At 69.2% G+C, this 110391-nt stretch carries 114 protein-coding genes, 1 pseudogene and 1 riboswitch (2 of these 116 only partly in view); of the genes and pseudogenes, 62 read left to right on the top strand and 53 right to left on the bottom strand.

What is annotated here, in order from left to right:
- The 5 genes in view from hemQ to ABRP18_RS16065 are tightly spaced (at most 22 nt apart) and all read left to right on the top strand, a layout consistent with a single transcriptional unit that may run on beyond the window.
- On the top strand, nt 1-190 hold the end of the coding sequence (gene hemQ, locus ABRP18_RS16085) for a hydrogen peroxide-dependent heme synthase (RefSeq protein ID WP_046747491.1). It extends 491 nt beyond the left edge of the window; only the last 190 of its 681 coding nucleotides appear in the window; the start codon falls outside the window, past its left edge; it ends in the stop codon at nt 188-190.
- 4 nt (nt 191-194) lie between these two features.
- Nucleotides 195-1190, top strand: coding sequence for a hydroxymethylbilane synthase (gene hemC, locus ABRP18_RS16080; RefSeq protein WP_058631692.1), 996 nt, complete (start codon nt 195-197; stop codon nt 1188-1190).
- Nucleotides 1187-1984 carry a uroporphyrinogen-III synthase gene (locus tag ABRP18_RS16075; protein WP_046747493.1) on the top strand — a complete coding sequence of 266 codons (798 nt, stop codon included), beginning with the start codon at nt 1187-1189 and terminating at the stop codon, nt 1982-1984. Before hemC ends, ABRP18_RS16075 begins: the two co-directional genes overlap by 4 nt.
- Complete coding sequence (gene hemB, locus ABRP18_RS16070) at nt 1981-2958, top strand: porphobilinogen synthase (RefSeq protein WP_349885018.1); 978 nt, start codon at nt 1981-1983, stop codon at nt 2956-2958. The genes ABRP18_RS16075 and hemB overlap by 4 nt, the downstream gene beginning before the upstream one ends.
- A 22-nt stretch (nt 2959-2980) precedes the next feature.
- Nucleotides 2981-4303: a glutamate-1-semialdehyde 2,1-aminomutase gene (locus tag ABRP18_RS16065; protein ID WP_349885017.1), complete on the top strand. Its 1323-nt coding sequence runs from the start codon at nt 2981-2983 to the stop codon at nt 4301-4303.
- Between the two features lie 91 nt (nt 4304-4394).
- Here the strand turns inward: ABRP18_RS16065 and ABRP18_RS16060 are convergent, their stop codons facing one another.
- Nucleotides 4395-5894 carry a DUF222 domain-containing protein gene (locus ABRP18_RS16060; protein ID WP_349885016.1) on the bottom strand — a complete coding sequence of 500 codons (1500 nt, stop codon included), beginning with the start codon at nt 5892-5894 and terminating at the stop codon, nt 4395-4397.
- A gap of 133 nt (nt 5895-6027) precedes the next feature.
- Between ABRP18_RS16060 and ABRP18_RS16055 the strand changes: the two genes are divergently transcribed.
- The gene (locus ABRP18_RS16055) at nt 6028-6477 is read left to right on the top strand and encodes a hypothetical protein (protein WP_046747664.1); all 450 of its coding nucleotides are present in this window, start codon (nt 6028-6030) and stop codon (nt 6475-6477) included.
- A gap of 103 nt (nt 6478-6580) precedes the next feature.
- Here ABRP18_RS16055 and ABRP18_RS16050 read toward each other — a convergent pair whose 3' ends face one another.
- Nucleotides 6581-8650 carry an ATP-binding cassette domain-containing protein gene (locus ABRP18_RS16050; RefSeq protein ID WP_349885015.1) on the bottom strand — a complete coding sequence of 690 codons (2070 nt, stop codon included), beginning with the start codon at nt 8648-8650 and terminating at the stop codon, nt 6581-6583.
- A 113-nt stretch (nt 8651-8763) separates the two neighbouring features.
- On the opposite strand from ABRP18_RS16050, the gene ABRP18_RS16045 reads away from it, so the two are divergent.
- Nucleotides 8764-9825 carry an enoyl-CoA hydratase/isomerase family protein gene (locus tag ABRP18_RS16045; protein WP_061016862.1) on the top strand — a complete coding sequence of 354 codons (1062 nt, stop codon included), beginning with the start codon at nt 8764-8766 and terminating at the stop codon, nt 9823-9825.
- A 35-nt stretch (nt 9826-9860) separates the two neighbouring features.
- On the opposite strand, the gene ABRP18_RS16040 is transcribed toward ABRP18_RS16045, so the two are convergent.
- Both ABRP18_RS16040 and ABRP18_RS16035 read right to left on the bottom strand, forming a co-directional pair.
- Complete coding sequence (locus ABRP18_RS16040) at nt 9861-10271, bottom strand: GntR family transcriptional regulator (protein WP_349885014.1); 411 nt, start codon at nt 10269-10271, stop codon at nt 9861-9863.
- Nucleotides 10268-11347 carry a hypothetical protein gene (locus ABRP18_RS16035; RefSeq protein WP_349885013.1) on the bottom strand — a complete coding sequence of 360 codons (1080 nt, stop codon included), beginning with the start codon at nt 11345-11347 and terminating at the stop codon, nt 10268-10270. Before ABRP18_RS16035 ends, ABRP18_RS16040 begins: the two co-directional genes overlap by 4 nt.
- A gap of 264 nt (nt 11348-11611) precedes the next feature.
- Between ABRP18_RS16035 and ABRP18_RS16030 the strand changes: the two genes are divergently transcribed.
- Together ABRP18_RS16030 and ABRP18_RS16025 are read left to right on the top strand one after the other, a co-directional pair.
- Nucleotides 11612-13339 (top strand): ABC transporter ATP-binding protein, encoded by a 1728-nt coding sequence (locus tag ABRP18_RS16030; protein ID WP_058631687.1) that lies wholly within the window; start codon nt 11612-11614, stop codon nt 13337-13339.
- Nucleotides 13336-15597, top strand: coding sequence for an ABC transporter ATP-binding protein (locus ABRP18_RS16025; RefSeq protein WP_058631686.1), 2262 nt, complete (start codon nt 13336-13338; stop codon nt 15595-15597). The genes ABRP18_RS16030 and ABRP18_RS16025 overlap by 4 nt, the downstream gene beginning before the upstream one ends.
- A gap of 79 nt (nt 15598-15676) precedes the next feature.
- Here the strand turns inward: ABRP18_RS16025 and ABRP18_RS16020 are convergent, their stop codons facing one another.
- Nucleotides 15677-17335: a D-alanyl-D-alanine carboxypeptidase family protein gene (locus ABRP18_RS16020; protein ID WP_061016864.1), complete on the bottom strand. Its 1659-nt coding sequence runs from the start codon at nt 17333-17335 to the stop codon at nt 15677-15679.
- An 81-nt stretch (nt 17336-17416) separates the two neighbouring features.
- Nucleotides 17417-17526, top strand: a riboswitch (TPP riboswitch).
- Here ABRP18_RS16020 and ABRP18_RS16015 point away from each other — a divergent pair.
- The 3 genes from ABRP18_RS16015 (at nt 17519) to ABRP18_RS16005 (ending at nt 20405) form a co-directional block, all read left to right on the top strand.
- Complete coding sequence (locus tag ABRP18_RS16015; protein ID WP_046747499.1) at nt 17519-18175, top strand: ECF transporter S component; 657 nt, start codon at nt 17519-17521, stop codon at nt 18173-18175. Its footprint overlaps the riboswitch before it by 8 nt.
- 2 nt (nt 18176-18177) lie before the next feature.
- Nucleotides 18178-19629 (top strand): ABC transporter ATP-binding protein, encoded by a 1452-nt coding sequence (locus tag ABRP18_RS16010; protein ID WP_374168951.1) that lies wholly within the window; start codon nt 18178-18180, stop codon nt 19627-19629.
- Nucleotides 19626-20405 carry an energy-coupling factor transporter transmembrane protein EcfT gene (locus tag ABRP18_RS16005; protein ID WP_113680161.1) on the top strand — a complete coding sequence of 260 codons (780 nt, stop codon included), beginning with the start codon at nt 19626-19628 and terminating at the stop codon, nt 20403-20405. Before ABRP18_RS16010 ends, ABRP18_RS16005 begins: the two co-directional genes overlap by 4 nt.
- On the opposite strand, the gene ABRP18_RS16000 is transcribed toward ABRP18_RS16005, so the two are convergent.
- The 6 genes from ABRP18_RS16000 to ABRP18_RS15975 form a co-directional block, all read right to left on the bottom strand.
- Nucleotides 20402-20746: a CHY zinc finger protein gene (locus ABRP18_RS16000; protein WP_349885012.1), complete on the bottom strand. Its 345-nt coding sequence runs from the start codon at nt 20744-20746 to the stop codon at nt 20402-20404. The genes ABRP18_RS16005 and ABRP18_RS16000 overlap by 4 nt on opposite strands.
- Nucleotides 20743-21468 carry an aminoglycoside 3'-phosphotransferase gene (locus ABRP18_RS15995; RefSeq protein WP_058631683.1) on the bottom strand — a complete coding sequence of 242 codons (726 nt, stop codon included), beginning with the start codon at nt 21466-21468 and terminating at the stop codon, nt 20743-20745. The genes ABRP18_RS16000 and ABRP18_RS15995 overlap by 4 nt, the downstream gene beginning before the upstream one ends.
- A 31-nt stretch (nt 21469-21499) precedes the next feature.
- The gene (locus ABRP18_RS15990) at nt 21500-22453 is read right to left on the bottom strand and encodes a cytochrome c oxidase assembly protein (protein ID WP_230977791.1); all 954 of its coding nucleotides are present in this window, start codon (nt 22451-22453) and stop codon (nt 21500-21502) included.
- The gene (locus tag ABRP18_RS15985; RefSeq protein ID WP_058631681.1) at nt 22450-22986 is read right to left on the bottom strand and encodes a signal peptidase II; all 537 of its coding nucleotides are present in this window, start codon (nt 22984-22986) and stop codon (nt 22450-22452) included. Before ABRP18_RS15985 ends, ABRP18_RS15990 begins: the two co-directional genes overlap by 4 nt.
- Nucleotides 22976-23374 (bottom strand): hypothetical protein, encoded by a 399-nt coding sequence (locus ABRP18_RS15980; RefSeq protein ID WP_349885011.1) that lies wholly within the window; start codon nt 23372-23374, stop codon nt 22976-22978. The genes ABRP18_RS15985 and ABRP18_RS15980 overlap by 11 nt, the downstream gene beginning before the upstream one ends.
- A 245-nt stretch (nt 23375-23619) precedes the next feature.
- Nucleotides 23620-24066 (bottom strand): hypothetical protein, encoded by a 447-nt coding sequence (locus tag ABRP18_RS15975; RefSeq protein ID WP_349885010.1) that lies wholly within the window; start codon nt 24064-24066, stop codon nt 23620-23622.
- 226 nt (nt 24067-24292) lie between these two features.
- Between ABRP18_RS15975 and ABRP18_RS15970 the strand changes: the two genes are divergently transcribed.
- Nucleotides 24293-25051: an SDR family NAD(P)-dependent oxidoreductase gene (locus ABRP18_RS15970; RefSeq protein WP_046747505.1), complete on the top strand. Its 759-nt coding sequence runs from the start codon at nt 24293-24295 to the stop codon at nt 25049-25051.
- A gap of 47 nt (nt 25052-25098) precedes the next feature.
- A complete protein-coding gene (locus ABRP18_RS15965; RefSeq protein WP_349885009.1) occupies nt 25099-25929 on the top strand; it encodes an NAD(P)-dependent oxidoreductase in 831 nt (276 codons plus the stop codon).
- 189 nt (nt 25930-26118) lie between these two features.
- Here ABRP18_RS15965 and ABRP18_RS15960 read toward each other — a convergent pair whose 3' ends face one another.
- From ABRP18_RS15960 to ABRP18_RS15945, 4 genes are all read right to left on the bottom strand, one after another.
- On the bottom strand, nt 26119-26868 hold the full coding sequence (locus tag ABRP18_RS15960; RefSeq protein ID WP_113680157.1) for a sulfite exporter TauE/SafE family protein: 750 nt from the start codon (nt 26866-26868) through the stop codon (nt 26119-26121).
- Nucleotides 26865-27452: an ankyrin repeat domain-containing protein gene (locus tag ABRP18_RS15955; RefSeq protein WP_257021913.1), complete on the bottom strand. Its 588-nt coding sequence runs from the start codon at nt 27450-27452 to the stop codon at nt 26865-26867. Before ABRP18_RS15955 ends, ABRP18_RS15960 begins: the two co-directional genes overlap by 4 nt.
- 174 nt (nt 27453-27626) lie before the next feature.
- Nucleotides 27627-28265, bottom strand: coding sequence for a bifunctional 4-hydroxy-2-oxoglutarate aldolase/2-dehydro-3-deoxy-phosphogluconate aldolase (locus ABRP18_RS15950; protein WP_058631675.1), 639 nt, complete (start codon nt 28263-28265; stop codon nt 27627-27629).
- 62 nt (nt 28266-28327) lie between these two features.
- On the bottom strand, nt 28328-28867 hold the full coding sequence (locus tag ABRP18_RS15945; RefSeq protein WP_113680155.1) for a ribosomal protein L7/L12: 540 nt from the start codon (nt 28865-28867) through the stop codon (nt 28328-28330).
- Nucleotides 28868-28937: 70 nt separating this feature from the next.
- On the opposite strand from ABRP18_RS15945, the gene rlmN reads away from it, so the two are divergent.
- The gene (gene rlmN, locus ABRP18_RS15940) at nt 28938-30224 is read left to right on the top strand and encodes a 23S rRNA (adenine(2503)-C(2))-methyltransferase RlmN (RefSeq protein ID WP_349885008.1); all 1287 of its coding nucleotides are present in this window, start codon (nt 28938-28940) and stop codon (nt 30222-30224) included.
- Here rlmN and ABRP18_RS15935 read toward each other — a convergent pair.
- Nucleotides 30173-30850 (bottom strand): NAD(P)H-dependent oxidoreductase, encoded by a 678-nt coding sequence (locus tag ABRP18_RS15935; protein ID WP_113680154.1) that lies wholly within the window; start codon nt 30848-30850, stop codon nt 30173-30175. The two genes, rlmN and ABRP18_RS15935, sit on opposite strands and share 52 nt — an antisense overlap.
- Nucleotides 30851-30915: 65 nt before the next feature.
- Here ABRP18_RS15935 and ABRP18_RS15930 point away from each other — a divergent pair, with 65 nt between their 5' ends.
- The 5 genes from ABRP18_RS15930 (at nt 30916) to ABRP18_RS15910 (ending at nt 35195) form a co-directional block, all read left to right on the top strand.
- Nucleotides 30916-31479 carry a TetR/AcrR family transcriptional regulator gene (locus tag ABRP18_RS15930; protein ID WP_349885007.1) on the top strand — a complete coding sequence of 188 codons (564 nt, stop codon included), beginning with the start codon at nt 30916-30918 and terminating at the stop codon, nt 31477-31479.
- Nucleotides 31480-31611: 132 nt separating this feature from the next.
- Nucleotides 31612-33252 carry a DUF4407 domain-containing protein gene (locus ABRP18_RS15925; RefSeq protein ID WP_058631671.1) on the top strand — a complete coding sequence of 547 codons (1641 nt, stop codon included), beginning with the start codon at nt 31612-31614 and terminating at the stop codon, nt 33250-33252.
- A gap of 142 nt (nt 33253-33394) precedes the next feature.
- Nucleotides 33395-33613 carry a hypothetical protein gene (locus ABRP18_RS15920; protein WP_349885006.1) on the top strand — a complete coding sequence of 73 codons (219 nt, stop codon included), beginning with the start codon at nt 33395-33397 and terminating at the stop codon, nt 33611-33613.
- A 10-nt stretch (nt 33614-33623) separates the two neighbouring features.
- Nucleotides 33624-34127, top strand: coding sequence for a hypothetical protein (locus ABRP18_RS15915; RefSeq protein ID WP_349885005.1), 504 nt, complete (start codon nt 33624-33626; stop codon nt 34125-34127).
- A 54-nt stretch (nt 34128-34181) separates the two neighbouring features.
- Nucleotides 34182-35195 (top strand): aldo/keto reductase family protein, encoded by a 1014-nt coding sequence (locus ABRP18_RS15910; protein WP_349885004.1) that lies wholly within the window; start codon nt 34182-34184, stop codon nt 35193-35195.
- A 104-nt stretch (nt 35196-35299) separates the two neighbouring features.
- Here ABRP18_RS15910 and ABRP18_RS15905 read toward each other — a convergent pair whose 3' ends face one another.
- The 4 genes from ABRP18_RS15905 to ABRP18_RS15890 are packed head-to-tail and all read right to left on the bottom strand — an operon-like array spanning nt 35300 to nt 39789.
- Nucleotides 35300-36220, bottom strand: a complete 921-nt coding sequence (locus ABRP18_RS15905; RefSeq protein ID WP_197077676.1) for a carbohydrate ABC transporter permease — start codon at nt 36218-36220, stop codon at nt 35300-35302.
- The gene (locus tag ABRP18_RS15900; protein ID WP_349885003.1) at nt 36217-37179 is read right to left on the bottom strand and encodes a sugar ABC transporter permease; all 963 of its coding nucleotides are present in this window, start codon (nt 37177-37179) and stop codon (nt 36217-36219) included. Before ABRP18_RS15900 ends, ABRP18_RS15905 begins: the two co-directional genes overlap by 4 nt.
- Before the next feature lie 3 nt (nt 37180-37182).
- Complete coding sequence (locus ABRP18_RS15895; RefSeq protein ID WP_046747516.1) at nt 37183-38493, bottom strand: sugar ABC transporter substrate-binding protein; 1311 nt, start codon at nt 38491-38493, stop codon at nt 37183-37185.
- Between the two features lie 60 nt (nt 38494-38553).
- Nucleotides 38554-39789: an aminotransferase class V-fold PLP-dependent enzyme gene (locus ABRP18_RS15890; protein ID WP_349885002.1), complete on the bottom strand. Its 1236-nt coding sequence runs from the start codon at nt 39787-39789 to the stop codon at nt 38554-38556.
- A 165-nt stretch (nt 39790-39954) separates the two neighbouring features.
- On the opposite strand from ABRP18_RS15890, the gene ABRP18_RS15885 reads away from it, so the two are divergent.
- Entirely contained in the window at nt 39955-40632 is a 678-nt protein-coding gene (locus ABRP18_RS15885; RefSeq protein WP_046747518.1) for a FadR/GntR family transcriptional regulator, read from the top strand.
- 118 nt (nt 40633-40750) lie between these two features.
- Here the strand turns inward: ABRP18_RS15885 and ABRP18_RS15880 are convergent, their stop codons facing one another.
- The 5 genes from ABRP18_RS15880 to ABRP18_RS15860 are packed head-to-tail and all read right to left on the bottom strand — an operon-like array spanning nt 40751 to nt 44587.
- The gene (locus tag ABRP18_RS15880) at nt 40751-41266 is read right to left on the bottom strand and encodes an ACT domain-containing protein (RefSeq protein WP_349885001.1); all 516 of its coding nucleotides are present in this window, start codon (nt 41264-41266) and stop codon (nt 40751-40753) included.
- Nucleotides 41267-41289: 23 nt separating this feature from the next.
- Complete coding sequence (locus ABRP18_RS15875) at nt 41290-42348, bottom strand: PLP-dependent cysteine synthase family protein (protein ID WP_058633088.1); 1059 nt, start codon at nt 42346-42348, stop codon at nt 41290-41292.
- Between the two features lie 21 nt (nt 42349-42369).
- Complete coding sequence (locus ABRP18_RS15870) at nt 42370-43182, bottom strand: GntR family transcriptional regulator (RefSeq protein WP_046747520.1); 813 nt, start codon at nt 43180-43182, stop codon at nt 42370-42372.
- Nucleotides 43182-43586 carry a D-ribose pyranase gene (rbsD, locus tag ABRP18_RS15865; protein ID WP_113681631.1) on the bottom strand — a complete coding sequence of 135 codons (405 nt, stop codon included), beginning with the start codon at nt 43584-43586 and terminating at the stop codon, nt 43182-43184. The genes ABRP18_RS15870 and rbsD overlap by 1 nt, the downstream gene beginning before the upstream one ends.
- 38 nt (nt 43587-43624) lie before the next feature.
- A complete protein-coding gene (locus ABRP18_RS15860; protein ID WP_349885000.1) occupies nt 43625-44587 on the bottom strand; it encodes a ribokinase in 963 nt (320 codons plus the stop codon).
- Between the two features lie 118 nt (nt 44588-44705).
- Here ABRP18_RS15860 and ABRP18_RS15855 point away from each other — a divergent pair, with 118 nt between their 5' ends.
- Nucleotides 44706-45368, top strand: a complete 663-nt coding sequence (locus ABRP18_RS15855) for a transaldolase family protein (RefSeq protein WP_349884999.1) — start codon at nt 44706-44708, stop codon at nt 45366-45368.
- Between the two features lie 18 nt (nt 45369-45386).
- Here the strand turns inward: ABRP18_RS15855 and ABRP18_RS15850 are convergent, their stop codons facing one another.
- Nucleotides 45387-46064: a FadR/GntR family transcriptional regulator gene (locus tag ABRP18_RS15850; RefSeq protein WP_141368427.1), complete on the bottom strand. Its 678-nt coding sequence runs from the start codon at nt 46062-46064 to the stop codon at nt 45387-45389.
- 47 nt (nt 46065-46111) lie between these two features.
- On the opposite strand from ABRP18_RS15850, the gene ABRP18_RS15845 reads away from it, so the two are divergent.
- Entirely contained in the window at nt 46112-47023 is a 912-nt protein-coding gene (locus ABRP18_RS15845; RefSeq protein WP_349884998.1) for an amidohydrolase family protein, read from the top strand.
- A gap of 87 nt (nt 47024-47110) precedes the next feature.
- Here ABRP18_RS15845 and ABRP18_RS15840 read toward each other — a convergent pair whose 3' ends face one another.
- Complete coding sequence (locus ABRP18_RS15840; RefSeq protein ID WP_113681628.1) at nt 47111-47893, bottom strand: SDR family NAD(P)-dependent oxidoreductase; 783 nt, start codon at nt 47891-47893, stop codon at nt 47111-47113.
- On the bottom strand, nt 47875-48735 hold the full coding sequence (locus tag ABRP18_RS15835; protein WP_046747527.1) for a fumarylacetoacetate hydrolase family protein: 861 nt from the start codon (nt 48733-48735) through the stop codon (nt 47875-47877). Before ABRP18_RS15835 ends, ABRP18_RS15840 begins: the two co-directional genes overlap by 19 nt.
- A 123-nt stretch (nt 48736-48858) precedes the next feature.
- On the opposite strand from ABRP18_RS15835, the gene ABRP18_RS15830 reads away from it, so the two are divergent.
- Genes ABRP18_RS15830 through ABRP18_RS15820 form a run of 3 tightly spaced genes read left to right on the top strand, consistent with a single transcriptional unit; the run spans nt 48859 to nt 51590 of the window.
- On the top strand, nt 48859-50154 hold the full coding sequence (locus ABRP18_RS15830) for an L-fuconate dehydratase (RefSeq protein WP_058633095.1): 1296 nt from the start codon (nt 48859-48861) through the stop codon (nt 50152-50154).
- Nucleotides 50141-51139: an aldo/keto reductase gene (locus ABRP18_RS15825; protein WP_374168950.1), complete on the top strand. Its 999-nt coding sequence runs from the start codon at nt 50141-50143 to the stop codon at nt 51137-51139. Before ABRP18_RS15830 ends, ABRP18_RS15825 begins: the two co-directional genes overlap by 14 nt.
- 31 nt (nt 51140-51170) lie before the next feature.
- Nucleotides 51171-51590, top strand: coding sequence for an RbsD/FucU domain-containing protein (locus tag ABRP18_RS15820; RefSeq protein ID WP_349884996.1), 420 nt, complete (start codon nt 51171-51173; stop codon nt 51588-51590).
- Between the two features lie 40 nt (nt 51591-51630).
- Here the strand turns inward: ABRP18_RS15820 and ABRP18_RS15815 are convergent, their stop codons facing one another.
- The gene (locus tag ABRP18_RS15815) at nt 51631-52632 is read right to left on the bottom strand and encodes a LacI family DNA-binding transcriptional regulator (RefSeq protein ID WP_349884995.1); all 1002 of its coding nucleotides are present in this window, start codon (nt 52630-52632) and stop codon (nt 51631-51633) included.
- 221 nt (nt 52633-52853) lie between these two features.
- Here ABRP18_RS15815 and ABRP18_RS15810 point away from each other — a divergent pair, with 221 nt between their 5' ends.
- The 5 genes from ABRP18_RS15810 to ABRP18_RS15790 all read left to right on the top strand — a co-directional run bounded on the left by ABRP18_RS15810 (nt 52854) and on the right by ABRP18_RS15790 (nt 58337).
- Complete coding sequence (locus tag ABRP18_RS15810; RefSeq protein WP_349884994.1) at nt 52854-53723, top strand: sugar phosphate isomerase/epimerase family protein; 870 nt, start codon at nt 52854-52856, stop codon at nt 53721-53723.
- A gap of 179 nt (nt 53724-53902) precedes the next feature.
- On the top strand, nt 53903-55405 hold the full coding sequence (locus ABRP18_RS15805) for a sugar ABC transporter ATP-binding protein (RefSeq protein WP_046747533.1): 1503 nt from the start codon (nt 53903-53905) through the stop codon (nt 55403-55405).
- Complete coding sequence (locus tag ABRP18_RS15800) at nt 55405-56439, top strand: ABC transporter permease (protein ID WP_171011018.1); 1035 nt, start codon at nt 55405-55407, stop codon at nt 56437-56439. Before ABRP18_RS15805 ends, ABRP18_RS15800 begins: the two co-directional genes overlap by 1 nt.
- A gap of 158 nt (nt 56440-56597) precedes the next feature.
- Complete coding sequence (locus tag ABRP18_RS15795; protein WP_058633100.1) at nt 56598-57599, top strand: ABC transporter substrate-binding protein; 1002 nt, start codon at nt 56598-56600, stop codon at nt 57597-57599.
- A gap of 156 nt (nt 57600-57755) precedes the next feature.
- Nucleotides 57756-58337, top strand: coding sequence for a glyoxalase/bleomycin resistance/extradiol dioxygenase family protein (locus ABRP18_RS15790; protein ID WP_058633101.1), 582 nt, complete (start codon nt 57756-57758; stop codon nt 58335-58337).
- Nucleotides 58338-58350: 13 nt separating this feature from the next.
- On the opposite strand, the gene ABRP18_RS15785 is transcribed toward ABRP18_RS15790, so the two are convergent.
- The 7 genes and pseudogenes from ABRP18_RS15785 to ABRP18_RS15755 form a co-directional block, all read right to left on the bottom strand.
- Complete coding sequence (locus tag ABRP18_RS15785) at nt 58351-58647, bottom strand: putative quinol monooxygenase (protein WP_242868693.1); 297 nt, start codon at nt 58645-58647, stop codon at nt 58351-58353.
- Nucleotides 58648-58721: 74 nt separating this feature from the next.
- On the bottom strand, nt 58722-59693 hold the full coding sequence (locus ABRP18_RS15780; RefSeq protein ID WP_349884993.1) for an aryldialkylphosphatase: 972 nt from the start codon (nt 59691-59693) through the stop codon (nt 58722-58724).
- Entirely contained in the window at nt 59693-60652 is a 960-nt protein-coding gene (locus ABRP18_RS15775) for a shikimate dehydrogenase (RefSeq protein ID WP_179515771.1), read from the bottom strand. The genes ABRP18_RS15780 and ABRP18_RS15775 overlap by 1 nt, the downstream gene beginning before the upstream one ends.
- Complete coding sequence (locus tag ABRP18_RS15770; protein WP_218867285.1) at nt 60649-61620, bottom strand: phosphoglycerate dehydrogenase; 972 nt, start codon at nt 61618-61620, stop codon at nt 60649-60651. The genes ABRP18_RS15775 and ABRP18_RS15770 overlap by 4 nt, the downstream gene beginning before the upstream one ends.
- The gene (xylB, locus tag ABRP18_RS15765; protein WP_349884992.1) at nt 61620-63110 is read right to left on the bottom strand and encodes a xylulokinase; all 1491 of its coding nucleotides are present in this window, start codon (nt 63108-63110) and stop codon (nt 61620-61622) included. The genes ABRP18_RS15770 and xylB overlap by 1 nt, the downstream gene beginning before the upstream one ends.
- 8 nt (nt 63111-63118) lie before the next feature.
- The gene (locus ABRP18_RS15760; protein WP_046747538.1) at nt 63119-63694 is read right to left on the bottom strand and encodes a glucose-6-phosphate isomerase family protein; all 576 of its coding nucleotides are present in this window, start codon (nt 63692-63694) and stop codon (nt 63119-63121) included.
- Nucleotides 63695-63871: 177 nt separating this feature from the next.
- A pseudogene (locus ABRP18_RS15755) lies at nt 63872-64570 on the bottom strand (alpha/beta hydrolase).
- A gap of 107 nt (nt 64571-64677) precedes the next feature.
- Here ABRP18_RS15755 and ABRP18_RS15750 point away from each other — a divergent pair.
- Entirely contained in the window at nt 64678-65736 is a 1059-nt protein-coding gene (locus ABRP18_RS15750; RefSeq protein ID WP_374168949.1) for an AraC family transcriptional regulator, read from the top strand.
- Here the strand turns inward: ABRP18_RS15750 and ABRP18_RS15745 are convergent.
- Entirely contained in the window at nt 65709-66245 is a 537-nt protein-coding gene (locus ABRP18_RS15745; protein WP_349884990.1) for a CGNR zinc finger domain-containing protein, read from the bottom strand. The genes ABRP18_RS15750 and ABRP18_RS15745 overlap by 28 nt on opposite strands.
- Before the next feature lie 39 nt (nt 66246-66284).
- Here ABRP18_RS15745 and ABRP18_RS15740 point away from each other — a divergent pair, with 39 nt between their 5' ends.
- The 6 genes from ABRP18_RS15740 to ABRP18_RS15715 all read left to right on the top strand — a co-directional run bounded on the left by ABRP18_RS15740 (nt 66285) and on the right by ABRP18_RS15715 (nt 73183).
- The gene (locus ABRP18_RS15740) at nt 66285-67271 is read left to right on the top strand and encodes a DMT family transporter (RefSeq protein WP_127012716.1); all 987 of its coding nucleotides are present in this window, start codon (nt 66285-66287) and stop codon (nt 67269-67271) included.
- A 40-nt stretch (nt 67272-67311) separates the two neighbouring features.
- The gene (locus ABRP18_RS15735) at nt 67312-67977 is read left to right on the top strand and encodes a GntR family transcriptional regulator (RefSeq protein ID WP_061017003.1); all 666 of its coding nucleotides are present in this window, start codon (nt 67312-67314) and stop codon (nt 67975-67977) included.
- A gap of 3 nt (nt 67978-67980) precedes the next feature.
- Complete coding sequence (locus ABRP18_RS15730; RefSeq protein ID WP_349884989.1) at nt 67981-69507, top strand: MmgE/PrpD family protein; 1527 nt, start codon at nt 67981-67983, stop codon at nt 69505-69507.
- Entirely contained in the window at nt 69507-70409 is a 903-nt protein-coding gene (prpB, locus tag ABRP18_RS15725) for a methylisocitrate lyase (RefSeq protein ID WP_349884988.1), read from the top strand. Before ABRP18_RS15730 ends, prpB begins: the two co-directional genes overlap by 1 nt.
- A 2-nt stretch (nt 70410-70411) precedes the next feature.
- Nucleotides 70412-71545 (top strand): bifunctional 2-methylcitrate synthase/citrate synthase, encoded by a 1134-nt coding sequence (locus ABRP18_RS15720; protein ID WP_141368453.1) that lies wholly within the window; start codon nt 70412-70414, stop codon nt 71543-71545.
- 156 nt (nt 71546-71701) lie between these two features.
- The gene (locus tag ABRP18_RS15715; RefSeq protein WP_141368455.1) at nt 71702-73183 is read left to right on the top strand and encodes an MFS transporter; all 1482 of its coding nucleotides are present in this window, start codon (nt 71702-71704) and stop codon (nt 73181-73183) included.
- An 8-nt stretch (nt 73184-73191) separates the two neighbouring features.
- On the opposite strand, the gene ABRP18_RS15710 is transcribed toward ABRP18_RS15715, so the two are convergent.
- From ABRP18_RS15710 to ABRP18_RS15700, 3 genes are all read right to left on the bottom strand, one after another.
- Nucleotides 73192-73695, bottom strand: coding sequence for a ClbS/DfsB family four-helix bundle protein (locus ABRP18_RS15710; protein ID WP_113680576.1), 504 nt, complete (start codon nt 73693-73695; stop codon nt 73192-73194).
- On the bottom strand, nt 73695-74123 hold the full coding sequence (locus ABRP18_RS15705) for a hypothetical protein (RefSeq protein WP_211368704.1): 429 nt from the start codon (nt 74121-74123) through the stop codon (nt 73695-73697). The genes ABRP18_RS15710 and ABRP18_RS15705 overlap by 1 nt, the downstream gene beginning before the upstream one ends.
- 98 nt (nt 74124-74221) lie before the next feature.
- Complete coding sequence (locus ABRP18_RS15700; RefSeq protein WP_046747548.1) at nt 74222-74806, bottom strand: antibiotic biosynthesis monooxygenase; 585 nt, start codon at nt 74804-74806, stop codon at nt 74222-74224.
- Between the two features lie 414 nt (nt 74807-75220).
- Between ABRP18_RS15700 and ABRP18_RS15695 the strand changes: the two genes are divergently transcribed.
- From ABRP18_RS15695 to ABRP18_RS15680, 4 genes are all read left to right on the top strand, one after another.
- Nucleotides 75221-76723, top strand: coding sequence for a CoA-acylating methylmalonate-semialdehyde dehydrogenase (locus tag ABRP18_RS15695; RefSeq protein WP_349884987.1), 1503 nt, complete (start codon nt 75221-75223; stop codon nt 76721-76723).
- 41 nt (nt 76724-76764) lie between these two features.
- Nucleotides 76765-77967: an acyl-CoA dehydrogenase family protein gene (locus tag ABRP18_RS15690; RefSeq protein WP_046747550.1), complete on the top strand. Its 1203-nt coding sequence runs from the start codon at nt 76765-76767 to the stop codon at nt 77965-77967.
- The gene (gene mmsB / locus ABRP18_RS15685) at nt 77964-78869 is read left to right on the top strand and encodes a 3-hydroxyisobutyrate dehydrogenase (protein ID WP_113680572.1); all 906 of its coding nucleotides are present in this window, start codon (nt 77964-77966) and stop codon (nt 78867-78869) included. The genes ABRP18_RS15690 and mmsB overlap by 4 nt, the downstream gene beginning before the upstream one ends.
- 111 nt (nt 78870-78980) lie before the next feature.
- Nucleotides 78981-79757 carry an enoyl-CoA hydratase-related protein gene (locus ABRP18_RS15680; protein WP_046747679.1) on the top strand — a complete coding sequence of 259 codons (777 nt, stop codon included), beginning with the start codon at nt 78981-78983 and terminating at the stop codon, nt 79755-79757.
- Between the two features lie 96 nt (nt 79758-79853).
- On the opposite strand, the gene ABRP18_RS15675 is transcribed toward ABRP18_RS15680, so the two are convergent.
- From ABRP18_RS15675 to ABRP18_RS15665, 3 genes are read right to left on the bottom strand one after another with little or no spacing between them, the layout of a single operon-like run.
- Complete coding sequence (locus ABRP18_RS15675; RefSeq protein ID WP_061017017.1) at nt 79854-80297, bottom strand: YdeI/OmpD-associated family protein; 444 nt, start codon at nt 80295-80297, stop codon at nt 79854-79856.
- Complete coding sequence (locus tag ABRP18_RS15670) at nt 80294-80806, bottom strand: SRPBCC family protein (protein WP_349884986.1); 513 nt, start codon at nt 80804-80806, stop codon at nt 80294-80296. Before ABRP18_RS15670 ends, ABRP18_RS15675 begins: the two co-directional genes overlap by 4 nt.
- A complete protein-coding gene (locus ABRP18_RS15665; protein ID WP_045264412.1) occupies nt 80766-81302 on the bottom strand; it encodes a MarR family winged helix-turn-helix transcriptional regulator in 537 nt (178 codons plus the stop codon). The genes ABRP18_RS15670 and ABRP18_RS15665 overlap by 41 nt, the downstream gene beginning before the upstream one ends.
- Nucleotides 81303-81459: 157 nt before the next feature.
- Here ABRP18_RS15665 and ABRP18_RS15660 point away from each other — a divergent pair, with 157 nt between their 5' ends.
- The 5 genes from ABRP18_RS15660 (at nt 81460) to ABRP18_RS15640 (ending at nt 86584) form a co-directional block, all read left to right on the top strand.
- A complete protein-coding gene (locus tag ABRP18_RS15660; protein ID WP_058632939.1) occupies nt 81460-82236 on the top strand; it encodes an electron transfer flavoprotein subunit beta/FixA family protein in 777 nt (258 codons plus the stop codon).
- 1 nt (nt 82237) lies between these two features.
- Nucleotides 82238-83209 (top strand): electron transfer flavoprotein subunit alpha/FixB family protein, encoded by a 972-nt coding sequence (locus ABRP18_RS15655; protein WP_058632938.1) that lies wholly within the window; start codon nt 82238-82240, stop codon nt 83207-83209.
- A gap of 164 nt (nt 83210-83373) precedes the next feature.
- Nucleotides 83374-84936, top strand: coding sequence for a cytochrome b/b6 domain-containing protein (locus ABRP18_RS15650; protein ID WP_374168948.1), 1563 nt, complete (start codon nt 83374-83376; stop codon nt 84934-84936).
- Between the two features lie 4 nt (nt 84937-84940).
- Nucleotides 84941-85399 (top strand): ASCH domain-containing protein, encoded by a 459-nt coding sequence (locus ABRP18_RS15645; RefSeq protein ID WP_193761273.1) that lies wholly within the window; start codon nt 84941-84943, stop codon nt 85397-85399.
- 33 nt (nt 85400-85432) lie between these two features.
- Nucleotides 85433-86584: an acetyl-CoA C-acetyltransferase gene (locus ABRP18_RS15640; protein ID WP_349884985.1), complete on the top strand. Its 1152-nt coding sequence runs from the start codon at nt 85433-85435 to the stop codon at nt 86582-86584.
- A gap of 76 nt (nt 86585-86660) precedes the next feature.
- Here the strand turns inward: ABRP18_RS15640 and ABRP18_RS15635 are convergent, their stop codons facing one another.
- Nucleotides 86661-87170: a GNAT family N-acetyltransferase gene (locus ABRP18_RS15635; RefSeq protein ID WP_045264712.1), complete on the bottom strand. Its 510-nt coding sequence runs from the start codon at nt 87168-87170 to the stop codon at nt 86661-86663.
- 131 nt (nt 87171-87301) lie between these two features.
- On the opposite strand from ABRP18_RS15635, the gene ABRP18_RS15630 reads away from it, so the two are divergent.
- Together ABRP18_RS15630 and ABRP18_RS15625 are read left to right on the top strand one after the other, a co-directional pair.
- Entirely contained in the window at nt 87302-87862 is a 561-nt protein-coding gene (locus ABRP18_RS15630; RefSeq protein ID WP_349885367.1) for an acyl-CoA thioesterase, read from the top strand.
- Between the two features lie 88 nt (nt 87863-87950).
- The gene (locus ABRP18_RS15625) at nt 87951-89351 is read left to right on the top strand and encodes a hypothetical protein (RefSeq protein WP_127012709.1); all 1401 of its coding nucleotides are present in this window, start codon (nt 87951-87953) and stop codon (nt 89349-89351) included.
- Here the strand turns inward: ABRP18_RS15625 and ABRP18_RS15620 are convergent.
- The 3 genes from ABRP18_RS15620 to ABRP18_RS15610 are packed head-to-tail and all read right to left on the bottom strand — an operon-like array spanning nt 89306 to nt 91154.
- The gene (locus ABRP18_RS15620) at nt 89306-89905 is read right to left on the bottom strand and encodes a hypothetical protein (protein WP_147251399.1); all 600 of its coding nucleotides are present in this window, start codon (nt 89903-89905) and stop codon (nt 89306-89308) included. The two genes, ABRP18_RS15625 and ABRP18_RS15620, sit on opposite strands and share 46 nt — an antisense overlap.
- Nucleotides 89902-90462: a hypothetical protein gene (locus ABRP18_RS15615; protein ID WP_061017035.1), complete on the bottom strand. Its 561-nt coding sequence runs from the start codon at nt 90460-90462 to the stop codon at nt 89902-89904. The genes ABRP18_RS15620 and ABRP18_RS15615 overlap by 4 nt, the downstream gene beginning before the upstream one ends.
- On the bottom strand, nt 90459-91154 hold the full coding sequence (locus ABRP18_RS15610) for a hypothetical protein (RefSeq protein ID WP_113681820.1): 696 nt from the start codon (nt 91152-91154) through the stop codon (nt 90459-90461). The genes ABRP18_RS15615 and ABRP18_RS15610 overlap by 4 nt, the downstream gene beginning before the upstream one ends.
- 180 nt (nt 91155-91334) lie before the next feature.
- Here ABRP18_RS15610 and ABRP18_RS15605 point away from each other — a divergent pair, with 180 nt between their 5' ends.
- The 6 genes from ABRP18_RS15605 (at nt 91335) to rocD (ending at nt 99041) form a co-directional block, all read left to right on the top strand.
- Nucleotides 91335-94985 carry a bifunctional proline dehydrogenase/L-glutamate gamma-semialdehyde dehydrogenase gene (locus ABRP18_RS15605; RefSeq protein WP_349884984.1) on the top strand — a complete coding sequence of 1217 codons (3651 nt, stop codon included), beginning with the start codon at nt 91335-91337 and terminating at the stop codon, nt 94983-94985.
- Nucleotides 94986-95036: 51 nt separating this feature from the next.
- A complete protein-coding gene (locus ABRP18_RS15600) occupies nt 95037-95501 on the top strand; it encodes a hypothetical protein (RefSeq protein WP_230977797.1) in 465 nt (154 codons plus the stop codon).
- A complete protein-coding gene (locus ABRP18_RS15595) occupies nt 95501-95731 on the top strand; it encodes a helix-turn-helix transcriptional regulator (RefSeq protein ID WP_113681843.1) in 231 nt (76 codons plus the stop codon). The genes ABRP18_RS15600 and ABRP18_RS15595 overlap by 1 nt, the downstream gene beginning before the upstream one ends.
- Entirely contained in the window at nt 95728-96744 is a 1017-nt protein-coding gene (locus tag ABRP18_RS15590) for an NAD(P)-dependent alcohol dehydrogenase (protein ID WP_061017042.1), read from the top strand. Before ABRP18_RS15595 ends, ABRP18_RS15590 begins: the two co-directional genes overlap by 4 nt.
- Before the next feature lie 216 nt (nt 96745-96960).
- Nucleotides 96961-97839, top strand: coding sequence for a dimethylargininase (gene ddaH / locus ABRP18_RS15585; protein ID WP_046747564.1), 879 nt, complete (start codon nt 96961-96963; stop codon nt 97837-97839).
- Nucleotides 97836-99041 carry an ornithine--oxo-acid transaminase gene (gene rocD / locus ABRP18_RS15580; RefSeq protein WP_113681842.1) on the top strand — a complete coding sequence of 402 codons (1206 nt, stop codon included), beginning with the start codon at nt 97836-97838 and terminating at the stop codon, nt 99039-99041. Before ddaH ends, rocD begins: the two co-directional genes overlap by 4 nt.
- Before the next feature lie 87 nt (nt 99042-99128).
- Here the strand turns inward: rocD and ABRP18_RS15575 are convergent, their stop codons facing one another.
- The 3 genes from ABRP18_RS15575 to ABRP18_RS15565 all read right to left on the bottom strand — a co-directional run bounded on the left by ABRP18_RS15575 (nt 99129) and on the right by ABRP18_RS15565 (nt 101259).
- A complete protein-coding gene (locus tag ABRP18_RS15575) occupies nt 99129-99416 on the bottom strand; it encodes a hypothetical protein (protein ID WP_045264425.1) in 288 nt (95 codons plus the stop codon).
- A 62-nt stretch (nt 99417-99478) separates the two neighbouring features.
- The gene (locus ABRP18_RS15570; protein WP_349885366.1) at nt 99479-100813 is read right to left on the bottom strand and encodes an MFS transporter; all 1335 of its coding nucleotides are present in this window, start codon (nt 100811-100813) and stop codon (nt 99479-99481) included.
- A gap of 5 nt (nt 100814-100818) precedes the next feature.
- Nucleotides 100819-101259 carry a MarR family winged helix-turn-helix transcriptional regulator gene (locus ABRP18_RS15565; RefSeq protein WP_046747567.1) on the bottom strand — a complete coding sequence of 147 codons (441 nt, stop codon included), beginning with the start codon at nt 101257-101259 and terminating at the stop codon, nt 100819-100821.
- A gap of 59 nt (nt 101260-101318) precedes the next feature.
- Here ABRP18_RS15565 and ABRP18_RS15560 point away from each other — a divergent pair, with 59 nt between their 5' ends.
- From ABRP18_RS15560 to ABRP18_RS15540, 5 genes are all read left to right on the top strand, one after another.
- Nucleotides 101319-102056, top strand: a complete 738-nt coding sequence (locus ABRP18_RS15560; protein WP_058632928.1) for a copper homeostasis protein CutC — start codon at nt 101319-101321, stop codon at nt 102054-102056.
- Between the two features lie 35 nt (nt 102057-102091).
- Nucleotides 102092-102943: an alpha/beta fold hydrolase gene (locus tag ABRP18_RS15555; protein WP_046747569.1), complete on the top strand. Its 852-nt coding sequence runs from the start codon at nt 102092-102094 to the stop codon at nt 102941-102943.
- 263 nt (nt 102944-103206) lie between these two features.
- Nucleotides 103207-103944, top strand: coding sequence for a DUF1684 domain-containing protein (locus tag ABRP18_RS15550; protein ID WP_046747570.1), 738 nt, complete (start codon nt 103207-103209; stop codon nt 103942-103944).
- 38 nt (nt 103945-103982) lie between these two features.
- Nucleotides 103983-105032, top strand: a complete 1050-nt coding sequence (locus ABRP18_RS15545) for a biotin/lipoate A/B protein ligase family protein (RefSeq protein WP_046747571.1) — start codon at nt 103983-103985, stop codon at nt 105030-105032.
- Nucleotides 105033-105172: 140 nt separating this feature from the next.
- Nucleotides 105173-106120 (top strand): site-specific DNA-methyltransferase, encoded by a 948-nt coding sequence (locus ABRP18_RS15540; protein WP_349885365.1) that lies wholly within the window; start codon nt 105173-105175, stop codon nt 106118-106120.
- A 34-nt stretch (nt 106121-106154) separates the two neighbouring features.
- Here ABRP18_RS15540 and ABRP18_RS15535 read toward each other — a convergent pair whose 3' ends face one another.
- Nucleotides 106155-106724 (bottom strand): TetR/AcrR family transcriptional regulator, encoded by a 570-nt coding sequence (locus ABRP18_RS15535; protein WP_113681567.1) that lies wholly within the window; start codon nt 106722-106724, stop codon nt 106155-106157.
- Between the two features lie 166 nt (nt 106725-106890).
- On the opposite strand from ABRP18_RS15535, the gene ABRP18_RS15530 reads away from it, so the two are divergent.
- Both ABRP18_RS15530 and ABRP18_RS15525 read left to right on the top strand, forming a co-directional pair.
- Nucleotides 106891-108198: an MFS transporter gene (locus ABRP18_RS15530; protein ID WP_349884983.1), complete on the top strand. Its 1308-nt coding sequence runs from the start codon at nt 106891-106893 to the stop codon at nt 108196-108198.
- Between the two features lie 29 nt (nt 108199-108227).
- Nucleotides 108228-109736, top strand: coding sequence for a carboxylesterase family protein (locus ABRP18_RS15525; protein ID WP_349884982.1), 1509 nt, complete (start codon nt 108228-108230; stop codon nt 109734-109736).
- 24 nt (nt 109737-109760) lie between these two features.
- Here the strand turns inward: ABRP18_RS15525 and ABRP18_RS15520 are convergent, their stop codons facing one another.
- Both ABRP18_RS15520 and ABRP18_RS15515 read right to left on the bottom strand, forming a co-directional pair.
- Entirely contained in the window at nt 109761-110108 is a 348-nt protein-coding gene (locus ABRP18_RS15520; protein ID WP_349884981.1) for a cupin domain-containing protein, read from the bottom strand.
- Nucleotides 110105-110391 carry the final stretch of an FAD-dependent oxidoreductase gene (locus ABRP18_RS15515; protein WP_349884980.1) on the bottom strand. Its footprint extends 1117 nt past the window's final position, so the window shows 287 of its 1404 coding nt (coding positions 1118-1404); its start codon lies off the right edge, out of view — the gene reads right to left on this strand; the stop codon is at nt 110105-110107. Before ABRP18_RS15515 ends, ABRP18_RS15520 begins: the two co-directional genes overlap by 4 nt.

The raw sequence follows: 110391 nt of genomic DNA, 5'->3' as shown, positions 1-110391 counted from the left end.
CACCGTCGCCTCGTTCGCGCTCGGCGACTACGAGTGGCTGCTTCCGCTCGAGGCCGATGAGCTCACCGACCTCGTCGACATGATGCGCGATCTGCGGTACACCGACGCCCGCCTGTACGTGAAGGAGGAGGTGCCCTTCTACACGGGGCGCAGGCTCCGGTTCGACGAGATCGCGGACGTCCTCCAGTAAGCGCATGAGCACTCCCATCCGTCTCGGTACCCGTCGAAGCGCGCTCGCGCAGGCGCAGTCGGGTCATGTCGCCGCGGCTCTCGAGAAGCTGTCGGGGCGCCGGGTCGAACTCGTCCCGATCACCAGCGAAGGCGACACCAACCGCGCGTCGCTCTCCGAGATCGGCGGGCAGGGCATCTTCGCGACGCGTCTTCGCGAGGCGTTGTTCGCGGGGGAGTGCGACTTCCTGGTGCATTCGCTGAAGGATCTCCCCACCGCCATCCCTGAAGGGCTCGTGATCGCGGCGACCCCGAAGCGCGAAGACCCGCGTGACGTGGTCCTGACCCGTGACGGCACCGCGTTGCACGAACTCCGCTCGGGAAGCACCGTCGGCACCGGCTCACCGCGACGCATCGCCCAGGTCCACCGGCGAGCACCCGGCGCCGAGGTCGTCGACATCCGCGGGAACGTCGATTCCCGGCTCGCCAGAGTCGTCTCCGGTGAGCTGGACGCGGTGATCCTCGCGGCAGCCGGTCTCTCGAGGCTCGACGCGAAGTCGCCGCTCCGACGCGAAGAGCTCGGTCTCGCAGAATGGCCCACCGCGCCGGGACAGGGCTCGCTCGCGGTCGAGACCCGGGCGGACGCCCCGCAGGAGCTGCTCACGGCCCTCGCCGGTCTCGACGACACCGACACGCGTCTGGCCATCACCGTCGAGCGCGCGATCCTGCAGGGCCTGGATGCCGGGTGCCAGGCACCGATGGCCGCTCACGCCGTCGTCGACGGCTCCTCGATCCGCGTCAGGACCGTCGTGTACGCCGCTGACGGGGGTCGCCGGATCGGCCTCGACGTCACGGAAGACCTGAACGGGGAGTATATTCGTCGGAACGGCAGTGGCAATGGAGCGGATGCTGCCGATGGTGCAGACCCGATGCACGCAGCGCGCGAGCTCGGGTTCACTGTTGCCCGTCGGCTGCTCGATCAAGGGGCGGCCGGCCTCGTATCCCGAGAGCAATCCTCATGACCACTTCCGAAATCAAGCAGGACCGACCGCTGGACGGCTGGCGCATCCTCGTGCCCCGTGGCGGGCCGTGGGGCGACAGCGTCGCCGCGAGCCTGCGCGCGCTGGGCGCGGTCCCCGTCGTCGCCCCGCTCATCAACTTCGCGCCGACGACCGACCAGGCGACGCTCGACTCGGCGTTGGCGCAGCTGGCCGCCGGGGAGTTCGACTGGCTGACGGTCACGAGCGCCACCACCGTCGACGTGCTCTTCGCCCACAGGGCGGTCGTGCCGCGTTCGACCAAGATCGCCGCTGTCGGCGAGACGACCGCGGCGGCTCTGCAGGCGGTCGGCTACGAGGTCACGCTGGTCCCGGAGCAGGACAACTCCGCAGAGGGGATGGCACAGCAGCTCATCGCCCTCGAGAAGGAGCCGCGCCGCATCCTCGCGCTGCGCAGCGAGATCGCGAAGCCCGTGCTCAGCCGGCTGCTCTCCGAAGCGGGCCATGATGTGCACGGTGTCGTGGCGTATCGCACGGTCGGCGTCCCGGTCACGGAGCGGATCCGCCGCGATGTGGAGAACGGTCGGATCAACGCGATCCTCATCACGAGCGGTTCGGTCGCCGAGCAGGTGCGCGAGCAGTTCCCGGAGATCCCCGACGACACCCTGCTCGCAGCTATCGGACCCCGCACCGCGAAAGACGCGCAGCGCGCCGGGCTCCCCGTTTCGGTGGTGGCCGACCGTCAGACGATCGACGCCCTGATCGAGGCCGTCTCGCACTTCACCCTTCCGCACGCGGCCGACGAGTTCGCGCCGTGAGCTTCCCCGACGTGCGACTGAGACGACTGCGGCAGTCTCGTGCAGTACGCGATCTGGTGCGCGAGACCTCGCTGCTGCCGGGGCAGCTCGTCCTCCCGCTGTTCGTGCGCGAGGGCATCACAGAGCCCGTGCAGATCGGGTCGATGCCCGGTGTCGCTCAGCATTCTCTCGATTCGCTGCGTGCGGCCGCGGTCGAGGCTGCGGAGGCGGGGGTCGGCGGCGTGATGCTGTTCGGTGTCCCCGAGGTGCGCGACGCCCTCGGCTCGGGTGCCGATGATCCGCATGGGATCCTCAACGTCGCAACCGACGCGCTGGCGGCAGAGGTCGGCGACGCGCTCGTCGTGCAGACCGATCTGTGTCTCGATGAGTTCACCGACCACGGACACTGCGGCGTGCTCGCGGCCGACGGCTCCGTCGACAACGATGCGACGCTCGAACGGTACACCGCGATGGCTCTCTCCCAGGCGCGCGCGGGGTCGCAGCTGCTCGGGCTGTCCGGCATGATGGACGGCCAGGTCGCCGTGATCCGCAAGGCGCTCGACAGCGAGGGCTTCACGGACACGCTCCTGCTGGCCTATGCGGCGAAGTACGCGAGCGCGTTCTACGGGCCCTTCCGGGAGGCAGTGGACTCTCAGCTGAAGGGCGACCGCCGCACGTACCAGCTCGATCCCGGAAACCGTCGCGAGGGTGTGCGCGAGGCAGTGGTGGACGAGGCCGAGGGTGCGGACATCGTCATGGTGAAGCCGGCGATGGCCTTCCTCGACGTGCTCCGCGAGGTGCGCGACACCGTGAGCATTCCGGTGTGGGCATATCAGGTCTCCGGCGAGTACGCGATGATCGAGGCCGCCGGTGCGAACGGCTGGATCGATCGTCGAGCAGCCGTTCTCGAGTCCCTTCTCTCCATCCGCCGCGCCGGTGCGGATGCGGTGCTCACCTACTGGGCCACCGAAGCGGCCGGCTGGCTGCGCGACTGATTCACCGAGGAGCACTCCTTTCATGAACGACCGTAACGACGACCTGTTCTCCGCTGCCCGCGCGGTCATCCCCGGTGGGGTCAACTCCCCGGTGCGTGCATACGGTTCGGTGGGCGGGACGCCGCGGTTCCTCGCTTCTGCGAAGGGGGCGAAGGTCACGGATGCCGCCGGCCGCGAGTATGTCGACCTCGTCGCGTCGTGGGGTCCTGCGCTGCTGGGGCACGCGCACCCGGAGATCGTCGCCGCGGTGCAGGAGGCCGCAGCTCGTGGCCTGTCGTTCGGCGCTCCGACGGAGGGCGAGGTCGAGCTCGCCGCGTTGATCGCCGACCGTGTGCGGTTCGGCGAGATCCGTCCTGTCGAGCGCGTGCGTCTGGTCTCCACGGGTACTGAGGCGACCATGACGGCCATTCGCCTTGCGCGGGGCGCCACGGGTCGCGACCTGTTGGTGAAGTTCGCCGGTCACTATCACGGGCATTCGGATGGCCTTCTCGCCGAAGCAGGTTCCGGCATCGCGACGCTCGCGCTTCCGGGGTCGGCAGGTGTCCCGGCACCGATCGCGGCGCAGACGCTCGTGATCGGGTACAACGATCCCGAGGCGCTGGCTGCGGTGTTCGCCGAGCACGGCCAGCGCATCGCCGCGGTCATCGTCGAAGCCTCGGCCGCGAACATGGGCGTCGTGGCCCCGCTGCCCGGTTTCAACCGTCTGGTCGCGGAGACCGCCCACGCCCACGGAGCGTTGATGATCCTCGATGAGGTGCTCACCGGATTCCGGGTGCACCCGGCAGGGTTCTGGGGTCTGCAGGCCGCTGCGGGCGAGGACTACCTGCCGGACATCTTCACGTTCGGCAAGGTCGTCGGTGGAGGCATGCCCCTGGCCGCGCTCGGTGGTCGAGCCGATGTCATGGATCTGCTCGCTCCCCTCGGGCCGGTCTACCAGGCGGGCACTCTCTCGGGGAATCCGCTCTCGGTCGCAGCGGGTCTCGCGACGCTGCGGCTCGCGACACCGGAGGTCTATGCGACGGTGGACGTCGCATCTCTTCGAGTCTCTACCGCCCTCGACGCGGCCCTCACCGACGCCGGCGTGACGCACGCGGTGGCCACCGCGGGCAACCTGTTCAACGCCTCGTTCCGGGCGTCGGCGCCGAGGGACTACGCCGAAGCTCAGGCTCAGGAGTCGTTCCGCTACGCGCCGTTCTTCCACTCGCTGCGTGAGCAGGGGGTGGCGCTTCCCCCGAGCGTCTTCGAGGCGTGGTTCCTGACCGCGGCCCACGGTGAGGACGAGCTGCAGCAGATCGAAGCCGCTCTTCCTGCCGCGGCCGCTGCGGCCGCAGCTGCTCGTCCATAACCGCGCGTTGGTGACTGTGCGTTCGTGAGGGCGCGTCCCAGGACCGCGCGTTCGTGACCGCGCGTCCGTGAGGGCTCGTTCGGGACCGCGGTCAGACGAACATGACGCGGCGCGGTGATGCGTCGGTGTAGCACCGGCCGAGCGGGCTGGTCCACTCGATGTCGCCGCCGGGGGTCTGTCTCGCTCGCCATCGGTGCTTCTCGGCGATGTCGGGATGCTTCAGCGCGTGGTGCCCGACGCAGAAGTGGCTCAGGTTGTCGATCGACGTCGCTCCGCCCTTCGCATGGTCGTGATTGTGGTCGATCTGACACCGGTGGACGGGTGTGCGGCACCCGGGAAATCGACAGTGCTGGTCTCTGGCCTGGAGGTGCCGCCGCATCGCCGCCGTCGGGGCGTAGGCGGCTGTGGCCGTCACGATGCCGGCGGGGTCGAGGAAGAGGCGGGACCAGCCGCCGTTGCGTCCGGCGAGGTCGCGGGCGATGTCGGGGTGCAGTGCACCGATGCCGTCGAGCTCGGCAGGCCGTTCGTCGATTCCGGCCAGCGTCTCGGCAGCGATCGTGACCTGGATGCGGGCGTGGATGCCCTCCAGAGCTGTGCCCGCCGCAGCAGAGGGATCCGTGGTCAGGAGCAGGTCGCTGAGCAGGTCGGTGCGGACCGCATCGATGCCTCGCTCATCGGTCGGGGCGGATGGGGCACCGAGTGACGGATCCGTCGTGAAGGTGTCTCCGTCGCCGAAGATGACGTGGGCGTCGACGCGTGCGTCGCCGGTGTCCGGTCCGCAGGGTGGCTCGCTGTCGTACGGGTGGCTGTTGAGCACAGGGTCTTCGCGATGGGAGTCGTCGGCTCGCAGGTCCTGCAGAAAGACCCGATCGGCGCCCGAGTCGAGGTCGTCCGAGGACAGCGCCGGTGTGTCATCGCCCGAAGAGGGATGGTCGCCTCGTGTGGCGATGACGTGCTGTGCGAGCCGGGTCAGTCGGTCGAGGATCGCGTGGGCGAGATGCTCCGGCAGCACGACCTGCAGCAGCGCGAGGCCGTCGTCGAGCGACCGGAGCGTGACTGACCGCTCCCCGTAGGCCCGCCGATGGCGCTCGACCACGGTCTCGCAGGCGAGGGACGACGCGACGCGGCGCACCATCGCGCGGGTGCGTGCGGGAGAATCCTGCTCCGCGACGACGAGTGCGGCAGTGTCGTACAGGGTGAGCGCCTCGGTGGCGGCCCGACCATCGCGAACGGCCTGCCGCACGATGGCGCCCTCGCGCACGATCTCCCGAACGTGTGCCGCACTGATCGCGCCGCGTCGGAACGCGTCTCTGACGACCGGGTGCTCGGCTTCGAGGAAGAGGGCGTCTGTGAAGGCGTACTCGATGCTGCCCTTCGACACGCGACCGGCCGCCGAGTACTCGGCGATCATCGAGCGGTGGATCGCCTCGCGGTGCTGCGGCTGCTCGTGGACATCTTCTTCCTGCAGCCGCAGACGATCGGCGAGCAGCGCAGACGCTTCTGCCTCGAGGATCGCGATGCGTCGGCGCTTCTCCACCCACGCGTCGAGCAGCGTCTCGCGCTGATCGATGTCGTTCGTGGAGGGAGGCATGAGTCGAGTATAGTACATATGTTCGAATAGAGGAAGGGGATGTGGATGACTGGTGCTGATCGACAAGGGATCGTTGCGTTCCTGTGAGCAACTTCCAGACAACTGGCAGGGCCACGCTGGCAGACTGGGGGACATGGTGACGTTGCTGCTGGACCAGACGCAACTGGAGGTCGTGCTCTCGCCGATCGAACGTGCCGCCACCTTCCACCGTGACAACCTCCGGATCGCGCGCGACACCATCGCCAAGGTGCAGCTGACCGAAGATGCCTGGACCTGGCTCCGCGGCGTACCGAACCCCGGCACGCACATCCCCGGCGTCCTCGCTGCCGGCAGCTGGAAGGCCGCGGGTAGCCTCGACTTCGTGCTGATCCGTCGCCGTCGTCCGAGCGTCGTGATCGATCTCGAGGGCGACGAGCAGTACCGCCGTCTGATCCTCACCACGAGCCACGGGCTCGCGCTCACGCAGGCTCTCCGACTCGACGTGTCGGATGAGCCCGCCAACGTCGAGGAGATCGTGGCGACCGCGCCTGTGCCGGTCTCGAAGGGACGCCGTCGTCCGGTCATCCGTCCTCGGCCTGCCTGACGCGAGGCGGCTCAGGCTTAAGAATCCACGGTAGACCCGCCTCTGAATGCGGAACGCCCTCCGGGCCGAGAGGCCGGAGGGCGTTCGTCGTCAGCCGAGTCGCTCAGTTGCGACCGTGTTCGTCGTGACCGTGCTCGTCGTGACGGTGTTCGTCGTGACGGTGTTCGTCGTCAGGCTCGCTCTGCTCGCCGGCACCGGCGTCGGCGGTTCCGGACTGCTCGGTGCCGTGTTCGTCAGCGCCGAACCCGTCGGGCAGGGACTCCTCGGTGGGCGACTCCTCGTTCGAGGACTCCTCCGTGGGGGCCTCCACCGTGGGGGACTCCTCAGCGCCCGGCTCCTCGGCTTCGGATGCGGCGGTGTCGCCCGCCTCTCCGGAATCCGTCGATGCGGCCAGCGGCACCGTGTCGATGACACCGGTGGATGCGACGGTCCAGTGCGCGCCCTCGTCGGAGACGCCGCCCTCGTCGGAGACGCCGCCCTCGCCGTGCTGCTCCTCGGCCGTCTGGTTCTCGGCGCTCAGCGGGTAATCCCTGGGTTCGTCCTCGTAGTAGGCGCGCGCAGCCGCCGCGAGCATGGAGCTCACCGCCGCGGAGCGCGGATCCTCGTCGTCGGCGGTGACAGCAGCGACATCGTCGGAGGAGTCGGAGTCGGAGTCGGATTCGGATTCGGATTCGGATTCGGAGTCGGATTCGGATTCGGATTCGTCAGAGGTGGACACGAGAGCGTCGTCGTCCGTGGCGCCTGCGCCGAGCTGGTCGTCGGACTCGTCGGTGTCCGTCGATTCGGGTGCGTCGTGAAGATCGGCGAAGACCTCGACACCGCTGTGGTGCTCGTTTCCGTTCGCTGGATCCGCTGCCTGATCGCCTGCTGCCTCGGCCGGTGCGGCGGAGCCGAACAGGATCTCATCGAACGATCGTTCCGGAGACTCCTCGGAGGGTGCCTGCTCGGCCTGCGCATGCTCCGCGTCGTGTTCGGCGGCAGGAGCTTCGTCCGTCGAAGCCGAGGCGTCGGACGAAGGCACGTCCGATTCGTCCGACGTGTGCTCGGAGCGGTCGCCCGTGTCCACGGATGCGGCGAGGTCGTCGACAGGGGCCTCGCCCGCAGGGGCGGCTGCGGCCTCAGCCGCCCAGGCGGCAGCGGCTGCCACCGGGATCGCGACCACGGAGTCGGCCGGAGCCGGCCCGGCCACGGCGGTCTCCGCCGCGGTGACCTCCGCTGCGGTGTCTTCGGGGGCCGTCGCAGCGAGCTGCGGTGGCGTCGCCGAGATGCTCGGGGCGAACCGGCCACCTCGCATCAGGTCGATGAAGACGTCTTCGAGTGTCGGCCCTCGCTGGACGAGGGTGCTCAGGGCGATGCCCGCGTCGGCGGCGACCGCTCCCACCGTGCCGGCGTCTCCGCCGCGCACCGTGAGGCCCGAACGCAGCACCTCGATGTCGAAGCCGGCCTCCTGCAGCGCGGTCGTCAGCGCGCTGCGGTCCGCGGCGTCCACGATGACGGATCCGCCCTTGGGGTCGGCGAGAGTCTCGATCCCGCTGGAGAGCACGAGCGTGCCCTTCGAGAGCACGAGCACGTTGTCGGCGACCTGCTCGACTTCGCTGAGGACGTGCGACGACACGAGGACCGTGCGCCCTTCGTCCGCGAGGCGACGCATCAGGAGTCGCATCCAGCGGATTCCCTCGGGGTCGAGTCCGTTGGCCGGTTCGTCGAACACGAGCGCGCCGGGATCGCCCAGCAGGGCGTGGGCGACGCTGAGCCGCTGACGCATGCCGAGGGAGAAGCCCCCGATGCGGGAGCTGCCTTCACCCTCGAGGCCGACCAGGGAGAGCACTTCGCCGACGCGGGCCAGGGGGATGCCGTTCGCCTTGGCGGCGATGGTCAGCTGACGCTCGGCGGTGCGTCGAGGGCGGTAGACCGTCTCCTCGAGCACGGATCCGATGGTGCGCAACGGCTGCCGCAGTTCGGCGTACGCCGTGCCGCCGATGGTCGCCGTGCCCGAGGTGGCGCGCACCTGGCCGAGGAGGATCCGCAGCGTGGTGGTCTTGCCGGCACCGTTCGGGCCGAGGAAGGCGGTCACGGCACCGGGCTCCACGCGCGCGGAGAAGTCCGAGACGGCGGTCACCTCATTGAAGCGCTTCGTCACGTGCGTGAACTCGAGCACCTGTCCTTCAGGCATCCGTGACCTCTCGTCGCATTTGAACAGTTCCTCCCTATCCTGCCGGAAAAGCCTGTCGGATCCCGCATTTCGCGCGGAATACCGCCTTCCCCGGAAGGGGTAGCCTGGCGAGCGTGACCGAATCCCACGCTGCAGACCGCATCCTCGTCCGCACCGAAGGCGCGCTCGGACGACTCACCCTCAACCGTCCGGAGGCGATCAACGCGCTCGACGTCGACATGATCGAGAGCCTCACCGCGGTCCTGAACGCCTGGCGTGACGACACCGACGTGCAGATCGTGCTGCTCGACGGGGCAGGCGAGCGCGGCATGTGCGCGGGAGGCGACGTGCGCGCTCTGCACGGGCAGATCGTCGCGGGTCAGGCTGACCAGACGGCGGAGTTCTTCCGTGCGGAGTACGCCTTGAACGCCATGATCGCCGAGTATCCCAAGCCCGTGGTGGCATTGGCCGACGGCATCACGATGGGTGGTGGCATCGGGCTGGCCGGCCACGCCGCGATCCGCATCGTCACGGAACGCTCGAAGCTCGCTATGCCGGAGACCCGTATCGGATTCACTCCCGACGTCGGGGGAACCTGGCTGCTCGGCCGCGCTCCTGGGCGTCTGGGCGAGTACTTCGGTCTCACCGGATCCACCATGAGCGGCGCTGATGCCGTCTACCTCGGCTTCGCGGATCACTTCGTGCCATCCGACCGTCTGGACGCATTGCGCGAGGCCCTCGCCTTCCGTGCCGACCCGACCGGTCCCAGTGAGATCGTGCTGCTGTTCGACGAGACCCCGGAGCCCTCGCAGCTCCCGGACGCGCGCGCGTGGATCGATGAGGCCTTCTCCGCCCCCACCGTGAGCGAGATCGTCGAACGATTGAAGGCTCAGGGGACGACGGAGGCGGCGGCGACCGCTGACCTGCTCGAAGACCTCGCGCCCACCGGGCTCACTGTGACGCTCGACGCCGTCCGCGAGGCGCGCGACCTGCCGGGGCTCCGCGCGGCGCTGGAGGGCGAGTACCGTCGCGTGATGTGGTTCGTGAACGAGCATCCCGACCTCGTCGAGGGCATCAGGGCGCAGATCGTCGACAAGGACCGCGATCCGAAGTGGAACCCGCCCACGCTCGCCGAGCTCGCGCCCGACGCCGGCGCCCCCGCGCGCGACTACGTCCCGCAGCCCACGTTGTTCTGAGCCCTCGGGGTCAGGGCGGGTCGAGTGATCGTCGGCTACGCATCCACAGCTGTCGGGGCGGATGCGGGGTCCGAGGTGACCGTGCGCGACTGCCAGACAGTGCGGAGCACGTCGATCACATCATCCGGATCCGCTTCCACGGCGACAGCTTCATCGACCAGCTCGCGGATGCGTCGGATCACCGAAGCGGGAAGGACACCGGCTGTCTCGGCGACCCGTGTGCCCGCCGCCGTGCGAGAGACGACGAGCCCCTCGCCTTCGAGCATCTTGTACGCCCGTGCCGCGGTTCCCGGCGCGACTCCCAGGTCGCTCGCCGTCTGCCGCACGGTCGGCAGCCGCTCGCCGGCGCCGAGCTGCCCCGAGACGATGAGGCCGCGGAGCTGTCGGTAGATGTCGAGCGCCGGATTGCCGTCGTCCGCCATCGACAGTCGAGGGGTCGGGGTCACTGCGCGGTCTCCCGGTCGATCGAGAGCTCGGCGGCGTCCGCCGGTTCCGCGTCGTGCCCCGGTGGGCACAGCTGCGCGCTCACCAGGAGCAGTAGGACGAATGCCGCGATCTCGATCGCCGGGGCCAGCCACCCGCCGACGGCCGCGACCTCTCCGTATCGCCAGAAGGCTTCGTAGGACGCGTTTCCGTCGTCGCCCTGGATAGTGAGCGTCGTTCCGGAACCAGCTTCCGCGATGAAGCGCCACGCCCCCGCCAGTGCGAGAAGCGCACCGGATGTCGCGACCCGGGTGATGCCCGTCGCGATGTCGCGGCGTTCGTGCTGCTCGGCGAGGACGGTCTCGGCCCGCAGGAACGGGCGAGCCGCGCTGGCATGCATCGCGGCGACGACCACGGCGACGAGTGCGGCGGTGCAGACGAGGACGGGGACGCCGTACGCCCACCCGTAGAACCAGGGTCGGATCGGATCGATCGTCGCGTTGGGGACGTCGATCTCGAGGAACACGTACGGACCGCCGTCGATGTTCGAGGAGGCGAGCCCGGCGAGAAACGTGGTGGCCGTGAGCGCGAGGATCGATGCCGCAGTGCACGCCGATGCGAAGGGCGAGGTGAACGTCAGCCAGGTGCGCCGGGCGGAGACCACCGGACGCTCCGGGGAGGAGGTGCCTCTCGTCGCGATGAGGGCGATCAGGACCGCCACCCCGACGCCGGCGATGAACACGGGCAGGGCGTACCGCCACCAGGAGACGACGCCGTTGAGATTCACCGCGTAGCCGGAGACGAGGCTCTCGGTGATGACGACCGCGATCATCGTGAGGGCGACGACGCCCAGAGCGCGGTGCTCTGGCGAGTATCGCGCCGACACCCTGTCGGAGGTGGTCGTCGCGAGCCGTGCGCGGTTCGCCGCGCGTGCTCTCCAGCGGGGAGAGACCGAGATGCCGATCGCGATGAGCGCGGCGAGGATCAGGGACACCCAGGGCATCGAGAGGAGGGTGAGTGCGAGCCCAGGGGCGGGCAGTGATGGGTCTGTCGCCATCCAGTCGGTGGTGACGAGCGGAGATGCGGTGATAGCGAGCATGAATGCTCCTCTCTTTGTGTCACATGTTTATCACAAGTTGTACCGGTGGTTGAGTACAAAGTTCTGGACGGCTGTCGTTCGCACTTGTTCGTCCGCGTGCAGAAACCGCAGATCGGACGGGGAAGTGGTTCGCTGTGAGCGAAGGTCCACCATGAGGGGGATACGAATGTCCGCGGATCGTGGCACTCTGTCTTGTGGCCGATTGTCGGTCGGCATCCGTCTGCCGAGAAATCCGCCGTTTCATCCTTCCTAGAAAGTCCGCCTGTGCTGGGAAAAATCCTCCTCCGTTATCTCTCCCGATACCGATGGCTGCTGCTCGCCGTGCTGGTGTTCCAGCTCGCGAGCGTGGCAGCCACCCTCTACCTCCCGCGCCTGAACGCCGACATCATCGACAAGGGCGTCGCCCGGGGCGACACCGGGTACATCTGGAGCACCGGTCTGTTCATGCTCGCGGTCTCGCTGGGGCAGATCATCGCCTCGGTCACCGCGACCTACTTCGCCGCGCGTGCAGCGATGGGTGCCGGGCGCGACATCCGCGCCGACGTCTTCGGCAAGGTCAGCGGCTTCTCCGAGCGTGAGGTGTCGCAGTTCGGTGCCGGTTCGCTCATCACCCGCAACACGAACGATGTGCAGCAGGTGCAGATGCTGGCCATGATGGGCGCGACCATGCTCGTCACGGCACCGCTGCTCGCAATCGGCGGCATCTTCTTCGCGGTCCAGACCAACGTCGGACTCAGCTGGCTGATCGCCGTCTCGGTGCCGCTGCTGCTCATCCTGGCTGCCCTCGTCATCGGCCGCATGGTGCCGCTGTTCCGCAGCTACCAGGGCAAGCTCGACAACGTCAACCGCATCATGCGCGAGCAGCTCACGGGCGTCCGCGTGGTGCGGGCGTTCGTGCGCGAGCGCATCGAGGAGGAGCGCTTCCGCGGGGCGAACACCGACATCATGGTCGTGGGCCGCAAGGTCGGCTCGCTCTTCGTGCTGCTGTTCCCGCTGTTCATGCTCATCCTCAACGTCACGGTCGTCTCGGTCATCTGGTTCGGCGGCATCGAGGTGAACAACGGCACGGTGCAGGTCGGCACGCTGTTCGCCTTCATGCAGTACATCGGTCAGATCATGGGCGGCGTCATCATGGCGAGCTTCATGGCGATGATGATCCCGCGCGCGGCGGTCTCGGCCGAGCGCATCGGCGAGGTGCTCGACTCCGAGTCCACCCTCGTGCGTCCGGAGAACGGAGTCACCGAGTTCCCGGTCCCCGGATCCGTGGCGCTCGACGACGTCGAGTTCACCTACCCCGGGGCGGACTCGCCGGTGCTCACGGGCATCAGCTTCGCCGCCCAGCCGGGCGAGACCGTCGCGATCGTCGGCTCCACCGGTTCGGGCAAGACGACGCTGATCTCCCTCATCCCTCGGCTCTTCGACGTCTCGGGCGGATCCGTGCACGTCGGAGGCACCGACGTGCGCGAGGCCGACGTCGAGTCGCTCTGGGACAGCATCGGCCTGGTGCCGCAGCGTCCGTTCCTCTTCACCGGCACCGTGGCGTCGAACCTGCGCTACGGCCGTGAGGAGGCCACCGACGAAGAGCTGTGGCACGCGCTCGACATCGCACAGGGTCGTGACTTCGTGGAGGAGATGCCGGACGGTCTCGATTCCCGCATCGCCCAGGGCGGCACGAACGTCTCCGGCGGTCAGCGTCAGCGGCTCGCGATCGCCCGCGCGATCGTGCACCAGCCGAAGATCCTCGTCTTCGACGACTCGTTCTCCGCTCTCGACCTGACGACAGACGCGCGGCTCCGCCAAGCGCTGTGGCGGGAACTCCCGCACGTCACGAAGATCGTGGTCGCCCAGCGCATCTCCACCATCACGGATGCCGACCGCATCGTCGTGCTCGACGGCGGCACCATGGTGGGCGTCGGCACGCATGAGGAGCTGCTCGAGACGAGCGACACCTACCGAGAGATCGTCGAATCGCAGCTGGGGGTGGACGCATGAGCGCGCAGAACGACGACCAGCGCAAGGCCAAGCGGGGCCGCGGCAAGGCAGCTTCGTCCGTCGCCGAGGTCGAGCTGACCGCCGAGGAGAAGTACGAGGCCGAGCTCGCCGAGCAGGCGCGTCAGAACTCCGGCGACTGGGACAGCGTCGCACCGGGCAAGGCCGACAACTTCGGCCCCAGCTTCGCGCGCATGATCGGGCTGCTGAAGCCCTCGGCCATCTGGTTCGTCTTCGTGTCGATCCTCGGCGCGATCGGCGTGGTCCTGACGGTCGCAGCGCCCAAGGTGCTCGCCGAGGCGACCAACCTCGTCTACAAGGGCTTCATCTCCATCCAACTCGGTCAGCCCACCGACGGCTTCCCCGGCTTCCCCGCCGGCACGTCGCAGGACGTGGTGGTCGACGCGCTGCGGGCAGGCGGACAGGACGACTTCGCGAACCAGGTCGGCGCGCTGGGAGACTTCACGGTCGGCCAGGGCATCGACTTCGACGCGCTGCGGCTCGTCATCGCCGCCGTGCTCGGCATCTACGTGGCCGCCGCCTTCCTCACCTGGATCCAGGGCTACGTCATCAACGTGATCATGGTGCGCACCATGTGGCGACTGCGCGAATCGGTCGAGGCGAAGATCAACCGCCTGCCCCTGGCGTACTTCGACAAGGTGCAGCGCGGCGAGCTGATCTCGCGCGTCACGAACGACATCGACAACATCACGCAGACGATGCAGCAGTCGCTCTCGGGCGCACTCACCTCGGTGCTCACCGTGATCGGCGTGCTCGTGATGATGTTCTCGATCTCATGGCAGCTCGCCCTCGTGGCCCTCATCACGCTGCCTCTCATGGGCGTGATCTTCGGCATCATCGGACCGCGGTCGCAGAAGGCCTTCGGCACGCAGTGGCGCAAGGTCGGGCGGCTCAACGCCCGTGTCGAGGAGGCGTTCTCTGGCCACGCGCTGGTGAAGGTCTTCGGTCGCGAGAAGGACGCACTGGACAAGTTCCAGGACGAGAACGAAGAGCTGTTCCAGGCGAGCTTCAAGGCGCAGTTCCTCTCCGGCATCATCATGCCGGCGATGATGTTCGTCGGGAACCTCAGCTACGTGGGCATCGCGGTGCTCGGTGGTCTGATGGTCGCCAACGGTCAGCTCCGCCTCGGCGACGTGCAGGCGTTCATCCAGTACTCGCAGCAGTTCACGCAGCCGCTGTCCGAGCTGGGCGGAATGGCCGCTGTCGTGCAGTCCGGCACCGCCTCCGCCGAGCGTGTGTTCGAACTGCTCGACGCCGAGGAGCAGGAGGCCGACGACGCCGATGCTCCCGAGCTCGTGGAGGGCAAGGGCGTCATCGAGTTCGAGAACGTCGCGTTCTCGTACACGCCGGATCGTCCGCTCATCCGTGATCTGTCGTTCCGGGTGGAGCCGGGTCAGACCGTCGCGATCGTCGGTCCGACCGGTGCGGGCAAGACGACGCTGGTCAACCTGATCATGCGCTTCTACGAGCTCAGCGGTGGACGGATCATGCTCGACGGGCAGGACATCGCCGAGGTGACCCGCGACGAGCTGCGATCGCGCACCGGCATGGTGCTCCAGGACCCGTGGCTGTTCGCCGGCAGCATCCGCGAGAACATCCGCTACGGTCGCTCGACCGCGACCGATGAAGAGGTCCTCGCCGCAGCCAGGGCCACCTACGTCGACCGCTTCGTGCACGCCCTCCCCGAGGGATATGACACGGTGCTCGACGAGGATGCAGCGAACGTGTCGGCCGGTGAGCGTCAGCTCATCACCATCGCGCGGGCGTTCGTCGCACAGCCGTCGATCCTCATCCTCGATGAGGCCACGTCGGCGGTCGACACCCGCACCGAACTGCTGCTGCAGCACGCGATGGCCGCGCTCCGAGAGGGGCGCACGTCGTTCGTGATCGCGCACCGGCTGTCGACCATCCGCGATGCCGACCTCATCCTGGTGATGGAGCACGGCGACATCGTGGAGAAGGGTACGCACGACGAGCTCATCGCCGCGCAGGGCGCCTATTGGCGTCTGTACCAGTCGCAGTTCGAGCAGGCCGCGACCGACATCGACGCCGAAGACGCTCTCACGGGAACGACGCCGGTCGTCGTCACCGGCGAAGCGGGCGACACCGATGCTGCGGGCGCGGAGGCTGCAGCCGCTGTGGCCGGCGCGTCCGTCGGCGCACAGGTGCCGGCAGTCGAGACGGCCGCGGCGCAGGCCCTGCTGGAAGACGGCGCTGACGGCTCCGATCACCGCTCCTGACCTACGGCATCAACGCACGACGCCCCACCGCCGCTCACGCGGGGTGGGGCGTCGTCGTAGGCGATCGCCGGGGAGTGCGTCAGGGCTGGTCGGCTCTGATCCCGAGCAGCTCGAGCGGGTGGGTCAGACGCCACCAGGGACTCGGCCCCTCGACATCCGCGGCCAGCACCAGCGGAGTCGTCGTGGTGTTGACCGGTCCTGCCGTGGTCAGCGTGCCCACCGTGTCACCCTGTTCGCGTTCTTCGCCGAGGTCGAAGGCGGTCGCGGCGGTCGCGGTCGCGCTGTTCCAGAGCACCACATCGGCGTCGGATTCGGTGATGACGTCGACCTGCTCGCCCCACGGAGTCGTGACGCTGCCGACCACGGTGTCCTTCGCGACGGCCGGCGCCTGCGCCTCCAGTGCGGATTCCGCCTCGGCGAACAGGGAACGCGTGAGAGCGAGTCGCTCGTCGTCTCCGGCTTGATTCAGCGCCGCGGCGAACAGGTGCACCGTGGTGTCACCGATCACGAGGTCCTTCGCGGTGAGAAGGTTCCAGCCGACCAGGGTGCCGGTCTTGATGCCGACGACACCGGGATCGTCGAGCATGCCGTTCGTGTTCACGACGGTGCCCGCACCCGGGAGGTCGACGGACTTGGTGCCGACGATCTCGGCGAAGACCGGGTTCTGCATCGCACGCTCGCCGAGCGCCACCAGGGCCTCGGGCGTGGCCACGTTGCGCTCGTCGAAGCCGGAGGGGGTCACCACGGTGATTCCGGTCAGGCCACGTTCGCGCAACCACACCTCTGCAGCCCTCGCGAACTCGCGCTCGGAGCCCCAGATCTCGGTCGCGAGCCGATCGATGTAGTTGTTCGCGGAACCCATGAGCGTCCCCTGCAACAGCTGGTACTCCGTGAGGACTCCGCCGATGGGCACGTCGAGGGCGGATTGGTCACTGCGCCGGTAGTCCCAGTACTTCACGCTGTCGGCGCGGGTGAACGAGAACTCGGGTCCTTGCTCCCCGACAGCGAGCGGCATGCGGTCGAGCACCATCAGACTGCTGACGACCTTGGTGATGCTCGCGATGCTCACGGCGTCGGGCACCGAAGCCGCCGTCGTCATGCCCGCGATGCCGACGGCACCCGCACCCTCGGTCGGCCAGGTCACGGCGGCGGCAGCGGCGGGAGTCGTCGCGAACTCGACCGACTGCACCGTCGGCGGCACCTCGTGGAGGGGCCAGAGCAGTGTGGTGCCGGCGTAGACGGCGACGAGACCGGCGAGCGTGGCCAGCGGGACCAGGACACCCGGGCGGGCGATGGCGGGGCGAAGACGCGCACCGCGCAGCAGACCGCTCGATCGCTCGGCCTCCGAGGTGTCGTCGAGAGTGGCCGTGGCGGTGTGCTCGGCGACGGTCGCGGCGTCCACCCAGGTGAGAGCGGTGGCCGTCGTGGTGTCGTCGGCCCACTGGGGCGCGGCTGTCTCCGACGCGGTGAGTTCGCCGGAAGGATCCGGGACCGTGCGGTCGCGAGGGATGAACGGCGGCTTCGTCAGCGCGGGGGTGGCCGGTTCCGGGGCGCTCACGGCCTCCGGTGGAACGACGGGCTCCGGGTCTACGACCGTCCCCGGAGCATCCGCTCCAGGCGACGTCTGCTCGGCCGTCAGCACCGATCCGCCTGTCGCGGTGTCGGCGGTGTCGGCGGGGGCAGGGCCGTCGTCGCCGACGACGCCCGTCGCCTCGTCGGCGGGATCTGATGCGGTCACTCGTTTACGGTACCCAATCCCGCGCGTGTTCCGCGGCGCCGGGCCCTGTCGCCACGGGGGTGTCGCCGACGGTAGGATCGTCAGCACAACCACGGGAGTCCGGCGAGCCGGGCTGAGAGGGAGCGAATCGCGCTTCGACCGTCGAACCTGATCTGGGTCATGCCAGCGCAGGGAGGAGTTCAGATGAGTACGCCCACGTCCGCATCCACGCAGCAGGCATCCGCCGCCGCACAGGATCCGCACCGCACATCGATCTGGCGCTGGCGCGTCGTCGACATCGTCGTTGCCGCCGTCCTCGGCGTCGCGATCGGCCTCGTGTTCTGGGGATGGAACACGATCGGCTACGCCTGGTTCGGTGCGGCCGATGCTCTGACGCCGGGACTGGGCGGTATCGCCGTCGGCATCTGGCTGCTGGGCGGCGTCGTCGGCGGCCTCGTCATCCGCAAGCCCGGTGCGGCGCTGGTCGTCGAGCTCGTCGCAGCGATCGTGTCGATGCTGATCGGAAACGTGTGGGGCGTCTCGACCGTGCTGTCCGGCATCGTGCAGGGACTCGGCGCGGAGATCATCTTCGCCCTGTTCTTCTACCGGCGCTTCGGGATCGCGGTCGCCGCGCTCGCCGGTGTCGGTGCAGCGGTGGCTGCCTGGGTGTTCGAGCTGTTCTACGGCAGCTCACCCAACATCCTGAAGTCCGTCGAGTTCAACACGATCTACCTGGTCAGCGTTGTCGTCTCCGGGGCGATCCTGGCGGGTGTCGTCGGTTGGCTGCTGGTGCGCGCCTTGGCCGTCACCGGTGCACTGAACCGCTTCGCCGTCGGGCGAGAGCACGTGCGCGAGGTCTGACCGTGACCATCGCCGCCCCGGCCCGCGTGCAGGCTGCGGGCTGGGGCTGGCGGTACGCCGGTCGGAAGCTCCCCGCCGTCGAGGACGTCTCGTTCTCGATCGAACCGGGTGAGCGGGTGCTGCTGCTCGGCGCCTCCGGTGCCGGGAAGTCGACGCTGCTCGCGGGCCTGGCCGGGGTCCTCGGCGGCGACGACGAAGGGGTGCGAACCGGGTCGCTGCACATCGACGGTGCCGCCCCCGAATCCCGGCACGGTCAGGTGGGCCTCGTCCTGCAGGACCCCGATGCGGGGATCGTGCTGTCGAAGGTCGGCGACGACGTGGCGTTTGGGTGCGAGAACCTCGGTGTGCCCGCATCCGAGATCCCCGGTCGCGTCGCGGAGGCGCTGGATGCCGTCGGGCTCGATGTGCCGCTGCAACGCCCCACGAAGGCCCTGTCGGGCGGACAGAAGCAGCGACTGCTGCTCGCCGGTGTGCTCGCGATGCGCCCAGGGCTGCTGCTGCTCGACGAGCCGACGGCGAACCTCGACCCCGAGGGTGTGCGCGAGGTGCGGGCGAGCGTCGAACATGCCGTCGCCTCCACCGGTGCGACGCTGATCGTCGTCGAGCACCGCACACCGATCTGGGTCGATCTGATGACGCGGGTGATCGTGCTCGCGGCCGACGGCGGACTGCTCGCCGACGGGGAACCGGCCCAGGTGTTCGCGGCATACGGCGATGTGCTGGCGGACGCCGGGGTGTGGGTGCCCGACCGGGGGATCGACCTGCCCGTGCTGGAGCAGGTGTCGGCACCGGACGCGCTCATCGCATCCGCCCTGACGATCGGACGGGAGCACGGAGCGCCGGTGCAGCGCGGGCTCGACCTGCGCGTGCCGCGGGCGAACGCGACGGTGATCACCGGGCCGAACGGCGCCGGCAAGTCGACGCTCGCCCTCACGCTCGCCGGGCTCATCCCGGAGCAGGCGGGAGAGGTGCGGTCGGCACCGGAGCTGGCGGGGCGCAAGGGCACGCGCCCCATCCGCTGGACCTCGCGCGAGCTGCTCACCCGCATCGGGATGGTGTTCCAGGAGCCGGAGCACCAGTTCCTGGCCCAGACCCTTCGCGACGAGCTCGCGGTCGGGCCACGGGCGCTCGGCTGGGATCAGGCGAAGACGGATGCGGTCGTTGACGGTCTTCTCGAACGCCTGGGCCTCGCCCCGCTCGCCCTCGCCAACCCGTTCACGCTCTCCGGAGGGCAGAAGCGGCGGCTGTCGGTCGCCACTGTGCTGGCCGGGGCGCCGGAGGTCATCGTGCTCGACGAGCCGACGTTCGGACAGGATCGCCGCGGGTGGATCTCGCTCGTCGCCCTGCTGCAGGAGGAGATCGCGCGTGGCCGGTCGATCATCGCGGTCACACACGACGACGCGGTGATCCGACACCTGGGCGGTCATCGCATCGAGTTGGGGTCGTCGTCGTGACGGCGACCGAGACCGTGCGCCCGGTCTGGCTCGACGGTGTGAACCCGGTGACGAAGCTGCTGCTCGCCCTGCTGCTGTCCGTGCCGCTGTTCGCCTCCATCGACATCACGAGCGCGCTGGCAGCGATCGTCCTGCAGCTGCTCTGCCTGCCGTTGACGGGGCTGCGTCTGTCGACGGTGCTGAAGCGCCTGCTGCCGATCGCGATCTTCGCCCCGATCGCCGGTGTGAGCATGCTGCTGTATGCGGAACCGGCAGGGCGCATCTACTGGACGTTCGGCTTCGCGACGATCAGCGACGACTCCATCACGCTCGCGATCGCGGTGAGTCTGCGAGTGATCGCGCTCGGACTCCCCACGATCCTGCTGTTCGGCGGCACCGACCCGACCGAGCTCGCCGACGCGTTGGCGCAGGTGGCCAAGCTCCCGAGCCGCTTCGTGCTCGGCATCCTCGCGGGAACGCGCATGCTGGGGCTCTTCCTCGATGACTGGCGCACCATGAGCCTGGCCCGTCGCGCGCGCGGTGTGGGCGACCGGGGTGTGCTGCGACGGTTCTTCTCGATGGCGTTCGTGCTGCTCGTGTTCGCGGTGCGGCGCGGCTCGAAGCTGGCGCTCGCGATGGAGGCCAGGGGCTTCGGCTCCGGCATTCCGCGCACCTGGTCGCGTCCCTCCCGGTTGCACCCGCGTGATGCGGTGGCGGTGATCGGCGGAATCGCGATCATGGCACTTGCGCTCGCCGCCGCCGTGCTCGTCGGGACGTTCCGTTTCGTCTGGAGCTAGCTCCGGTCGAGCTGGAAGTAGTGCTCACGGTGCAGTGCGCACCGCTCGTTGAACAGCGCCGAACACCGTGGACATGCCGTCGCCGCGAAGTACTCGGCGATCGTGAGCTCATGCCCGCACGCACCGCAGAGGATCGCCCGTCTGTCGCGCTCATGGGCCGCCCATTGCTGCGCCGCATGCTTCACGGTCTCCTCGTGGCAGCGGTGGCACGGGTAGTACTCGCCGCAGCAAGCGAAGCGGATCGCGATGATGTCGGTCGGGCCCCGATAGTGCACGCACCGGGTCATGTCGTCGACGACCGGACCGAGCACACGCGGCCGACCGGCGGATGCGACGCTCACGTCTCGTTCCAGAGTCGACGGTAGTACTCGAGGCGCTCGTGATCGGGGTCGACGCCGTAGGCCTCGATCAGTGTGTCCTCCCAGCCTTCGCCGAAGTTCCACATCGTGCTCATCGAGGCCACGGCGATATCGGCCCAGCGGTCGGCGACACCGAGAGCGGCGAGATCCACGAAGGCGGCCGGCCGGCCTTCCGCGTCGAGAAGCGTGTTCGGCATGCAGGCGTCGCCGTGGCACACCACCAACCGGTCGATCGACGGTTCCTGGAGCAGATCCTCTGGCACGACCGTGCCGCGATCGGCGGCGTTGGCGATCCGCCACTGCGTGCTCCACTCCCAGGGGCACTCGGCCACCGGCAGGGCATCGTGCAGCATCCGCAGGCCGACCCCGACCGCTCGCACCGCGGTTTCCGGCTGGTCGGCCCAGCGGGGGTCGACGGCGCTGCGGGCATCGATCGCGACCGTGACGAGCCACTCGTGCGTGTCGTCCTGGCCCTGCTCGATCACCTCCGGTACGGGGATCCACGTTCGTGCCCACCTCATGCGCTCGGCTTCGTCGCGCATGTTCGCCTCGTCGTCGAGTGGGCCCCACTTGATGTACCGCCCGTCGTCGGTGCGGAAGGTCAGCCCGCCGATCCCGTTGAGCCAGACCGGCTCGAGCGCGGCACCGCGCGCGAGCTCGCGAACCTTCATCGGCACGTCGAGGGAAGCGGAGGGAATGCTCATCCGTCCATCCTGCCCGACAGGCACCGCCGGCTCAGCGGCGGTCGTCACGGAGGCCCTCCAGATAGGCGTTGTAGGCGTCGAGCTCAGTGGTGCCGTGCGCATCGGCATAGCGATCGGCCGCGGCGGCGCGTGCCGTGTCGTCGCGGAACCACCGGTGCATCACGTAGACGAGCATCAGCAGGGTCGGGGCTTCGCCGTACGACCATGCCAGCCCGCCGGCCAGCTGCTGGTCTTCGAGCGGATTCATCCCGAGTGCCAGAGTCGGTGCGACGAAGTGGTCGACGAGCATGGTGGTCGCCATCATCAGGAAGACGCCGAAGAACGCGTGCAGGGCCGCTTCGGCGAAGACGTCCAGGGCGCGACCGCCGTGCCCGAGCCGCACCGGGAGGGGATCGGAGCTCAGTACCGGGATGGTGAAGAGGATCCCGATAACGAGGAACCCGACCTCCAGAGCGAGGTGGCCTCCGGGCGCTGCGAGCACACGATCGGCGAGACCGGCCAGGTACAGCCCGTAGAACGCGATCAGGTACATCGGCAGCGCGATCCACGGGCTCAGGATCCACCGGGCGATCCCGCTGCGGAGCCCTCCGTGCGCGATACGCAGCACGACGGCGCCCAGCCCGCGGTGCGGTGTCACCCGCAGGAGGAGCGTGCCCGGTGAGCCGAGGACCAGCAGCGGAGGGATCGCGATCATGAGCGTGAGCTGCTGGAACATGAACACCGACATCAGGGCATAGCCGTACACCTCGACCCCGAGGCCCGTGGTGGCGGCGAGCGCGATGCACCCCAGGAGGAATACGACGGTTCGCCAGACGGGCCACCGACGGTGCTGCCGCCACAACCGGAGCGCCCCGGCCAGATAGGCGACCGCCAGCACTACCGCGACCAGGGGTAGGAGGGGGAACGGCCCAGCGGCAGGACTGAAGACGACCGGTGTGAGGAAGTCTGCGAAGGTCGGCGGGGCATCGGGCATCCAGTCGTTCATCCGGCCGCGTCCTCCCGCGAGCCGTCCGTCCGGTCGATGGTCTGCGTCGTCCGCGCTGCCGCACGCTGGTCGAGCAAGAGCCCGACGACGAGGACGACACCCCCGATCGCGAGCGCGACATCGGCGAGGTTCCCGATGAACCAGTTCCCGTAGGCGAGGAAGTCGGTGACGTGACCGCGACCGAATCCGGGGGGTGCGAGCAGACGGTCGAGCACATTCCCGATGGCACCTCCGAGGATGAAGCCCAACCCCCACGCCCGTCTCCTCGTGCGCGCGCGCGTCGCGGCGACGAACAGCGCGGCCACCGCAGCCACGCCCACCACGGTCAGCACCCACGTCGCCCCTGACCCGAGCGACAGGATCGCGCCGGGGTTGAAGGCGAGCTGCAGGCCCAGCGCATCACCCAGCAGGGGTATCCGCTCCGTCCGGCTGAGTCCTGCGATCGCGGCGGCCTTGCTCGCCTGGTCGATGAGCACGACGATGCCGGCGACGACGAAGGCGATCCCGTACCGGGGACTGTTCTCACGCGACATCGGAACCCTCTTCCCTCGCAGCGGCGTCCGCGCGGTCGCGCCGACGCCGCGCGCGCCCTGAGACGAGAATGCCGAGCGCTCCCGCAGCGAGGAGGAAACCGATCCCGAAGAGGAAGGCGACGCCGAGGAAGCCGAGATCGGTGCGCTCCACCGGCTGTTCGCCGTTCTGCTGTTCATGCGTGGTGCCGGTGGTGGGAGTGGGAGTGGGAGTGGAGGTCGGGGTGGGAGTCGGAGCGGTGGTCGTTGTGCGGCTTTGGGCGCCGACGACACTGCGCTGCTCCCCGGCCGCTGCCGACTCCGCACCGATGAACACGATCAGGGCGCTGAGAGCGGCTGCAGCGATCGCCGTGCGGACCGGCCGAGAGGCCGTGCCGACCGGCCGGCTCACCGTCCTCGCCTGTCCGGAGCGAGCGGTTCGCCGTCGTTCGATGTGCGTTTCATGGGGTCTCCTTCGAAGGGGTGAGCGCGGGCGTGGCCTCGGATGTCGTCACGAGGGGGTCGCGGGATTCGGAGCGGGAGCGGGCGTGGGAGCGGGCGCGATCCGGATGTCGGGGCGTGGCCCCTCGAGGCAGGAAGCCTTGGAGCCGCGCGACACCGGCGGAAGACGCCGTTCTGGTGACGGCCCTTCGACGATCAGGTTCGGGAGAGACCCAGCCGGATCAGGGAGACCGCGGTCCCGCAGGGGTGCAGGGGAGAAGCCGGATCTGAGCGCAGCGCGCGCGGTGTCTCCCGGAGGGTCGAGAACTGTCCGGGGCGCCCGAGGACGCGAGAAAGCAGGAGCATCGCGGCGAGGCCGCACAGCACCCCGAGAATGCAGAGTGCGGCACCGACGAGGGTGCTCGTGACGGCGACCGGGAATGCGGCCTGGACCTGGGCCTCGTCCGTTTCGGCGTCGGCGCCGATCGCGGCGGTGTCGTCGAACGCGGCGGTGTCGCCGATCGCGGCGGTGTCGTCGAACGCATCGATGGCCGCGGCGGCGAGCGAGGGGGCCGCGCCGTTCTCCCCGGCATCGCCGTGTGCGGTCACCGCGAAGGCGAAGAGGAGCAGGAGCGCCAGGCTCACGGTGGTAATGAGGCGCATTATCACCGGCTGGTCGACAGTCGCCGTGGATCGGTGGATCCCGGGCGGGCGGCGCATTCTCCGGATCCTACTCCCACGACCTATCGCGTTCCTTCGAGCGGGAGACGGGAACTAGGCTCGGTCGCGACGCAGTTGCTCAGAGTCGTGGTGATACCAGGAACCACGTAGGCTGATACTGCGTTCCATCACGGCATGTCGCACGACGGCGTTCGAAGGAGAACATCAGATGCAGATCAGTGGACAGGGTGCACTCATCACCGGCGGAGCCTCCGGGCTGGGGCTCGCCACGGCGCGACGACTGGTCGCAGCGGGCGCGCACGTCACGATCATCGACCTCGCCTCATCGAAGGGCGCCGAGGTCGCGGACGAGCTCGGCGGTCTCTTCGTCGCGGCAGACGTCACGAACGCCGAGGAGGTGCAGGCGGCCGTCGCGGCCGCGCAGTCGGCGGCACCGCTGCGCGTCGTCGTGAACTGCGCCGGGATCGCCCCACCCGCCAAGGTGCTCGACCGTGAGGGCAACCCGGCCGTGCTCGCCGACTTCGAGCGCGTGATCCGGATCAACCTCGTCGGCACGTTCAACGTCATCTCCCAGGCCTCCGCCGTCATCGCGAAGAACGAGCTGCACGACGAGGAACGCGGTGTCATCGTGAACACCGCGAGCGTCGCCGCGTTCGACGGGCAGATCGGCCAGCCCGCGTACTCCGCGTCCAAGGGCGGCGTGCACGCGATGACCCTTCCGGTGGCGCGCGAGCTCGCCCGCTACGGCATCCGGGTCTGCACGATCGCCCCCGGCATCATGGAGACGCCGATGCTGATGGGCCTCCCGCAGGCGGCCCAGGACTCCCTGGGTCAGCAGGTGCCCTTCCCGTCCCGTCTCGGCCGCCCCGACGAGTACGCCGCCCTCGTGCAGCAGATCGTCGAGAACGGCTACCTCAACGGCGAGACCATCCGCCTCGACGGCGCCATCCGCATGGCGCCGCGCTGACCCCGCGCCTGTCCCTCCCCTTCGCGATCGAGAACCCAGGAGAACACATGTCCCTTGCAGGCAAGACCATCCTGATGTCGGGCGGCAGCCGCGGCATCGGCCTCGCGATCGCGCTGCGAGCCGCCGCCGACGGTGCGAACATCGCCATGCTCGCGAAGACCGACACCCCGCATCCGAAGCTCGAGGGCACGATCCACACCGCCGCCGAGCAGATCCGTGCGGCGGGCGGCCAGGCTCTCCCGATCGTCGGCGATGTGCGCGACGACGACGACATCACCGAAGCGGTCCTGAAGACGCAGGGTGAGTTCGGCGGCATCGACATCGTGATCAACAACGCCAGCGTCATCGATCTCTCCCGCTCGCTCGACCTGAGCGCCAAGAAGTACGACCTGATGCAGGACGTCAACGTGCGCGGGACGTTCATGCTCTCCCGCGCGGCGGTGCCGATCCTGAAGGATGCCGAGAACCCGCACATCCTCTCGCTGTCGCCGCCCCTCAATCCGTCACCGAAGTGGCTGGGCGCGCACACCGGCTACACCCTCGCGAAGTTCGGCATGACCATGGCGACGCTCGGCCTCGCCGCCGAGTTCGCCCGCGACGGGATCGCCGCCAACACGCTCTGGCCGCGCACCACGATCGCCACTGCCGCGGTGCAGAACCTGCTCGGCGGCGACAAGGTCATGGCCGCGAGCCGCACGCCCGACATCTACGCGGACGCCGCCTATGCCGTGCTGCTCAAGCCCGCCGTGTCGTACACGGGGCAGACCCTCATCGTGGAGGACGTGCTCGAAGCCGACGGTGTGACCGACTTCTCCCGCTATGCGGCGATCCCCGGCACCCCCGACACCGCCCTGTTCCCGGACATCTTCCTCGACTGAGCTTCCCTGCTGCACCAGCTGCCCCAGCTGCCCGAAGTCGGAGGCCGAAGTCGGAGGCCGAAACAGAGACCATCCGACGTCAGGGCCGCGTGTCGGGCGACGCCACGCCGCACTGAACTGGTTCGTCTCCGTTTTGGTTCGTCTCCGTTTTGGCGGGAGGGGGGGTGAGGGCGCGTGGTGTGGGTGTGGTCAGAACAGCAGGTAGACCGCGCCGAGGATGGTGAGGGCGATCACGATGCGGTCGAACACGCGCTGATTCATGCGGCGGGCGACTCGCAGTCCGAGGAGCGCGCCGACGACGACGAGCGGGGCGAGCACGGCATCCATCAGCAACACGGGTGTCTCGAACAGCCCGAGGCCCGCGAGGAAGGGGACCTTGATCACGTTGATGATGGCGAAGAACCAGGCGGACGTGCCGAGGAACACCTGCACGGGGGTGCGGGTGGCCAGGAAGTACATCGACATGACCGGGCCTCCGGCGTTGGCGACCATGGTGGTGAAGCCGCCGAGGGTTCCGTAGGCGCCCGCGAGGATGATGCCGCTGGACGGGGGAGCCACAGCGTCCGCTCTGCTCTGCCGCCACCGACGCCACAGGGTCACGGCGATCATCAGCAGCAGGATCACGCCGATCGCCCGACGGACCACCCCGTCGCCGGCGAGGGCGAGGAACGCGAAGCCGACCAGCAGCCCGGCGATCACCGCGGGAGCGAGCCGCAGCAGCGTCGGCCAGTGCGCGTGGCGACGGTAGGCGGTGAGGGCGAACAGGTCGCCGACCATCAGGAGCAGGAGGGTCGCCGCCGTCGAGGTGCGTGCCGGCAGCACGGCGGCGAACAGGGCGATGGCCAGGATGCTCCCGCCGGGCAGTGCCGTCTTCGAGATGCCGATCGTCACCGCGGCCACCGCGAGCGCGGCCCAGGCCCACGGGTCGAGGGCGATCACCGTTCGAGCTCGGCGACGATCGCGTCGTAGCCCCGTGCTGTGGCGAGATCGACCGGGAGCACGCCGTCCCCGTCGGGGATGCTCGTGTCCGCTCCGCCGTCCATGAGCGCGCGCACCACGTCGACGTAGGTGGAGGAACCGTCGCCGAGAACGATCGCCTCGTGCAGCGCCGTCCAGTTCAGGTCGTTGATGTGGTTCGGGTCGACACCGGCCTCCAGCAGGATGGCGATGGTCGAGAGGAGTCCGCGTTCGGCGGCGGGGATCAGTGCCGTTCCGCCGAAGCGGTTCGTGCTTGCGAGGTCGGCGCCGTTGTCGAGCGTCAGCAGGAGGATCTCGTCGTGTCCCCGCGCACCGGCGTACAGGTAGGCGGAGTCCTGGATGTCGTCCTTGGCGTTGACGTCCGCACCCGCGTCGATCAGAACGCGCGCCGCGTCGACGTGATCGGCCTTCGTCGCGGCGATCAGTGCGGTCATGCCCCCAGGTCCCCGTGCCTCGAGGTCCGCCCCGTCGTCGATCGCCTTCCTGACGGCGGAGGCGTCTCCGGACGCTGCGGCCGCGAGCAGATCGCGAGTGGCGTCGGTCATGGCGGGCTCCTGGGTCGATGAGCGCGGATCAGGTGCCGACGGAGGCATGGCCGACGTGCAGCCGGTCGCGGTCAAGAGCGCGATCGCGACGGCGCCGATCGACAGCATCCGTCGCGCACCCATGCATCCGGTATACCAAACGATGGGGAGTGTGCGGTGCTCGATCGCGTGGTGTCACTCGCGCGTGGCGGTGAGGGCCGCGGCGAATCGTGCGGCGCGCTGCTCGATATCGGTCCAGTCGGCGTTCTTGATCGACGCGCCGTTCGCGAGGTCTCCGCCCGCACCGACCGCGACCGCTCCGGCGGCGAACCAGGCGGCGAGGTTGTCGGGGTTCACGCCACCGGTGGGCATCAGCGGGGCGTCGGGGAACGGTCCGCGCAGGGCGCCGAGGTACGACGGGCCACCGAGCGATGCGGGGAAGATCTTCACGACGTCGACGCCGAGCTCGAGTGCGCCCATGACCTCGGTCGGGGTCATGGCGCCGGTCATCACGACCCGGCCCGTGTCGAGCATGCTGCGCGTGAGGTGCGGCAGGGTGCCGGGGCTCACGAGGAACTCGGCTCCCGCGTCTGCAGCCTGCTCGGCCTGCGCGGCCGTGGTGACGGTGCCGGCCCCGACGTAGGCGGCGTCGCCGTGGCGGGTGATGAGCTCGCGGATGACGGCGGGGGCGTCGGGAGTGGAGAAGGTCACCTCGATGCCCGTGACCCCGCCGCGGATGATCGCCTCCGAGGCCTCGAGGGCCAGTTCAGGGGAGGGGGCGCGGAGGACGGCGAGGATGCCGGTCGTGCGGGCGCGGTCGAGACGGTCGGGCATGGGGCTCCTTCATCGGGCGGGCTCGTCCATTCTCCTGGGCGCAGCCTGTAATGACAACTCGATCAGGACGTGTGGGTGTGCGGCCAGGCGTCGATCACGTTCTTGGACTCCTTGAGTCCGAGCCCCGTGTGCTCGCGGAGGGTCTTGATCGCCGCGATGGCCGAGCCGCCCGCGACCTGCGCGTCGATCGTGGAGGCCACCGACGGCGGCAGCGAGGCGCGGACCGACGACGGGGTCGCGGTGATCGACGAATGCGGCGCGGTCGTGTGAGAGACGGCTGCGGGGTGCGGAGCCGTCGTGCTGACCGACCAGTGCTCGATACGGTCCTTCGCGTCTTTGAGCGAGACGCCGGAGTGATCGCGGTAGAGCTTGATGGCGTGGATCTTCTGACCCGCCACCACGAGGCGGTCGACCTCGGCGACGACCTCCGGGGTCAGCCCTGGAGTCGCAGCGGCGGAGGCGGAAGGGGCGGTGTGCGGGGCGGTGGAGAACCCCGGGGGATCCGGGAGTTTCGGGCGCATCCCCCGGACGGCCACGGCGAGGACGGCGACGACCACGATCAGGCCGACGACGATCGCGATGATCCACAGCACGGCATCCATGGCCTCAGTCTAGGGAGGCAGCCGCTCGCGCCCGGGGTCTTCCCATCCGCCACCGCGTACCCTGGAAGGTATGACCGAGACTCCCCGCACGCGCGAGACGCGCCCCGCAGCACCCGCGTCGTCGCGTTCGGGGGCCGTCCGCGAGACCAAGAAGCCGCAGGTGCGCCCTGCGACCGAGGGCTGGACGCAGCAGAAGGATGCCGAAGGGCGCCCGCTCCTGCAGTTCGCGAGCCCCAAGCGCGGGAAGCCCCCCGTGCACCTCGCCGACCTCACCCCGGCCGAGCGCATCGACAGGGTGAAGGAGCTCGGCCTGCCCGGCTTCCGTGCGAAGCAGCTCGCGACGCATTACTTCCGGCACTACACGTCGGACCCCGAGCAGATGACCGACCTCCCCGCGGACACCAGGGAGCAGCTCGTCGCCGGGATGCTGCCGCCGCTGCTCACCGAGGTGCGACGCCTCGAGACCGACCGCGGTGACACGATCAAGTTCCTGTGGCGCCTGCACGACGGGGCCCTGGTCGAATCGGTGCTCATGCGCTACCCCGGCCGCATCACGCTGTGCGTGTCGAGCCAGGCAGGCTGCGGCATGAACTGCCCGTTCTGCGCGACCGGACAGGCGGGACTGACCCGCAACATGTCGACCGCCGAGATCATCGAGCAGATCGTGCGGGCCAACCGGCTGATCGCCGAGGGTGGCCTGGGCGGCAAGAAGGCCGACGACCACAGCATGGAGCGTGTCTCGAACATCGTCTTCATGGGCATGGGTGAGCCGCTCGCCAACTACAAGCGCGTGATGGACGCCGTGCGCACGATGGTCGCCCCGCAGCCCGACGGCCTCGGCATGAGCGCTCGCGGCATCACGGTCTCGACCGTCGGCCTGGTACCCGCGATCAAGAAGCTCGCCGATGAGGGCATCCCGGTCACTTTCGCCCTCTCGCTGCACGCCCCGGACGACCATCTGCGCGACGAGCTCATCCCGGTGAACTCGCGGTGGAAGGTCGGCGAGGCCCTCGACGCGGCCTACGACTACTACGCCAAGACGGGTCGTCGCGTCTCGATCGAGTACGCGCTGATCAAGGACATGAACGACCACGCCTGGCGCGCCGACCTGCTGGCGGACAAGCTCAACCAGCGCGGACGCGGGTGGGTGCACGTGAACCCGATCCCGCTCAACCCGACCCCCGGCTCCATCTGGACGTCGTCGGACAAGGATGTGACGGACGAGTTCGTGCGCAGGCTCAACGACGCCGGCATCCCGACGACCCTCCGCGACACCCGCGGCAAGGAGATCGACGGGGCGTGCGGTCAGCTCGTCGCCACGACCGAGGACGAGGCGGCTTCCGCCGCACTGGCCTGAGGCGTCGAGTCGGCCTGAGGCGTCGAGTCGGCCCGAGGCGTCGAGTCGGCCTGAGGGATGCCGTCGCGGCGTCCGTCAGCGGCGCCGAGTCGTTCGGCGCGGTCGAGCCACCGGGTGATGGTCGCGGGCGTCGCATCCTTGACGCCGAGCATGCGATGGGTGCGCACCGAGCGGATCCCGCAGAAGCGCATCGTTCCGCGGGCGACGTGGGTCTGCGCGGGCAGTCCCGTGAACGGTGCGAAGAACCAGGGCGTGTCCGCGAGCAGCAGCAGCCGGCCGTGCCGCGCCGGCAGCAGCCCGTCGGGGAGCCCGAGCTTGTTGTAGCGGTACTCCTGCTGCGGTAGCAGGGCCCTGTCGAAGAAGCCCTTGAGCAGCGCCGGGACGGAGCCCCACCACAGCGGCGTCGCGATGACCACGGTATCGGCCTCCTGCAACGCACGCTTCGCGTCGACGAGGTCGGGCTCCAGCGTCATGCGCTCGCGGTAGCCGAAGCGCAGGCTCGGGTCGAAGTCGAGGTCCCGCAGGGCGAGTACGCGTGCGTCACCGTGCCCCGCCGCATAGCGCTGCGCGAGCGACGCGGTCAGGGAGCGGGCGTCGGGGTGGCCGTCGATCACGAGAGCGGGCATGGCTGATTCCTATCTGGACAGTGTCAAGCTGGTGGACACTGTCAAGATAGGAGAGGATGTTGCTCATGTCAAGTTCGAAGGACGGCTATCACCACGGCGATCTCGCCCGTGCGCTCGAGGACGCGGCGATGCAGCTGCTGGAGCGCATGCCCGCGGCCGAGATCAGCCTGCGCGAGGTCGCACGGGCCGCGAACGTGAGCCACAACGCCCCGTACCACCACTTCTCCGACCGGCTCGGACTGCTCAAGGCGATCGCCGAACGCAGCATGGCCGACCTCCTCGAACAGGTGCGTACGGCGACCGAGTCCGCGTCGACGCCCGAGGCCGCGCTCACCGCCGGCGGCGGCGCATACATCCGCTTCGCCGTCGAGCATCCGCATGCGTTCGACGCGGTGTACGACCCCACGGTCTGCATCCCCGGCTCGCCCACGGCCACGATGGCCCCGCTGATCGACGGACTCGAAGCCGTGCTCGCCCAGGCAGCCGTCGCCGCCGGCCTCGATCGTCCGACCGATGCGGTGGCGCTGTGGGGGCTGATCCACGGGCTGGGCACCCTCGCCGCCGCCGGCCACTTCACCCTCGACGCGGCGCTCGCGACCTACGCTGCCGCGCTCGACCGGCTGCTCTGACGCCGCTCCGGTCGCGATATGACACCCGAATGGCCGCAGATGGCTGGAATATCGCGACGGGAGCAGCCAACCTGAGAGGCCGCAAAGGACTCTTCCACGTTTTCCACAGGCGATCTTTCGTAGATTGTTCGAATGCCCTATTCCGCCCATCGACCGGGTCGTTACGACTCGCAGGGTCGGATCATCCTCGACAGCGAACCCGACGCCGTCACGGATGACCTCGACTTCCTGCGCGAGTTCGAGCCCACCGGACCCGAAGACGCCGCCCGAGACGCGTCCTCGTCCGAGGCGACCCCGATCGCCGACGCCGTCACCGCAGAAGAGACCGCAGAGCCCGCCCCGGACGCATCCGCCCCGGTCAAGCCCGCACGTGCGCCCCGTGTCCGCCGGCCCCGCAAGAAGCGCGAACCCCGCGCTCCCGGCTCGCGCGCTCGCACCCTCGCGATCCTCGGCGGTGCGGAGGGCGAGATCCTCGACCGTGTCCCCGGTGAGACGCCCCGCTTCGTGCAGATGTTCTTCGTGCTCGCAGGCACCGCTCTGGTGTCCGCGATCTCGATGCTCTTCGCCCTGACCACCGGTGTGCAGGCGGCCGTCTGGCTGGCCGTGCCGCTGGCGCTGGTCTGGGCGCTCATCATCTTCAACCTCGACCGCTTCCTCACCTCGACCATGAGCTCGACGAGGAACGTCTGGCGCCTCATCGGGCTCGCGATCCCGCGTGTGATCATGGCTGCGATCATCGGCTTCGTCGTGGCAGAGCCGCTCGTGCTGCAGATCTTCCACAACGACATCGCCCGCGAGGTCGCCTCCACCAACATCACTCAGTCGCAGTCCGACCAGGAGGCTCTCGAGTCCGGTCCGGAGAAGATCGCGCTCGACGCGGCCTCCGCCAAGGTCGCCGAGCTCGAGAACCAGGCGGCCACGGGCATCGTCGCAGGAACCGACTCCTCGTCGGCCACCGAGTCGGCGGCTCAGGCCACGGTCGATGACGTCACCGCGAAGATGACCGCCCAGCAGGCCGTGATCGATCAGGCTCGGGTGCTGTATCAGTGCGAGCTGACCGGTGAAGGCGCCGGCACTGTTCCCGGCTGCACCGGCGTCAACGGCCAGGGTGCCAGCTCCGATGCCGCCAAGGCCCAGCTCGCCGAAGCACAGCAGACCTACGACGCGCTCGCCGCACAGCTGCGCACCGCGAACGAGGAGCTCGCCGCCGCCGGCACCGCGGCCAAGGAGAACACCACCTCGTCCGAGGCGCAGAACCGTGAGCAGGCGAAGTCGCAGCTGCCGACGGCTCGTGACTCCTACGATCAGGCGCTCGCCGCGTACAACGCGCGCGCCGATGCCGTGGCGCAGGGCAACGCGGGAGCGGTCGGCCTGCTCAGCCAGATCAGCGGACTGAACCGACTCAGCGAGAAGGAGCCCACGATCCTGTGGGCGCACATCCTGATCGCGGCCCTGTTCTTCATGATCGAGCTGCTGCCGGTGCTGGTCAAGGTGCTCACGAGCTATGGCGACCCGAGTCTCTACGAGAAGGCCGCCGCGATCCGCAAGCAGGTCGCCCTCGACAAGGTGACGGCTGAGGGGTTCCGCGACCGTGCGCAGATCGTGACGGATCAATCCCAGGAGATACAGGCGGAGTCCGGTTCCGGCGAGCCGCAGACGCGCGCGGAACGTCGGGAGGCGGCCGAGGCGCAGGAGCGGGAACGGGCGGAGAAGCGCGCGCAGGCGCAGACGCTCGAGGAGCAGGAGCAGCTGGTTCGTCCGACGATCGGCTGAGCTGAGCCACGCGGCAGGGAGCCGGTCGGCTGGTGCTCAGAGGAGCTGAGGAATCCGCTCCGACATCGGTGGTGCCTGCTCTGGTTCGATGTCGCGGATCCGGGTGGTTCGGAGCGCCGGGTCGTCGCGGACGGCGACGGCGATGGAGCGGATCAGCGCCACGGTGGACGGTGTGCGTGCCCAGTGCGCTCCTGTGATCAGCGCCTCGATCGCCGGAAGCGCCGCGTTCGCCGTGTCGGTCTCGCCGGACGACCATATCCGCATCCCGTTCACCGCGCCCGACGATGTGCTGGAGGAGGGCACCCGCCGTCTCGGTGGGGCGTGGCGCGAGTATCGGGAGACTCTCGGGATGCGTTCCTAGGATGACCCGCATGACCCGCATGACACGGATGCAGCGCCGGACTCTGTGGATCTCGATCGTCGGTGTGCTCGCCGTCCTCGCCTACGCCGCGTTCGCCGCCGTGCAGATCCTCGTGCTCAACCCGCTCGCCGCAGCCCCTGGTCGAACGCTCGACGAGATTCGTTTCGCGATGTCGGAAGCCGGGGAGAGCCTGATGCCGGGTCAGGCTCTTCTCGTCCTCGGCATCGGCGTCGCACTCGCCGTGGTGCTCGCGGTCGTCGCGGTCCGCACGGGCGCGCACCCGCTCGTCCCCGTGATGGGATTCCTGGCCTTGCTGATGCTCGGTGCGATCGGCTACTTCGCGGCCTCGTTCGGTGCCGGCATGGGGCTCGCCGACGCCTTCGGCATCAGCGGCGGCGACTACTCGCCCTGGGCTGTGCCGCTCTATGTCGTGAGTGTGCTCTCGGGGATCGTGCTCGTCGCTGTGGGGGCCGTGGTCTCCGCGCGCCGAAGCGGTGCCGCAGCGCCCGACTGAGGCCGTCCGCCTCCATCCGGCCCCGCCGGCGCGGGCAGCCAGTAGCGTTGGTCCATGGTCAACTATCGCTATCTCGGCAACAGTGGTCTCAAGGTATCGGAGATCACCTACGGCAACTGGGTCACGCACGCATCGCAGGTCGAGGACGACGCCGCGGTCAAGACCGTGCACGCCGCCCTGGACGCCGGCATCACCACCTTCGACACTGCGGACACCTACGCGAACACGGCGGCCGAGGTCGTGCTCGGCAAGGCCCTGGAGGGTCAGCGTCGCGAAGGGCTGGAGATCTTCACCAAGGTCTACTTCCCGACCGGGCCCAAGGGTCCGAACGACACGGGCCTGAGTCGCAAGCACATCTTCGAGTCGATCAACGGTTCGCTGACGCGTCTCGGCACCGACTACGTCGACCTCTACCAGGCGCACCGCTTCGACTACGAGACCCCGCTCGAGGAGACGTTCCAGGCCTTCGCCGACGTGGTCCGTCAGGGCAAGGCGCTCTACATCGGCGTCTCGGAGTGGACCGCGGAGCAGCTGCGTGAAGGGCACGCGCTGGCGAAGCAGTTCGGCATCCAGCTCATCTCCAATCAGCCGCAGTACTCGATGCTGTGGCGGGTCATCGAGGGCAAGGTCGTCCCGGCGTCTGAGGAGCTCGGCATCTCGCAGATCGTCTGGTCGCCGATGGCGCAGGGTGTGCTGAGCGGAAAGTACCTGCCGGGTCAGCCGGTTCCGGAGGGCTCTCGGGCGACCGACCCGCACAGCGGCGCCGACTTCATCAAGAGCTTCCTGCAGGACGACATCCTCACCGCAGTGCAGCGCCTCAAGCCGATCGCGGAGCAGGCGGGGCTGTCGATGCCGCAACTCGCGATCGCGTGGGTGCTGCAGAACCCGAACGTGGCGGCGGCCCTCGTCGGCGCTTCCCGTCCGGAGCAGCTCGCCGAGACCGTCAAGGCCTCCGGTGTGAAGCTCGACGCCGACACGATGACCGCGATCGACGAGGCTCTCGGCGACACGGTCAACCGCGACGCCGAGAACACCTACTCGGTCTCACCGAAGTCCCGGCTCGTCTGACTTCCTGATCCAGACGCCGAGACCCATCGGAAACGCCGAGACCCACTCCCGCTGACGTGTGCGGGGGTGGGTCTCGGCGTTGGGCGTGGGTCTCGGCCGCTGGGTTACTCCTTCACCGCGCCGGCGGTCAGGCCCTGGACGATCCAGCGGCTGGCGAGGGCGAACATCACCATCGTCGGGAGGATCGTCAGCACAGCCGCGGCGCTCATGGAGCCCCAGTCGATGTTGAACGTGGAGATGAAGCCGTTCAGCGCCGATGGCACGGTGCGGTTCGCGTCGGTGTTCATCAGCACGACCGACAGGAACAACTCGTTCCAGCAGTTCACGAAGTTGAAGATGAACGCCGCGATGATGCCGGGGGTCATCACCGGCACGAGCACCCGGAACAGGGCGCCAAGGCGCGAGCAGCCGTCGATCATCGCCGCTTCTTCGAGCGCGTCGGGGACGTTCTCGAAGAAGCCCCGCAGCATGACCGTGGAGAACGGGATGCAGATCGCGATGTAGACGAGGATGAGCCCCGGCTTGGTGTCGACGAGGCCGAGGTCGGTCATCATCGAGTACAGCGGTCCGAGGGCGATGAACGCCGGGATCATCTGCGTCAACAGGAACGCGATGAGCACCGCCCCCTTGCCGCGGAACTCGAACCGCGCCAGCACGTAGGCGCTGAGCAGCGCGATGAGCGTCGCCACCGCCCCGGCTGAAACCGCCACGATGGCCGAGTTCGCCAGGAACGTCCCGAACGAGCTCTTCTCGAACAGGCTCGTGAAGTTGTCCAGCGAGGGTTCGCTCGGCCAGTACTCGATCGGGAAGCGGTTGATGGTCCCCGGCGACTTGAACGCGGTGAGCGTGATCCAGTACAGCGGGAACAGGGTGATCAACAGCCACAGCCCCAGGCCGACGACACGCACCACACCGCCCGCCGTGACACGGGGCTTCGGGCGCGGTGCGGCCTTCGGGTCGGGGACCGTGATGCGACGGGTCTCCGTGACCGAGGATCCGGTCCGGACGGATGAGGTGATGGTCATCGCTGCACTCTCCGCATCGCCATCAGGTAGAACGCGCAGAAGACCATGAGGAATGCCACGACGATGAGCCCGATGGCGCTCGCGATGCCGTAGTTGCCCTGCTGCGTGTAGTTGATCATCCAGGTCGTGATGATGTGGGTCTGGTTGGCCGGGCCGCCGTTCGTCATCGCGTAGATGATGTCGGGGAAGTTGAAGATCCAGATCACGCGCAGCAGGATCGTCAGCAGCAGCGTCATCGAGATGTACGGGATGATGATGGAGAACAGCTGCCGCACCTTGCCGGCGCCGTCGAGGCTCGCCGCCTCCAGCATCTCGTCCGGCACCGACTGCAGAGCTGCGAGGATCATGATCGCGAAGAAGGTCACGCCGTACCAGATGTTCGCGACGATCACGGCGAACATCGCGAGCTTCGGGTCTGCCAGCCACGGCAGCGGGGCGTCGATCAGGCCCGCTTTCATGAGCAGGTCGTTGACGACGCCGAACTCGGCGTTGAACATCCAGCGGAACAGCATGCCGATCAGGAAACCCGACACCGCCCACGGGAAGAACACCAGCGCCTGGTAGAGCCCGCGGAAGCGGAAACGCTTGCGCAGCGCGAGCGCGATGAGGAAGCCGATCACGAGCTGCGGCACGAGCGAGCCGACCACCCAGAGCACCGAGTTCCAGGCGACGGTCGGGAAGGCGGGATCCCGGAACACGGCGAGGAAGTTGTCGAAACCCACGAACGGCGTCGACGTCAGGTCCCACAGGTTCCAGTCGTGGAAGGCCATGCGTGCGCCCTGCAGCATCGGCCAGTAGGTGAACCAGCAGACGAAGACGATCGCCGGCGCGAGGAACGCCAGCAGCGTGAGCGCCGTGCGACCCCGGAAGGGGCGGCGACGCGATGCCGGGGAGGCCCCGCCGGCCGGCTGCTGCGGAGCAGTGCCGACGGAGCCTCCCTCATGAGCGGTGCGGGCCACGGATCAACCCTTCTCCGCGGCGTACTTCTCGGTCCAGAACGCATCCCACGAGGCGAGGAGATCCTTCGTGGACATGTTGCCGAGCAGCACGTTCTGCACGTCCTGGTCGGACTTCTGGATCCACTCGGTCCACCAGCTGACCCCGCGCGGCTGGCGCACGTTGACGTAGGTCTCCGGGTCCTCGGTCATGGTGACGTAGCTGGTCCACGGGCCGGACGAGTAGAAGTCGTCATCGGCGGCGGAGGCGATGATGGGCACCAGGCTGTTGGCCTGCGCGAACTCGGTCGCGGGCTCGGCGGACGACAGGAACTCGACCAGCTTGACCGCCGCCTCCTTGTTCTCGCTGTTCTCCGCGACGCCCCAGCCGGCGACGGCGAGGGGCTGCGCGGCCTTGCCGGACGGGCCGACGAGCAGCGGGGCGGTGTCCCACTGGTCCTCGGTCAGCGATGAGTCCTGCACCGTCGCGATGACCTCCGGGTCCTGCAGGAGGAAGGCCGTTGTGCCGTTCGTGAACCCGGCGACCATCTCGGGGTAGCCCCACGACACGGCGGACGGCGGCGACGCCTCCTTGAACAGGTCGAAGTAGTCGTCGACGGCATCCTGTGCCTCGGGAGCCGCGAAGATCGTCGAGCCGTCCTTCATGAGGAACGCGTCCTCCGTGTCGAGGCCGTCGATCGTGTAGGCCTCGATCGCCGCGACGACGTTGCTGTTCGCGTTCTGGCCGCCGCGGAAGGCGTACCCGTAGATGTTGTTCGACGGGTCCTGGATCGCCGACGCCTGCTCCAGCAGGTCCTTCCAGCTGTGCGGCGGGCCGTCGAAGCCGGCATCCTTCACGAGGTCGGTGCGGTAGAACAGCGACAGCCCGTAGAAGCCGTAGGGGACGAAGTAGCTCTTCCCGTCCTCCGCGACCGAGGCGGACTGCGCGTTCTCGGTCAGCGCGTCCCAGCCGTCCCACTTCTTCAGGTCGGGCCCGAGGTCGTACAGCCAGCCGTTGTTCGCGAACGGCCCGACGGTGATGTCGCGCACCTCGAGCACGTCGACACCCTTGCCGGACTGCAGCATCTGCTGGATCTTCTGGTCGGCCTGCTCGGTGGGCGGGGAGACGAGGGTGACGGTGATCTTCGGGTTGGCCTTCTCGAAGTCGTCGAGCAGCCCGCGCAGCAGCTCCGTACGGGCGGGGTTGGTCAGGCTCTCGACCATCTGCAGCTGGACGGAGCCGTCGTCGGAGGGGCCGGAGCCTGCGGAGCAGCCGGTGAGTGCGAGGACGGCGACGGTGCCGAATCCCGCTGCGGTCGTCAAGATCTTGTTCTTCACGATGTGCCTCTCGATGGGGGTGGGGGTGGGTGTTGCGGTCGGGTGGACGGACGGTCGTGCTCAGGGAAGGACGAGGGAGTCGGCCTGGCGGATGCCGGCGCGACGGAGGATCTGCGGGATGCAGCGTTCGACGAAGGCCTCGTAGTCGGATGCCTCGTTGTAGAGGTGTGCGGACAGCCGGAAGTAGCCGACGCCGCGGAAGCTCGTGAAAGCCGTCTCGACACCGACCTCGTCGAGCAGATCCATCCGGAGCGCGTCGGCCTCCTCTCTCGTCGCGCCCAGGCCGAGCGGGAGGCGCACGAGGCGCATCGACGGCACAGGGGAGGGGAGGGGAGTGAGGGGGTCCTCGTCACTGTACGGGCGCAGAGCCTCGGCGATCAGTTCGGCGCCGGCGTCGGCGATCTCCGCCATCGCCGTGCGAGCCGCTGCCCACCCGAACTCGCTCTCGATGAAGTCGATGGCGGTCGGGGTGGCCAGGTACGTGGTGGCGTCGATCGTGCCCTGCGTGTCGAAGCGGGAGGGGTACGGCTCGCGCGCGGCCCAGGAGTCGATCAGCGGCCAGAGCTCGTCGCGGTCGGGCGCCGTCGTGACCAGAAGAGCCGAGCCCCGCGGTGCGCACGGCCACTTGTGCATGTTGCCGAACCACCAGTCCCCGCCGGCGACAGCGGCCGCGTCGGGGACCAGGCCGGGGGCGTGAGCGCCGTCGACGAGGGTGCGCACGCCGTGTTCGGCTGCGGCGTCGGCGATACGTCGGGTGGGCAGGAGGCGGGCGGTCGGCGAGGTGATCTGGTCGACGACGATCAGTCGGGTACTCGACCTGAGCTCGTCGGCGAAGAGCTGCACGATCTCGTCATCGGAGGCGAGCAGCGGCACCGCGACGGCGCGGACCGTCGCGCCGAAGCGCCGGGCGAGGCGTTCGGCGCCCATCGTGATCGCGCCGTACCCCTGATCGGTCACGAGGATCTCGTCGCCGGCGTCGAGTCGCAGGGCATTGAAGACCACGGTCGCGGCGGCGGAGGCGTTGGGCACGAAGGCGCTGTCCTCGGCGCGGGCACCGACGAACGGGGCGGTGCGCTCGCGGGCCTCTTGCACGCGCTCCGCGATGCGCGGGAACCACTCGACGGGGCTGAGGTCCGCGCGGCGGCGCAGAGCGTCCTGCTGCGCGACGACGACGGACGGGACCGCGCCGAAGGACCCGTGGTTCAGGTGGATCACGGACGGGTCGAGGGGCCAGGCGTCGCGCGCTGGCATGCCGGAGGTCAGCGTGAGCGGTGCGGGGAACAGCGGTGCGGGCATCGGTCCTCATCGGTGAGTTCGGGCGAGTTGTTGCACAACTTTGCCACAGGGCTGCCGATTCCGCTACAAAACTCCGCTGATGAAACATACTTGTCATACGAGTTTGCGGAAACACCGCCTTCCGACAGACTTCACGAAGAACGGCGGAGTGTCTGGAGGACGACGATGAGCGCACTCGACACGGCGCTGCACGGGCTGCGGGCCTTGATCGCGGACGGCGCGCTGCGGCCGGGCGACCGGCTTCCCAGCGAGGGAGAGCTCTGCGAGACCCTCGGTGTCTCCCGCGGATCCCTGCGCGAGGCGATCCGTACCCTCGCCGCCCTCGGGGTGCTCGAGACGCGACACGGATCGGGCAGCTACGTCAGCGAGCTGCGCGCCGCCGACCTGATCGGCAGCCTCTCGCTCACCGTCGGACTGCTGCCGATGGCGGGCGTGCTCGAACTGACGGAGCTGCGCCGAGTGCTGGAACCCCACGCCGCTGCACTGGCCGCGGCGCGCATCGACGACGAGACGGTGGAGTCGCTGGACCGCGTGCTCGACGAGATCGAGGCGACCACCGACTTCGAGGCGCAGTCACGACTCGATCACGAATTCCACATGGCGATCTCCGCGGTCGCGGGCAACGAGGCGCTGACCAGCCTCATCGACGTGCTGCGCTCGCGCTCCCGGGCGTATCGCATCTCCGACCCCGAGGATGCCGCGGAGCTCAAGATCCACTCCGATGCCGGGCACCGCGCCATCCTGCGCGGCCTGGCCGCGGCGGATCCGGTGGCTGCGAGTGCCGCGGCCTCCGCGCACGTCGCGTACACGGAGTACTGGGTGCGCAAGTACTCCGGACTCTGACGTCCCCGACACCCAGCGTCGAAACCCATCGTTGTCGCCCAGACCCACGCCCAGCGGCGGCTTTCACCGTGGGTCTCGGCGCGGACCGTGGGTCTCGGCGGGGAGGGGGCGGGAGACCTCAGCCGAGGGTGATGTCGACCTGGATCTCGGCGGCGATGCGCTCGAGGTCGGCGCGCAGGGCGTCGAGGTCGACGTCGGCCGGCACCTTCGCGGTGACCGACGCCTCGAACAGGCGCCCGCCCGCCATCGCGGCATCGCGCGTCTCGGTGGCGAGCTCCTCGATGCTCAGGGCGTGAGCGTTCAGCACGCCGGAGACCTCGCGCACGATGCCGGGTCGGTCGTTGCCGAGCACCTGGATCTCGAGCAGCCGATCGTCGGCGGCGGCTGCGTCCGGGCTGCCGGTGAGCACGGCGAGGGCGAGCAGCCCTTGACCCTGGAGGCCGCGGAGCGCCGACGTCAGCTCGGCCTCCTTGTCGTCGGCGACCGAGACCTCGATCACGCCCGCGAACGTGCCGGCGAGCTCGGCCAGCGAGCTGTTCTCCCAGTTGCCGCCGTGCGCATCCACGACATCGGCGACGGCGGCAACGAGGCCAGGACGGTCTGCACCCGCGACGGTGAGGATCAGAGTAGTCATGCGGCCAGCGTAGCCCGCTGCCCTCACTCCACCCAGACCCCGGTCTCCAGGAACCGCTCCAGCAGGGCGCGGTGCGGGGCGAGGTCCCAGCCCTGCCGTGCGACCCACTCGTCGGAGTAGTAGGTGCCGGCGTAGCGGACGCCGCTGTCGCAGATCAGGGTCACGACGCTGCCGGTCTCGCCCGCAGCTCGCATCCGGGCGATGAGCTGGAACGCGCCGTAGAGGTTCGTGCCCGTCGACCCGCCGGCCCAGTGCAGGGTGCGTTCACGAAGCAGGCGGATCGCGGCGATCGACCCCGCATCGGGGACCTGGATCATCTCGTCGATCACGGTGGGCACGAACGACGCCTCGACGCGCGGGCGGCCGATGCCCTCGATGCGGCTCGGGCGTCCGGCCGGCGGATCCACCGTGCCGGCCCATCCGTCGTAGAAGGCTGAACCCTCCGGGTCGACGACCGCGACCTTGGTGTCGTGCATCCGGTACTTCACGTAGCGGCCGAATGTGGCGCTGGTGCCTCCCGTGCCCGCACCCGTGACGATCCAGGTGGGGATGGGGTGGCGCTCCTGGGAGAGCTGGCTGAACACGCTCTCGGCGATGTTGTTGTTGCCGCGCCAGTCGGTCGCGCGCTCCGCGAACGTGAACTGGTCGAGGTAGTGGCCGGTGCAATCCGATGCGAGGCGCTGCGCCTCGGGCGACATGTCCTCCGCGCGGTCGACGAAGTGGCAGGTGCCGCCGTAGAACTCGATGAGGTCGATCTTCTCCTGCACCGTCGAACGCGGCACGACGGTGATGAACTTCAGGCCCAGCATCCGGGCGAAGTACGCCTCGGAGACCGCGGTCGACCCACTCGACGATTCCACGAGCGTGGTGTCTTCGCGGATGCGTCCGTTCACCAGCCCGTAGAGGATGAGTGACCGCGCGAGGCGGTGTTTGAGGGACCCCGTCGGGTGCACCGACTCGTCCTTGAGGTACAGGTCGATGCCCCATTCGGGCGGCAGCGGGAACAGGTGCAGGTGCGTGTCGGCGCTGCGGTTGGCATCGGCTTCCAGCAGGGCGATCGCGGTGCTGGTCCAGTCGCTCATGCCCTCGAGACTACCGGGCGGTCAGCCGACCGTTCCGGCGCGCGAGGCCCCGCCCTCGCCGTCCACGTGCAGCAGCGAGGCCTGCGACTGCTCCTGCTGCAGCTGGAACTCGAAGCGCGACCGGTCGCCGCGGTGATACGCGATGAAGTACTCGATGGGCGTGCCGTCGGCGCTGCGGCTGATGCTGCGCAAACGCAGCAGGGCCGAACCAGCGCTGACGCCGAGATGCTGCGCCTGCTCGTGCGTGGCCACGGTCGCCTCCGCCGAGCGCACGCCGTGCGTCGCAACGATGTCGTTGTCGGCGAGCAGCCGGTACAGCGACGCCTCGGTCAGGTCGGCGCCGAGCGTCACCGAGCCCACGGCTTCGGGCATCCAGGTCGTCGAGAGCGACCACGGCTCGCCGTCGACGTGGCGCAGACGCTCCAGCACGACGACGGCAGAGCCGACGGGCACCTCCAGGGCGAGCGCGATCTCTTCATCCGCCGTCGTCCGCTCGTGGCGCAGCACGTCGCTGTGCACGTGGCCACCACGGCGCTCGACGTCGTCGTACAGGCCCACGAGGGTGTGCACCAGGCTCTCGCTGGTGCGGGGCCGGGAGACGAAGGTGCCCTTGCCCTTCACGCGCTCGACGAGCCCCTCGTGTTCGAGCTGGGCGAGCGCTTGACGCACCACGGTGCGGGAGATGCCGTAGCGCTCGCACAGCCGGTGCTCGCCGGGGAGCGGATCGCCGGGCTGCAGGCCGTCGCGGGCGATGCCGTCGATGATCAGCTGGCGCAGCTGGTCGTACATGGGCGCGGCGGAATGCCGATCGATCGCGTCGTCGACGATGGCCATCAGTACGCCACCCCCGCGTGCAGGATCACGTTCGCGTAGGGGGTGAACTCCCCGGAGCGCACGAACGCGCGGGCGCCCTGGCTGAGCTTCTTGAAATCGACGTGCGGGATGAGCTCGATCTCGAAGCCCTCACCGGCGAACCGCTCCCGCAACGCCTCGAGCACTTCGGGACTCTGCTCCGCCACCTCGGCCGAGACGGTGGCGCCCTCGACCACCAGCTCGGCGAGCACGGTGTCGAGCACGTCGAGGAAGGCCGGAGCCCCGGGTCGATACGCCAGGTCGATGCGCTCAGAGCCTGGCGGGATGGGCAGGCCCGCATCGGTGACGACGATCAGGTCGGTGTGCCCGGTCTCGCTGATCACGCGGGAGAGCGCGGGGTTGATCGTGGTGGCGGTCTTTCGCATGGGTCTCCTCGGTTCTCCGGATGCGCGGATCGCGGAGTTCAGCTCGCGACGGATGTGGTGGTGCGCTCGGCCAGGAATGTCTCGACCTCCGCGCGGTGGGGAAGGCTCGGCGATGCGCCCTGCTTGGTGACCGTGAGCGCGCCCGCCGCCGTTGCCAGCCGCACGGCGTCCTCCAGGCTGCTCCCGCTGGCGAGAGCTGCACCGAGATAGCCCGCGTAGGCGTCTCCCGCTGCTGTCGTGTCCACGGCGTCGACGGGGAACGGCGGGATCACGGCGGCGCCCTCCGCCGTCACGACGCATGACCCCTGGCCCGCGAGTGTGATGACCGCGGCGCCCACCCCCTGTGCGAGGAACCAGCGGCCGGCGCGCTCGGCCGAGTCCGCGTCCGTGACCTCGATGCCGCTGATCAGCGTCGCCTCGGTCTCGTTGGGGGTGACGATGTCGATGCTCCGCCAGATCTCGGCGTCGAGCTCGGCGGCAGGGGCGGGATCGAGGATGACCGTCATCCCGTGTTCGCGCCCCCGCGCGGTGATGTGCGCGGTGAGTGCGGAGGGGGTCTCGAGCTGCGTGAGCAGCACCGACGTGGTGGGAGCGAGAGCCGCGAGTGCCTCGTCGATCTGTGCGGCACTCAAGGCCGCATTGGCCAGCGGCACCATCACGATGTCGTTCTGCGCCGAGGAGTCGACGCGGATGTGCGCCACACCGGTCGGGCCGGGAACCGTGCGCAGGTGCGCCAGGTCGACCCCGGCGGCCGTGAGCCCGTCGACGACGAGATCGTGGAAGAGGTCGTCGCCCACGCAGCCGACGAAGCTCGTCCGTGCACCCGAGCGCCCGGCGGCGACGGCCTGGTTGGCACCTTTGCCTCCCAGCATGAGGGTGAACTCGTCGCCCAGGATGGTCTCGCCCCTGGCGGGGAGGCGTCCGGAGAAGGTGGTGACATCGGCCGTGACGCTTCCGACGATCACGACGCCGGTGCGATCCTGGGGGTGTGCGGGGGTCATCTCGCTCCTGATCTCCTTCGACGGCAGGCGTAGCCGACGCTTTGACAGACCGCGGTGGCTGTCATTACATTAGCCGAATCCGCACCTGTAACGACAGGTTGTCCGCGAGGAGACCCCGATGAACCCGATCGCGCCACGCCTGTACGTCGACAGCGCCGACGTCGACCGCGTCTCCCGCCTGCTCGCCGCCGGGGTGGTGCACGGCGTCACCACGAACCCGACGATCCTCGAGCGCGGCGGTCGCACCGCAGCCGACATCCCCGAGCTCTACGCCCGGTGGGAGGCGGAAGGCGCGCGTGAGATCTTCTTCCAGACGTGGGGAGGCGACACGGACTCCTTCCTGCGCAATGCCGAGGGCATCCGCGCGCTGGGCGAACGGGTAGCGGTGAAGGTGCCAGCGACCACTGCGGGTTTCGCCGCGGCATCGAACCTCGTGCGCGACGGCGCGACCGTGCTCGTCACCGCGGTGTACTCGGTCGCGCAGGCGCTCGCGTGCGCCTCGATCGGCGCCCAGTACATCGCGCCCTACCTCGGTCGGATGCGCGACGCCGGCCTCGACGGCGACCACACCATCGCACGGATGCAGGAGGTATGTGCGGGCAGCGACTCGAACGTGCTCGCCGCCTCGCTGCGTTCGGCCGACGACATCACGGGGCTGCGCCTGGCCGGAGTGCCGTACTTCACCGCAGCGCCCCACGTGCTGGACGAGGTGCTCTTCCACGAGGTGAGCGACAGCTCCGCCACCGAGTTCGGCGCCGCGATGGTGCGCCTCGGCGCCTGAGCGACGCCCCGGAGCGGATCAGCTCGCCGCGGCCTGACGCAGCCAGCGCTCGACACCCGCGATGTGCGCGGTGGCGAGCGAGGTCGCGAGGGCGGAGTCGTGCTGGGCGATCGCGTCGGCGATGGCTCGGTGCTCCGACAGGGTGCGCTCGACCGCGCCGGCCTCCGTGAGACCGCGCCAGACCCGCGCACGCACGGTCTGGCTGCTCAGGTGCTCGATCAGGCTCGCGAGATACGCGTTGCCCGACATCGCGACGATCTCACGGTGGAAGCGGATGTCGTGGTCGACGAGCGCCTCGATCGTGACGGCCGCATCGACCGCGTCGACTTCGTCACGCAGCTCGGAGATCTGCTCCTCGGTGCCGAGCGTGGCCGCCAACCCCGTCGCCTGCGACTCCAGCATCCGACGGACCGCGAAGATCTCGAGCATCGAATCGTCGTCGTGCATGTCGACGACGAACGAGATCGCCTCCAGCAGCAGGTGGGGTTCCAGGCTCGTGACATAGGTGCCGTCGCCTCGTCGCACGTCCAGCACCCGGATGACCTCGAGCGCCTTGACCGCCTCGCGCATGGAGTTGCGGGAGAGGCCGAGCCGTTCGGACAGCTCCTTCTCCGGGGGAAGCCGATCGCCCGGGGCGAGTTCGCCCGCCACGATCATCGCCTTGATCTTCTCGATCGCCTCGTCGGTGACTGCCATGGCGTCATCCTAGCGATTGATCGGATGTCTCCGGCAGGATGGGAGCCATGCGTGTTCTCGATTCACATCTGCACCTCTGGGATCCGGAGGCCCTGACCTACACGTGGCTCGACGGGCCGCTCTCAGGACGTTTCGCCGGGGCGGAGCTGGAGCGTGCCCGTGTGGCGCGTGCGGAGACCGAACGGTCGATCTTCGTGCAGGCGGAGACCGTCGAAGACGACTTCCTCGACGAGGTGCGCTGGGTCGAGGAGCTCGCCCCCGCGGCGGGCGTGATCGGGATCGTGGCCGGCATCCGTCTGGATCGGGGTACCGACACGGTGGTGCACCTGGAGAGTCTCGCGGCGGAGCCTCTCGTCGTCGGCGTGCGTCACCTCCTGCAGGACGGCCCTGACGGGTTGGCCCTCTCCGCCGCATTCGTGACCGGAGCGCGGGAGGTGGCTCGGCGCGACCTGGCCTTCGACGCCTGCGTCCGTGCCGAGCAGCTGCCCGAGGTGGCGCGTCTCGCGGCAGCGATCCCCGAGCTGCGGATCGTGCTCGACCACCTCGGCAAGCCGGCGGTCGGCACGGCTGCCGATCCGCTCGCACCGTCGGCCGAATGGGTGCGCGACCTGACGGAGGTGGCGGGCCACGCGAACGCGTTCTGCAAGCTCTCCGGTCTGCAGGCGGAGGCAGGGGGAGACTGGGCGGCGGAGCAGCTGGTGCCGTTCCTCGACGTGGCCGCCGATGCCTTCGGCGTCGAGCGCCTGATGTGGGGGAGCGATTGGCCCGTCTCGGCGATCGGTCCGGCCGAGTCCGCTGCGCCCGACGCACCCGAGCGCGAGAAGGTGGCCTACCAGCCCACGGCACGATCGCGCGGGGCCGATGTCGTCATCGCGTGGGCGGAGGCGCGCGGCCACGATGTCGACGCCCTGTTCTGGCGCAACGCCGAGCGGTTCTACCGGATCGACGCCTCGGCCTGAGGTTTTCGAATCGCGCAACCGGTCCGGACCATGCTTCGGATGTCCAGGGTGCGGATGGAGCCGGTTGCGCGATTCGAAAGCGAGGGGCTACTCCGCGCGCAGGCGCAGCTGGGCCATGCCGCCGTCGACCTCGATGAAGGTTCCGGTGGTCGAGCCGGCTGACGGGCCCACGAGGTAGGCGACCGCCGCAGCGACCTCGTCGGGGCTGACCAGGCGTCCGTGGGGCTGGCGCGCTTCGAGGGCGGCGCGCTCCGCGGCGGGATCGGTGGCCGAGTCGAGAAGTCGCCCCACCCATGGGGTGTCTGCCGTTCCCGGGTTGACGGCGTTCACGCGGATGCCTTCGCGCAGGTGATCGGCGGCCATCGCACGGGTGAGGGCGGAGACCGCACCCTTCGACGCACTGTAGAGCGCGCGCTGCGGCAGGCCGGTGGTCGAGGCGATGGAAGCCGTGTTGCAGACCGCGGCCGCCGGCGACTTCCGCAGCCAGGGCAGGGCGGCAGACGTGACGCGGGCGATGCCGGTCACGTTGACCGAGAGCACTCGGGCCCACTCGTCGTCGTCGTTCGCGGCGATGTCGCCCTGCGCGCCGATACCGGCGTTGTTCACGACGATGTCGATGCGTCCGAACTTCTCGCCGACGGCAGCCACAGCGGCGTCGACGCTCGCGCGGTCGGAGACGTCGGCCGTGAAGGCGGCGAAGGCGGGGTCGGCCGTGGCGGTGTCGCGATCGAGCACCGCGATCGTCGCTCCGTCGGCGTGCAGGCGCTGTGCGATCGCCGCGCCGATTCCGGATGCTCCGCCGGTGACGATCGCCACCAGCCCGTTCAATCCATCCAGTCCGTTCAATGCGCTCACTTCCGGGCCTCCCATGCCACGAACTCCTGTCGCTGACGACCGAGGCCGTCGATCTCGATCTCGACCACGTCGCCCGCGGCCAGGTAGGGGTACTTGCCCGACAGTGCGACGCCCTGCGGGGTGCCGGTGAGGATCAGGTCTCCGGGCTCGAGCGTCACGTACTGCGACAGGTGGTGCACGATCTGCTCGACCGTGAAGATCATGTCGCTCGTGTTCGAGTCCTGCCGCGGCTCGCCGTTCACGAAGCTGCGCAGGCCGAGCGCCTGGTGGTCGACCTCGTCGGGGGTGACCAGCCAGGGTCCGGTCGGATTGAAGCCGGCGGCGATCTTGCCCTTCGACCACTGCCCCCCGGAGACCGCCATCTGGAAGTCGCGCTCGGACACGTCGTTCGCGGCGACGAAGCCGGCCACGTGCGCCATCGACTCCTCCGGCGAGTCGAGGTACGCGGTGCGGGTGCCGATCACGATGCCGAGCTCGACCTCCCAGTCGGTCTTCTCGCTACCGCGGGGGATCGTCACCGTGTCGTCAGGGCCGACGACCGTGTTCGGCGTCTTGAGGAAGAGGATCGGGATGGTGGGCGGCTCCGATCCCGACTCGGCCGCGTGGGCGGCGTAGTTCATGCCGATGCAGATCACGGCGCTCGGCCGTGCGATCGGGGCGCCGACGCGCAGGGAGGAGGCATCCGCGAGCTCGGGGAGTTCTCCGGCATCGCGGGCGGCGGTGACGCGGGAGCCGAAGTCGCTCTCGAGGAAGGCTCCGTCCACATCGGATGTTACGGGGCGGAGGTCGAGGTATCGGTCGCCCTCCACGAGGACGGGGATCTCATTCCCGGGGGTGCCGAGCCGCGCGAACTTCATGTTTCTCCTGATCGGTCGGGAGGCCGCGACGAGGCGGCCGGTCTCGTTGACAGTATAGACATCGGATGTTTACACTCCAAGAGATCCGCACGGAGAAATCACCCGTGCATGGAGAGGAATCCCGTGAGCCGTATCGTCGCCCTCGACACCACCGACATCCGCTTCCCCACGTCTCTGAGCCTGGACGGGTCGGATGCGATGAACCCCGACCCCGACTACTCGGCCGCGTACGTCATCGTGCGCACCGACGCGGACGACGACATCGAGGGGCACGCCTTCGTCTTCACGATCGGCCGCGGCAACGACGTGCAGGTCGCCGCGATCGACGCGCTCGCCGGCCACCTGGTCGGACGCGAGATCGAGCCTCTGCTCGACGACATGGGCGGCACGTTCCGTGACATCATCGGCGACTCGCAGCTGCGCTGGCTCGGCCCCGAGAAGGGCGTCATGCACATGGCCATCGGCGCGGTCATCAACGCGCTGTGGGACATCAAGGCCAAGCGTGCGGGCCTCCCGCTCTGGCAGCTCCTCGCCCGCATGACGCCGGAGGAGCTCGTCGACCTCGTCGACTTCCGCTACCTCACCAACGCCCTCACCCGCGAGGACGCCCTCGGGATCCTGCGGGCCGCAGAGCCCGGTAGGGCCGAGCGGGAGCAGCAGCTGCTCGCCACCGGCTACCCGGGCTACACGACCAGCCCCGGCTGGCTCGGCTACTCCGATGAGAAGCTCGAACGCCTCGCCCGCGAGGCCATGGCCGACGGTTTCACCCAGATCAAGCTCAAGGTCGGCGCCGACTTGCAGGACGACATCCGCCGCTTCCGCAAGGCGCGCGAGGTGTGCGGCCCGGACTTCCCGATCGCGATCGACGCGAACCAGCGCTGGGAGGTGTCCGAGGCGATCGAGTGGGTGAACGCGCTCGCCGAGTTCCACCCCGCGTGGATCGAGGAGCCCACGAGCCCCGACGACGTGCTCGGCCACGCCGAGATCGCCAGAGGCATCGCCCCGATCCGCGTCGCCACCGGTGAGCACGCGCAGAACCGCGTCATCTTCAAGCAGCTGCTGCAGGCCGAGGCGATCTCGGTCATGCAGATCGACGCCGTGCGCGTCGCCGGGGTGAACGAGAACATCGCCAACCTGCTGCTCGCCGCCAAGTTCGGGGTGCCGGTCTGCCCGCATGCCGGCGGCGTCGGCCTGTGCGAGGCCGTGCAGCACCTGTCGATGTTCGATTTCGTCGCCGTCACCGGCACGCGCGAGGGCCGGATGATCGAGTTCGTCGACCACCTGCACGAGCACTTCGTGGTGCCGACCGACATCCAGGGCGGCTCTTACATGGCTCCCACCACGCCGGGCACGGGCATGGAGATGAAGGCCGACAGCATCGCCGCGTACACCTGGACGGGCGCGCATGTCGGCGTCTGACGGTGTGATCGTGCCTGACCGCCTGACCGTCCCGACTCTCGGCTATGGTGCCGCCAACGTCGGCAACCTCTTCCGTGAGCTGTCCGACGACGACGCGTGGGCCGTGTTGGACGCGGCGTGGGAGAACGGCATCCGCTTCTACGACACGGCTCCGCACTACGGCCTCGGGCTCTCCGAGCGTCGCCTCGGCGCCTTCCTGCAGACCAAGCCGCGCGACGAGTACGTGCTCTCGACCAAGGTCGGCCGGCTGCTGCGCCCGAACCCCGACCACGCCGGCGGCCTCGACACCGCGAACGACTTCCACGTGCCTGACGACCTCCAGCGCGTGTGGGACTTCTCGGCGGACGGCATCCGGAGGAGCCTGGACGAGTCCCGCGAGCGGCTCGGCATCGAGCGCATCGACCTCCTCTACCTGCACGACCCGGAGCGGCACGACCTCGACCTCGCGCTCGCCGAGGCCCTTCCGGCCCTGGAGCAGCTGCGCGCGGACGGCGAGGTGACCGCGATCGGCATCGGCTCGATGGTGTCGGAAGCCCTCGCGGCATCCGTGCGTTCCGCCGACCTCGACCTCGTGATGGTGGCCGGCCGCTACACGCTGTTGGAGCAGCCCGCAGCGGTCGACGTGCTGCCCGCGTGCCGGGAGACCGGGACCGGGATCGTCGCGGCGTCGGTGTTCAACTCCGGACTGCTGGCCTCGAACGAGCCGCGGAGGGATGGCCGCTACGAGTACGGGCAGCTCCCCGACGAGCTGTGGGACCGCCTGGTGCGCATCGCCGCGGTGTGCGCCGACCACGATGTGCCCCTGCCGGCCGCGGCGATCCAGTTCCCGTTGCAGTCCGAGGTCGTACGCTCGGTCGTGGTGGGTGGCAGTCGTCCGCCGCAGCTGCAGCAGAATGCGGAGTATGCCGCCCTCGACATCCCGGCCGCGCTGTGGGACAACCTCGCAGCGGAGGGGCTCATCCCGGCCGGCTCAGGCGTCTCCTGAACCACCCGACGGCTCGACGAGAGGAGCACTCGTGCTCGAAGGAATCCATCCCCTGCTGACGGGAGAGCTGCTGCTGCACCTCGACCGCATGGGGCACTCCGATGCCGTGGTCGTCGCCGACGCGCACTTCCCCGCGTGGGGTCTGGGCGCACGTGTGATCGACCTGCCCGGCACCACGACGCCTGAGGTGGTGGCTGCCATCCGCACCGTGCTGCCGCTGGACGACGCCCCCGGCCTCGATCTGATGACCTCGGCCGACGGCGAGGTGCTCGACGTGCAGCGCGAGCTCATGGCGGCGGCGGGCACAGCCGCGGACACGACGGCCTTCGTCGAGCGGTTCGCCTACTACGAGGTCGCGAAGACCGCGTATCTGATGGTGCGCACGGGTGAGACGCGCAAATACGGCAACGCGCTGCTGCGCAAGGGTGTGGTCGGCCACCCCTCGGCCTGACGAAGGAGCAAGGCCTCGCGGCAGCCAGAGAACGACCGTCTCAGCGACCGACGGTCGACTCCCGCACGATGAGCTCGGCGGGGAACGGCGTCGTCGCGGGCGGGGGTGCCGAGGGGTCGGCGAGCTGTGCCAGCAGGGCGATCCCGGCGGCGCGGCCGATCTCGTAGCCGGGCTGCCGCACGCTGGTGAGGGGGACGACACCCTGGTGCGCCTGGGCGACGTCGTCGAACCCGATGAGTGCGATCTCCTCCGGCACGCGGACGCCGTGGCGCAGGAGCTGCGTGAGCACGCCGAGCGCCACCATGTCGTTCGCGGCGAACACCGCGTCGGGCCGCTCGGCGGGGGGCAGGGCGATGATCCGCATGCCGGCCTCCAGGCCGTCCTCGGTCGCCAAGTGCGGCACTTCGACCGTCGACACCGTCGCGTCCGTGTCGGCGACGGCTTCGCGGAGCCCGGCCAGACGATCGTTCGACTGGCTCACCGCCGGGTTGCCGAGGAACAGGATGCGTCGTCGCCCGAGATCGACGAGGTGCTTCCCCGCGAGGCGGCCGCCGGCACGATCGTCGAACAGCACGGATGCGACCTTCGATGAGTCGGGGATCGGTCCCACCACGACCGAGCGGATGCCGCGATCGGCGAGCGCCTCGAGGCGCGGTACGACGTCGCCGAGCGGATAGATGACGATGCCCTGCACACGGTGCGCCTCGAACATGTCGAGGTTGCGTCGCTCCTGTGTCTCGTCGCGGTCGCTGTTGCTGAAGAAGAGCGACCAGCCGCCCTCGCGCGCCACGTCCTCGACGCCGCGCGAGAGGTCGTGGAAGTAGGGCAGCCAGGCATCGAGGAGGATGAGCGCCAGCGCCTTGCTGGAGCCGGCCCGCAGCTGCCGAGCGGATTCGTTGGGCACGAAGTCGAGCTCTTCGATCGCGGCCCGTACCCGCTCGCGGCTCGCGGCTCCGAGCACGTGCGGGTGATTGAGGTAGTTCGACACGGTGGAGGAGGAGACTCCCGCGAGGGCGGCGACGTCCTTGACGCTCGCTGGCATGGGGCTCCTTCATCTTCTTCGTCTTCGTCGTCTTCGTCGTCGCCGCGGCGATCGGGGCTCCTGACCGCGGTGGCGGCCTCAGGATATCGGAGGAGTTGCAACGTGCCAAGAAAGTTCTTGACACCGCTGCCGCCCCCGACGTAGCGTGACTCGCACACCGGACTTGGCACGTGCCAAGTCCGGGGCGGCGACGGTGCCGGACACCCGCTGTGAGAGGTCACATGAACATCGGCTGTCACGGTCTGGTCTGGACGGGGAATTTCGATGCCGAGGGCATCCGTCTGGCGGTGCAGAAGACCAAGGAGGCGGGCTTCGACCTCATCGAGTTCCCGCTGATGGATCCGTTCTCCTTCGACGCCGCGGTCGCGAAGGATGCTCTCGAGGAATACGGCCTCGACGTCAGTGCGTCGCTCGGCCTGTCCGAGGCGACCGACGTCACGAGCTCCGACCCCGTGATCGTCGCGGCCGGTGAAGCCCTGCTCATCAAGGCCGTCGACGTGCTCGCGGATCTCGGAGGGAAGCACTTCTGCGGCGTGATCTACAGCGCGATGAAGAAGTACATGGAGCCGGTGACCACCGAAGGGCTCGCGAGCAGCCGGGACGTGATCGCGCGGGTGGCCGACCATGCCTCCGAGCGCGGAGTGTCGGTCTCGCTCGAGGTTGTGAACCGCTACGAGACGAACGTGCTCAACACGGCGCGGCAGGCTCTCGCGTACGTCGCCGAGGTCGACCGGCCGAATCTCGGGATCCACATCGACACGTACCACATGAACATCGAGGAGTCGGATATGTTCGCGCCGGTCCTCGATGCCGCACCCGCCCTGCGCTACGTGCACATCGGCGAGAGCCACCGCGGCTATCTGGGAACCGGCACCGTCGACTTCGACGCGTTCTTCAAGGCGCTCGGGCGCATCGGGTACGACGGCCCGATCGTGTTCGAGTCGTTCTCGTCGGCGGTCGTCGCCCCTGACCTCAGCCGCATGCTCGGCATCTGGCGGAACCTCTGGAACGACAACGTCGAGCTGGGTGCCCACGCGAACGCCTACATCCGCGACAAGCTCGTCGCGGTCGAGTCGATCCGCCTGCACTGAGTCGGCGAAGGGCGGGAAAGATCAAGATGTCATTACAGGTCTTCCCAACCTCGTCGACGTTAGATACATTTAGATACAACTTGCGCTGCCCGTAGCGTAGGACGCAGAATTGATCCGATGTTTGCGGCGGAATGATCCGTCGACATCGAAGCAGAACCTTCAAGGAAGCAGGTGAGCGCATGAGTGGACCCATCCTCCGGGTCGAGGGGATCAGCAAAGGATTCCCCGGCGTGCAGGCGCTGAAGGACGTGCACCTCGAGGTGCACGCCGGCGAGGTGCTCGTGCTCGTGGGTGAGAACGGCGCGGGAAAGTCGACCCTGATGAAGATCCTCTCCGGGATCTACACCAAGGACGAGGGGACGATCACGTTCGAGGGTCAGGAGGTCGAGCTCACGAGCCCTCTTCAGGCGCAGGAGCTCGGCATCACGATCATCCATCAGGAGCTCAACCTGATGCCCGATCTGACCGTGGCGCAGAACATCTACGTGGGGCGGGAGCCGACGACGGGCCCGTTCCTGTCGGAGCGCAAGCTCAACGCCCAGACCGCAGACCTGCTGCAGCGCCTCGACATCCACCTGAACCCGCGGCAACTTGTCGGCGAGCTCACGGTGGCCGAGCAGCAGATGGTCGAGATCGCCAAGGCCCTGTCGTTCAACGCCAAGGTGCTCATCATGGACGAGCCCACCTCGGCCCTCACCGACACCGAGGTCGAGACGCTGTTCGTGCTGATCGAGCAGCTCAAGGCGCGTGGCACCGGGATCGTCTACATCTCGCACCGCATGGACGAGCTGCGTCGCCTGGCCGATCGGGTGACCGTCCTGCGTGATGGCACATACATCGGATCACTCGACCGGTCCGAGATCACCATCCCGACGATCATCGAGATGATGGTCGGACGTGTGATCGACGAGGGAACCCGTCCTCAGGCCCGCGAGCACGCCAACGACCCGATCGTCCTCGATGTGCAGGGGCTGTCGACCAGGAACCTTCTCAAGGACGTGTCCTTCCAGCTGCACAAGGGCGAGATCCTCGGGTTCGCCGGGCTGATGGGTGCGGGACGCACCGAGACCGCGAGGGCGGTGATCGGCGCCGACCATCGCGACGGCGGCACCATCGCGATCGACGGTCGCACCGTGAAGATCGCCCAGCCCGCCGACGCGGTGCAGCACGGCGTCGGCTACCTCTCGGAGGACCGCAAGCTCCTCGGGCTGATGCTCGAGCAGGACGTGACGTTCAACACCGTGCTGGCCTCGCTCGGCTCCTACGCCAACGCGATCGGCTGGATGGGCGACAGCAAGGCCAAGAACCGCACCAAGGAGTACGTGCAGCAGCTGCGGGTGAAGACCCCCTCGGTCAACCAGGTGGTCAAGCTCCTCTCCGGAGGCAACCAGCAGAAGGTCGTCATCGCCCGGTGGCTGATGCGCGACTGCGACATCCTCATCTTCGACGAACCGACGCGAGGCATCGACGTCGGAGCGAAGGAGGAGATCTACCGCCTCATGCAGCAGCTCGCTGATGCAGGCAAATCCATCATCGTCATCTCATCCGAGCTCCCGGAGATCCTCCGCGTGGCGAACCGCATCGCGGTGTTCGCCAACGGCCGCATCACCGGGACGCTCCGCAACGAGGAAGCAAGCCAGGAGAAGATCATGCAACTCGCAGCCCACGGGGAGGAAGACTGATGAGCGCTCCGCAGCAGCCCGGATCGTCGACGACGACGATCATCCAGACCGCCGTGAACGAGAACACGGACAAGAGGGACGTCGGCGCGTTCCTGAAGCGTCAGTTCCAGCAGTCGCTGGCGTTCGGCACGCTCATCGTGCTGATCATCTTCTTCTCGATCGCCAGCCCGAACTTCTTCACCTTCAGCAACATCGCCACGGTGCTGCTGTCGACGGCGGTCATCGGCATCCTCGCCCTCGGCACCACCTTCGTCATCATCACCGGCGGCATCGACCTGTCGATCGGCACCGGCATGGCGCTGTGCGCCGTGATGACGGGTGTGTTCGTGACCAACATGGGGCTGCCGGTGTGGGTCGGCGTGATCGGCGGCGTCCTGACCGGTGTGCTGATGGGGCTCGTGAACGGTGTGAACATCACGTTCCTCCGCCTCCCGCCGTTCATCGCCACCCTCGCGATGATGATGATCGCGGGCGGCCTCGCCCTCGTGATCTCGGGTGTCGCACCGATCTACTTCTCGACGTCGGCCCCCGACTTCAAGAAGATCGCCCTCGGCGTGATCATCCCCGGCATCCCGAACGCCGTGCTCGTGACAGCGGTGCTCGCGGTCATCGCGTACCTGGTGCTGTCGAAGACGCTTCTCGGCCGGTACACGTTCGCGATCGGCTCGAACGAGGAGGCCACGCGCCTCTCGGGCGTCAACACGCGTCGTTGGACGATCCTCATCTACATGTTCGCCGGAGCTTTCACCGGGGTCGCCGGCATCGTCATCGCCTCGCGGCTCGATTCAGCCCAGCCGCAGATCGGCACCGGATACGAGCTGCAGGCGATCGCCGCGGTCATCATCGGCGGCACCTCGCTGCTGGGAGGACGTGGATCCATCCTCGGCACCGTGATCGGCGCCCTCATCATGAGCGTGCTCGTGAACGGGTTGCGCATCATGTCGATCCAGCCCGAGTGGCAGAACATCGTCGTCGGCGTGGTCGTGCTGCTCGCGGTGTTCCTCGACTCGCTGCGCAACCGACAGCGCACCTGAGACCTGGACGGCGGCGAAAACCCGTGCCCGTCGTCGTCCTCCGGCCCCGGCCGACACCCCGCGGAGACATCCGCACAGGCACCTGGAATGTCCACAGCGCCGGCTCGTCCGGCATCCACACAGAACAAACCGAGTCGTACCCAAACAATGGAGTTTTCATGAAATTCGGGAAGAAGACCGCACTCGTGGCCCTGGTGGCCGCATCCGCACTGGTGTTCGCCGGCTGTGCCGGCGGAGGCGGCGACGTGATCGAAGAGGGCTCGAGCAGCGGCGGCAGCAGCGACGGCGAGATGTACATCGCCATGGTCTCGAAGGGCTTCCAGCACCAGTTCTGGCAGGCCGTCAAGAAGGGAGCGGAGGACAAGGCGAAGGAGCTCGGCGTGAAGATCACGTTCGAGGGTCCTGCCGCCGAGACCGAGATCGCGCAGCAGCTCGAGATGCTGACCGCCGCGATCGACAAGAACCCGGACGCCATCGCCTACGCCGCCCTCGACCCCGAGGCGTGCGTCGCCCCGCTCGAGCAGGCCAAGGCGAAGGACATCCCCGTCGTCTACTTCGACGCCCCCTGCAACGGCGACGTCGGGCTCAGCCTGTCGGCCACCGACAGCAAGGTCGCCGGTGCGCTCGCTGCCGAGCACATGGCCGACCTGATCGGCGGCGAGGGCCAGGTCGCCATCGTCGGTCACTCGCAGATCAACTCGACCGGTGTCGAGCGCCGCGACGGCTTCGTCGACAAGATCGAGGCGGACTACCCCGACATCGAGATCGTCGACATCCAGTACGGTGACGGCGACCACCTCAAGTCGGCCGACATCGCCAAGACCCTGATCGCGGCCCACCCCGACCTCAAGGGCATCTACGGCACCAACGAAGGCTCCGCCATCGGTGTCGTGAACGCCGTGAACGAGCTGGGCCTCGAGAAGGGCAAGATCACGATCGTCGGCTTCGACTCCGGCGCAGCGCAGATCAACGCCATCAAGGACGGCACCATGGCCGGCGCCATCACGCAGGACCCGATCGGCATCGGCGCGCAGGTCGTGCAGGCCGCCTACGACGCCGCCAACGGCGACTCCGTCGAGAAGTTCTACGACACCGGTTCGTACTGGTACGACAAGAGCAACATCGACGATGAGAAGATCGCGGCCGTGCTCTACGAGTGACACCGCAACGCTGAAGAAGCCCCTCACCTTCGGGTGGGGGGCTTCTTCGTGTCCGGACGCGGGCGGGGGATGGAATTCCACGATCGAGTCCGGGAATCGAGGTCAGGATCTGTCCGCGGTGACTGTCAGAGTGATCGCGACGAAAGGACTCACACCATGAGCAGCACACCCGCCCGCCCGGCTGGATCGAACACCATCAACCCCTTCCTCATGACCGATGACGCCGCCCGCATCATCGACTTCGTGATCGAGGTCTTCAGGGCGACCGATGTCCCCGAGGCCCGCACCGTCGACACCGACGGACTCATCCTGCATTCCGAGCTGCGCATCGGCGACTCCGTCATCACGGTCGCCGACCGTAAGCCGGACTGGCCCTTCACCCCCGGATTCATACAGGTGTACGTCGACGACGTCGAGGGAACGCTCGCACGAGCCGTCGGACTCGGCGCCCGTATCGTGACCCGGCCGACGGACTTCTTCGGAGACACGTTCTCGCGCTTCGCCGATCCCTCGGGAAATCTCTGGTGGGTATACGCCCACGTTCCGCAGGAGCAGACGTGGGACGCGGACGGAACGGACGCATCCACGTGGAACGGATCGGCGGAAGACGCGGGCGCGGACGACCGCGATGCCGCCGAGGCGGACTGGTCGAGCTTCACGTCACCCGAGCTCGAGTACATCCACGAAAGCCTCGTCGAGGCGATGGCGTCCTTGCGGGATCCTCGGCTCGATCGCTGACGGCGACGGATCGTCAGATCCGACGGAGGAAGGTGAGCTGCGACGAGGGTTCGACGATGAGCTCCTGCAGCGCGGTGTTGAAGGGGACACCGGCGGGGGCGGAGAGATGGGCGTGGAAGGCCGCCTCATCGCGGTAGACCTCGTACACGAAGAAGCGGTCGGGATCGTCGACGAGCCGGGACGCGTCGAAGACGAGGTTGCCCTCCTCGGCGCGCACGACATCGGCGAACGCACGCAGCAGGGTGGCCACCATGTCCCCGGTGCCTGGTCGTGCAGTGAAGGTGGCATGCAGGACGGTCGGCTCTGACACGGTGTCTCCTCGGGGCTGTCGGATGCGGATGTGGATGCCCATGTGCATGCTCTTGTTCCGGCCCATGCTCGGGTTCAGGTGGAGAGCGTCAGCAGTCGGGCCGGTGTGGTCGCGAGCATCCGGTGCACGGCTTCGTCGCCGATCGCGTCGCGCAGGCGTGGGAGGTAGCGCTCGCCGAGGTAGGCGAGTCCTGGCATGCCGCCGTAGGCGACGTACCGCGTGCGACGAGCCACGTCGCCACCGAGCACGATCCGGTCCCCGGCGCCGCGCTCCACGACAGCGACCGTCAGGGCGAGCAGCTCGGCATCGGAGCGGGTGCGGGGTCGTGCGAAGCCGTCGTAGCCGAGGTGGGCTCCGCGTTCCGCGAGGGAGACGTGCAGGCCGGGATCGGGGTCGCGGTCGGCGTGTGCGAGCACGACGCGGTCGGCGGACACCCCCTCGGCCGCGAGCAGATCGAGCACCTCGTGAGCCGCCGTGCCGAATTCCAGGTGCACCATGACCGGCGCCCCCGTCGCGCGGTGCGCCTCGGCCACCGCGACCAGCGTGGTGCGCTCGAACGGGCTGATGCGCCAGTAGTCGGCGCCGCCCTTGAGCATCCCGGCGCGCACGGGTGCGCCGTCGGGCGCTGCGGCGATGGACACCTCTGGGGCCTCGAAGAGCTCCGCGTCGTCGGCGGGCATGCCGCGTGTGATGTCGGCGATGAAGAGGGCGGCCAGACGGTCGGCGGTCCACACCTGTATCGGATGGTCTGCGCCGTAGTGGGCTTCACGGTGTCGGCCGGTCGTCGCGACGATGTGCAGTCCGGTCGACGCACTGATCCGCGCCAGGGCGGAGGCGTCGCGGCCGACACCGAAGGGGGTGGCATCCACCATCGCCTCGAATCCGCTCGCCTGCAGCAGCGCCGCCTCTTCGCCCGAGGCCTTCTCGTCGTCGAGCTCGTCTCCCGGCAGCAGCGGCGACACCTGGAACAGGTGCTCGTGGTAGTCCACGCGCCCGAGCAGCGCCGGGGCGATGTCCCCGAGCACCGTGCGGACGACGGCGGACATCAGCGCACCGACTCCGCGGCCTCGGCGAGTCGCTCGACGGTCTCGGGTGTGAGATCGAGCTCGAACACGTCGGCGACGACCTGCGACCAGCCGTGGATGAAGTAGCGCCAGCCGTCGACCACGTGCAGGTCGCGAAACGTGGCCTGCGCTTCGGCCTGATGGAGGAACTCGAGCGAGCCGCGGTAGTTGAACTCCCACGCGTACGCGCCATCGGGGAACACCACCGCGTCGGTCAGGGGGGAGCCGGGGCGGTCCTTCCCGAGTCCCGTCGCATTGGCGATCACCGAGCCGGCCGGCGCAGCCGCGACGAGGGCATCGGCTTCTTCCGGCGTCGTGGTGACGACGTATTCGATCAACCCCTCACGGGTGCCGTGCTGGCGGTGCACCTCGCGCAGGTGGTCGAGCTTGTCCTGCGTGCGGGCGGTCACTGTGATCCTCGACGGGGCGTCGGGGCGTTCGGCGAGAGCCCAGCTGAGCGCGGTGCCCGAGCCTCCGGCCCCCAGGATCACGACCGCAGCCCCCGTGCGGGTGAAGTGGTCCGTGGGCAGGAAGTCGTTCAGCGCGAGGTCGACCGTGATCGGGTCCTTGGCCCTCCCCGACAGCGTCCGCCCCCGCTTGGAGATGCTGGAGATCTCGGAGCACGACACCGCGAACGGGTCGAGTTCGTCGAACAGGTCGGAGGCGGCGGCGAACACGTTCATCTTGTGCGTGGTCACCAGGGCCCCGCGGTGGTGCGGATCGTCGCGGATCTGCTCGACCATCGCGCGATACTGCGCCGGGTCGGCATCCATCGGCAGGTCGTGACCGACCAGGGTGCGCGTCGGCAGGTCGAGGATGTCGGCCCAGAGCGGGAACACCTTCATGATCGACGACGAGGCGGTGGTCACCCCGACGAAGCCCATGTAGTCGGCGGAGGCGGTGCCGGATGCGGAGGTCACGGCGTCGGAGGCGGTGGTCATCGGGTCTCCTCGGAGGCGGGGATCGGGACGGGATGCGCGGGCTCGCCGCCGGAGAGGACGGCGATCACGTCGGCGAGCGAGAGGGAGCCCATGTTGTCGACCGCCTGGGTGGTCTGCGCGCCGAGGTGCGGGGTCACGATGACCCGGTCGGCGAGCTCCGGCGCGAGCAGGGGACTCGCGTGCGCTGCGGTGTCCCCGTCGAGCGTGTCGGCCGCGTAACCGGCGAGCACGCCGTCGTGCAGTGCCCTGGCCACTGCGGCCTCGTCGACCAGGTCCCCTCGGGCGGTGTTGACCAGCACCGTGCCTGGCCGCATGCCGGCGAGGCGCTCCGCATCGACGAGTCGCTGGCCGCCCGGGGCGTGCAGAGTGATCACGTCGGCCGCGCGGAACAGGTCGTCGACCGAGGCGGGTTCCGCCCCGCGGGCGCGCACCACGTCGTCGGGCACGAACGGGTCGGCCGCGAGCACGCGCGGACCGAAGCCGCTCAGACGCGCAGCGACGCCCTGGCCGATCCGGCCGAAGCCGACGATGCCGACCGTGGCGGCGCCGAGCTCCCGTCCGCGCCGAACCCCCCAGTCGCCCGCGCGCACCCGGCGGTCGCCGTCCGGCACGAACCGCAGCGCGGCCAGCATCAGACTGACCGCGTGATCGGCCACGGCGTCGGCGTTCGCGCCGGGGGTGTTCGTCACGGGGATGCCGCGAGCACGCGCGGCAGCGAGGTCGACCGACTCGGTGCCCACTCCGTAACGGGCGACGATCTTGAGCTTCGGGGCCGCGGCGAGGTGCGCATCGGTGATGGCGCCGGTTCCTGCGATCCAGGCATCGGCGCCGTGCAGCAGCGACCGCAGCTCGTCCATGTCGTGGTGCGCGGGCCCGCGGAGGACGCGGTGTCCGGACTGCGCTGCCCGCTCCACCAGATCGAGGTCGCCGTCCGAGAAGGATCGGCTGGTGACGAGGATCACAGCCATCAGCGCGGCCGTCCGGCGAACCACGGCGCGAGGGCCGCGTAGGCATCCGTGAACCGCGCGTGCCGTTCGGCGTACACGGCATGGCGGCCGGCATCCGGGGCGAACTCGGCGGTGACCTCGCTGAGGGCACGTGCTGCCGAGAAGTCGGTGATCCCGAGCCCGACCGCGGCCGTCACGGCGGCTCCGAGGCTGTTCGCCTCCTCGACGATCGTGCGGCGACGAACGGGAACTCCCCAGACGTCGGCGAGCACCGACAGGTACACGTCGCTCTGCGCTCCGCCGCCGACCGCATCGATGCGGTCGATCACGGCGCCCGACGCGCGGAATGCCTGGATGCAGCTGAGCAGGTTGAACGCGGTGCCCTCCAGCACGGCGCGAACGAGGTGGGCCCGACCGTGGTGTCGCGAGAGACCGACGAATGCGCCACGGGCGTCCGGGGCCCACAGCGGGGAGCGCTCACCGAGCAGGTACGGGAGGAAGTAGAGGTCGTCGGTGTCGACATCGGCGGAGGCCTCGGCCGTCAGCCGTCCGGTCTCCGGGTGGGCGGGGTCGGGGGAGAGGGCCTCGGCGATCCACTGCACGGAGGCACCGCCGGCCTGCATGGTCGCCGTGGGCACGAACGAGCCGGGGACGACGTTGTCGAACGTGAAGGTGCGCATTCCCGGATCGTGCAGCGGAGCGTCCGCTGCGAACGAGATCCACGACGAGGTGCCGAGGCACACGTAGGCGCCGTCCTCCGGAGCGACCACGCCCGATCCGACCGCGGCCAGGGGGCCGTCGCCGCCGCCCATCACCACACGCACGCCCGTGTGCAGCCCGAGCGAGGTCGCAGCGGCATCCGTCAGCGCTCCCGCGATCTGCGTCGACTCGAGGATCTCGGGGAACAGCGCGCGGTCGAGGCGTGCGGCCCGCAGCACCTCGTCCGACCAGGTGCCGGCCGCCTGGTCGTAGGCGTTGGTGCCTGACGCGTCGGAACGGTCCGTCGCCAGACGCCCGGTGAGGCGCAGCACGATGAAGTCCTTCGCGACACAGACCCGGCGCACGCGCGCCCAGACGTCGGGCTCGTTGTCGCGCACCCACATGATCTTCTCGACCGAGTAGGTGGGGTTCAGACGGTGCCCCAGGATCCCGTACGCGCGTTCGGCGCCGATCGCGTCCTCGAGCTCGCGCTGCTGGGCTCCGGCTCTCGTGTCGGCCCAGATGATCGCCGGTCGCGCGGGCTCGCCCTCGGCATCGAGGAGGACGGCGCCCATCATCTGTCCGCTCACCACGAGTCCGACGATGTCGCTCGTGGGCGTGCTGGTGCGGGCGATCAGGTCACGTGTGGCGGCGACGACCGCGTTCCACCAGTCGTCCGGGTTCTGCTCGGCGACGCCGCCCGCGGCGAAGTGCGCGGGGTAGGCGACGGTGACCGAGGCGACGATCCGGCCGTCGTCGTGGTGCAGGGAGGCCTTGTTCCCCGTCGTGCCCAGGTCGTGCGCGATGATCATGGCGGCGCCTATCCCGCGTACGGACGCAGCTCGACGCCCTCGGGCGACCGGTAAGCCCGCGAACCCATCCCGTGCTCCAGCACCCAGCCGTAGTCGTGGCCCGCTCCACCCGGGTACACCGCGAGGAAGGAGTACGGCTCGTCGCCGGTGTTCACCGAGCGGTGCGCCCACCCAGGCGGGATGTAGCCGATCGTGCCAGGGAGCATGTCGAGCCATTCGGTGCGCTCGCCGTCGAACATGAGCAGTCCGCCGCGACCTTTCAGCGCCAGGTAGATCTCGCCCTGATGGTTCGGGTGCTGGTGGCCCTTGGTCATCCAGAGCTCTCCGCTCGTGTCCCCGGGCATGATCGTGGTGATCGACTGGGGCAGCTCGCGGTCGACCTCGGGCACGGGGGAGCTGACCACGGTGTAGACCACGGGGTTCTCGCCGGCTGATGCCGTTGCCCAGGCCTCTGCGTCGAGGAAGAGCCCTTCGAGGTCGGACATCCGCCGGGTGAGAGTCGGCCCTTCGGGCGAGAGCGTGAGCTTCTCGGCGTCGAAGGCGATCGCCAGGGGGGAGATCGGCGGGGCGTGGAACTCGGGCATCGGTGCTCCTCGTAACGGGTGCTGCGACGCTGCGCAACCTGTAATGACAGGTTCACCCTACCTGTTATGACAGGTTGCGTCCAGATCTCCCGGCCCTTCGAATCGCGCGAATGATTGGATCCGAGCGTCAGATGCAACTATTCGCGCGATTCGAAAGTGAGGCGCCCCGCCGTCGCGTCAGCTCAGGCTGGACCCCGCGACCGCGGCATCGATGAGGTCGGCGATCGCGGCCGGCTGCGACGCAAGGGAGGCGTGGCTCGCGTCGAGCTCGATGATCTGACGCGGGTTCATGCGCGTCGCCATGCGTCGTTCGTTGTCGGGATTGATCATCCGGTCGGCGGTCGAGACCTGGTACCAGGTGGGCTTCGCCTTCCATGCGGGCGCCGTCACGGTGTCACCGAACGTCGACCCCAGGGGGGCCTTCTGGGTGACGGCCATGACCAGCGCGTCGTCGGCGGAGAGGTCCTGGGCGAAGCTCTCGTGGAAGCGGTCCTGTGCGATCCACAGATAGCCGTCCGAGTCGGGGGCGATGGCGTCGACCGCGGCCGGTGGGTTCTCCTGAGTGATCTGCCCTGCGCTCTCGCCGGCGTCGGGGGCGAACGCCGCCACGTAGACGAGGCCCACCACGTTGGGCAGGTCGCCGGCCTCCGTGATGACGGCGCCGCCTTAGGAGTGCCCGACGAGGAGGACGGGACCGTCGATCTGACGGACCATCTTCTGCGTGCGCTCTGCGTCGTCGGCGAGGGAGGTGAGCGGGTTCTCGACCGCGTGCAGATCGTCGTAGCCGCGGCGACGGAGTTCGAGGATCAGGGGACCCCAGTGAGCTGCCCCTCCCCAGAAGCCGTGGACCAGGACGATGGCGGGCTTGTCGGACATGTTCGTCTCCTGTCTTTCGCGGTCGCTCGTGCAGTGCGCGCGTGACCTTCGATTGGTTCCTGGTCTGGAACCAAGAAGAGAGTAGGTTGGACTCTGGGGCAAAAACCATGACTGATGACCTGCGAAAACATGCCGATCCTGCATCGACTACCGATCATGCCGTGGATGCGCTCTCGGAAGCACTCCTGCACGCTCGCCTGGACGGGCGGGACGCGATGCTCTACGCGCCGCCCGCTCCTTTCCACGTGGACATCCCCTCGGGCGTCACTCGAGTGCACTTCGCCGTCGACTCGCGGCTGATCGTCCGGGTCGACGGTCAGGCGATGCCGATCGTGCTCGAGCCCCGTGATTTCGTGCTGGTCCGTCAGGGGCTCGCGCACAGCATCGCCACCGCCGATTCGACGGTCCCCGCCCGCGAGCTGGTCGAGTCCGACCGCGGCACCGGCGCGGAGGCGGCGCCGGGCTGGGTCACCGGCGAGTTCCGCGCGCAGAGCGAGCTCGGCGGCCCGTCGATGGCTGCTCTTCCCCCGGTGGTGCACATATCGTCGGCCCGGCCGGGAAACGAGTGGCTGGCGCTGAGCCTGCGACTGCTGCTCGATGAGCTCGGACAGCGCCGACCCGGCGCGTGCATCATGATCTCGCGCATCCTGGACCTGGTCTTCATCCATGCCCTGCGGGAGTGGTCGGCCTCCGACAAGGTCGAGCCGGGGTGGCTGGCCACCGCACTCGACCAGACCCTCGCGCCGGCCTTGGCGGCGATCCACCGTAGTCCCGAGCATCCGTGGACGGTCGACGACCTCGCAGCCCTGACGCACCAGTCGCGGTCCGCCTTCGCCCACCGGTTCACCGCCGTCGTCGGTCAGTCGCCTGCCGCCTACGTGGCGGAGCGTCGGATGCTTGCCGCCTCGAAGCTCCTCGAGACCACGGCGATGGCGGTCGGTGCCGTCGCGCATGCGGTCGGGTTCGAATCGGAGGCGGCGTTCTCGCGAGCCTTCCGCCGGCGCTTCGGTCGTTCACCGCTGGCCTGGCGGAAGCACTCCCGCCCGCGCATGGCGGGTGTCGGCGCGGGTATGTCGGAGGAGGCTCCTGCGCCGGCTCAGGCTCAGGGGTTGGCGTCGGCTCAGGATTCTGCGTCGGCTCAGGAGTCGGCGCGGCGCGCGCGGTAGGCGGCGACGGCGTTGCGGTTCGCGCACGTGGTGGAGCAATAGCGCTTCGAGCGGTTGCGGGAGAGGTCGAGCGCGATGGCCCGGCAGGTGTCGTCCTCGCAGACGGTGAGGCGCGAGCCCTCGTCGGCACGGATGACGTCGATCAGGGCCATCGCGGTCTCGATCAGGATGCGTTCGGCAAGGGGCTGCTCGTCCGCCACCGCGTGCAGATGCCAGTCCACGCCGTCATGACGGCGCAGCGCGGGGGTGAGGCGGGACTCCGCGAGGGCGTCGTTGACGTGCGCGGCCATCTCGTCGCGCGGCGCCAGCAGCATCGAACGGAGCCGGGGACGCAGTCCGCGAAGCGAGGCGACCTCGGCCTCATCGCGGTCCAGGCGGCCGGTGTAGGGGAATTCGTGGAGGAAGGTGCCCTCGTCGTCGATGTCGGTGAGCGTGTCCGGCTGCTCCGCCGAGTTCGCGAGCCAGACCGCGGAGCGCAACGCCTCTTCCGTGTCATCGGTGAAGATCATATTGACATGTTACAACGCGCGGGAGTAGCGTCATCGATCATGAGTACGGTGAGCAATGACGCGGTTGTGCACTCCGCCAGGGGTGTGCGTCTCGGGCTGCCGCTCGCCCTCGCCGCGGCCTTCGCCTTCGGCATGTCGGGCGGATGGGCGCGGGGGCTCATCGACGCAGGGTGGAGTCCCGGTGCCGCCGTCACCGCGCGCATCTGGGTCGCCGCCCTCGTGCTGCTCGTCCCCACGATCCTGTCGCTGCGAGGACGGTGGACGCTGCTGCGGCGCAATGCGGGCATGATCCTCGCCTACGGGCTGCTCGCGGTCGCCGCGACCCAGCTCTTCTACTTCCAGGCGGTCGCGGTGATGGACGTCGGGCTGGCGCTGCTCATCGAGTACACCGCCCCGGTCGCGGTACTGCTGTGGCTCTGGCTGCGGAGAGGGGAGCGGCCGAGCCGCAAGAGCCTGCTCGGTGCGGCGATCGCTTTCGTCGGGCTCGTGCTCATGCTCGACGTCCTCACGGGTGCCGACGTCAACGTGCCCGGAATCCTGTGGGCCCTCGGCGCCATGGTGGGCGCTGCCGCCTACTTCGTGCTGTCCGCCAAGGCCGACACGGGTTTGCCGCCCCTCGCCCTGGCCGGCAGCGGGCTCCTGCTCGGAGCGCTCGGGCTCACTGCGGCCGGCGCGATCGGCGTGCTGCCGATCGCATGGACGACCGACGACATCTCCTACCGGTTCGGCAGTGTTCCCTGGTTCGTCCCGGTGCTCGCGATGGGGGTGGTGGCGACCGCTCTCGCCTATCTGCTGGGCATCGCCTCGACGCGCATGCTGGGGTCGCGGCTCGCTTCCTTCGTCGCACTCGCGGAGGTCGTGGCCGCGCTGCTGTTCGGCTGGCTGCTGCTCGGCCAGCTCCCCGACCTGCTGCAGGCCTTCGGCGGTGTGCTGGTGTTGATCGGCGTGGTCGTGGTGAAGCTCGGCGAACCCGCCCCTCCCGACCGGAGCGGGGTTTTGTATACGTACAGTCGGCGCAGGGGGTGAGAGGAGGAGCGCAGGGCGGGTTTATGTATACACTGAGGGGATGAGTCTCGTCGCTGAACGCACCTCCGCGGGTGACCGCGCGTATGCGGCGCTGCTCGACGGCATCCAGTCCGGTGCCCTGCCGGCCGGCTTCGTGCTCGGCGAGGTCGAGCAGGCCGAGCGCCTGGGAGTGAGCCGTACACCGATGCGCGAGGCGCTCCGTCGCCTGATCGCCGACGGGCTCGTGGTGCAGCAGTCTCCGCGCGTCACCGTCGTGGCAGACCTCGACGCCGACGACATCCGCTCCCTCTTCGAGATCCGTCGGGCGCTCGAGGAATCCTCGGCACGCCTCGCCGCCGCCCGGGGCGACGCGCAGCTCTTCGCAGCCCTCGCCGACGAGTTCGCGCATGTCGACCTCGACGCCGTCGAGGGCCGAGACGCCTATTACGCGCTCATCGCCCGCTTCGACGCGGCCCTCGACGCGGCCGTCGCCAACGACTACATCGCCTCCGCGCTGCGCACCGTGCGCACCCACCTCGTGAGAGTGCGGCGGATGGCCAGGGACAAGCCGGCCCGACTCGCCGCCTCCGCCGCCGAGCACCGCACCATCGCGGAAGCACTCGCCGCCCGCGACGGCGACCTCGCCGCCCATGCCACGCACGTGCACCTGCACAACGCGCTCGCCGGCATCCTCGACTCCCTCGATTCCCGTAACAGTGAAGGATAAGAAATGACCGTCAGCCACCACGTCCGTGTGCACCGCAGCGACGAGAACCTCGCCAGGGAAGACCAGCTCGCCTGGAAGATCGCCGAGGTCGCCGCCGACCGGGTCGAGGTCGAGCAGCCCGTCGTCGACATGATCATCAACCGCATCATCGACAACGCGTCGGTGGCCGCCGCTTCCCTCACCCGTGCGCCGATCAACGCGGCTCGTGCGCAGGCGTTCAGCCACCCCGTCTCGACCGGCGGCGTCGGCGCGAACCTCTTCGGCGCCGAGCTCGACCACCGCACCAGCCCCGAGTGGGCGGCCTGGGCGAACGGCGTCGCCGTGCGTGAACTCGACTACCACGACACGTTCCTCGCAGCCGAGTACTCGCACCCCGGCGACAACATCCCGCCGATCCTCGCGGTCGCTCAGCACACCGGCAAGGACGGCCAGGCTCTGGTGCGCGGCATCGCCACCGGCTACGAGATCCAGATGGACCTGGTGCGCGCGATCTGCCTGCACAAGCACAAGATCGACCACGTCGCCCACCTCGGCCCGTCCGCGGCCGCCGGTATCGGCACTCTCCTCGGTCTCGACGTCGAGACGATCTACCAGGCGGTCGGCCAAGCGCTGCACACCACGACTGCCACCCGCCAGAGCCGCAAGGGTGAGATCTCCACCTGGAAGGCGCACGCCCCGGCCTTCGCCGGGAAGATGGCCGTCGAGGCGGTCGACCGGGCGATGCGCGGTCAGACCAGCCCCGCGCCGATCTACGAAGGTGAAGACGGCGTGATCGCGTGGATGCTCGACGGCAAGGACGCCTCGTACGACGTGCCGCTGCCCGCCGCCGGCGAGCCCAAGCGCGCGATCCTGGACTCGTACACGAAGGAGCACTCCGCCGAGTACCAGGCGCAGGCGCTGATCGACCTCGCCCGCAAGCTCGGCCTGCAGAACCCCGCGCTGCGCGACCCTGCGAACATCGAGTCCATCGTCATCCACACCAGCCACCACACGCACAACGTGATCGGCTCGGGCGCGAACGACCCGCAGAAGTACGACCCCACCGCGTCGCGCGAGACCCTCGACCACTCGGTGCCGTACATCTTCGCGGTGGCCCTGCAGGACGGCGGCTGGCACCACGTCGGCTCCTATGCCCCCGAGCGCGCTGGTCGCGCCGACACGGTCGCGCTGTGGCACAAGATCACCACGGCCGAGGATGCCGAGTGGACGCGCCGCTACCACTCCGAGGACCCGGCCGAGAAGGCGTTCGGCGGTCGCGTCGAGATCCGCCTCACCGACGGTGAGGTCGTGGTGGACGAGATCGCCGTGGCCGATGCGCACCCCCTCGGAGCGCGCCCGTTCGCCCGCGAGAACTACATCGCGAAGTTCCGTCTGCTGGCGGAGCCCGTGCTCGAGCCCGCCGAGATCGAGCGTTTCCTCGCCCTCGTCCAGCGCCTGCCCGAACTGACCGCTGCCGAGGTCGGCGAATTGTCGATCGTCGCGAAGCCCGGACTGCTCGAAGCCGCCGACGCCCCGAAGGGTCTGTTCTGATGCTGTACTCCCCCGTCACACCTGCCGAGAAGAGGCGCCTCTTCCGGGAGCGACTGGCCTCCGGGGAGCTGCTGCGCTTCCCCGGCGCGTTCAATCCGCTGAGCGCCCGACTGATCGAGCAGAAGGGCTTCGACGGCGTCTACATCTCCGGCGCCGTGCTCTCCGCCGACCTGGGGCTCCCCGACATCGGCCTCACCACGCTCACCGAGGTCGCCGGCCGCGCCAAGCAGATCGCCCGCATGACCGACCTCCCCGCGATCGTCGACGCCGACACCGGCTTCGGGGAACCGATGAACGTCGCCCGCACGATCCAGGAGCTCGAAGACGCGGGTCTCGCCGGCACCCACATCGAGGACCAGATCAACCCGAAGCGCTGCGGTCACCTCGACGGCAAGGCCGTGGTCGACGAGAACACCGCGATCAAGCGGATCCGTGCGGCGGCCGACGCCCGCCGCGACGAGAACTTCCTCATCATGGCGCGCACCGACATCCGGGCCGTCGAGGGGTTGGACGCCGCGATCGACCGCGCGAAGGCGCTGGTGGATGCCGGCGCCGACGCCGTGTTCCCCGAGGCGATGCGCACCCTGGGCGAGTTCGAGGCGATGGCCGAGGCGCTCGACGTGCCGATCCTGGCGAACATGACCGAGTTCGGCAAGAGCGAGCTGTTCTCCGTCGACAGCCTCCGCGACGCCGGAGTGAACCTGGTCATCTGGCCGGTGTCGCTGTTGCGCATCTCGATGGGGGCTGCCGGCCGCGCACTGGATACTCTGAACGACGAGGGGCACCTGACCTCGAAGCTCGGCGAGATGCAGCACCGCGCCGATCTCTACGATCTGATCGACTACGAGTCGTACAACCACTTCGACTCGGGCGTCTTCAACTTCACCATCACGAAGGAGTGACCATGACCGAGCCGGACATCAAGAAGGGCCTTGCGGGCGTCGTCGTCGACACGACCGCGATCTCGAAGGTCAACCCCGAGACGAACAGCCTGCTGTACCGCGGCTACCCGGTGCAGGAGCTGGCGGACACCCAGCCCTTCGAGGCGGTGGCGTATCTGCTGTGGAACGGCGAGCTGCCGACCCCCGAAGAACTCGCCGCGTTCCGGCTGGAGGAGCGGAAGCACCGCGCGCTCGCCGACAACGTGAAGGCGGCGATCGACCTGGTGCCGCTCGAGGCGCATCCGATGGACGAGGTGCGCACCGCGGTCAGCCTGATCGGCGCGTCCGATCCCGGCGCCGGGGGTTCGGTGCTCGATGCGGGCGGCAGCCCGGAGCAGAACCTCGAGCGCAGCATCCGGCTGTTCGCCGCGCTGCCGGCCATCGTCGCGTACGGTCAGCGTCGTCGTCGTGGCCAGGAGCTCATCGCCCCGCGCGACGACCTCGACTACTCGGCGAACTTCCTCTGGATGACCTTCGGGGAGGAGGCGGACGACGTCGTGGTCGACGCCTTCAACCGGTCGATGATCCTCTACGCCGAGCACTCCTTCAACGCTTCGACCTTCACCGCGCGGGTGATCACCTCGACGCTGAGTGACATCTACTCGGCCGTCGTCGGTGCCATCGGTGCACTCAAGGGTCCGCTGCACGGAGGGGCCAACGAGGCCGTGCTGCACATCTTCGACGAGATCGGGTCGGCGGACGCGGTGGAGTCCTGGCTCGACAAGGCCCTCGCGGAGAAGCGCAAGATCATGGGCTTCGGGCACCGCGTCTACAAGAGGGGCGACTCCCGCGTGCCGACCATGAAGGCCGCGCTCGACACCCTGGTGGAGCACTACGACCGCCCGGAGGTCGCGGCTCTGTACGACGCGCTCGAGTCGGAGTTCGTCGCCCGCAAGGGCATCTACCCGAACCTCGACTACCCCTCTGGTCCCGCGTACAACCTGATCGGCTTCGACACCCTCACCTTCACGCCGCTGTTCGTCGCGGCCCGGGTGACGGGGTGGACCGCGCACGTGATCGAACAGGCGGGATCGAACGCGCTGATCCGTCCGCTGTCCTTCTACGACGGACCGGACGAGCGGCACATCTCCGCCTGACCCGATCGACGAAAGGCCCTGATGCGTCGACCGCATCGGGGTCTTTTCGTCGTGCTTAGCGCGGTGGGATCCCCGCGGTCAAGGCGGTGCACCGAATTCCTCCTCGGAGTAAGACAGATGCCGGGGTGCTTCCGCCCCGCGCACGAAGGAGGGTCCATGTCCGCATCCGATGCCGCCGTCAAGGAGGTCAGGTCACTCGTCCCCGCACGTATGGACCGGCTGCCGTGGTCGCGATTCCACTGGTTGATCGTCGTCGGGCTCGGGTTCTCGTGGATCCTCGACGGCCTCGAGGTGCAGATCGTCGCCGCGAACGGATACGCCGCGACCCTCGGCATGGGCCCGGCCGAGGTGGGGCTCGCCGGCACGTGCTACCTGCTCGGTCAGGTCTTCGGTGCCCTCTTCTTCGGACGCCTCACCGATCGCCTGGGACGCAAGAAGCTCTTCCTCGTCTCCCTTGCCGTGTACCTCGTGGGCTCCGCGGTCGCAGGGCTCGCCTTCGCGCCGTGGTTCTTCTACATCTGGCGCTTCGTGGCCGGCGCCGGTATCGGCGGCGAGTACGCGGCCATCAACTCGGCGATCGACGAGATCATCCCGGCGCGCTACCGCGGACGTGTCGACATCGCGATCAACGGCACCTACTGGGGTGGTGCGGCGCTCGGTGCCGTGGCCAACGTGTTCTTCCTGAACACCGACATCCTTCCCGAGGACATCGGGTGGCGGCTCAGCTTCTTCCTCGGACCCCTCCTCGGACTGCTGCTCATCTACATGCGCCGGCACATCCCGGAGAGCCCGCGCTGGCAGATGACGCACGGACGCGAAGAGGCGGCGGAGCGCAATGTCGACGAGATCGAGGAGCGCATCCGCAAGGAGGGCAAGACGATCCCACCCGTCGACGAGAGCAAGGCCATCACGGTCAAGGAGTACGGCCGCGTGCCGTTCCTCGTGATCGCGAAGGTGCTGTTCAAGAAGTACCCGCGGCGCACGCTGGTGGGCATCACGATGATGGTGACGCAGTCCTTCCTCTACAACGCCATCTTCTTCACGTACGCGCTGGTGCTGGAGAACTTCTACGACACCCCGCCCGCTTCGGCGTCGCAGTACTTCATCGTGTTCGCCGTCGGGAACCTCGCCGGGGCGCTCATCCTCGGGCACTTCTTCGACACCTGGGGTCGCCGTCGCATGCTGTTCGGCACCTACATGCTCGCCGGTCTGATCCTGCTGGTCAGCGCCTTCCTGTTCAACGCCGGGGTGCTGAACGCCGCGACGCACACGGCGTTCTGGTGCGCGTCGTTCTTCTTCGCGTCGGCCGGAGCATCCGCCGCCTATCTGACGGTCAGCGAGATCTTCCCGCTGGAGCTGCGCAGCCAGGTCATCTCGTACATCTTCTCGATCGGTCAGCTGGTCGGCGCGATCGCTCCGGTGCTCTACGGTGCCTTGATCGGGCAGAGCGCCGAGAGCGGCGACCGCGGTCCGCTCTTCTGGGGCTATGTGCTCGGCGCGTCGATCATGATGTTCGGCGGCATCGTCTGCGGAGTCTTCGGGGTCAGCGCCGCCGGCAAGTCGCTGGAGGACATTGCGGATCCGCTCTCGCTCGTGGATTCGCCCGACGAGGGGGTCTCGCCGGGGAAGGGGACCTGAGCCGGCGCTCAGCGGGCCCGGAGCCAGCGGCGGATGCGACCACGCGCGTTCCGGTAGGGGGATGAGGTGTTGAGCGAGATCATGCGCCCCATCGTCCAGGTGCGGTACCACGGGGCGCCGTAGAGCTCCTGGTCCGAGCGACTCAGGACGAGGGCTTCGATCCGCTGCTCTGCGTCGTCGAGGCGTGCACGCAGCTCCACCCAGGACGCGTTCTCGTGGTCGCGGGAGAAGTGCTGAGCCAAAGCCCCGAGGTCGTTCCAGCCGAAACCTGCCGCCGGCAGCTCGTCGGGGAGCCCGGCGGCGCGACGCTCGTGCCAGGTGAGCACCTGCTCGTTCCAGCCGATCAGATAAGCGAGAAGGTCCGCCGGACTCATCATGGTGTCCTTGACATGACCGGGCAGCACGAGTTCGCGGGCGGAGTCCGTCGGCACCCGATCCAGGTCGGCGCACAAGCGCGCGTACTCCGTCCGGATCGCCGTGAGCAGGTCGTCCTTCGTCGCGGGGACAGCCATCAGTGCGTCCGGCTGTCCCGCGCGAAGAAGGGTCGGGGCCAGGCGCCCAGCGCGAGCACCGCCAGCACGGTCTGGATCAGGCCGGTCGCGAAGAAGATGCCGTGCAGCGGCGACCAGACGAGCATCATGGCGATCTCGACGAAGATCCAGATCATCATCGTCAGCCCGGCCGCCGCGTGCATCGCCCACGCGACGCCGAATCGGCCGAACTGCGCGACGAGAGCCAGCGCCTGCACGCCGCCGACGACGACGCCCAGGATGATCCCCGGCCAGACGTAGGAGTCGAAGATGCTGCCGTCGAGCCATTCGGGCGGCAGTCCCATCCCGCCGCCGACCGTCAACCCGACCATTCCGATCAGAGCCGACAGGAGGTTGAGCGCCGCGACGGTGGCGAGAGCGATGCGGAGGGCGCGGGGTGTCGATCGCATGGGCTCACCGTACCGGCCGGTGCCCGCGTGGCGCGGGAGCGGCGGGCGTGGAAAACCGATGCTCGCGGTCGCTCAGGAGCACGACGCCGAGCGCGCGGTCAGCGGGCGAGCCAGCTCCGCAGCGACCGGGTGACGAACGGGAGAACCCAGTACGCCATGATCGGCGTGAGCACGAGCGTGGTGACGAGCACCCGCAACCAGATCGGCAGTTCGTTCCATCCCGGAACCGGGCTCATCGCGTAGGTGAAGGCGAGGTTGACGGGGAAGAAGCCCAGCCAGATCGAGGTCGCCTGCTTCCAGCGCGGCGGGGCGGGTGCGACAGTGACCGTCTCGGTGGTGCCGTCGGAGGACGGAAGCGTGATCGTCCCGGTGGTCGGCTCGTCGAACCAGCCCTCGATCCCGGTGCGGCGCTTGGAGCGCTCGCTGCGCACGAAACCTTCGCCCATCGACAGCCACCATGCCCGCTCGGCCGACTGCTCCCACGCGGTGAGCGAATCCTCGCTCGCGAAGCGGTAGAGCATGTGCCAGACCTGCGAGTCTTCGCCGGCGCGCACCCAGCCTGAGCCGAGGAAGCCCGGATACTTCGTCGCGAGGTTCACCCCCGTCTGCACCCAGGCGGTCGCCTCGACGATGCGCTCGGGGTCGACTTCGCGGCGGATGGACACGGTGAGGGGTTCGGACATGGTGCGGTCCTCGGGAACGGGCGCCAGGGGTCGGGGCGCCGGAGCGGATGCGCCAGGGTGACGGCGCTTGGTCGATTCTAATTCGGTTGCGGGAGGTTCCCGGCCGGATCCGCCCGTGCACAGAGAGACCCCCGCCGACCCGATTCGGCGGGGGTCTCGCGGCGTGGGAGCCGCGACGGGAGCAAGAGCGCTCACCGTGCGCGCGGTAGACGTGACACCCGATCCGGTCTGAGTCTCTGTCCGCGCACCTGCAGTTCTACCCGGGCGAGATGGCCGGACGGTGAACGCGATGCGAACACCCAACACTGCCGAGGGCGAGGTCGATCCGGAAGATACAAGGATGTCCTAGTAAATGTCCGGTCCTCCGAGTAAACTCCCCAATGTGCCAACGGCGGCACGGAGGGATGTCACACAATGACTCGTACTATCCCGCACTTCGTGGGCGGATCGCTTCTCACTCCCGATTCGGGTCGCTTCGCCGACGTGTTCGATCCGAGCACGGGCGCTGTGCAGGCCAGGGTTCCGCTCGCATCGGCCGACGAGGTGCGCCGCGTGATCGCGAACGCCGAAGAGGCGCAGGTGGCGTGGGCAGCGACCAACCCGCAGAAGCGCGCCCGCGTGCTGCTGCGCTTCCTCGACCTGGTGCAACGTGAGATGACGTCTCTGGCCGAACTCCTCGCGAGCGAGCACGGCAAGACGGTCGACGACGCGAAGGGCGACATCCAGCGGGGGCTCGAAGTCATCGAGTTCGCCGCCGGTGCTCCGCACCTCCTCAAGGGCGAGTACTCCACCGGCGCCGGAACCGGCATCGACGTGTACTCGATGCGGCAGCCGCTCGGGGTCGTCGCCGCGATCACGCCCTTCAACTTCCCCGCCATGATCCCGCTGTGGAAGGCCGGCCCCGCGCTCGCCGCCGGCAATGCGGTCGTGCTCAAGCCCAGCGAGCGTGACCCTTCCGTGCCGGTGCGCATCGCCGAACTCTTCCTCGAGGCGGGCCTGCCCGCCGGCGTCCTCAACGTGGTGCACGGCGACAAGGAGGCGGTCGACACGCTGCTCACCGACGACCGCATCCGCGCGGTCGGCTTCGTCGGGTCCACGCCCATCGCGGAGTACATCTACGCGACGGCCGCAGCCCACGGCAAGCGCGCACAGTGCTTCGGCGGTGCCAAGAACCACATGATCGTGATGCCGGATGCCGACCTCGACCAGGCCGTCGACGCGCTGATCGGCTCCGGCTACGGCTCGGCGGGCGAACGCTGCATGGCCATCTCGGTCGCCGTACCGGTGGGGCAGGAGACCGCAGACGCCCTCGCCGCGAAGCTCACCGAACGTGTCGCCCAGCTGCGGGTGGGGCCTTCCCTCGCCGCGGACGTCGACTACGGACCTCTGGTCACGCGGGCGGCCGTCGAACGGGTGGAAGGCTACATCCAGCAGGGGATCGACGAGGGTGCGACGCTGCTCGCCGACGGTCGCGGCTTCACGGTCGAAGGGCACGAAGAGGGGTTCTATCTCGGACCGACCCTGTTCGACCACGTCACCACCGACATGGCGATCTACCGCGCGGAGATCTTCGGCCCTGTGCTCGTGATCGCCCGCGCCGCCGACTACGAGGAGGCGCTGCGCATGGCCTCGGAGCACGAGTACGGCAACGGGGTCGCCATCTTCACGCGCGACGGCGACGCGGCTCGTGACTTCGCCGCCCGCGTCGAGGTCGGGATGGTCGGGGTGAACGTGCCGATCCCCGTGCCGATCGCCTATTACACGTTCGGCGGGTGGAAGCGCAGCGGCTTCGGCGACCTCAACCAGCACGGCACCGATGCCTTCCGCTTCTACACGAAGACCAAGACGGTGACGAGTCGCTGGCCCGCGGCAGGCATCCGCGACGGCGCCAGCTTCGTCATCCCCACGATGCACTGACCCTTCGACAAGCTCAGGGACCCAACTTCTAAGGAAAAGCGATGACCATGACCACCGTCACCACCACCGCCGAGGAGCGCGAGGCGATCATCGGCGCCGTCCGCGAGTTCGCCGAGACCGAGCTCGCCCCCTACGCCGCGGAACGCGACGAGAAGCACCTGTTCCCCCGGGAGTCGCTGAACCGTGCAGGAGAGCTCGGGCTCGGCGGTATCTACGTCGACGAGGAGTTCGGGGGCAGTGGACTCAGTCGGCTCGACACCGTCGCGATCTTCGAGGAGCTCGCGAAGGGTGACCCGGCGGTCGCGGCGTACATCTCCATCCACAACATGGTCGTGTGGATGATCGACACCTACGGTGATGACAGCCAGCGCGCGACGTGGCTGCCGCAGCTCACCGCGATGTCGGAGTTCGGCGGCTACTGCCTCACAGAGCCGGGGGTGGGGTCTGATGCGGCCAACGTCGCGACGAGTGCGGTCCGCGACGGCGACGATTACGTGCTCACGGGAGTGAAGCAGTTCATCTCCGGTGCGGGCGAGGCCGCCGTCTACGTCGTGATGGCGCGCACGGGAGAACCGGGAGCACGCGGTATCAGCGCGTTCCTCGTGCCGGGAGACTCCGAATCCCTCAGCTTCGGCGCACCGGAGAAGAAGATGGGGTGGCATGCGCAGCCCACCCGACAGGTGATCCTCGACGGCGTCCGAGTCCCGGCATCCGCCATGCTCGGCGACGAGGGACGCGGGTTCGCGATCGCGATGTCCGCGCTCAACGGCGGTCGGCTCAACATCGCCGCGTGCTCGCTGGGCGGGGCGCAATGGGCGCTCGACAAGGCTGTGCAGTACGTCCACGAGCGGATGGCGTTCGGCGAACCGCTCGCCGAGAAGCAGTCGATCCTGTTCGCGATCGCCGACATGCGCACCGACCTGCACGCCGCACGCCTCATGGTGCGCGATGGCGCGCAGGCGGTCGACGAGCACGCGCCGGACGCGACGATGCGTTGCGCCATGGCCAAGCGGTTCGCGACCGATGCCGGATTCGACGTCGCCAATCGCGCCCTGCAGCTGCACGGCGGCTACGGCTACCTGCAGGACTACGGGATCGAGAAGGTGGTCCGCGACCTGCGGGTGCACCAGATCCTGGAAGGAACGAACGAGATCATGCGTCTGATCGTCGGACGCGAGATGCTGCGACCGGCGGGCTCGGCGTCCGTGCAGCGTGGCGGAGATCAGATGCGGAGCGCATCATGACCGGGTCGTCGTCGAAAGCGGCCGTGGCCTTCCTCGGACTCGGGCACATGGGACTGCCGATGGCGAAGAACCTCGTCGCCGCCGGTCATGAGGTGCACGGCTTCGACCTGGTTCCGGCGGCGATCGAGGCAGCGCGGGCGGCCGGCATCGCGGTGGCGGCGAGCGGGGCGGAGGCCGTGGCGGAGGCGGATGTCGTCATCACGATGTTCCCCGCCGGGAAGCACGTGATCGAGGCGTATCGCACCGAGCTGCTCGCGGCTGCGCGACCCGGCACGCTGTTCATCGAGTCGTCCACCATCGCGGTCGACGAGGCCCGTGCCGCGCACGCGCTCGCTCTCGCCGCCGGACACCGCAACGTCGATGCCCCGGTGTCCGGGGGAGTGGTCGGCGCGGAGAACGGCACTCTCGCGTTCATGGTGGGCGGGTCGGACGAGGACTTCGCCGCGGCACTTCCGCTCCTCGAGGTGATGGGAAAGCGCATCGTGCACTGCGGCGGATCTGGGCTCGGACAGGCGGCCAAGGTCTGCAACAACATGGTGCTCGCGGTCTCGCAGATCGCCGTCGCGGAGGCATTCGTGCTGGGGGAGCGCCTCGGGCTCGAGCACCAGGCGCTCTTCGACGTCGTGTCCCAGGCGTCAGGGCAGTGCTGGTCGATCACGACGAACTGCCCCGTGCCCGGACCGGTGCCCACGAGCCCGGCGAACCGCGACTACCAGCCCGGATTCGCCGGTGCATTGATGGCGAAGGACCTCGGTCTCGCGCTGCAGGCGATCGAGCAGACGTCGACGGATGCGCGGATGGGCCGACTCGCCCAGGAGATCTACGCCGCGTTCGCTGCCGGAGACGGGGCGAGCCGCGACTTCTCCGGCATCATCACCGACATCCGCGACGACCGCGTGTGATGACGGCCGTTCGAATCGCGCGAATGGTTCCATCGGGCACCTGGGAGCCACCATTTGCGCGATTCGAACGCAGGGGTGAAGGTGGAACGCAACCACGACGGAGAGGGCGACATGACCGAGTACGAGACGATCCTGGTCGAGCAGCGCGGACGGGTGGGGTGGATCACCCTGAACCGGCCGGAAGCGCTGAATGCTTTGAACAGCAGAATCGCCGAGGAGGTGACCGCCGCCGCGCTCGCTTTCGATGCGGACGAGGGCGTCGGCGCGATCGTGGTCACCGGGTCGGAGAAGGCGTTCGCCGCGGGTGCCGACATCAAGGAGATGGAGGGCATGTCGGCGGCGCAGATGCTCGAGACCGATCACTTCGGTGTGTGGCATGAGTTCGCCGCGGTGCGCACCCCCGTGATCGCGGCCGTCTCCGGGTTCGCGCTGGGCGGCGGGTGCGAGTTGGCCATGATGTGCGACATCATCCTCGCGGCCGACAACGCCAAGTTCGGGCAGCCCGAGATCAATCTCGGCGTGATCCCCGGCATGGGTGGCACGCAGCGTCTGATCCGTGCAGTCGGCTACTACAAAGCAGCCGAGCTCGTGCTCTCCGGCCGGTTCATGGGGGCGGAGGAGGCCGAGCGCTCCGGCCTCGTGTCCCGTGTCGTGCCGACCGCGGAGCTCCTGACCGAGGCGACGAAACTCGCCGACACCATCGCCTCGAAGTCGCTCCCGTCCGTGTTCGCCGCCAAGGCCGCGCTGGACGCGGCGATGGAGACGACCCTCGCCGAAGGGCTCGCGCACGAGAAGCAGGCGTTCGCCGCGCTGTTCGACACCGCGGATCAGAAGGAGGGCATGTCGGCCTTCCGGGAGAAGCGGTCACCGGACTTCCAGAACCGCTGACCGCTCGTGAACGACTCCGCAGAACTGAGGACGCCATGCCGGAAGCGGCGCTCTGCGTGGTGCCCGATGAGTACTTCTGCGGAGTTCGTCACGCCGTCAGCTGCGGAGTGCGTCGACGATCTTCGTGATCCGGCGTTCGCGCGTCGCCTCCTGCTTCGCCTCGGCCACACTTCGCGCGTGCTCCTTGCGCACCGAGTACGACAGGGCGTCGAAGGCGGAGCGCAGTGCGGGGTCGGCGTCCAACGCGGCGGCGAGCTCGGGCGGAACGTCGACCGTGCGCTCGGCCGCATCCACTCTGATCACGGCGTCGATCTCCTGGCCGATGTCGAGCCCCAGGTCGGCGCGGACGGCCTTGCTGAAGCCGATCATGTTCTCGCTGCCCATGCGTGCCAAGCGCAAACGCGCGGTGCGCCCACCGATCGTCACGGCCACGGGGAACGCCTTGCCCGCACCCAGGGACGCGACCTGATCGTCGGTGAGCAGGATGGCCGCCGCGGGGCCGCGGCCGGTGAGGACGGTGTGCAGGCGCAGTTCGCTCATGCCGAAAGAGTACGCCCGGGCTCCCCGAACTCGGCGGCGAGAATGGCGTTGCGCTCGGAGATCAGGCGGCGCATGTACCTGCCGAGGACCAACGCGTCGACCAGCCGACCGAGCGGACCGAACGGTGACCGGAACGTCACGGTGTCGCGCATGAGCGTGCCGTCCGGATGCTCCTCGAAGCGGTGCTCGTGCAAAAACGCGGCGAACGGCCCGGCGATCTGCCGATCCGAGAACCCGTGCGGCGGATCGACGTCGAACACCAGCGAGCGCAGTCGGAACGGGATGCCGAAGTGGCGTGCTCGCCAGGTCGCCGTCGTCCCCTCGGTGAAGACGCCGCCCGCCGGCGCCTCGACCATCGTCTCGCCGAATCGGGCCATGCTCTTCACGTGCAGTTCGGGGTCGAGCGAGGCGGCGAACACCTCGGCGGGCGTCGCGCCGATGACCGTCTCGAGCGCGAACCGCGGCACGTCAGAGCGCTTCGGGCTGCGGACGCGGGTCGGCGAAGTCACCGGCGTCCTTGCGCAGCCGGGCCACGATCGCCACGAGCTCCGCCGCGTCGTCGCGGCTCAGGCCGGGCTCGGCGAAGACGTCGGCGTTGAGAGCCCGGGTGGCGCGCTCCACGAGTTCCCGACCGGATTCGGTCAGCACGAGGAGTGCGGCGCGTCCGTCGTGCGGGTGCGGCTCACGCGCGATCAGACCATCGCGGACCAGACGCTCAGCCGTGCTCGTGACCGTGGTCGGATGCACCTGGAGGCGGGCGACCACGCTGGACAGCGGAAGGCTGCCCGCGCGGCTGAACGCGAGCAGTCGCAGCACCTCGTAGCGGGCGAAGCTCAGGGCGAACGGCTTGAGCGCCGCGTCGACGCGTGCGAGCAGCAGCTGCTGGGCCCGCATGACCGAGGTGACCAGGGCCATGCCGTCGGCGGCCTCCGTCCATCCGTGCGCGAGCCACTGCCGCTTCGCCTCGGCGAGCGGATCGATGGGGAGCGGACGGGGTCTGGCCATCTCTCTACGGTAGTGGCGGGAGTGCGGGGCGCGGCGACGGCGCGCGACGCACTCGATCTCGGCACATCTCAGCCCCGGTCAGCGCTGAGTCTCAGTCGCAAGTCGGTTGGTACTCAGTATCGCGGTCTAGAATTGCAGGAGTCGTGAGGAGCAATCGATGAAGATCTTCGTCCTGGTCAAAGAGGTGCCGGACACCTATGGCGATCGCAAGCTGAATCTCGAGACCGGACTCGCCGATCGCGCGGCGGGCGACGTCGTGCTCGACGAGATCACTGAGCGGGCCCTCGAGGTCGCGCTCAGCTACGCCGACAAGAACGACGGCACCGAGGTGGTCGCGGTCTCGATGGCTCCGGAGAGCTCGACCGCGTCCGTGCGCAGGGCTCTCGCGATCGGTGCCGGATCCGCCGTGCACATCGCCGATGAGCAGCTCACCGGCGCCGATCTCGGACTCACCGCCGAGGTGCTGGCCGCGGCCATCCGCCGCGGCGCTCCCGACCTCGTCATCACCGGCAACCTGTCGACGGACGGCTCCGGTGGAGTGATCCCCGCGATGCTGGCCGAGCACCTCGGATTCGCCCAGGCCACCGCTCTCACCTCGGTCGAGATCGCCCCCGACGGCATCTCCGGAGTGCGAGGCGCCGACGCCGGGAGCCAGCCGGTCTCGGCGCCGCTGCCCGCCGTGATCTCCATCACCGAGGCGCTCCCCGACGCACGCTTCCCGAACTTCAAGGGCATCATGGCGGCGAAGAAGAAGCCGCTCGAGGTGCTCTCCCTCGCCGACCTCGACGTCTCGGCCGATCCGTCCGTCGCCCCGCGCACCATCATGACCGCGGTGGCGGAGAAGCCCCCGCGCGCGGCCGGAGTGAAGATCATCGACGAGGGCGACGCCGCCGACAAGCTCGTCGACTACCTCGTGCAGAACAGGCTGGTGTGAGATGACCTCTTCCGAGAACCCGATCCTCGTCCTCGTCGACATCGACCCCTCCGGTTACGTCGCGACCAGCACGGCCGCCCTCATCGGCGCCGCCTCCACGATCGGTTCGCCGGTGGCCCTGATCGTCGGCGGCGGTCCTGCGGCCGTGGATCAGGCAGCGGCGGCGGGGGCATCCGTGGTGCTGACCGCCGACGGGGACCCGGCTGCGCTCACGGTGCCGATCGTCGACGCACTGCAGGCAGCCGCAGCCCAGGTGCGACCCGATGCCGTCCTCATCTCGAACTCGATCTCCGGCCGCGACGTCGCCGGGCGCTTCGCGGTGCGCACGAAGAGTGCGCTGTCGGTCGATGCCGTCGGGGTCTCGCGCGATGACGAAGGCGTCGTGGCCCACCACTCGGTCTACGGCGGGGCGTACCTGGTCGATTCGGCTCCCACGTTCGGGACTCCGGTGATCACGGTGCGTCAGGGAGCTGTCGACGCGCGCGCCGAAGCCGTCGCATCGCACTCGGTCGAGGTGCTCGATGTCACTCCGTCCGGGGCCGTCGCGGCCACGGCGGGCCCGGTCGAGGCGGTGGAGGTCGCCTCCTCCCGTCCCGAGCTGCGGGGAGCCACGAAGGTGGTCTCCGGTGGCCGAGGTCTCGCGTCGAAGGAGAAGTTCGTGCTCGTCGAAGAGCTCGCCGACGCGCTCGGCGCGGCCGTCGGTGCCTCGCGCGCGGCCGTCGACGCGGGCTACATCCCGCAGTCCCATCAGGTCGGACAGACCGGCGTCTCGGTGTCGCCGCAGCTGTATGTCGCACTCGGCATATCCGGAGCGATCCAGCACCGCGCGGGCATGCAGACATCGAAGAACATCATCGCCATCAACAAGGACGCGGATGCGCCGATCTTCGACGTCGCGGACTTCGGCATCGTCGGCGATGTGTTCACCGTGGTCCCACAGGTGATCGCGGCACTCGAGGCACGGAAGAAGTAGCCATGGCGACGCGGATGCTGCGACGCGGTCTGCCGCGCGTGCCTGGAGGAGATCCCTGGCCTCCCGCTGATGCGGTGGCGGAGGATGCCACGGTGGATGATCGGGCGGCGGACGCGGTGACGAGCGCGGCGCCCGACGAGCCCGCGACAATTCCGGAGGTCGCGGTGTCTTCGGACGTCGACGTGCCTGTCCGGGCCACCGGCCCCGGCGGCCCGGCATCGCCGGCGACCGTGACGGCTGCTGTTGCAGCGGCCGCTCCGGCAACGGCCGGTGGGGCAGCGCGGATCCGTCGCGGTCTGCCGCGTGTGCCGGGCGGGGAGCCTTGGCCGCCGTCGACGTCGCCGACCGCTCCCACTTCTCCCGCCGAGGTGCCCGAACCCGCTGCGGCAGTACCCGCTCCCTCTCCGGGGTCGGCGGTGTCGGACCCCGTGCCGGCTGCGTCAGCATCCGTGCCAGCGCCCGCGGCGTCGACCGCCACAGCGGACATCTCTGCGGCAGAGACCTCCGCCCCCGTCGCGGTGGCCACGGCCGACGGCACCGGTGTCCGACGCGGCTTGCCTCGTGTCGCCGGCGGAGACCCGTGGCCGCCCGCCGACACTGTTCCCCTCTCTGCTGCCGCCCCAGCCGAGCCCGTCGCGCCCGAGCCCGTCGCGCCCGAGTCCGTCGTGCCGGCCGCAGTCGTTCCCGTCGCGGCTGCCGCGACTCCTGCCGTTGCGACCGGACCGTCGTCCGTGCTCGCCGACGTCTCGACTCCGCTCCCGTGGACGCAGACCGTGTGGAACGGACGAGCGCCCCGACGCCTCCCACAGACGTCGGCCCCGACGACCGGCCGCCCGCGCCCGACGTGGACCCAGGTGATCGGCGTGCTGTTCGGAGCCGCTGCGCTCGGGGTGCTCGCCGGAGCCGCCATCGCGTTCGTGCGCACGCTCCTGAGCTTCCCGTTCATGCAGGACTTCCTGGCGGCCTTCCCCGGCGAGTACGAGCCCGGGATCGCCGTCGAGCCGGGATTCGCCCCGTGGATCGGGTGGCAGCACTTCTTCAACATGTTCCTGATGGTGCTGATCATCCGCTCGGGGTTGCAGGTGCGCACCGAGAAGCGCCCGACGGTCTTCTGGACCCCTCGCAACAACGCGAAGGGCAAGATCAGCCTCAACCTGTGGTTCCACCAGTCGCTCGACATCCTGTGGCTCGTCAACGGCGTGATCTTCGTCGTGCTGCTGTTCGTCACGGGGCACTGGGTGCGCATCGTCCCGACCAGCTGGGAGGTGTTCCCGAACGCCCTCTCGGCGGCCCTGCAGTACATCTCGTTCGATTGGCCGCACGAGAACGGCTGGAACAACTACAACAGCCTGCAGCAGCTCGCCTACTTCGCCACCGTGTTCATCGCGGCGCCGCTCGCCGCGATCACCGGCTTCCGCATGTCGGGGCTGTGGCCGAAGAAGGCCGAGAAGCTGTCGAAGGCGTACCCGGTCGAGTGGGCGCGGGCGCTGCACTTCCCGATCATGCTGTACTTCGTGGCGTTCATCATCGCGCACGTGGCGCTCGTCATGTTGACCGGGTTCCTGCGCAACCTGAACCACATGTTCGCGTCGCAGGACGCGGTGACGTGGACCGGATTCTGGGTGTTCATCCTGTCGCTCGTGGTGATCGCAATCGGATGGGCGGCTGCGCGTCCGCTCGTGCTCGCCCCCATCGCCAAGGTGTTCGGCAAGGTCTCGGGTCGGTGAGCAGATGAGCGACGAGGTCATCGCCGAATACTGGCGCACCGTGCGGACCGCCCTGCCTCACCTCCCGGAGACGCGGCCGGACGCCTGGGGGTTCGGGGCGACGCCCGAGCACGCCGACGAGTTGCTGGCACTCGTGCTCGACGGCATCAAGGTCGGCACCGCGTCGTCCCTCTGGGATTACGACGCGACCGGCGACCCTCTCCCCGCTGTGGGCGAGCTCAGCATCATCCTGGACGGCACCGGCGCCCCGCGGGCTGTGATCGAGACCACGACGATCGACATCACGCCGTTCGACGAGGTCGACGAGGCCCATGCCTTCGCCGAGGGGGAGGGCGACCGCACGCTGACGCACTGGCGCGAGGTGCACGAACGCTACTGGCGCACCCACTCCGAGAACCCGCGCGGCTACGAACCGGACATGCCGGTGGTCTGCGAGCGGTTCCGGCTGGTGTTCCCGGCCTAGAGAGTCCCGAGGGACTGGAGGAGAGGCGCGATCATGGCTGAGGCATACATCGTCGACGCGGTCCGTTCGCCGGTCGGCAGGCGCGGCGGATCGCTCGCCGAGGTCCACCCTGTGGACCTCGGCGCCCACAGCCTTCGGGCGCTCGTCGACCGGACGGGGATCGACCCCGGTGCGGTGGACGACGTGATCCTGGGCGTCATCGACGCGATCGGCGGCCAATCCGGCAACGTGGCCAGGACGGCCCTGCTCGCCGCCGGATTCCCCGAGCACGTTCCCGGGGTGACCATCGACCGGCAGTGCGGGTCGAGCCAGCAGGCCGTGCACTTCGCGGCGCAGGCCGTGATGAGCGGCACGAGCGACCTCGTGATCGCGGGCGGACTGCAGAACATGTCGCAGGTGCCGTTGACCGCCGCGGCCACCGTGGGGGAGTCCTACGGCTTCACCACGCCGTACGCGCAGTCGCCCGCGTGGACCGACCGCTACGGCGATCAGGAGATCTCGCAGTTCGCCGGTGCCGAGCTGATCGCTGAGAAGTGGGACATCTCCCGCGAGGAGATGGAGCGGTTCGCCCTGGAGAGCCATCGTCGAGCCGCCCTGGCGCAGGACGAGGGTCGCTTCATCCGTGAGATCGCTCCGCTGAACGGTCTCGACCACGACGAGGGTGTGCGCCGCGACACCACGCTGGAGCGGATGGCGGGGCTCGCGCCGCTGCGGGAGGGTGGACGGATCACCGCCGCCGTGTCGTCGCAGATCAGCGATGCGTCCAGCGCCGTGCTCATCGCCAGCGGGCAGGCCGTACGTGACCACGGGCTCTCGCCCCGTGCCCGCATCCATCAGATGACGGTGCGCGGCGACAGTCCGATCCTCATGCTCACCGCTCCGATCCCCGCCACGAAGCTCGCGCTGGAGCGCGCGGAGATGCGGGTCTCCGACATCGACCTGTTCGAGGTGAACGAGGCCTTCGCTCCCGTGGTGCTCGCCTGGATGCGCGAGCTCGATGCTCCGCACGAGAGGGTGAACGTCAACGGCGGAGCCATCGCGCTCGGTCACCCCATCGGCGCGACCGGGACCAGGCTGATGACCACGATGCTCAACGAGCTCGAACGCACGGGCGGACGCTACGGTCTGCAGGCCATGTGCGAGGGCGGCGGGGTCGCGAACGTGACCATCGTCGAACGGCTCTGACGCCCCTGATCCCGCGGTGACGACAGAGCGGGCCGCCTCCCGGGGGAGACGGCCCGCTCTGCACGTGCTCGGAGGGTCAGGGGCGGACGAAGCGCACTTCGGTCAGCGTCTCGCCCAGGAACGGCTCGGTGTGCGATGCGCCGTCGAGGTGGAATCCGTTGCGGGTGTAGAACCGGTGCGCGCGAGGGTTGTCCTCGGCGACCCACAGGTACAGCGGCTCGTCCTTCTCCACGGCGGCGTCGAACAGCTTCTGGCCGATGCCGGTGGAGTGATAGGCGTCGAGCAGGTAGATGAAGTAGAGCTCGCGGAACGCCGGAGCGTCCTTGTCGCGGGCGGGGCCGGAGCCGACGAAGCCCACGATCTCCCCGTCGACCAGCGCGGCGTTCATCTTGAACTCGGGGCCCTGCGAGGCCCAGTGCGTCCACAGTTCGGCCATGCGGCGGGGCGAGACCTTCTCCAGCGCCGCCTTGCTGATCAGGTGGTCGTAGGTCTCGTGCCAGCACTGCGCATGCACGCGACCGAGGGCTTCCGCATCCACATCACGGACCGGACGGACGATGACTTCAGGCTGGGCTTCGGCGCTCATGGTCGTGACTCTACGCGCGGCGTCCGCGAAGGGGAAATCGAGGGGATGTCCGATGACACCCTTCCCGCGGTCATGGAGGTTTCGCACAACGATGTTCGCCGATCGTGCACTCCTGGCTACGATCGATGCTCGTGAACGTGATCTGGCGGACCCTCCTGGTGATCCTCGGTGCTCGCCGCCGCGTGCGACGGGGGAAGGCCCTCGACCCCACCGCCGTCGGCAGCATCACCCTGACCACGCTGCCCACCGACATCGACATCCTGCGCCATATGAACAACGGCCGCTACCTGTCGTTGTTCGACCTCGGGCGCTGGGACCTGCTCATCCGCACCGGACTGTTCGATGCGATGAAGGACCGGGGCTGGTATGCGGTCGTCTCCAGCGAGACGATCACGTTCCGCAAGTCGCTGCAGCTCTGGCAGCGGTTCGAGGTGCAGTCGCGTTTCATCGGGCACGACGACAAGGCGCTCTTCATGGAGCACCGCGCCGTCGTGGACGGCGAGGTCTACGCACGGGCGATCGTGCGGGCCAGGATGCTGCGACGCACCGGAGGGACCGTCAGCAACGAGGAGCTTTTCGCGGCCGTGGGCAAGCCGGAGGGTGTTCCGGAGATCGACGCCTGGGTGCACGACTGGGCAGCGGCCTCGGCGCTTCCTTCCGTGCGGGCGAAGGCCCCGAGCGTCTGGGGCTGAGCGTCTGGGGCTGAGTTCGAAAACCCCTAGGGGGTTGAGCGGCAGAGGAACGTTCTCTCCGTCCGCACCGGCGCGGTAGCTTAGGCGTGTGCTGGCGATCCTGACGACGACCGGGCGAGTGCTGTGGCGGCACTGGCCTGCGCTGATGGCGTGGTACCTCGCGGGCGTCCTGGTGCACTACGGGGTCACAGAGATCGCCGGCTTCATCGGAGCCTCGTCGGCGACGTTGGGCTTCCTGGTGCTGCCGATCGCGATCCTCGCCCGGCTGGTGAGCCTGGTGGCGATGTTCCTCGTGCTGCGCGACGGTCTGCGCAACCTGCAGGAGGTGGCACCGCTGCCGGAGTCGCCGGTGGAGCGTCGGCGTACTTTCCTCTCGGCCCTTCTCGCCGGCATCCTGCCGTTCTTCGCGGTGTACTGGGCGCAGGGGCTGCTCGGCGAGGACGTGCGGGCTTACTCGCTCCGCGCTCTCGAGGTGCGCAACGGCATCGTGTGGACGGCGAGCGTGAACGGCGAGCCGCCCGTGAGCTCGGACGACACCGTGCTCAACCTGCCGATCAACGTGTGGACCATCGCGATCATCGTGCTCGCGTTCGCCGGTCGATGGGCGTGGTCGAAGTGGTCGCCGAAGCTCGCGGCCTGGTTGTCGCCGGTGGCGGTGTACTTCGAGGTCGTCTGGGTCTTCTTCTCGGTGATGGTGCTCGGCGACATCTTCGACGCGATCAAGGCCTGGGTCGACAGTCGCGCGGCGATGGCGTACCTCGAGACGGTGCGGGAGGGCATCCTCGACGCCGTGGCTCCCCTGCGCTGGCTGTGGGAGGGGATCGGCTGGGTCCTCTCCGAGGCGGGCCCCGTGCTGCTGGCGCCGCTGGCCTGGCTCACGATCGCCGGAGTCGTCTTCGGACAGGCGATCGTCGCCGAGAAGCTGCGCGTCGAGAGTGAACTCGTCTCGCGGTTCCGTCAGCACACGGAGGCGATCCCCAACCCCCTGGTGCGACGGCTGCGCGACCTCGGCGACGAGCTGGGAGCGCGCTTCCGGCCGATCGGTCGCGCCCTGCTGCTGATGTGGCGAGCGGGTCCCCTGCTGGTCGCCTCCTACGCGCTGCTCTACGTGGCGGTGAAGGCGCTCGAATCGGTCCTCGGCTTCGGTGTCACCCGGCTGATCGGACCGCAGGACTACGTGTTCTGGGCGGTCGCGGCCCCGCTCGTCTCCCTCGTGCCGCTCCTGCTCATCGAACCCCTCCGCATCGCCGTGATCAGCGGCGCCTACGACGCCACGCTCGGACGGCTGCGACGTCGCCAGCAGGCGCGGCCGGACGCCTCGGCCTCCACGGAGGCGGAAGCGGAGATGCGTGCCGTCGCGGATGCGGCCGGACTGCTGCCCTCGTCGGTCGATGCGGTGGCAGCCGCTGTGGTCTCGGCGCCGCCTCGTGACGCCGTCGGCGGTCAGGGTTCGAACTCGAACCTCACGAACGAGCCGCCGGCGCGATAGGGCCGGATGTCGACCCAAAACGGGCCCTCCACGTCGGCAGGAACCACGAACGGCACGATCAACTCGTAAGGGCTCGCCTGCTCGCTGAGGCACGTCTCGGGCTCGTCGGCGCTCCAGTCGAGTCCGATCTCGGCGCGCACCGGACTCCACTCCCGCCCCGTCGACTGCTCCACGAGCACGGGAGCCTCGCACCCGACGCCCTCGGCCTCCGGGTCCACGGGCACCGCGACCGCGATCAGCCGCGTCTTCTCCGGTACGTCGAGGCCGGAGACGTCGTCGATCTCCCCGCCGCGGATCGGGCCCCAGGCTGCGCCGGCGAGGTCCGTCGTCTCGTCTTCCGGCACGACCACCGGGGCGACCGCGCGGGCACCGAACCCGAAGTACTGGTACCACTCCTGCCAACCCACGGCGGCCGCCGTCGCGGGCACGAGGAGGGCGAGTGCGATCAGGGCGACGGTGTTGCGCCGCCACCAGGAATCGCGCTTCGTCGGAACAGCTGCGGCTGCGGGGTCTTCCTGAGGGGCGGGAGGAAAGAGCGGAGGAGGGATCGTCATCGCGCCCACCCGTTCTCGACCAGGAGCACCTCGGCCTCGACGGGGAGAGTCGCCAGGTCGATCGGCAGGTCGATCACGCCGTCGCGCAGCACCTCGAAGCCGCCCGATCCCGGCACGCCCAGGCGCAGGGTGGCCCTGTCACCCACGACGTCGTCGGGGAGCTCGAACGCCAGACTGCCGCTGCGGGGAACCGCGGTGACCAGACGCTGAGCGAGGAAGGTGGTTCCGCGATCCGTGGCGCTGAACGTGCGCTCGCCGATCGTGAGCTCGGCGAGCCTGAGGGTGCTCAACCGCTGCGTGACCCCGCTCGCGGCGTCGAGGTCGATCACGAGCCAGGTGCCCTCGGCGGACCAGCCCTCGGCATCGGTGACCCGATTCGTGAGATGGACATCGGTCACGGTCGCGACGAGGTTGCGTGTGACGGCCTCCTCGCCGATCTGCGCGACCGCGGGGAAGGGGGCATCCGGAGCGTCGTCGGGGAGCGTGACCTTGACGAGGACCCACGCGCACGCGAGCAGCGCCGTGGTGAGCAGCCAGACGAGCACGTGCTTCTTCATCCGGCGCTCACCTCCTCGATCGTGGTCGTCAGCGTCGCGCCGACGCGGGGATCGTTCCAGTAGTCGCCGCGGATCAGGCTCTGCCCGACGTAGTGGTCGGAGTCGGGGAGGGTGAGCGAGACCTCGTCGCCGTCGCGGAAGTCGTCCGGTCCCACGGCCCAGGTGATCAGCACACGGGCCGGAACGTCGGGCTGGAGCGTGGGCGCGAGCTTTCCGTCGTCGGCGCGCGACACCACCCCCTTGGCATCGAGCCCTTCGATGCGGATGCCGTCCAGGAGAGGAGACACCTTCGCGGGTGATCCGGAAGCACGCGGCTGCGAGAAGGTGTTCACCACGTCCACGGTCACGACGAGCAGGCGCTCCCCCTTCTCCTCGTCGGGATAGATCGCCGCCATTCCGCGCTCGTCGCGCAGCTCGACGCCCACCACGGTCATCTCGAATTCGGAGCCGGAGAACGTCTCGCCGATCGTGAGATCGGGGATCGGGTCGACCGCGGCGGCCTCGAGGCCGCCGAACAGGGCGGTGGTCGCCAACAGCGCCGCCCCCGCGCCGGTGATCAACCACGAGGTCGGGATGAGGTCGATGCTGCGCCGCGCCCACCCCAGCACCTTCGCGCGGGCTCCCGCGTTCGAGGCGGTGACCTCCGCCTCACCGCGCGATGCGGAGGTCCTGTCGGGCGGGGTCGTGGTCACGGCAACAGCTTAGGACCGCGCCGTTCGGCGGTGCGGCATGATTCGCACCCCGCCCGGCCGCGCTCCTCCGCTCCGGGGCCGCACCGGGCGGCGAGAACGGCCGCATGCGAAGCGGACGCGGATGGCGGAAAGCGGCGGCGCGGCGCGGAATCCGGGGCGTCCAGACCTAGGCTGAAATCCATGGCAGACCTCCCGCCGGATGCCGTGGCATCCGCATCCCTCGCAGACCGTGCCGTCGAGCTGGCTCGGCGGTGGACGATCGAGGCCGCGGCGACAGAACCAGACCCGGCGGCCGCTCGGCTCGCCGGAGTGCTGCAGGACGTGAACGGACTCCCGTTCACCCTGGGGTTCGTCGACGGCGTCATGCGTCCGGAGAGCCTGACCGCCGCGGCCTCGCAGCTGCACCGCATCGCCCCGATCGTGCCGGAGTTCCTGCCCTGGTACCTGCGCTCGGTGGTACGTCTCGGTGGCGGGGTCGCGCAGATCCTCCCGACGCCCGTGGTGCCGATCGCCCGTCGGGTGCTCCGGGACATGGTGGGGCACCTGGTCGTCGATGCGCGCCCTGCCAAGCTCGGCGCCGCGATCGAGCGGATCCGCGCCGACGGCTCCCGGCTCAACCTCAACCTGCTCGGCGAGGCCGTGCTCGGGGAGGCGGAGGCCCGACGACGGGTCGACGGCATCCACGCGCTCGTCCGCCGTCCGGACGTGGACTACGTCTCGGTGAAGGTCTCGGCGATCATCAGCCACCTGTCGATGTGGGCTTTCGACGAGGTCGTCGACGAGGTGGTAGAGCGGCTCCTTCCGCTGTATCTCGCGGCGGCGGCCGACGGCACCTTCATCAACCTGGACATGGAGGAGTACCGCGACCTCGACCTCACGATCGCCGTCTTCACGCGCATCCTCGAGGACCCCCGACTGGCCGGGCTCGAAGCCGGGATCGTGCTGCAGGCGTACCTGCCGGACGCGCTGCCCGCCCTGCAGGAGCTCACCGCGTGGGCGCAGGACCGCGTGGCGCACGGCGGCGCCCGCATCAAGGTGCGTCTCGTGAAGGGGGCGAACCTCGCGATGGAGCACGTCGAGGCGCGGATGCACGGGTGGACGCCTGCGACCTACGACACCAAGCTCGACACCGACGCGAACTACCTGCGCTGCCTCGACTGGGCGCTGCAGCCGGAGCACACGGCTGCGGTGAAGATCGGCGTCGCGGGGCACAACCTCTTCGGCATCGCCTACGCCTGGCTGCTGGCGGGCGAGCGGGGCGTGCGGGAGGCCGTGGAGTTCGAGATGCTGCTGGGCATGGCCCAGGGGCAGGTGCGAGCCGTCTCGCGCGAGGTCGGACCGGTGCTGCTCTACGTGCCGGTGGTGGAGCCAGCGGAGTTCGACGTGGCCATCAGCTACCTGGTGCGCCGGCTCGAGGAGAACGCCTCGCCGGACAACTTCCTCTCCGCCGCCTTCCGGCTCGGCGAGGACGAGTCGCTGTTCGTCCGCGAGCAGGATCGCTTCCTCGATGCGCTCGACAGGGCGGGCGACCCGACGCTGCGCATCGGACCCCGTCGCACGCAGGACCGTCTCGCCCCCGTGCACGAGTCGCTGCGCCCTGTACCCGTCGCCCCGGTGCCGGAGACCGACCTGACCAAGGCGGTGCTCGGCATCTCCCGCGGCTCGGACGACAGCGGCCGGGAGGCGTTCCTGGAGACCGCGGTCTACTCCGCCCGCGAGCTGGAGCAGGACACCGGCGGAGCCCCGGGCTTCGCGAACACCGTCGACAGCGACCCCGCGCTTCCCGCCAACCGCGAATGGGCGCGCGAGGTGCGCGAGCGCATCGCGACCTCCGACCTGGGGTCTGCCACGATCGCGGCGGCGCAGGTGTCCGATGCGGACGAGCTCGAGCGGGTCGTGCACGGTGTGCGTCGCGCGGCCCCGGCCTGGGGCGGGCGACCTGCCGCCGAGCGTGCCGAGGTGCTGTTGCGTGCCGCGGCTGCACTCGAGGCCCGTCGCGGAGACCTCATCGAGGTCGCGGCCTCCGAGACCGGCAAGGTCTTCGCAGAAGCCGACATCGAGGTGAGTGAGGCCGTCGACTTCGCGCGGTACTACGCAGCCAAGGCCAGGGAGCTCGACGCGATCGCCGGCGCCGTGTTCGTCCCGGCATCCGTCACGGTCGTCACGCCGCCCTGGAACTTCCCCGTCGCCATTCCCGCCGGAGGAGTGCTCGCCGCGCTCGCCGCAGGTTCCGGTGTGGTCTTCAAGCCCGCACCACAGGCCCGTCGCTGTGCGGCGGTGATCGCCGAGACCCTGTGGGAGGCAGGGATCCCCCGCGACCTGTTGGCGCTCGTCGACGTCGAAGAGGGTGCGCTCGGCCGCGAGCTGATCACGCACGAGGCGGTCGACCGGGTGATCCTCACCGGCGCGTGGGACACGGCGGCGCTGTTCCGCTCCTGGCGCCCGGATCTGCCCCTGCTCGCGGAGACCAGCGGCAAGAACGCGATCATCATCACCCCTTCGGCCGATCTCGACCTCGCGGTCGCCGACCTCGTCAAGAGCGCCTTCGGACATGCCGGGCAGAAGTGCTCGGCGGCGTCGCTCGCGATCCTCGTGGGGCCGGTCGGACGCTCGGCCCGGTTCGCCCGCCAGTTGGCCGACGCCGTGCGCTCGCTGCACGTCGGTCCTCCTACCGATCCGCTGGCCGAGGTGGGGCCGGTGATCGAGCAGCCGCAGGGCAAGCTCGCCTGGGCGCTGAGTGAGCTCGAGGGCGACGAGCAGTGGCTGATCGAGCCGTCTCTCGCCGCGGCGGACGACGGCAGCGGACGGCTGTGGCGTCCCGGCGTACGCGTCGGGGTGCAACCGGGATCGCGTTTCCACACCGAGGAGTTCTTCGGCCCCGTGCTCGGGGTGATGCACGCCCCGACCGTCGCGCGCGCCGTCGAGATGCAGAACGCCGTCGCTTACGGACTCACCGCAGGGCTGCACACCCAGGATCCGGAGGAGCTGTCGTACTGGCTCGACCGGGTGCAGGCGGGCAATCTCTACGTGAATCGCGGCATCACCGGCGCGATCGTGCAGCGTCAGCCCTTCGGCGGCTGGAAGCGCTCCTCGGTCGGCCCCGGCGCGAAGGCGGGTGGGCCCAACTATCTCATCGGCCTGGGATCGTGGCGCTCGCAGTCGGCAGGGCCGGCCTCCAGCACCCTGCACCTGCGCGGGCTCGATTCGCGCATCACCGCGGTGATCGAGGCGGCGCAGTCCTCGCTCGTGTATGAGTCGTTCGAGTGGCTGCGGCGCTCGGCTCTCTCGGATGCGCTGGCCTGGGATCGGGAGTTCGGCCAGGTGCGCGACGTGTCGCGTCTGGGAGTCGAGCGCAACCTGTTCCGATATCGCCCCGTGCCCGTCGAAGTGCGCGCGACCGACGACGCCGCGCTGCACGACCTGCTGCGCGTGGTGATCGCCGGGGTGCGCTCCGGCGCCAGGTTCGTCATCTCGACCCCTTCCGGATTGCCCGCCGAGGTGCGCCGAGCGCTCGGAAACCTCGACGCCCCGGTGTTCCTCGAGAGCGACGACGAGTGGTTGCAGCGTCTGCTCCGTCAGGACGCCGACCTCGAAGGCGTCACACTGCCGGCGAGCGATCGAGTGCGACTGGTCGGCGGTCGTGAGGGTGTCGCCGCTCTCCGCGCGGAGCTGGCCGCGGCTTCCGCTGGCGATCCCGACCTCGCGGTGTACGACGGCGAGGTGACGGCGGCCGCCCGCATCGAGCTGCTGCCGTTCGTGCACGAGCAGTCGATCTCGATCACCGCGCACCGTTACGGCAACCTCGACGCGTGGAGCAGCGACGTGATCTGAGCCGTATGTAAAGAATTCTTGACACGTCTGGCGAGCGGCCGTACGCTGAACATGTCAAGAATCTTTTACATCGGAGGCGTCGTGGTCTACGAAGAGCGCAATGCGTGGGCGGGACTCATCGTGAGCCCCATCGTGATGGTCGTGTACGTCGTGCTGGTCCTCCAGCAGGCTGGAGGAGGGCCGCTCACCGATGTGGATTGGTTCCCGCTGATGCTGTGGGTGATCGGCGGGGGCATCGTCGCGACGATCCTGCTCAGCGTGGTGTGGGGCATCATCGCCGGGATGAGCGATCCCGACGGGGTCGGCCGCTCCGACATCCGCGACCGCGACATCAGCCGCATGGGTGGGCGGGTGGAGCAGGCCTTCATCGTGATCGCCGGCCTCGGGGTGATCGCGCTGTGCGCTGTCGGGGCCGACGTCTTCTGGATCGCGAACACCATGTTCGCGGGCTTCGCGGTAGCCGCGCTCGTCGGCGGTGTCGCCAGGGTGATCGCCTACCGGCGAGGCCTCGTCTGATGGTCAAGCCCACTCTCGTCTCCAACACCATCCGCGCTCATCGCGAGAGGGCGGGACTCACTCAGGCCGAGCTCGCGCGCACGGTCGGCGTGACGCGCCAGACGCTCATCGCCATCGAACAGCAGAGGTACTCGCCGACGCTCGAACTCGCCTTCCAGATCGCCCGTGCGTTCGGCGTGGGCCTCGACGACATCTTCGAGTATCCCGACACGTCAGGAGCAGCATCATGAGCCGGTCGATGAAGGCGTGGACCAGGAAGACGTACGGGCCCGCCGACGGCGTCGCCCTCGAACACACCTCGATGCCGGTTCCTCGACGCGGCGAGGTGCTGCTGCGCGTGCGCGCCACGGCCCTGAACGCGGGCGACGTGCGTCTTCTGCTCGGCGATCCGCTGCTCGTGCGGCCGGTGTTCGGGCTGACACGTCCGAAGCACCCGGTGCGCGGCATGGAGGTCGCTGGCACCGTGGTGGCGCTCGGGGCCGATGTCGTCGGTGCTGAGGTCGGCGAAGAGGTGGTCGGTGAGCTCGTCGGCGGGGGAGGGCTCGGCGAGTATGTCCGGGTTCCCGCCGCTCGGCTGGTGCCGATCCCCACCGACATCGCGGCAGACACCGCTGCCTGCCTGCCGGTCGCCGGTGGTACCGCCTGGCAGGCCCTCGACCTCGCCGGGGTCGGACTCGCAGACGGTGGCCACGCGGCGGGTGGGGCGCCGCGCGTGCTGATCATCGGTGCATCCGGAGGCGTCGGCACGTTCGCCGTGCAGCTCGCGACTCTCCGCGGAGCCGAGGTATGGGCGACCTGTCGCGACCGCAACGCGCCGCTGATCGAGCAGCTCGGCGCGGTGCGCACGTTCGACCACAGGGAGTCGCCGTTGAGCACGCTCGCGGACGGCCGATTCGACGCGATCATCGACATCGCGGGAGGGATGCCGCTGCGCGAGCTGAAGCGTCTCGTCGTTCCCGGCGGCACAGTCGTGCTGGTCACCGGCGACGGCGGCCATGTGCTCGGCCCCGTCCCACGGATGCTGCGCGCGGTGTTCCTGTCGATCGGCTCGCGGAGCATCCGACCGCTCGCCGCGACGCCACGCCCCGAGGTGCTGGCGAAGCTGCTCGACCTCGTGGCCGAGGGGCGGATCGTCCCCGTCATCGAGCGCGAGTATCCCTTCGCCGAGGCATCGGCGGCTCTCTCCCGACTGGAAGCCGGCCACACGGTGGGCAAGCTCGTGGTCGCCGGCACCGCGGTCTGAGCGCTCATCGGCGGTGTTCTGGTGCCGCACCGACAGCGGTGTGGCGGAGCACCCCCCCCACCGCGCTCTGGCGGTGCACAGGGGGCGGGTGACAGAATGGACCCCGGCGTGCCCGAGTCGCATCTTCCCCGACGCCCGCTCGATCGAGCGAAGGGTCGAAGGACCGCCGGGCCCCTGGACAGCGTCCGCCGCGCCCGTCCTCCGAGGAGAGCTCCCATGTCGACGCCTGAAGCCGCCGTCTCCACCGCCCCCGCCCGCACCGCGCACCACCGCCACTACCTGATGTGCAAGCCGGAGCACTTCACCGTCAACTACTCCATCAATCCGTGGATGGAGCCGTCGAAGCCCACCGACACCGCGAAGGCGGTCGCGCAGTGGCAGAAGCTCCACGACCTGTACGTCGAGCTGGGCCACGACGTCGAGCTCATCGAGCCGCTCGCCGGATACCCCGACATGGTCTACACGGCCAACGGCGGGTTCCTCATCGACGGCCGCGCCTATGTGCCCGAGTTCCGCTTCGTCGAGCGCCAGGGCGAGGCTCCCGCCTTCGCCGACTGGTTCCGCGGCGCGGGCTACGACACCGTGATGCCGAAGGAGGTCAACGAGGGCGAGGGCGACTTCCTGCTCGTCGGTGACGTGATCCTCGCCGGCACCGGCTTCCGCTCGACCGGCGACAGCCACCGCGAGGTCGGCGAGGTCTTCGGCCGCGAGGTCGTGTCGCTCAACCTGGTCGACCCGCGCTTCTACCACCTCGACACCGCGATCGCCGTGCTCGATCCGGTGCAGGGTCTCGAGAACGGCGGCCCCGAGCACGCGAACATCGCGTACCTCCCCGGTGCCTTCGACGACGCGAGCCGCGCCGAGCTCGAGAAGCGCTTCCCCGACGCGATCCTGGTGTCGGACGAGGACGGCTCGGTGTTCGGCCTGAACTCGGCGAGCGACGGCTACAACGTGATCATCTCCCCGCGCGCGAAGGGCTTCGAGAAGCAGCTGCGCGAGCGCGGTTACAACCCGATCATGATCGACCTTTCCGAGCTGCTGCTCGGCGGCGGCGGCATCAAGTGCTGCACGCTCGAGCTTCGGGGCGCGAAGTGACCGCGCTGGAGGCAGGCGCCGATGTGAACACCGAGCCGCACGTCGCACACAACTACCACCCGCTGCCCGTGAACATCGCCCGCGCAGAGGGCGCGTGGGTGACGGATGTCGAGGGCAAGCGCTACCTCGATCTGCTCGCCGCGTATTCCGCCGTGAACTTCGGACACCGGCACCCGGCACTCGTCGCCGCGCTCACCGAGCAGCTCGGGCGGGTCACGCTCGTCAGCCGTGCGTTCCAGAGCGACCGCCTCGAACCGTTCGCCGCGGCGCTGGCGGAGCTCGCCGGCAAAGACCTCGTGCTGCCGATGAACACCGGTGCCGAAGCCGTCGAGACCGGCATCAAGGTCGCCCGCGCGTGGGGCTACCGCGTCAAGGGCATCGCCGAGGGCAGGGCACGCATCATCGTCGCAGCCGGGAACTTCCACGGGCGCACGACCACGATCGTCAGCTTCAGCGACGACGAGCAGGCGCGCGACGACTTCGGGCCCTACACGCCCGGCTTCGACGTCGTGCCGTACGGCGACGCGGACGCCATCGCCGCAGCCATCACCGACGACACTGCCGCCGTGCTCGTGGAGCCGATCCAGGGCGAGGCAGGGGTCGTGATCCCGCCGGAGGGATACCTGCGCCGCATCCGCGAGATCTGCGATGAGAAGAACGTGCTGTTCATCGCCGACGAGATCCAGGCCGGTCTCGGTCGCGTGGGGGAGACTTTCGCATGTGACCGCGAGGGCGTCGTGCCCGACCTGTACCTGCTCGGTAAGGCTTTGGGCGGCGGCATCCTCCCGGTCTCGGCCGTGGTCGGCGACTCCGATGTGCTCGGTGTGATCCGTCCCGGCGAGCACGGCTCGACGTTCGGCGGCAACCCGCTCGCCGCAGCCGTGGGCCTGCGCGTCGTCGAGATGTTGCAGACGGGGGAGTTCCAGGAGCGCGCCCGTGCGCTGGGAGCCCATCTGGAGCAGGCGCTGCAGCCGCTGATCGGCCACGGCGTCACGGCCGTGCGCATCGCGGGACTCTGGGCCGGGGTCGACATCGACCCCGCGAACGGCACAGGGCGGGAGATCGCCGAGAAGCTGCTCGAACGCGGCGTGCTCGTGAAGGACACGCATGGACAGACGGTGCGCATCGCGCCGCCGCTGGTGATCCGTGCGACCGAGCTCGACTGGGCGGTGGAGCAGCTCAAGCTCGTGCTGGGCGCCTGACCGACCCGCCGACACGGACAGCGCCACCGCTGTCACGGCCGTCGACTGGGGATGAGACGGCTGGCGGTGGCGCTGTCCTCGTGCCGCTCAGGCCGGTGGGGAATCCGGGTCGAGCGTCTTGAGGGTGTCCTCTTCGGCGGCGTTGTCGGCGTCGAGCTGGTCCTCGGTGTTCTCGTCGCCGCCGAGGGCCGCACGATGGCCCTGGCCGGCGTCGCCCTGGATGGCTCCTCCGGTGGACTCGCCGCGCGAGGCATCACCCTGGATGGCTCCGCCGGTGCCGTCGCCCTGGCCGGAGTCCTCGTCCGGTGCTCCGACTCCGGGTGCGCCCTCTGCCGGGTCCTGCGGGTGGGGGGTGCGTTCCGTGTTCTCGTCCATGCGACGACGCTACGTCGGGTGCGGCCCTCCGCAGAGGGCATTGACAAACAGGCCGAGGATGCTCAGTCGTCGGGGTCGCGCCGCTTGGCGGTGCGGATCGGCGTGGTCACGGCGGCCTCGTCGCTGAACTCGATCGGGTCGACCTCGATCACGCTGAGCGGGCGGGTCTCGTCGAGTGTGAGCAGGAAGCGGCGGTTCTCGTCGCGTCGCAGGCGCCCGGACGTCGCCACCCAGATCACGCCGATCGCACAGGCGACGAATCCGGCCGTGCCGCCGAGCATGATCGCAGCGCGCGGCCCGAACGTGTCGGCGACCCACCCCGCGATCGGAGCGCCCACCGGGGTCGAGCCCATGATCACCGCCATGTAGAGCGCGAGCACACGGCCGCGCAGGGCGGGATCGGTGGTGATCTGCACGTAGCCGTTGGCGGTGGTGAGCAGCGTCACGATCATGAAGCCGGTGAACGTCAGGGTCACGGCGTACGACGCGTAGCTGGGCATCACGGACGACACGAAGGCGGCGATCCTGAACCCGCCGGCAGCCAGGATCACCACCCGTACCCGGGCCCGGTCGCGACGTGCGGCCAGCAGGGCGCCGATCAGCGACCCGATGGCCAGCACCGAGCTGAGCACACCGTATCCGTCGGCTCCCGCACCGAACTCGAGTGCCATGGTCGAGGCGAAGATCGGGAAGTTCATGCCGAAGGCGCCGATCAGGAAGACCGTGACGAAGACGACCTTCAGGTCGCTGCGTCCCCATACGTACCGGAAGCCGGCTGCCAGGCCACCGCGGCTGCGGTTCTTCAGCCGAGGGGCGAGCAGGCTGCGCCGCATCAACAGGAGCGCGAGGAGCATCGCCAGGAAGGTCGCGGCGTTCACGATGAACACCCAGCCCGAGCCGATCGCCACGATCAGCAGGCCTCCGACGGCCGGCCCCACCATGCGGGCGAGGTTGAACGACGCCGAGTTGAGGGCCACCGCGTTCGAGGTGTCGCCGGTGGAGACCATGTCCGAGACGAACGCCTGCCTGGCCGGGGCGTCGAAGGCGTTCACGATGCCGAATCCGAGGGCGAACCCGAACATCATCGGCAGCGTCATGAGGTCGTTGAGCAGCAGCACACCGACCGCGATGGCCAGGGCCAGCAATGCCGACTGTGTCGCGAAGAGGATGTGCCGGCGGTCGAAGCGGTCGGCCACCCACCCTGTCATGCTCACGAGCACGAGGGGAGGCCCGAACTGCAGGGCCATGGTGACGCCCATCGCCGTGGCGTCGTTGTCGGTGAGCTCGGTGAGCACCACCCAGTCCTGCGCGGTGGCCTGCATCCATCCGCCGACGTTGGAGATCAGGGCGCCCGCGAACCAGATCCGGTAGTTGATGTTCGCGAACGAGCGGAACATGGCGCTCATCTCTCCACCACCCGCCGCATCAGGGCGCTCGCTTCGCGCAGTGTGGTCAGCTCGGCCTCGGTGTAGTCGACCTCGCGCAGCATGTCGGCCAGCAGCTCGTCGCGCCGGCGGATGGTCTCGACCACGATCTCGGCACCGGCCGGGGTGATGTCGACCTGCACGCGTCGCCGGTCGTCCTCGTCGGGGGTGCGCACGACGAAGCCCTGCTCCTCGAGGCCGTTGATCGTGCTCGTCATCGACGGCGCGGTCACGCGTTCGCGTTCGGCGAGGGTCGAGACCGTGCGTCGGCCGTTCATGCGCAGGTCGGCGAGCACCGCCAGCTGCGCGTCGCTCATCGAGTCGGCGGCGCGGGCGCAGCGGAGGCGGCGGGCCAGCCGGAACGTGGCCATGCGAAGGTCTGTGGCGGTGAGGCGGAGGGATTCATCAGACGCAGACATTACTTAGATAGCCTATCTAATTTTCCGGATGCCGTCGCGGCAGCGGGCACAATGGAGGGGTGACCCGAACGCTCGCCTTGGAAATCGCCGTGCAGGACCCCGCCGGAGTGCGCATCGCCAAGGAGGTCGGCGCGGCACGCGTCGAGCTCGCGACGGCTCTCGCCCTCGGTGGACTCACCCCGTCGCCCGCGACGATCGAGCTCGCCGTCGAGACGGCAGGGGTCGATGGCCCCGAGGTGCACGTGCTGATCCGCCCGCGCGCGGGCGGCTTCCACTACGACGACGACGAACTCGCCGTGGCCGAGCTCGATGTGCGCCGCGCGATCGCCGCCGGTGCTGCGGGCGTGGTCATCGGCGCCCTCGACGCCGAGGGGCGACTCGACCTGTTCGCCATGGCGCGCCTCCGAGATGCCGCAGCCGGCGCACCCGCGACGCTGCACCGCGCGATCGACGTGACGGCCGATCCGGTCGCGACGCTGCGGAGCGCCCGCGAGCTGGGCCTGCGTCGGGTGCTCACCTCGGGGGGAGCGTCGGCCGCGATCGACGGCATCGACACGTTGCGTGCGCTCGTCGCGGCCGCAGAGGGCGAGATAGAGATCATGGCGGGCAGCGGCGTCGATGTGGCGAGCGCTCCGCTGCTCGCAGCCGCGGGCGTGGACGCGATCCATTTCTCCGCGAAGCGTGCCGTGAACGAAGACGGCGGGGTGCGGATGGGGTCGGCCTCCGACGGGGTCGGCGGCTACGAGGTGACCGATCGCGACACCGCCTTCGCGATCCGCGACGCCCTTGCACGGTAGCCGCCTCTTCCGGTGATGGGTAGGCTCGCAGCGTGATGGATACCCGCGAGTTCACCGATGCCTATGGTGTCGACATCGTCTACGACGTCCATCCCGCCGAGGGGACCCCGCGCGGCGTGGTGCAGCTGCTGCACGGCGTCGGAGAGCATGCAGGGCGGTACGGTGCGCTGATCACCGCGCTCACGGCTGCCGGATTCCACGTCTACGCCGACGACCACCGCGGTCATGGCCGCACCGGCATCCGCCAGCACGGCGGCCCGGAGAAGCTCGGCCGTCTGGGCAAGGGCGGGCTGCGTGCGGCCGTGGAAGCCGTCTGGCAGCTGACGGGCATCATCCGCGAGGAGAACCCCGATCTGCCGCTCGTGCTGCTCGGGCACTCGTGGGGATCGTTCCTCGCACAGATGCTCGTCAACGAGCACCCGGACGCGTGGGACGCCGTGATCCTGTCCGGCTCTGCCCTGCGCATGCCGGGCTCACTGAACGCCGCTCCGCTGAATGCGCGCTGGGCAGGTGAGGGCGCGACCGGGCTGGAGTGGCTCAGCAGAGACCCCGCCGTGTGGACCGCGTTCGACGAGGATCCGCTGACCACCGATGTGCCGCTGCTCAAGCTGTTCGGCCCGATCGAGGCGGCGAAGCTGTACGGCCGCCCTGCCAAGGACCTGGGGCACGACATCCCGATGCTCCTGCTGGTCGGGCGGGACGACCCGGTGGGCGGACCGCGCAGCGTGCACAAGCTCGCCGACGAGTACCGCAACCGTTCAGGTCTCACCGACGTCACCACGCTCGTCTACCCCGACGCGCGCCACGAGATCTTCGCGGAGCTGCAGCAGGACGAGGTGCGCGCCGACGTGCTCGCCTGGCTCGACACGCACATCCCCGCACGCTGAGCTCCCGGCTCCACCGCCGAGACCCATGCTCCTCGTCCACACCCACTGTGGCGACCGCTCGCCGGGGTGGGTCTCGGCGGGGAGCGTGGGTCTGGGGCGAGATGTTCCCGCGTGGTGCGGATGTAACGCGACGTTACGCGCGGTGAAGGCGTGTGACACGGGCGTCTCGCGCGCCGCGGGGTCACCGTAGATTCGGGGCAATATTCCGCGCATGAGCGAGGAGTGCCCGCTCGGCGGCACCCCGCACGGGAGGGAGCGCTCCGATGAGCTTCGTGAAGGACTGGCAGGACTGGCACGCGTCCAGGGAGCGGTACGCGGGATCGGAGTACGGCCCGTCGGCACTCGAGTCGACGAACTGGCTCATCACGGAGGCCGCGGCCGTGGACGGCATCCCCGGGCTCTGGGCGCTCACCGGCGACGGCGGCATCCGCGGCAGCGAGCTGGGCCAGGCGGGATCCACCGTCACGCTGCGGGGCACGCAGAGCATCCGGCTCGGGCGCCGCGAGCTGCGCGTGTTCGAGCGCCACGGCACGATAGCGCTGCGTGTGCTGAATCCGGCTCGTCCGCAGCGCGAGTGGTTCACCGCGATCGATGCCTATGCCCCCGACGAGCGCTGGCGTCTGCCGGCTGTCTTCGAGGAGACACCCGACGAGCAGATCGTGATCACGTCGGTCGACGGCGATGCGCGGGAGACGCCCGTCGCCGGTCGGCTGCGCTTCGAGCTGGCGGGTGCGCCGCAGACGCTCACCGTGACCCGAGGTGCTCAGGGCGGGCTGAGCGCGGTGTTCGCAGACGGGACGAACGGCCTCGAGACCTACCGCTTCCGGTTCCTTCCGGTCGACGAACCGGCCGTGGACGGCACTGCCGTGATCGACTTCAACCGCGCCTATCTGCCGCCGTGCGCATTCTCCGACCAGTTCGTGTGCCCGCTGCCGCCCGCCGGGAATCGATACTCGACCCCGATCCGCGCGGGTGAGCGCGTCGTCGTGCTCGGAGGCTGACCCGCCGTAACAGGGGCTGCGCGCCTTAAGCTGGAACCGTGCACGGTGAATACAAGGTCCCAGGTGGAAAGCTGGTCGTCGTCGACCTCGAGATCGAGGACGACCGGATCTCCCGCTTCCGGCTCGCCGGCGACTTCTTCCTCGAGCCCGACTCGGCGCTGGACGACATCAACGCCGCCGTCGACGGACTGCCCGTGGAATCGGACGCGACGGCGATCGCCGCAGCCGTCCGCGCCGCGCTGCCCGACGGGGCCCAGCTGCTCGGGTTCACACCGGAGGCCGTCGGAACCGCGGTGCGTCGCGCACTCGTGACTGCCCCTGGGTGGCGCGACTTCGACTGGGAGATCGTGCACGAGAAGGCTGCGTCGCCGCGCATGAACCTCGCGCTCGACGAGGTGCTCACCTCTCGCGTCGGCGAGGGGCGTCGCCGTCCCACCCTGCGCATCTGGGAGTGGGACCAGTCGGCCGTGGTGATCGGATCGTTCCAGTCGTACCGCAACGAGGTCGACCCCGAGGGAGCTGCGAAGCACGGATTCGACGTCGTCCGTCGTATCTCGGGCGGTGGGGCGATGCTCATGGCCGCGGGGCAGATCATCACCTACTCGCTGTATGTGCCGGCATCACTCGTGGCGGGGATGACCTTCGCCGACTCCTACGCCTTCCTCGACGACTGGGTGCTGCAGGCGCTGCGTTCGCTCGGCATCGATGCCGTCTACCAGCCGCTCAACGACATCGCGAGCCCGACCGGCAAGATCGGCGGCGCCGCCCAGAAGCGGTTGGCGAACGGCGGAGTGCTCCACCATGCGACCCTGTCGTACGACATCGACGGTCAGGTGATGACCGAGGTGCTGCGCATCGGACGGGAGAAGCTCAGCGACAAGGGAACCGCCTCTGCCGCCAAGCGCGTCGACCCGCTGCGCAGCCAGACCGGCCTCGAGCGCGCGGAGATCATCGAACGGTTCAAGGACACCTTCCGCTCGCTGACCGACGCCGAGACCGGGTCGATCTCGGCCGACGAGTACGCCGCCGCCGAGGCGCTCGTCGAATCGAAGTTCGCCACCGAGGCCTGGCTGCATCGGGTGCCGTGACGGCGCCGGACACTCACCTCCCCCCTGCGGCGGACACCCCTGACGTCGTGTCAGACACCGTGTCCGTGCCGCAGCCGGTCGTGCCCCACCCAGTCGTGCCAGAGCCGGTCGTGCCGCAGCCGCTCGTACCGGGTGCGGTGATGATCGTCGAGGGCGACAACCTCGCCGTCGCCGCGACCCTGCCTTCCGGTTCGTTCACGCTCGTGTACCTGGACCCGCCGTTCAACACCGGCCGCACGCAGGAGCGTCAGGTGGTGACCGCACGGCGGACGTGGGCAACTCCTCAAGAATCGGTGCCGGCCACGGAACCGGTCCCGGGGATCCACGACCTCGGGGGAGTGACCGGCACGGATCTGCGGAGTTCTTCACCGGAGCCGGGAGAGACCGCGCCGGCCGCTGACACCGAGGTGCGGCACGGCTTCCACGGCCACGCCTACGAGCGGGTGCGCGGGATGCTGCGCGCCTATGACGACCGCTTCGACGACTACGGCTCGTTCCTGATGCCACGGCTCGAAGAGGCCTGGCGGTTGCTCGCCGACGACGGCACGCTGTACCTGCACCTCGACTACAGGGAGGCGCACTACGCGAAGGTCATGCTCGACGCGGTGTTCGGGCGGGACTGCTTCCTCAACGAGCTGATCTGGGCGTATGACTACGGCGCCAAGTCGCGCAGCCGCTGGCCCACCAAGCACGACACGATCCTGGTGTACGTGAAGAACCCTCGAGGGTACGTGTTCAACTCCGACGAGGTCGACCGCGAGCCGTACATGGCGCCTGGGCTCGTCACCGCCGAGAAGGCGGCGCGCGGCAAACTGCCGACCGACGTGTGGTGGCACACGATCGTGCCCACCACCGGTCGGGAGAAGACCGGCTATCCCACGCAGAAGCCCGAGGGGATCCTGCGGCGCATCGTCACGGCGTCGAGTCGTCCTGGCGACCGTGTGCTCGACCTCTTCGCGGGCAGTGGGACGACGGGAGCGGTGGCCTCGGCCCTCGGACGCGACGCCGTGCTGGTCGACGACAACCCCGAGGCCGTCAGGATCATGAAGACGCGGATGCCGCACGCCGAGGTGACGTCGCTTCGCTGAACCACACTCGGCCGGAGTGGCCGCGACCGTTCCGTCAGGAGGGGCGGAGCAGCACGAGGAACCGCTCGATCTCTGCGGCCATGTCGAGCGAGGGATCGAGCATCCACGCAGCCTGCAGCCCATCGGCCAAGGCATGCAGGGTGCGGACGACCCATGCCGGGTCGAGGTCGGCGCGGATCCGCCCCTGTTCTTGGTCGATGATGAGCTGAGCGCGGGTGAAGGTCTCGATGCGCTCGGTGCGCTCGCGGAAGTAGGCGTGGGCGGGGTGGGCAGGATCCCCGGCTTCGGCGGCCAACTGCGCGTAGAGCTGCACGAGACCGGGGACGGATGCGTTGTGACGGATGACCGCGAGGAACGCGGCCGAGGCGTCTTCGCCGGCGTACTGCTGCTCGTCGCGGTCGTCTCTGGCGCGGAGGATCGCGACGAACAGCTCCTCCTTGCTGCCGAAGTAGTGCAGCAGGCCCGCCGGGCTGAGTCCGGCGGCGTCCGCGATCTCCCGGACCGACGCCTTGCGGTAGCCGTGCTCGGCCACGACGGCGAGTGCGGCCTCGAGGATCTCCTCGCGCTTGGCGACGCCCTTCGCGTATGCCCCCCGTGTAGCCATCGCTCCAGGGTAACCGTCACGCTCGGATCACAAAAACCAAACAACGTTCGTGAAACGCTTGCGCGGACAGTCGACGATCTGTCAGCATGTCCGACGAATACCAAACACTGTTTGGTATTGACCTGATCACGCTCACCGACCCGATCACGCTCAACGAGGAGCCGACATGTCCGTGTCCCCGCTCGACCCCGCCGCTGAAATCGCCCCGACCGGCACCATCCGCGCCGTTCCGCCCGCCGCGGGGGCACCGGCGGCGAGTCCGCCCGCGAATCGGCGGCTGCTGCCCAGCTTGCTGATCGCCTCGCTGACCCTGTTCGCCACCTACGGCGGACTCATCGCGATCCTGCTGCCCAGCCAGGTGCTGATGATCGACGAGGCGAACAAGGTCGGCAACCTCGCCGTCGTGACCACGATCTCCTTCGTCTTCACGCTGTTCGCGCAGCCGATCGTCGGGGCGTTGAGCGATCGCACGCGCTCGCGGTTCGGACGCCGGGTGCCGTGGATGGTGCTCGGCGCGATCATCGGCGGCATCTTCCTGTTCGGCATGGGCTCGTTGACCGACATCCTCTGGATCACGGTGTTCTGGGTCATCATCCAGGTGGCGCTGAACTTCTTCCAGGCTCCGCTGACGGCCATCACCGCCGACAGGTTCCCGCGGTCGAAGCGCGGCGGCGCGAGCGCGATGATCGGTATCGGCACGCAGGTCGGCATGACGGTGGGCATCATGCTCGCCGGGGCGTTCGCCGCGCAGATCGGCATCGGCTACGCGGCGTTCGGCGGTGCCGTGATCGTGGCGGCGCTGCTGTTCGCCGTGGTGAACCGCGACTGGTCGTCGAAGCACGCCGCGGTGGCCCCGTTCCGATGGGGCGCCTTCTTCCGGGGCTTCTGGATCGACCCGCGCCGCCACCCCGACTTCGCCTGGGCGTTCGGGGCGCGGTTCCTGCTGATCCTCGGCTACTTCGTCGTCAGCTCGTACCAGCTCTACATGCTCACCGACTACATCGGGCTGCCCCTGGCGGAGGCCCAGGGCGCCGTCGTCACGCTCACCCTCGTGGCCTTCATCCCGACCCTGGTCGCCATCGGGCTCTCCGGGTGGTGGAGCGACAGGGTCGGGCGCCGCAAGGTCTTCATCTACGCTGCGTCCGTCGTGATGGTGGCAGGGCTGGCGATGCCGCTCCTGCAGCCGAACATGACCGGCATGATCCTGATGAGCATCATCAACGGCGTCGGGTTCGGGTTGTACATGTCGGTGGACGCCGCGCTGATGACCGAGGTGCTGCCGAACGAGGGCGTCTCCGCGGGGAAGGACCTCGGCATCCTGAACGTGGCGACCAACGTGCCGCAGGCCCTGAGCCCCGCGATCGGCGGTGTCATCATCACGGCGCTCGGAGGCTACGCGATGCTGTTCGTCTTCGCGATCGTGTTCGTGATCCTCGCCGCCGTGGCGACCGCGCCGATTAAGGGAGTGCGCTGATGACCGGGAACGACCGGGAGAATACTGTCATGACCGATACCGATTCCGAGACGACCGCCGACTTCGTCGAGGTGGCCACGGCCGCGGGACGAGTGCGTGGCCGCTGGCGTCCGACCACGGGAGGGCGGGGCAATGCCCGATCGGCGGCTTTCCTCGGAATCCCGTTCGCCGAAGCACCCATCGGTGCGCTGCGCTTCCAGGCGCCCGTGCCGAAGGCACCGTGGGAGGGCGTGCGCGATGCGCTCGAGTTCGCGGCGACCGCGCAGCGCGGAGACCCCGGCGTCACGCTCATCCCCGAGCCGAGCATCGAGGGTGACGCCACGCTCAACGTGAACGTGTTCACCCCGAACCCGAGCCGCGCGGGGCAGGGGGCCGGGCTCGCTGTGCTCGTGTGGATCCACGGCGGCGGCTACTTCGCGGGCTCGCCTGCCAGCCCCTGGTACGACGGCCGCAACTTCAACCGCGACGACGTCGTCACGGTCTCGCTCTCCTATCGGCTGGGCTTCGACGGCTTCGGCTGGATCGAGGATGCGCCCTCGAACCGTGGTGTGCGCGACTGGCTGCTCGCCCTCGAATGGGTGCAGCAGAACATCGCGGAGTTCGGCGGGGATCCGTCACGCGTCTCGATCGCCGGACAGTCCGCGGGCGGCGGTGCGGTGCTCACCCTGCTCGGCATGGAGCAGGCGCAACACCTGTTCCACGGCGTCTACGCGATCTCGGGCGCGCTCGCCGATGTGAGTGCCACCCGGTCGGAGGCCTTCGGGCGTGCGCTCGCCGCGGCGGCGGGGGTCGAGCCGACCGTGGCTGGGTTCTCGTCGCTGCGCGAAGAACGCATCCTCGAACTGCAGAAGAAGGCCACGGAGCTCGGTCCCTCGTCCCTGGGCAGCGTGATCGACGAGGGGCTCCCGCTCGGGCCGACGGTCGACGGTGATCTGCTGCCGCGCTCCACGCGCGAGGCTTTGCGGGCCGGCGTCGGCGCGGACAAGCCGCTCGTCCTCGGGGCGACGGACGACGAGTTCACGATGGTCCTCTCCGGGGCCGAGAAGAAGCTGCGCTGGGTGCCGAGGTCGATCCTGCTGAACAAGCTGGGACTGCCGAAAGCCGTACGGAGGGAATACCTCGACGCGAACGCCGACATCGCCGGCCTCGGCAAAGCGCGCCTGGGCGGGCGTCTGCTGACCGACCGGATGTTCCGGACGGCGCTGCTGAACGTGCTCGCCGACCGCGGCTCGGCACCCACCTGGCTGTACCGGTTCTCCTGGCCGTCAGGGCACTTCGGCTTCGCCGAGCACTGCCTCGACGTGCCGTTCTTCTTCGACTGCCTCGACGGCCCCGCCATGGAGCCACTCGCCGGACCGAACCCTCCGCAGGAGCTGGCTGACGAGGTGCACGGAGCGGCCGTCGCGTTCATCACCGGAGGTGACCCCGGGTGGCCGCGCCATCGGGGTGCCGTGGGCATCGCCCGGGTCTACGACGTGCCGACGCGCGACGTCGCCGATGCCTACGCGTCCGTGCGTCCGCTGCTGCGCGCGACCTGATTCGAGAGCGCCCGCGGTGCGGACTCAGGCGACGTAGATCTTGCGGAGGGTCTCGGTGACGGTCCAGGTCGTGCGCATTCCCTCGGCGAGACGCACGACGGAGCCGGGTCCGACCTCCAGATCGGGCAGCCCGGACGAGGCGAATGCGATCGTGGCGTGACCCGACAGCACCACGAACACCTCATCGGCCTCGGTGTCGGTCGCGGTGCCTGGCGTCATCTCCCAGACGCCGATCTCGATGCCGCCCAGCGTCGCCAGCTCGCGGATCGCGGTCGTCGGCGTGCCGGAGAGCACGTCGTCGGAGGGCAGCGGCTCATGCGCGAGGGGCAGGGACCCGACCTCCACCGCACTCCCCGCGGCGAGACCGTTCACGAGTCGAAGCCCATGCCGACGGCGTCGAGCGCCTTGAGGAACAGGTTGCGCCTGCCCTGGTTGTGGTCGGCCTGGTTCATGGCGGCGCGCACGAGATTGACGCCGATCGACGCCGCGGGCTCCGGCGGGAACGGGATGGGCTTCTCACGTACCATCCGAAGCTCCGTGCGCTCCGTCTGCTCCCCGGACAGCTTGTCGAGCATGACGTCGGCGGCGAAACGCGCCGCGCCGACCCCCAGGCCCGTGAAGCCGGTCGCGTACGCCACGCGTCCCTTGCGGGCAG

The sequence above is a fragment of the Microbacterium sp. WHRI 7836 genome, from assembly GCF_040223885.2.
GTDB classification, from domain to species: Bacteria; Actinomycetota; Actinomycetes; order Actinomycetales; family Microbacteriaceae; genus Microbacterium; species Microbacterium oxydans.
Note: the sequence above shows the minus strand (reverse complement) of the source record. Positions and strands in the feature narration are given on the sequence as shown.

Coding starts and splice junctions, on each gene's coding strand:
- ABRP18_RS15530 (WP_349884983.1), top strand. CDS start 106,891: ATGTCCGTGTCCCCGCTCGACCCCGCCGCTGAAATCGCCCCGACCGGC.
- ABRP18_RS15945 (WP_113680155.1), bottom strand. CDS start 28,867: ATGGATGCCGTGCTGTGGATCATCGCGATCGTCGTCGGCCTGATCGTG.
- ABRP18_RS15590 (WP_061017042.1), top strand. CDS start 95,728: ATGAGCCGGTCGATGAAGGCGTGGACCAGGAAGACGTACGGGCCCGCC.
- ABRP18_RS15705 (WP_211368704.1), bottom strand. CDS start 74,123: ATGCGATCGACACCCCGCGCCCTCCGCATCGCTCTCGCCACCGTCGCG.
- ABRP18_RS15565 (WP_046747567.1), bottom strand. CDS start 101,259: ATGTCTGCGTCTGATGAATCCCTCCGCCTCACCGCCACAGACCTTCGC.
- ABRP18_RS15550 (WP_046747570.1), top strand. CDS start 103,207: ATGAGCTTCGTGAAGGACTGGCAGGACTGGCACGCGTCCAGGGAGCGG.
- ABRP18_RS15990 (WP_230977791.1), bottom strand. CDS start 22,453: ATGAACGACTGGATGCCCGATGCCCCGCCGACCTTCGCAGACTTCCTC.
- ABRP18_RS15710 (WP_113680576.1), bottom strand. CDS start 73,695: ATGGCTGTCCCCGCGACGAAGGACGACCTGCTCACGGCGATCCGGACG.
- ABRP18_RS15660 (WP_058632939.1), top strand. CDS start 81,460: ATGAAGATCTTCGTCCTGGTCAAAGAGGTGCCGGACACCTATGGCGAT.
- ABRP18_RS15730 (WP_349884989.1), top strand. CDS start 67,981: ATGACCGTCAGCCACCACGTCCGTGTGCACCGCAGCGACGAGAACCTC.
- ABRP18_RS15875 (WP_058633088.1), bottom strand. CDS start 42,348: ATGAGCGACTGGACCAGCACCGCGATCGCCCTGCTGGAAGCCGATGCC.
- ABRP18_RS15840 (WP_113681628.1), bottom strand. CDS start 47,893: ATGGGAGGCCCGGAAGTGAGCGCATTGAACGGACTGGATGGATTGAAC.
- ABRP18_RS15835 (WP_046747527.1), bottom strand. CDS start 48,735: ATGAAGTTCGCGCGGCTCGGCACCCCCGGGAATGAGATCCCCGTCCTC.
- ABRP18_RS15795 (WP_058633100.1), top strand. CDS start 56,598: ATGAAATTCGGGAAGAAGACCGCACTCGTGGCCCTGGTGGCCGCATCC.
- ABRP18_RS15695 (WP_349884987.1), top strand. CDS start 75,221: ATGACTCGTACTATCCCGCACTTCGTGGGCGGATCGCTTCTCACTCCC.
- ABRP18_RS16035 (WP_349885013.1), bottom strand. CDS start 11,347: ATGCTCGCTATCACCGCATCTCCGCTCGTCACCACCGACTGGATGGCG.
- ABRP18_RS15715 (WP_141368455.1), top strand. CDS start 71,702: ATGTCCGCATCCGATGCCGCCGTCAAGGAGGTCAGGTCACTCGTCCCC.
- ABRP18_RS15995 (WP_058631683.1), bottom strand. CDS start 21,468: ATGAGCATTCCCTCCGCTTCCCTCGACGTGCCGATGAAGGTTCGCGAG.
- ABRP18_RS15985 (WP_058631681.1), bottom strand. CDS start 22,986: ATGTCGCGTGAGAACAGTCCCCGGTACGGGATCGCCTTCGTCGTCGCC.
- prpB (WP_349884988.1), top strand. CDS start 69,507: ATGCTGTACTCCCCCGTCACACCTGCCGAGAAGAGGCGCCTCTTCCGG.
- ABRP18_RS15675 (WP_061017017.1), bottom strand. CDS start 80,297: ATGAGCGAACTGCGCCTGCACACCGTCCTCACCGGCCGCGGCCCCGCG.
- ABRP18_RS15680 (WP_046747679.1), top strand. CDS start 78,981: ATGACCGAGTACGAGACGATCCTGGTCGAGCAGCGCGGACGGGTGGGG.
- xylB (WP_349884992.1), bottom strand. CDS start 63,110: ATGATCATCGCGCACGACCTGGGCACGACGGGGAACAAGGCCTCCCTG.
- ABRP18_RS15775 (WP_179515771.1), bottom strand. CDS start 60,652: ATGACCACCGCCTCCGACGCCGTGACCTCCGCATCCGGCACCGCCTCC.
- ABRP18_RS16050 (WP_349885015.1), bottom strand. CDS start 8,650: ATGCCTGAAGGACAGGTGCTCGAGTTCACGCACGTGACGAAGCGCTTC.
- ABRP18_RS16025 (WP_058631686.1), top strand. CDS start 13,336: ATGAGCGCGCAGAACGACGACCAGCGCAAGGCCAAGCGGGGCCGCGGC.
- ABRP18_RS16055 (WP_046747664.1), top strand. CDS start 6,028: ATGGTGACGTTGCTGCTGGACCAGACGCAACTGGAGGTCGTGCTCTCG.
- ABRP18_RS15540 (WP_349885365.1), top strand. CDS start 105,173: ATGATCGTCGAGGGCGACAACCTCGCCGTCGCCGCGACCCTGCCTTCC.
- ABRP18_RS15925 (WP_058631671.1), top strand. CDS start 31,612: ATGCCCTATTCCGCCCATCGACCGGGTCGTTACGACTCGCAGGGTCGG.
- ABRP18_RS15735 (WP_061017003.1), top strand. CDS start 67,312: ATGAGTCTCGTCGCTGAACGCACCTCCGCGGGTGACCGCGCGTATGCG.
- ABRP18_RS15890 (WP_349885002.1), bottom strand. CDS start 39,789: ATGCCCGCACCGCTGTTCCCCGCACCGCTCACGCTGACCTCCGGCATG.
- ABRP18_RS15535 (WP_113681567.1), bottom strand. CDS start 106,724: ATGGCTACACGGGGGGCATACGCGAAGGGCGTCGCCAAGCGCGAGGAG.
- rbsD (WP_113681631.1), bottom strand. CDS start 43,586: ATGCGAAAGACCGCCACCACGATCAACCCCGCGCTCTCCCGCGTGATC.
- hemC (WP_058631692.1), top strand. CDS start 195: ATGAGCACTCCCATCCGTCTCGGTACCCGTCGAAGCGCGCTCGCGCAG.
- ABRP18_RS15760 (WP_046747538.1), bottom strand. CDS start 63,694: ATGCCCGAGTTCCACGCCCCGCCGATCTCCCCCCTGGCGATCGCCTTC.
- ABRP18_RS15555 (WP_046747569.1), top strand. CDS start 102,092: ATGGATACCCGCGAGTTCACCGATGCCTATGGTGTCGACATCGTCTAC.
- ABRP18_RS15615 (WP_061017035.1), bottom strand. CDS start 90,462: ATGAAGAAGCACGTGCTCGTCTGGCTGCTCACCACGGCGCTGCTCGCG.
- ABRP18_RS15570 (WP_349885366.1), bottom strand. CDS start 100,813: ATGTTCCGCTCGTTCGCGAACATCAACTACCGGATCTGGTTCGCGGGC.
- ABRP18_RS15920 (WP_349885006.1), top strand. CDS start 33,395: ATGGAGCGGATCAGCGCCACGGTGGACGGTGTGCGTGCCCAGTGCGCT.
- ABRP18_RS15930 (WP_349885007.1), top strand. CDS start 30,916: ATGTCAAGTTCGAAGGACGGCTATCACCACGGCGATCTCGCCCGTGCG.
- ABRP18_RS16075 (WP_046747493.1), top strand. CDS start 1,187: ATGACCACTTCCGAAATCAAGCAGGACCGACCGCTGGACGGCTGGCGC.
- ABRP18_RS15970 (WP_046747505.1), top strand. CDS start 24,293: ATGCAGATCAGTGGACAGGGTGCACTCATCACCGGCGGAGCCTCCGGG.
- ABRP18_RS15845 (WP_349884998.1), top strand. CDS start 46,112: ATGCGTGTTCTCGATTCACATCTGCACCTCTGGGATCCGGAGGCCCTG.
- ABRP18_RS15605 (WP_349884984.1), top strand. CDS start 91,335: ATGGCAGACCTCCCGCCGGATGCCGTGGCATCCGCATCCCTCGCAGAC.
- ABRP18_RS15910 (WP_349885004.1), top strand. CDS start 34,182: ATGGTCAACTATCGCTATCTCGGCAACAGTGGTCTCAAGGTATCGGAG.
- ABRP18_RS15850 (WP_141368427.1), bottom strand. CDS start 46,064: ATGGCAGTCACCGACGAGGCGATCGAGAAGATCAAGGCGATGATCGTG.
- ABRP18_RS15600 (WP_230977797.1), top strand. CDS start 95,037: ATGTCAAGAATCTTTTACATCGGAGGCGTCGTGGTCTACGAAGAGCGC.
- ABRP18_RS15975 (WP_349885010.1), bottom strand. CDS start 24,066: ATGCGCCTCATTACCACCGTGAGCCTGGCGCTCCTGCTCCTCTTCGCC.
- ABRP18_RS15665 (WP_045264412.1), bottom strand. CDS start 81,302: ATGGCCAGACCCCGTCCGCTCCCCATCGATCCGCTCGCCGAGGCGAAG.
- ABRP18_RS15810 (WP_349884994.1), top strand. CDS start 52,854: ATGAACATCGGCTGTCACGGTCTGGTCTGGACGGGGAATTTCGATGCC.
- ABRP18_RS15955 (WP_257021913.1), bottom strand. CDS start 27,452: ATGACCGACGCCACTCGCGATCTGCTCGCGGCCGCAGCGTCCGGAGAC.
- ABRP18_RS15640 (WP_349884985.1), top strand. CDS start 85,433: ATGGCTGAGGCATACATCGTCGACGCGGTCCGTTCGCCGGTCGGCAGG.
- ABRP18_RS16065 (WP_349885017.1), top strand. CDS start 2,981: ATGAACGACCGTAACGACGACCTGTTCTCCGCTGCCCGCGCGGTCATC.
- ABRP18_RS15825 (WP_374168950.1), top strand. CDS start 50,141: ATGTCGGCGTCTGACGGTGTGATCGTGCCTGACCGCCTGACCGTCCCG.
- ABRP18_RS15525 (WP_349884982.1), top strand. CDS start 108,228: ATGACCGATACCGATTCCGAGACGACCGCCGACTTCGTCGAGGTGGCC.
- ABRP18_RS15740 (WP_127012716.1), top strand. CDS start 66,285: ATGAGTACGGTGAGCAATGACGCGGTTGTGCACTCCGCCAGGGGTGTG.
- ABRP18_RS15595 (WP_113681843.1), top strand. CDS start 95,501: ATGGTCAAGCCCACTCTCGTCTCCAACACCATCCGCGCTCATCGCGAG.
- ABRP18_RS15950 (WP_058631675.1), bottom strand. CDS start 28,265: ATGCCCGACCGTCTCGACCGCGCCCGCACGACCGGCATCCTCGCCGTC.
- ABRP18_RS15905 (WP_197077676.1), bottom strand. CDS start 36,220: ATGACCATCACCTCATCCGTCCGGACCGGATCCTCGGTCACGGAGACC.
- ABRP18_RS15805 (WP_046747533.1), top strand. CDS start 53,903: ATGAGTGGACCCATCCTCCGGGTCGAGGGGATCAGCAAAGGATTCCCC.
- ABRP18_RS15870 (WP_046747520.1), bottom strand. CDS start 43,182: ATGGCCATCGTCGACGACGCGATCGATCGGCATTCCGCCGCGCCCATG.
- ABRP18_RS15965 (WP_349885009.1), top strand. CDS start 25,099: ATGTCCCTTGCAGGCAAGACCATCCTGATGTCGGGCGGCAGCCGCGGC.
- ABRP18_RS15915 (WP_349885005.1), top strand. CDS start 33,624: ATGACCCGCATGACACGGATGCAGCGCCGGACTCTGTGGATCTCGATC.
- ABRP18_RS15700 (WP_046747548.1), bottom strand. CDS start 74,806: ATGTCCGAACCCCTCACCGTGTCCATCCGCCGCGAAGTCGACCCCGAG.
- ABRP18_RS16060 (WP_349885016.1), bottom strand. CDS start 5,894: ATGCCTCCCTCCACGAACGACATCGATCAGCGCGAGACGCTGCTCGAC.
- ABRP18_RS15645 (WP_193761273.1), top strand. CDS start 84,941: ATGAGCGACGAGGTCATCGCCGAATACTGGCGCACCGTGCGGACCGCC.
- ABRP18_RS15860 (WP_349885000.1), bottom strand. CDS start 44,587: ATGACCCCCGCACACCCCCAGGATCGCACCGGCGTCGTGATCGTCGGA.
- ABRP18_RS15635 (WP_045264712.1), bottom strand. CDS start 87,170: ATGAGCGCCGAAGCCCAGCCTGAAGTCATCGTCCGTCCGGTCCGTGAT.
- ddaH (WP_046747564.1), top strand. CDS start 96,961: ATGTCGACGCCTGAAGCCGCCGTCTCCACCGCCCCCGCCCGCACCGCG.
- ABRP18_RS15885 (WP_046747518.1), top strand. CDS start 39,955: ATGAGCGCACTCGACACGGCGCTGCACGGGCTGCGGGCCTTGATCGCG.
- mmsB (WP_113680572.1), top strand. CDS start 77,964: ATGACCGGGTCGTCGTCGAAAGCGGCCGTGGCCTTCCTCGGACTCGGG.
- ABRP18_RS15790 (WP_058633101.1), top strand. CDS start 57,756: ATGAGCAGCACACCCGCCCGCCCGGCTGGATCGAACACCATCAACCCC.
- ABRP18_RS15720 (WP_141368453.1), top strand. CDS start 70,412: ATGACCGAGCCGGACATCAAGAAGGGCCTTGCGGGCGTCGTCGTCGAC.
- ABRP18_RS15855 (WP_349884999.1), top strand. CDS start 44,706: ATGAACCCGATCGCGCCACGCCTGTACGTCGACAGCGCCGACGTCGAC.
- ABRP18_RS15620 (WP_147251399.1), bottom strand. CDS start 89,905: ATGACGATCCCTCCTCCGCTCTTTCCTCCCGCCCCTCAGGAAGACCCC.
- ABRP18_RS15770 (WP_218867285.1), bottom strand. CDS start 61,620: ATGGCTGTGATCCTCGTCACCAGCCGATCCTTCTCGGACGGCGACCTC.
- rlmN (WP_349885008.1), top strand. CDS start 28,938: ATGACCGAGACTCCCCGCACGCGCGAGACGCGCCCCGCAGCACCCGCG.
- ABRP18_RS16015 (WP_046747499.1), top strand. CDS start 17,519: ATGAGTACGCCCACGTCCGCATCCACGCAGCAGGCATCCGCCGCCGCA.
- ABRP18_RS15935 (WP_113680154.1), bottom strand. CDS start 30,850: ATGCCCGCTCTCGTGATCGACGGCCACCCCGACGCCCGCTCCCTGACC.
- ABRP18_RS15655 (WP_058632938.1), top strand. CDS start 82,238: ATGACCTCTTCCGAGAACCCGATCCTCGTCCTCGTCGACATCGACCCC.
- ABRP18_RS15800 (WP_171011018.1), top strand. CDS start 55,405: ATGAGCGCTCCGCAGCAGCCCGGATCGTCGACGACGACGATCATCCAG.
- ABRP18_RS15575 (WP_045264425.1), bottom strand. CDS start 99,416: ATGGACGAGAACACGGAACGCACCCCCCACCCGCAGGACCCGGCAGAG.
- ABRP18_RS15815 (WP_349884995.1), bottom strand. CDS start 52,632: ATGCCAGCGAGCGTCAAGGACGTCGCCGCCCTCGCGGGAGTCTCCTCC.
- ABRP18_RS15750 (WP_374168949.1), top strand. CDS start 64,678: ATGACTGATGACCTGCGAAAACATGCCGATCCTGCATCGACTACCGAT.
- ABRP18_RS15780 (WP_349884993.1), bottom strand. CDS start 59,693: ATGTCCGCCGTCGTCCGCACGGTGCTCGGGGACATCGCCCCGGCGCTG.
- ABRP18_RS15880 (WP_349885001.1), bottom strand. CDS start 41,266: ATGACTACTCTGATCCTCACCGTCGCGGGTGCAGACCGTCCTGGCCTC.
- ABRP18_RS15690 (WP_046747550.1), top strand. CDS start 76,765: ATGACCATGACCACCGTCACCACCACCGCCGAGGAGCGCGAGGCGATC.
- ABRP18_RS15745 (WP_349884990.1), bottom strand. CDS start 66,245: ATGATCTTCACCGATGACACGGAAGAGGCGTTGCGCTCCGCGGTCTGG.